This window comes from Streptomyces sp. NPDC038213, from assembly GCF_055600495.1.
Map to the genome: position 1 here is coordinate 337,676 of NZ_JBVJYM010000001.1, position 110,013 is coordinate 447,688.

General features: G+C 71.2%; 116 protein-coding genes and 4 tRNA genes (2 of these 120 only partly in view). 26 read left to right on the forward strand and 94 right to left on the reverse strand.

Translation table 11 applies throughout. From position 1 onward, the window contains the following. Both ACZ7JZ_RS01500 and ACZ7JZ_RS01505 read right to left on the reverse strand, forming a co-directional pair. Window positions 1-523: the 5' portion of a sigma-70 family RNA polymerase sigma factor gene (locus ACZ7JZ_RS01500; RefSeq protein ID WP_470932001.1), read on the reverse strand. Its footprint begins 107 nt before the window's first position; the window shows 523 of its 630 coding nt (coding positions 1-523); it begins with the start codon at window positions 521-523; the stop codon falls past the left edge of the window. Between the two features lie 328 nt (window positions 524-851). Beyond that, window positions 852-1,463 (reverse strand): response regulator transcription factor, encoded by a 612-nt coding sequence (locus tag ACZ7JZ_RS01505; RefSeq protein WP_003948568.1) that lies wholly within the window; start codon window positions 1,461-1,463, stop codon window positions 852-854. 389 nt (window positions 1,464-1,852) lie between these two features. Between ACZ7JZ_RS01505 and ACZ7JZ_RS01510 the strand changes: the two genes are divergently transcribed. Continuing rightward, on the forward strand, window positions 1,853-2,176 hold the full coding sequence (locus tag ACZ7JZ_RS01510; protein WP_470932003.1) for a WhiB family transcriptional regulator: 324 nt from the start codon (window positions 1,853-1,855) through the stop codon (window positions 2,174-2,176). 84 nt (window positions 2,177-2,260) lie between these two features. Here the strand turns inward: ACZ7JZ_RS01510 and ACZ7JZ_RS01515 are convergent, their stop codons facing one another. Further along, window positions 2,261-3,157 carry a LysR family transcriptional regulator gene (locus ACZ7JZ_RS01515; protein WP_470932005.1) on the reverse strand — a complete coding sequence of 299 codons (897 nt, stop codon included), beginning with the start codon at window positions 3,155-3,157 and terminating at the stop codon, window positions 2,261-2,263. A 79-nt stretch (window positions 3,158-3,236) separates the two neighbouring features. Between ACZ7JZ_RS01515 and ACZ7JZ_RS01520 the strand changes: the two genes are divergently transcribed. The 3 genes from ACZ7JZ_RS01520 (at window position 3,237) to ACZ7JZ_RS01530 (ending at window position 5,515) form a co-directional block, all read left to right on the forward strand. Next, window positions 3,237-3,923, forward strand: coding sequence for an MOSC domain-containing protein (locus tag ACZ7JZ_RS01520; protein WP_470932007.1), 687 nt, complete (start codon window positions 3,237-3,239; stop codon window positions 3,921-3,923). A gap of 25 nt (window positions 3,924-3,948) precedes the next feature. Further along, complete coding sequence (locus tag ACZ7JZ_RS01525; protein WP_470932009.1) at window positions 3,949-4,722, forward strand: SDR family NAD(P)-dependent oxidoreductase; 774 nt, start codon at window positions 3,949-3,951, stop codon at window positions 4,720-4,722. A gap of 100 nt (window positions 4,723-4,822) precedes the next feature. After that, window positions 4,823-5,515: an ester cyclase gene (locus ACZ7JZ_RS01530; protein WP_470932011.1), complete on the forward strand. Its 693-nt coding sequence runs from the start codon at window positions 4,823-4,825 to the stop codon at window positions 5,513-5,515. Between the two features lie 123 nt (window positions 5,516-5,638). Here ACZ7JZ_RS01530 and groL read toward each other — a convergent pair whose 3' ends face one another. Both groL and groES read right to left on the reverse strand, forming a co-directional pair. Further along, window positions 5,639-7,267, reverse strand: coding sequence for a chaperonin GroEL (groL, locus tag ACZ7JZ_RS01535; RefSeq protein WP_470932013.1), 1,629 nt, complete (start codon window positions 7,265-7,267; stop codon window positions 5,639-5,641). Between the two features lie 114 nt (window positions 7,268-7,381). Then, window positions 7,382-7,690: a co-chaperone GroES gene (gene groES, locus ACZ7JZ_RS01540; RefSeq protein WP_007265952.1), complete on the reverse strand. Its 309-nt coding sequence runs from the start codon at window positions 7,688-7,690 to the stop codon at window positions 7,382-7,384. A 376-nt stretch (window positions 7,691-8,066) separates the two neighbouring features. Between groES and ACZ7JZ_RS01545 the strand changes: the two genes are divergently transcribed. Next, window positions 8,067-9,491 carry an FtsW/RodA/SpoVE family cell cycle protein gene (locus tag ACZ7JZ_RS01545; protein WP_470932015.1) on the forward strand — a complete coding sequence of 475 codons (1,425 nt, stop codon included), beginning with the start codon at window positions 8,067-8,069 and terminating at the stop codon, window positions 9,489-9,491. 76 nt (window positions 9,492-9,567) lie between these two features. On the opposite strand, the gene ACZ7JZ_RS01550 is transcribed toward ACZ7JZ_RS01545, so the two are convergent. Next, the gene (locus ACZ7JZ_RS01550; RefSeq protein WP_470932441.1) at window positions 9,568-10,470 is read right to left on the reverse strand and encodes a polysaccharide deacetylase family protein; all 903 of its coding nucleotides are present in this window, start codon (window positions 10,468-10,470) and stop codon (window positions 9,568-9,570) included. A gap of 29 nt (window positions 10,471-10,499) precedes the next feature. Further along, window positions 10,500-11,441, reverse strand: coding sequence for a polysaccharide deacetylase family protein (locus ACZ7JZ_RS01555; RefSeq protein ID WP_470932017.1), 942 nt, complete (start codon window positions 11,439-11,441; stop codon window positions 10,500-10,502). A gap of 102 nt (window positions 11,442-11,543) precedes the next feature. Between ACZ7JZ_RS01555 and ACZ7JZ_RS01560 the strand changes: the two genes are divergently transcribed. Next, the gene (locus ACZ7JZ_RS01560; protein WP_470932019.1) at window positions 11,544-12,731 is read left to right on the forward strand and encodes a class I SAM-dependent methyltransferase; all 1,188 of its coding nucleotides are present in this window, start codon (window positions 11,544-11,546) and stop codon (window positions 12,729-12,731) included. On the opposite strand, the gene ACZ7JZ_RS01565 is transcribed toward ACZ7JZ_RS01560, so the two are convergent. The 5 genes from ACZ7JZ_RS01565 to tsaB form a co-directional block, all read right to left on the reverse strand. After that, window positions 12,631-13,368: a hypothetical protein gene (locus tag ACZ7JZ_RS01565; RefSeq protein ID WP_470932021.1), complete on the reverse strand. Its 738-nt coding sequence runs from the start codon at window positions 13,366-13,368 to the stop codon at window positions 12,631-12,633. The two genes, ACZ7JZ_RS01560 and ACZ7JZ_RS01565, sit on opposite strands and share 101 nt — an antisense overlap. A gap of 73 nt (window positions 13,369-13,441) precedes the next feature. Next, window positions 13,442-13,693: a hypothetical protein gene (locus ACZ7JZ_RS01570; protein ID WP_470932443.1), complete on the reverse strand. Its 252-nt coding sequence runs from the start codon at window positions 13,691-13,693 to the stop codon at window positions 13,442-13,444. A gap of 17 nt (window positions 13,694-13,710) precedes the next feature. Beyond that, complete coding sequence (tsaD, locus tag ACZ7JZ_RS01575; protein ID WP_470932023.1) at window positions 13,711-14,838, reverse strand: tRNA (adenosine(37)-N6)-threonylcarbamoyltransferase complex transferase subunit TsaD; 1,128 nt, start codon at window positions 14,836-14,838, stop codon at window positions 13,711-13,713. After that, window positions 14,831-15,316, reverse strand: coding sequence for a ribosomal protein S18-alanine N-acetyltransferase (rimI, locus tag ACZ7JZ_RS01580; protein ID WP_470932445.1), 486 nt, complete (start codon window positions 15,314-15,316; stop codon window positions 14,831-14,833). Before rimI ends, tsaD begins: the two co-directional genes overlap by 8 nt. A gap of 86 nt (window positions 15,317-15,402) precedes the next feature. After that, window positions 15,403-16,080 carry a tRNA (adenosine(37)-N6)-threonylcarbamoyltransferase complex dimerization subunit type 1 TsaB gene (tsaB, locus tag ACZ7JZ_RS01585; protein WP_470932025.1) on the reverse strand — a complete coding sequence of 226 codons (678 nt, stop codon included), beginning with the start codon at window positions 16,078-16,080 and terminating at the stop codon, window positions 15,403-15,405. 122 nt (window positions 16,081-16,202) lie between these two features. Here tsaB and ACZ7JZ_RS01590 point away from each other — a divergent pair, with 122 nt between their 5' ends. Continuing rightward, window positions 16,203-16,754, forward strand: a complete 552-nt coding sequence (locus tag ACZ7JZ_RS01590) for a hypothetical protein (RefSeq protein ID WP_470932027.1) — start codon at window positions 16,203-16,205, stop codon at window positions 16,752-16,754. A gap of 152 nt (window positions 16,755-16,906) precedes the next feature. Here the strand turns inward: ACZ7JZ_RS01590 and ACZ7JZ_RS01595 are convergent, their stop codons facing one another. The 7 genes from ACZ7JZ_RS01595 to glmS form a co-directional block, all read right to left on the reverse strand. Continuing rightward, window positions 16,907-17,206 carry a hypothetical protein gene (locus ACZ7JZ_RS01595; protein WP_470932029.1) on the reverse strand — a complete coding sequence of 100 codons (300 nt, stop codon included), beginning with the start codon at window positions 17,204-17,206 and terminating at the stop codon, window positions 16,907-16,909. A 170-nt stretch (window positions 17,207-17,376) separates the two neighbouring features. Continuing rightward, window positions 17,377-17,919 carry a tRNA (adenosine(37)-N6)-threonylcarbamoyltransferase complex ATPase subunit type 1 TsaE gene (gene tsaE, locus ACZ7JZ_RS01600; RefSeq protein ID WP_470932031.1) on the reverse strand — a complete coding sequence of 181 codons (543 nt, stop codon included), beginning with the start codon at window positions 17,917-17,919 and terminating at the stop codon, window positions 17,377-17,379. After that, window positions 17,891-19,045: an alpha/beta fold hydrolase gene (locus ACZ7JZ_RS01605; protein WP_470932033.1), complete on the reverse strand. Its 1,155-nt coding sequence runs from the start codon at window positions 19,043-19,045 to the stop codon at window positions 17,891-17,893. The genes tsaE and ACZ7JZ_RS01605 overlap by 29 nt, the downstream gene beginning before the upstream one ends. 45 nt (window positions 19,046-19,090) lie before the next feature. After that, window positions 19,091-20,239 (reverse strand): alanine racemase, encoded by a 1,149-nt coding sequence (gene alr, locus ACZ7JZ_RS01610; RefSeq protein WP_470932035.1) that lies wholly within the window; start codon window positions 20,237-20,239, stop codon window positions 19,091-19,093. 334 nt (window positions 20,240-20,573) lie between these two features. Then, complete coding sequence (locus ACZ7JZ_RS01615) at window positions 20,574-22,175, reverse strand: bifunctional ADP-dependent NAD(P)H-hydrate dehydratase/NAD(P)H-hydrate epimerase (protein ID WP_470932037.1); 1,602 nt, start codon at window positions 22,173-22,175, stop codon at window positions 20,574-20,576. A 4-nt stretch (window positions 22,176-22,179) separates the two neighbouring features. Then, window positions 22,180-22,548: a holo-ACP synthase gene (locus tag ACZ7JZ_RS01620; RefSeq protein ID WP_470932039.1), complete on the reverse strand. Its 369-nt coding sequence runs from the start codon at window positions 22,546-22,548 to the stop codon at window positions 22,180-22,182. Between the two features lie 38 nt (window positions 22,549-22,586). Continuing rightward, a complete protein-coding gene (gene glmS, locus ACZ7JZ_RS01625) occupies window positions 22,587-24,434 on the reverse strand; it encodes a glutamine--fructose-6-phosphate transaminase (isomerizing) (RefSeq protein WP_470932041.1) in 1,848 nt (615 codons plus the stop codon). A gap of 116 nt (window positions 24,435-24,550) precedes the next feature. Between glmS and ACZ7JZ_RS01630 the strand changes: the two genes are divergently transcribed. Together ACZ7JZ_RS01630 and ACZ7JZ_RS01635 are read left to right on the forward strand one after the other, a co-directional pair. Further along, entirely contained in the window at window positions 24,551-24,958 is a 408-nt protein-coding gene (locus ACZ7JZ_RS01630; RefSeq protein ID WP_470932043.1) for a hypothetical protein, read from the forward strand. Beyond that, a complete protein-coding gene (locus ACZ7JZ_RS01635) occupies window positions 24,955-25,560 on the forward strand; it encodes a hypothetical protein (protein WP_470932045.1) in 606 nt (201 codons plus the stop codon). Before ACZ7JZ_RS01630 ends, ACZ7JZ_RS01635 begins: the two co-directional genes overlap by 4 nt. A 94-nt stretch (window positions 25,561-25,654) precedes the next feature. Here the strand turns inward: ACZ7JZ_RS01635 and ACZ7JZ_RS01640 are convergent, their stop codons facing one another. Then, window positions 25,655-26,374 (reverse strand): hypothetical protein, encoded by a 720-nt coding sequence (locus tag ACZ7JZ_RS01640; protein WP_470932047.1) that lies wholly within the window; start codon window positions 26,372-26,374, stop codon window positions 25,655-25,657. 239 nt (window positions 26,375-26,613) lie between these two features. Here ACZ7JZ_RS01640 and coaA point away from each other — a divergent pair, with 239 nt between their 5' ends. Together coaA and ACZ7JZ_RS01650 are read left to right on the forward strand one after the other, a co-directional pair. Next, the gene (coaA, locus tag ACZ7JZ_RS01645) at window positions 26,614-27,609 is read left to right on the forward strand and encodes a type I pantothenate kinase (protein ID WP_470932049.1); all 996 of its coding nucleotides are present in this window, start codon (window positions 26,614-26,616) and stop codon (window positions 27,607-27,609) included. Between the two features lie 35 nt (window positions 27,610-27,644). Next, window positions 27,645-28,625 carry a DUF389 domain-containing protein gene (locus tag ACZ7JZ_RS01650; protein ID WP_470932051.1) on the forward strand — a complete coding sequence of 327 codons (981 nt, stop codon included), beginning with the start codon at window positions 27,645-27,647 and terminating at the stop codon, window positions 28,623-28,625. Window positions 28,626-28,711: 86 nt separating this feature from the next. Here ACZ7JZ_RS01650 and glmM read toward each other — a convergent pair whose 3' ends face one another. From glmM to ACZ7JZ_RS01675, 5 genes are all read right to left on the reverse strand, one after another. Continuing rightward, entirely contained in the window at window positions 28,712-30,070 is a 1,359-nt protein-coding gene (gene glmM / locus ACZ7JZ_RS01655; protein WP_470932053.1) for a phosphoglucosamine mutase, read from the reverse strand. A 183-nt stretch (window positions 30,071-30,253) separates the two neighbouring features. Next, a complete protein-coding gene (gene rpsI / locus ACZ7JZ_RS01660) occupies window positions 30,254-30,769 on the reverse strand; it encodes a 30S ribosomal protein S9 (protein WP_470932055.1) in 516 nt (171 codons plus the stop codon). Between the two features lie 42 nt (window positions 30,770-30,811). After that, window positions 30,812-31,255, reverse strand: coding sequence for a 50S ribosomal protein L13 (gene rplM, locus ACZ7JZ_RS01665; protein ID WP_470932057.1), 444 nt, complete (start codon window positions 31,253-31,255; stop codon window positions 30,812-30,814). A gap of 237 nt (window positions 31,256-31,492) precedes the next feature. After that, window positions 31,493-32,803 carry a glycosyltransferase 87 family protein gene (locus tag ACZ7JZ_RS01670; RefSeq protein ID WP_470932059.1) on the reverse strand — a complete coding sequence of 437 codons (1,311 nt, stop codon included), beginning with the start codon at window positions 32,801-32,803 and terminating at the stop codon, window positions 31,493-31,495. A gap of 255 nt (window positions 32,804-33,058) precedes the next feature. After that, window positions 33,059-34,678 (reverse strand): ABC-F family ATP-binding cassette domain-containing protein, encoded by a 1,620-nt coding sequence (locus ACZ7JZ_RS01675; protein ID WP_470932061.1) that lies wholly within the window; start codon window positions 34,676-34,678, stop codon window positions 33,059-33,061. Window positions 34,679-34,758: 80 nt separating this feature from the next. Between ACZ7JZ_RS01675 and ACZ7JZ_RS01680 the strand changes: the two genes are divergently transcribed. Continuing rightward, window positions 34,759-35,562 carry a hypothetical protein gene (locus ACZ7JZ_RS01680; RefSeq protein WP_470932063.1) on the forward strand — a complete coding sequence of 268 codons (804 nt, stop codon included), beginning with the start codon at window positions 34,759-34,761 and terminating at the stop codon, window positions 35,560-35,562. A gap of 63 nt (window positions 35,563-35,625) precedes the next feature. Here the strand turns inward: ACZ7JZ_RS01680 and truA are convergent, their stop codons facing one another. The 35 genes from truA to rpsL form a co-directional block, all read right to left on the reverse strand. Further along, window positions 35,626-36,489: a tRNA pseudouridine(38-40) synthase TruA gene (gene truA / locus ACZ7JZ_RS01685; RefSeq protein ID WP_470932065.1), complete on the reverse strand. Its 864-nt coding sequence runs from the start codon at window positions 36,487-36,489 to the stop codon at window positions 35,626-35,628. 87 nt (window positions 36,490-36,576) lie between these two features. Further along, window positions 36,577-37,047 (reverse strand): 50S ribosomal protein L17, encoded by a 471-nt coding sequence (rplQ, locus tag ACZ7JZ_RS01690; protein WP_470932067.1) that lies wholly within the window; start codon window positions 37,045-37,047, stop codon window positions 36,577-36,579. Between the two features lie 106 nt (window positions 37,048-37,153). Continuing rightward, a complete protein-coding gene (locus ACZ7JZ_RS01695; RefSeq protein ID WP_164264460.1) occupies window positions 37,154-38,176 on the reverse strand; it encodes a DNA-directed RNA polymerase subunit alpha in 1,023 nt (340 codons plus the stop codon). 137 nt (window positions 38,177-38,313) lie between these two features. Next, a complete protein-coding gene (gene rpsK / locus ACZ7JZ_RS01700; RefSeq protein ID WP_003956432.1) occupies window positions 38,314-38,718 on the reverse strand; it encodes a 30S ribosomal protein S11 in 405 nt (134 codons plus the stop codon). Between the two features lie 68 nt (window positions 38,719-38,786). Next, complete coding sequence (gene rpsM, locus ACZ7JZ_RS01705; RefSeq protein WP_470932069.1) at window positions 38,787-39,167, reverse strand: 30S ribosomal protein S13; 381 nt, start codon at window positions 39,165-39,167, stop codon at window positions 38,787-38,789. Between the two features lie 194 nt (window positions 39,168-39,361). Then, window positions 39,362-39,475 (reverse strand): 50S ribosomal protein L36, encoded by a 114-nt coding sequence (gene rpmJ / locus ACZ7JZ_RS01710; RefSeq protein ID WP_003956441.1) that lies wholly within the window; start codon window positions 39,473-39,475, stop codon window positions 39,362-39,364. A 61-nt stretch (window positions 39,476-39,536) separates the two neighbouring features. Continuing rightward, the gene (gene infA / locus ACZ7JZ_RS01715) at window positions 39,537-39,758 is read right to left on the reverse strand and encodes a translation initiation factor IF-1 (protein WP_003956442.1); all 222 of its coding nucleotides are present in this window, start codon (window positions 39,756-39,758) and stop codon (window positions 39,537-39,539) included. A 152-nt stretch (window positions 39,759-39,910) separates the two neighbouring features. Then, window positions 39,911-40,762, reverse strand: a complete 852-nt coding sequence (gene map, locus ACZ7JZ_RS01720; RefSeq protein ID WP_470932071.1) for a type I methionyl aminopeptidase — start codon at window positions 40,760-40,762, stop codon at window positions 39,911-39,913. 93 nt (window positions 40,763-40,855) lie between these two features. After that, the gene (locus ACZ7JZ_RS01725) at window positions 40,856-41,512 is read right to left on the reverse strand and encodes an adenylate kinase (protein ID WP_470932073.1); all 657 of its coding nucleotides are present in this window, start codon (window positions 41,510-41,512) and stop codon (window positions 40,856-40,858) included. Further along, the gene (secY, locus tag ACZ7JZ_RS01730; RefSeq protein WP_470932075.1) at window positions 41,512-42,831 is read right to left on the reverse strand and encodes a preprotein translocase subunit SecY; all 1,320 of its coding nucleotides are present in this window, start codon (window positions 42,829-42,831) and stop codon (window positions 41,512-41,514) included. Before secY ends, ACZ7JZ_RS01725 begins: the two co-directional genes overlap by 1 nt. Window positions 42,832-43,177: 346 nt before the next feature. Further along, the gene (gene rplO / locus ACZ7JZ_RS01735; RefSeq protein ID WP_470932077.1) at window positions 43,178-43,633 is read right to left on the reverse strand and encodes a 50S ribosomal protein L15; all 456 of its coding nucleotides are present in this window, start codon (window positions 43,631-43,633) and stop codon (window positions 43,178-43,180) included. 2 nt (window positions 43,634-43,635) lie between these two features. Next, the gene (gene rpmD, locus ACZ7JZ_RS01740; protein ID WP_005313525.1) at window positions 43,636-43,818 is read right to left on the reverse strand and encodes a 50S ribosomal protein L30; all 183 of its coding nucleotides are present in this window, start codon (window positions 43,816-43,818) and stop codon (window positions 43,636-43,638) included. Further along, window positions 43,818-44,423: a 30S ribosomal protein S5 gene (gene rpsE, locus ACZ7JZ_RS01745; protein ID WP_030201551.1), complete on the reverse strand. Its 606-nt coding sequence runs from the start codon at window positions 44,421-44,423 to the stop codon at window positions 43,818-43,820. The genes rpmD and rpsE overlap by 1 nt, the downstream gene beginning before the upstream one ends. A gap of 45 nt (window positions 44,424-44,468) precedes the next feature. Next, a complete protein-coding gene (gene rplR, locus ACZ7JZ_RS01750) occupies window positions 44,469-44,852 on the reverse strand; it encodes a 50S ribosomal protein L18 (protein ID WP_470932079.1) in 384 nt (127 codons plus the stop codon). Between the two features lie 4 nt (window positions 44,853-44,856). After that, on the reverse strand, window positions 44,857-45,396 hold the full coding sequence (rplF, locus tag ACZ7JZ_RS01755; RefSeq protein WP_365104012.1) for a 50S ribosomal protein L6: 540 nt from the start codon (window positions 45,394-45,396) through the stop codon (window positions 44,857-44,859). Between the two features lie 20 nt (window positions 45,397-45,416). Further along, on the reverse strand, window positions 45,417-45,815 hold the full coding sequence (rpsH, locus tag ACZ7JZ_RS01760) for a 30S ribosomal protein S8 (protein WP_079429302.1): 399 nt from the start codon (window positions 45,813-45,815) through the stop codon (window positions 45,417-45,419). Window positions 45,816-46,037: 222 nt separating this feature from the next. Then, window positions 46,038-46,223, reverse strand: a complete 186-nt coding sequence (locus ACZ7JZ_RS01765; RefSeq protein WP_003956452.1) for a type Z 30S ribosomal protein S14 — start codon at window positions 46,221-46,223, stop codon at window positions 46,038-46,040. Window positions 46,224-46,228: 5 nt separating this feature from the next. Further along, window positions 46,229-46,780, reverse strand: coding sequence for a 50S ribosomal protein L5 (gene rplE / locus ACZ7JZ_RS01770; protein WP_352193892.1), 552 nt, complete (start codon window positions 46,778-46,780; stop codon window positions 46,229-46,231). Then, window positions 46,780-47,091 carry a 50S ribosomal protein L24 gene (rplX, locus tag ACZ7JZ_RS01775; RefSeq protein WP_470932082.1) on the reverse strand — a complete coding sequence of 104 codons (312 nt, stop codon included), beginning with the start codon at window positions 47,089-47,091 and terminating at the stop codon, window positions 46,780-46,782. Before rplX ends, rplE begins: the two co-directional genes overlap by 1 nt. A 2-nt stretch (window positions 47,092-47,093) precedes the next feature. Further along, window positions 47,094-47,462 (reverse strand): 50S ribosomal protein L14, encoded by a 369-nt coding sequence (gene rplN, locus ACZ7JZ_RS01780; protein WP_003956455.1) that lies wholly within the window; start codon window positions 47,460-47,462, stop codon window positions 47,094-47,096. Between the two features lie 117 nt (window positions 47,463-47,579). Continuing rightward, window positions 47,580-47,861, reverse strand: coding sequence for a 30S ribosomal protein S17 (gene rpsQ, locus ACZ7JZ_RS01785; RefSeq protein WP_470932084.1), 282 nt, complete (start codon window positions 47,859-47,861; stop codon window positions 47,580-47,582). Then, complete coding sequence (gene rpmC / locus ACZ7JZ_RS01790) at window positions 47,861-48,085, reverse strand: 50S ribosomal protein L29 (protein WP_030201568.1); 225 nt, start codon at window positions 48,083-48,085, stop codon at window positions 47,861-47,863. Before rpmC ends, rpsQ begins: the two co-directional genes overlap by 1 nt. Then, window positions 48,085-48,504 carry a 50S ribosomal protein L16 gene (gene rplP, locus ACZ7JZ_RS01795; protein ID WP_352193895.1) on the reverse strand — a complete coding sequence of 140 codons (420 nt, stop codon included), beginning with the start codon at window positions 48,502-48,504 and terminating at the stop codon, window positions 48,085-48,087. Before rplP ends, rpmC begins: the two co-directional genes overlap by 1 nt. Before the next feature lie 5 nt (window positions 48,505-48,509). Further along, window positions 48,510-49,343, reverse strand: a complete 834-nt coding sequence (rpsC, locus tag ACZ7JZ_RS01800; RefSeq protein ID WP_470932087.1) for a 30S ribosomal protein S3 — start codon at window positions 49,341-49,343, stop codon at window positions 48,510-48,512. After that, on the reverse strand, window positions 49,343-49,690 hold the full coding sequence (gene rplV, locus ACZ7JZ_RS01805) for a 50S ribosomal protein L22 (RefSeq protein WP_351320261.1): 348 nt from the start codon (window positions 49,688-49,690) through the stop codon (window positions 49,343-49,345). The genes rpsC and rplV overlap by 1 nt, the downstream gene beginning before the upstream one ends. Window positions 49,691-49,733: 43 nt before the next feature. Beyond that, window positions 49,734-50,015: a 30S ribosomal protein S19 gene (gene rpsS / locus ACZ7JZ_RS01810; protein ID WP_007265903.1), complete on the reverse strand. Its 282-nt coding sequence runs from the start codon at window positions 50,013-50,015 to the stop codon at window positions 49,734-49,736. A gap of 12 nt (window positions 50,016-50,027) precedes the next feature. Further along, complete coding sequence (gene rplB, locus ACZ7JZ_RS01815; RefSeq protein WP_470932089.1) at window positions 50,028-50,864, reverse strand: 50S ribosomal protein L2; 837 nt, start codon at window positions 50,862-50,864, stop codon at window positions 50,028-50,030. Window positions 50,865-50,903: 39 nt separating this feature from the next. After that, the gene (rplW, locus tag ACZ7JZ_RS01820) at window positions 50,904-51,224 is read right to left on the reverse strand and encodes a 50S ribosomal protein L23 (protein WP_125642234.1); all 321 of its coding nucleotides are present in this window, start codon (window positions 51,222-51,224) and stop codon (window positions 50,904-50,906) included. Then, window positions 51,224-51,874, reverse strand: a complete 651-nt coding sequence (gene rplD / locus ACZ7JZ_RS01825) for a 50S ribosomal protein L4 (RefSeq protein WP_470932091.1) — start codon at window positions 51,872-51,874, stop codon at window positions 51,224-51,226. The genes rplW and rplD overlap by 1 nt, the downstream gene beginning before the upstream one ends. Window positions 51,875-51,879: 5 nt before the next feature. After that, a complete protein-coding gene (gene rplC, locus ACZ7JZ_RS01830) occupies window positions 51,880-52,524 on the reverse strand; it encodes a 50S ribosomal protein L3 (protein ID WP_470932093.1) in 645 nt (214 codons plus the stop codon). 14 nt (window positions 52,525-52,538) lie between these two features. Then, entirely contained in the window at window positions 52,539-52,847 is a 309-nt protein-coding gene (gene rpsJ / locus ACZ7JZ_RS01835; RefSeq protein ID WP_003948644.1) for a 30S ribosomal protein S10, read from the reverse strand. A 540-nt stretch (window positions 52,848-53,387) separates the two neighbouring features. Then, a complete protein-coding gene (gene tuf, locus ACZ7JZ_RS01840; RefSeq protein WP_470932095.1) occupies window positions 53,388-54,581 on the reverse strand; it encodes an elongation factor Tu in 1,194 nt (397 codons plus the stop codon). Window positions 54,582-54,727: 146 nt separating this feature from the next. Continuing rightward, entirely contained in the window at window positions 54,728-56,857 is a 2,130-nt protein-coding gene (fusA, locus tag ACZ7JZ_RS01845) for an elongation factor G (protein WP_470932097.1), read from the reverse strand. A 39-nt stretch (window positions 56,858-56,896) separates the two neighbouring features. Then, a complete protein-coding gene (gene rpsG / locus ACZ7JZ_RS01850; RefSeq protein WP_352193902.1) occupies window positions 56,897-57,367 on the reverse strand; it encodes a 30S ribosomal protein S7 in 471 nt (156 codons plus the stop codon). Between the two features lie 2 nt (window positions 57,368-57,369). After that, window positions 57,370-57,741, reverse strand: a complete 372-nt coding sequence (rpsL, locus tag ACZ7JZ_RS01855; protein ID WP_007265893.1) for a 30S ribosomal protein S12 — start codon at window positions 57,739-57,741, stop codon at window positions 57,370-57,372. 354 nt (window positions 57,742-58,095) lie between these two features. Here rpsL and ACZ7JZ_RS01860 point away from each other — a divergent pair, with 354 nt between their 5' ends. After that, a complete protein-coding gene (locus ACZ7JZ_RS01860; protein ID WP_470932099.1) occupies window positions 58,096-60,573 on the forward strand; it encodes a YfhO family protein in 2,478 nt (825 codons plus the stop codon). 86 nt (window positions 60,574-60,659) lie between these two features. On the opposite strand, the gene ACZ7JZ_RS01865 is transcribed toward ACZ7JZ_RS01860, so the two are convergent. The 10 genes from ACZ7JZ_RS01865 to ACZ7JZ_RS01910 all read right to left on the reverse strand — a co-directional run bounded on the left by ACZ7JZ_RS01865 (window position 60,660) and on the right by ACZ7JZ_RS01910 (window position 73,954). Continuing rightward, window positions 60,660-64,559, reverse strand: a complete 3,900-nt coding sequence (locus ACZ7JZ_RS01865) for a DNA-directed RNA polymerase subunit beta' (protein ID WP_470932101.1) — start codon at window positions 64,557-64,559, stop codon at window positions 60,660-60,662. 101 nt (window positions 64,560-64,660) lie between these two features. Continuing rightward, a complete protein-coding gene (gene rpoB, locus ACZ7JZ_RS01870) occupies window positions 64,661-68,143 on the reverse strand; it encodes a DNA-directed RNA polymerase subunit beta (RefSeq protein WP_470932103.1) in 3,483 nt (1,160 codons plus the stop codon). Window positions 68,144-68,709: 566 nt separating this feature from the next. Continuing rightward, complete coding sequence (rplL, locus tag ACZ7JZ_RS01875) at window positions 68,710-69,093, reverse strand: 50S ribosomal protein L7/L12 (RefSeq protein ID WP_470932105.1); 384 nt, start codon at window positions 69,091-69,093, stop codon at window positions 68,710-68,712. 112 nt (window positions 69,094-69,205) lie between these two features. Beyond that, on the reverse strand, window positions 69,206-69,733 hold the full coding sequence (rplJ, locus tag ACZ7JZ_RS01880; RefSeq protein ID WP_470932107.1) for a 50S ribosomal protein L10: 528 nt from the start codon (window positions 69,731-69,733) through the stop codon (window positions 69,206-69,208). A 251-nt stretch (window positions 69,734-69,984) separates the two neighbouring features. Beyond that, window positions 69,985-70,890 (reverse strand): SCO4651 family lipoprotein, encoded by a 906-nt coding sequence (locus ACZ7JZ_RS01885; protein ID WP_470932109.1) that lies wholly within the window; start codon window positions 70,888-70,890, stop codon window positions 69,985-69,987. 135 nt (window positions 70,891-71,025) lie between these two features. Beyond that, window positions 71,026-71,748 carry a 50S ribosomal protein L1 gene (rplA, locus tag ACZ7JZ_RS01890; RefSeq protein WP_226734121.1) on the reverse strand — a complete coding sequence of 241 codons (723 nt, stop codon included), beginning with the start codon at window positions 71,746-71,748 and terminating at the stop codon, window positions 71,026-71,028. Between the two features lie 110 nt (window positions 71,749-71,858). Beyond that, a complete protein-coding gene (gene rplK, locus ACZ7JZ_RS01895) occupies window positions 71,859-72,293 on the reverse strand; it encodes a 50S ribosomal protein L11 (RefSeq protein ID WP_470932111.1) in 435 nt (144 codons plus the stop codon). A 170-nt stretch (window positions 72,294-72,463) separates the two neighbouring features. After that, window positions 72,464-73,408 carry a transcription termination/antitermination protein NusG gene (gene nusG / locus ACZ7JZ_RS01900; protein ID WP_470932113.1) on the reverse strand — a complete coding sequence of 315 codons (945 nt, stop codon included), beginning with the start codon at window positions 73,406-73,408 and terminating at the stop codon, window positions 72,464-72,466. An 86-nt stretch (window positions 73,409-73,494) separates the two neighbouring features. Next, on the reverse strand, window positions 73,495-73,776 hold the full coding sequence (gene secE, locus ACZ7JZ_RS01905) for a preprotein translocase subunit SecE (protein ID WP_470932115.1): 282 nt from the start codon (window positions 73,774-73,776) through the stop codon (window positions 73,495-73,497). A 105-nt stretch (window positions 73,777-73,881) separates the two neighbouring features. Next, window positions 73,882-73,954: transfer RNA gene (locus ACZ7JZ_RS01910), tRNA-Trp, on the reverse strand. Between the two features lie 194 nt (window positions 73,955-74,148). Between ACZ7JZ_RS01910 and ACZ7JZ_RS01915 the strand changes: the two genes are divergently transcribed. Together ACZ7JZ_RS01915 and ACZ7JZ_RS01920 are read left to right on the forward strand one after the other, a co-directional pair. Then, complete coding sequence (locus ACZ7JZ_RS01915) at window positions 74,149-75,375, forward strand: pyridoxal phosphate-dependent aminotransferase (protein ID WP_470932117.1); 1,227 nt, start codon at window positions 74,149-74,151, stop codon at window positions 75,373-75,375. A 115-nt stretch (window positions 75,376-75,490) separates the two neighbouring features. Beyond that, on the forward strand, window positions 75,491-76,510 hold the full coding sequence (locus tag ACZ7JZ_RS01920) for an adenosine deaminase (RefSeq protein WP_470932119.1): 1,020 nt from the start codon (window positions 75,491-75,493) through the stop codon (window positions 76,508-76,510). Here the strand turns inward: ACZ7JZ_RS01920 and ACZ7JZ_RS01925 are convergent. The 9 genes from ACZ7JZ_RS01925 to ACZ7JZ_RS01965 form a co-directional block, all read right to left on the reverse strand. Next, a complete protein-coding gene (locus ACZ7JZ_RS01925; protein ID WP_470932121.1) occupies window positions 76,445-76,984 on the reverse strand; it encodes a hypothetical protein in 540 nt (179 codons plus the stop codon). The two genes, ACZ7JZ_RS01920 and ACZ7JZ_RS01925, sit on opposite strands and share 66 nt — an antisense overlap. 73 nt (window positions 76,985-77,057) lie before the next feature. Next, window positions 77,058-78,113, reverse strand: a complete 1,056-nt coding sequence (locus ACZ7JZ_RS01930) for a UDP-N-acetylmuramate dehydrogenase (protein WP_470932123.1) — start codon at window positions 78,111-78,113, stop codon at window positions 77,058-77,060. An 89-nt stretch (window positions 78,114-78,202) separates the two neighbouring features. Then, entirely contained in the window at window positions 78,203-79,663 is a 1,461-nt protein-coding gene (locus ACZ7JZ_RS01935; protein ID WP_470932125.1) for a DHA2 family efflux MFS transporter permease subunit, read from the reverse strand. 76 nt (window positions 79,664-79,739) lie between these two features. Continuing rightward, window positions 79,740-80,309 (reverse strand): TetR/AcrR family transcriptional regulator, encoded by a 570-nt coding sequence (locus ACZ7JZ_RS01940; RefSeq protein ID WP_470932127.1) that lies wholly within the window; start codon window positions 80,307-80,309, stop codon window positions 79,740-79,742. A gap of 131 nt (window positions 80,310-80,440) precedes the next feature. Beyond that, the gene (locus ACZ7JZ_RS01945) at window positions 80,441-80,869 is read right to left on the reverse strand and encodes a MaoC family dehydratase (RefSeq protein ID WP_470932129.1); all 429 of its coding nucleotides are present in this window, start codon (window positions 80,867-80,869) and stop codon (window positions 80,441-80,443) included. Between the two features lies 1 nt (window position 80,870). Next, window positions 80,871-81,323, reverse strand: a complete 453-nt coding sequence (locus tag ACZ7JZ_RS01950; RefSeq protein WP_470932131.1) for an FAS1-like dehydratase domain-containing protein — start codon at window positions 81,321-81,323, stop codon at window positions 80,871-80,873. 125 nt (window positions 81,324-81,448) lie between these two features. After that, on the reverse strand, window positions 81,449-81,613 hold the full coding sequence (gene rpmG, locus ACZ7JZ_RS01955; protein WP_007265873.1) for a 50S ribosomal protein L33: 165 nt from the start codon (window positions 81,611-81,613) through the stop codon (window positions 81,449-81,451). Between the two features lie 100 nt (window positions 81,614-81,713). Then, window positions 81,714-81,786: transfer RNA gene (locus ACZ7JZ_RS01960), tRNA-Met, on the reverse strand. Window positions 81,787-81,832: 46 nt separating this feature from the next. Further along, a tRNA-Thr gene (locus ACZ7JZ_RS01965) sits at window positions 81,833-81,905 on the reverse strand. Window positions 81,906-82,203: 298 nt separating this feature from the next. Between ACZ7JZ_RS01965 and ACZ7JZ_RS01970 the strand changes: the two genes are divergently transcribed. After that, a complete protein-coding gene (locus tag ACZ7JZ_RS01970) occupies window positions 82,204-83,484 on the forward strand; it encodes an amidohydrolase family protein (protein ID WP_470932133.1) in 1,281 nt (426 codons plus the stop codon). Between the two features lie 43 nt (window positions 83,485-83,527). After that, complete coding sequence (locus ACZ7JZ_RS01975) at window positions 83,528-84,184, forward strand: NAD(P)H-binding protein (RefSeq protein WP_470932135.1); 657 nt, start codon at window positions 83,528-83,530, stop codon at window positions 84,182-84,184. A gap of 39 nt (window positions 84,185-84,223) precedes the next feature. On the opposite strand, the gene ACZ7JZ_RS01980 is transcribed toward ACZ7JZ_RS01975, so the two are convergent. Both ACZ7JZ_RS01980 and ACZ7JZ_RS01985 read right to left on the reverse strand, forming a co-directional pair. After that, window positions 84,224-84,655: a DUF3574 domain-containing protein gene (locus ACZ7JZ_RS01980; protein WP_470932137.1), complete on the reverse strand. Its 432-nt coding sequence runs from the start codon at window positions 84,653-84,655 to the stop codon at window positions 84,224-84,226. A 163-nt stretch (window positions 84,656-84,818) separates the two neighbouring features. Beyond that, window positions 84,819-84,900, reverse strand: a tRNA-Tyr gene (locus tag ACZ7JZ_RS01985). Between the two features lie 198 nt (window positions 84,901-85,098). Between ACZ7JZ_RS01985 and ACZ7JZ_RS01990 the strand changes: the two genes are divergently transcribed. The 3 genes from ACZ7JZ_RS01990 (at window position 85,099) to ACZ7JZ_RS02000 (ending at window position 88,583) form a co-directional block, all read left to right on the forward strand. After that, window positions 85,099-85,587, forward strand: coding sequence for a YajQ family cyclic di-GMP-binding protein (locus ACZ7JZ_RS01990; RefSeq protein ID WP_424212301.1), 489 nt, complete (start codon window positions 85,099-85,101; stop codon window positions 85,585-85,587). A 170-nt stretch (window positions 85,588-85,757) separates the two neighbouring features. Beyond that, a complete protein-coding gene (locus tag ACZ7JZ_RS01995) occupies window positions 85,758-87,251 on the forward strand; it encodes a SulP family inorganic anion transporter (protein WP_470932139.1) in 1,494 nt (497 codons plus the stop codon). 84 nt (window positions 87,252-87,335) lie between these two features. After that, window positions 87,336-88,583 carry an APC family permease gene (locus ACZ7JZ_RS02000; protein WP_470932141.1) on the forward strand — a complete coding sequence of 416 codons (1,248 nt, stop codon included), beginning with the start codon at window positions 87,336-87,338 and terminating at the stop codon, window positions 88,581-88,583. 372 nt (window positions 88,584-88,955) lie between these two features. On the opposite strand, the gene ACZ7JZ_RS02005 is transcribed toward ACZ7JZ_RS02000, so the two are convergent. From ACZ7JZ_RS02005 to ACZ7JZ_RS02065, 13 genes are all read right to left on the reverse strand, one after another. Beyond that, the gene (locus ACZ7JZ_RS02005) at window positions 88,956-90,134 is read right to left on the reverse strand and encodes a barstar family protein (protein ID WP_470932143.1); all 1,179 of its coding nucleotides are present in this window, start codon (window positions 90,132-90,134) and stop codon (window positions 88,956-88,958) included. Beyond that, on the reverse strand, window positions 90,131-90,523 hold the full coding sequence (locus tag ACZ7JZ_RS02010) for a YccF domain-containing protein (protein ID WP_470932145.1): 393 nt from the start codon (window positions 90,521-90,523) through the stop codon (window positions 90,131-90,133). Before ACZ7JZ_RS02010 ends, ACZ7JZ_RS02005 begins: the two co-directional genes overlap by 4 nt. A gap of 16 nt (window positions 90,524-90,539) precedes the next feature. Then, window positions 90,540-91,403: a zinc metalloprotease HtpX gene (gene htpX / locus ACZ7JZ_RS02015; RefSeq protein ID WP_470932147.1), complete on the reverse strand. Its 864-nt coding sequence runs from the start codon at window positions 91,401-91,403 to the stop codon at window positions 90,540-90,542. A gap of 285 nt (window positions 91,404-91,688) precedes the next feature. Further along, window positions 91,689-93,245, reverse strand: coding sequence for an NADH-quinone oxidoreductase subunit N (locus ACZ7JZ_RS02020; protein ID WP_470932149.1), 1,557 nt, complete (start codon window positions 93,243-93,245; stop codon window positions 91,689-91,691). Beyond that, window positions 93,242-94,831: a complex I subunit 4 family protein gene (locus ACZ7JZ_RS02025; protein WP_470932447.1), complete on the reverse strand. Its 1,590-nt coding sequence runs from the start codon at window positions 94,829-94,831 to the stop codon at window positions 93,242-93,244. The genes ACZ7JZ_RS02020 and ACZ7JZ_RS02025 overlap by 4 nt, the downstream gene beginning before the upstream one ends. Window positions 94,832-94,869: 38 nt before the next feature. Then, window positions 94,870-96,858: an NADH-quinone oxidoreductase subunit 5 family protein gene (locus ACZ7JZ_RS02030; RefSeq protein WP_470932151.1), complete on the reverse strand. Its 1,989-nt coding sequence runs from the start codon at window positions 96,856-96,858 to the stop codon at window positions 94,870-94,872. Beyond that, a complete protein-coding gene (nuoK, locus tag ACZ7JZ_RS02035; RefSeq protein WP_470932153.1) occupies window positions 96,855-97,235 on the reverse strand; it encodes an NADH-quinone oxidoreductase subunit NuoK in 381 nt (126 codons plus the stop codon). The genes ACZ7JZ_RS02030 and nuoK overlap by 4 nt, the downstream gene beginning before the upstream one ends. Continuing rightward, entirely contained in the window at window positions 97,235-97,822 is a 588-nt protein-coding gene (locus tag ACZ7JZ_RS02040) for an NADH-quinone oxidoreductase subunit J family protein (RefSeq protein WP_470932155.1), read from the reverse strand. The genes nuoK and ACZ7JZ_RS02040 overlap by 1 nt, the downstream gene beginning before the upstream one ends. Further along, the gene (locus ACZ7JZ_RS02045) at window positions 97,819-98,475 is read right to left on the reverse strand and encodes a NuoI/complex I 23 kDa subunit family protein (RefSeq protein WP_470932449.1); all 657 of its coding nucleotides are present in this window, start codon (window positions 98,473-98,475) and stop codon (window positions 97,819-97,821) included. Before ACZ7JZ_RS02045 ends, ACZ7JZ_RS02040 begins: the two co-directional genes overlap by 4 nt. Beyond that, on the reverse strand, window positions 98,472-99,440 hold the full coding sequence (locus ACZ7JZ_RS02050) for a complex I subunit 1/NuoH family protein (protein WP_470932156.1): 969 nt from the start codon (window positions 99,438-99,440) through the stop codon (window positions 98,472-98,474). The genes ACZ7JZ_RS02045 and ACZ7JZ_RS02050 overlap by 4 nt, the downstream gene beginning before the upstream one ends. Then, the gene (locus ACZ7JZ_RS02055; RefSeq protein WP_470932157.1) at window positions 99,437-100,591 is read right to left on the reverse strand and encodes an NADH-quinone oxidoreductase subunit C; all 1,155 of its coding nucleotides are present in this window, start codon (window positions 100,589-100,591) and stop codon (window positions 99,437-99,439) included. The genes ACZ7JZ_RS02050 and ACZ7JZ_RS02055 overlap by 4 nt, the downstream gene beginning before the upstream one ends. Continuing rightward, the gene (locus ACZ7JZ_RS02060) at window positions 100,588-101,283 is read right to left on the reverse strand and encodes an NADH-quinone oxidoreductase subunit B (RefSeq protein WP_470932158.1); all 696 of its coding nucleotides are present in this window, start codon (window positions 101,281-101,283) and stop codon (window positions 100,588-100,590) included. The genes ACZ7JZ_RS02055 and ACZ7JZ_RS02060 overlap by 4 nt, the downstream gene beginning before the upstream one ends. Next, the gene (locus ACZ7JZ_RS02065) at window positions 101,274-101,684 is read right to left on the reverse strand and encodes an NADH-quinone oxidoreductase subunit A (protein ID WP_470932159.1); all 411 of its coding nucleotides are present in this window, start codon (window positions 101,682-101,684) and stop codon (window positions 101,274-101,276) included. Before ACZ7JZ_RS02065 ends, ACZ7JZ_RS02060 begins: the two co-directional genes overlap by 10 nt. A gap of 148 nt (window positions 101,685-101,832) precedes the next feature. On the opposite strand from ACZ7JZ_RS02065, the gene ACZ7JZ_RS02070 reads away from it, so the two are divergent. From ACZ7JZ_RS02070 to rarD, 6 genes are all read left to right on the forward strand, one after another. Next, window positions 101,833-103,104, forward strand: coding sequence for a sensor histidine kinase (locus tag ACZ7JZ_RS02070; RefSeq protein WP_470932160.1), 1,272 nt, complete (start codon window positions 101,833-101,835; stop codon window positions 103,102-103,104). A 437-nt stretch (window positions 103,105-103,541) separates the two neighbouring features. After that, window positions 103,542-104,855 carry a sensor histidine kinase gene (locus ACZ7JZ_RS02075; RefSeq protein ID WP_470932161.1) on the forward strand — a complete coding sequence of 438 codons (1,314 nt, stop codon included), beginning with the start codon at window positions 103,542-103,544 and terminating at the stop codon, window positions 104,853-104,855. 223 nt (window positions 104,856-105,078) lie between these two features. Beyond that, entirely contained in the window at window positions 105,079-105,738 is a 660-nt protein-coding gene (locus tag ACZ7JZ_RS02080) for a response regulator transcription factor (protein WP_470932451.1), read from the forward strand. 174 nt (window positions 105,739-105,912) lie between these two features. Beyond that, window positions 105,913-107,856 (forward strand): 2-oxoacid:acceptor oxidoreductase subunit alpha, encoded by a 1,944-nt coding sequence (locus ACZ7JZ_RS02085; RefSeq protein ID WP_470932162.1) that lies wholly within the window; start codon window positions 105,913-105,915, stop codon window positions 107,854-107,856. Further along, entirely contained in the window at window positions 107,849-108,925 is a 1,077-nt protein-coding gene (locus tag ACZ7JZ_RS02090) for a 2-oxoacid:ferredoxin oxidoreductase subunit beta (RefSeq protein ID WP_470932163.1), read from the forward strand. Before ACZ7JZ_RS02085 ends, ACZ7JZ_RS02090 begins: the two co-directional genes overlap by 8 nt. Before the next feature lie 301 nt (window positions 108,926-109,226). Beyond that, window positions 109,227-110,013 carry the 5' portion of an EamA family transporter RarD gene (rarD, locus tag ACZ7JZ_RS02095; protein WP_470932453.1) on the forward strand. Its footprint extends 218 nt past the window's final position, so only the first 787 of its 1,005 coding nucleotides appear in the window; the start codon lies at window positions 109,227-109,229; its stop codon lies beyond the right edge, outside the window.

Genomic DNA, 110,013 nt, shown 5'->3' on the forward strand with positions numbered 1-110,013 from the left:
CCACGGCCACGCGCAGGACGAGCAGCTCGCGCTGGTTCTCGGGGAGGTTCGCCAGGAGCTTCTTGGCCCAGGCGGCGTCACTGCTGAGCAGGGCCCGCTCCTCGGGGCCGAGGGAGTCGTCCGGCCGCTCGGGCATCTCGTCCGACGGGACGGCCGTACTGCCCGGGTGGCGCATCGCGGCGCGCTGGAGGTCGGCGACCTTGTGGGCGGCGATGGCGAAGACGAAGGCCTCGAAGGGGCGGCCCGTGTCCCGGTACCGCGGCAGGGCCATCAGGACGGCCACGCAGACCTCTTGCGCCAGGTCCTCGACGAAGTGCCGGGCGTCGCCCGGGAGCCGCGACAGGCGGGTGCGGCAGTAGCGCAGGGCCAGGGGGTGCACATGGGCCAGCAGGTCGTGCGTGGCCTGCTCGTCCCCTTCGACCGCGCGACGGACCAGGGCACCGACCGCGCCGGCGCCGCTGTTTTCGGAAGGCCCCGCCGGGCCCGTGGCCGCGGGGGAGCCCGAGGCCTCGTCGTCGCGCATCAATCCATGGTGCCTTGGCGCCGGACGTTCCGCGGCACCGCGGTCCGGGTTGTGCACCGAAGCGTTATGAGCAGGCGCGCCGGAACTCATCGTGAACGCCCTCCCCTCCCGCTCGGCCGAATGGTTCCCGAGACAGCGGCGCCGGACGGCGGGCTCCCCCAGGGTCTCCACTCTCAAGGATGCGGCATCGCGCGCGAAGCGACACGTCCCCAGGATTCTGCCCCGCCAACCCCCTCGCGCACACCGGGTACGACAAGACTCGCGCTGCGTACGCGAAATCCGGTACGCCGCCCCGTCCGCCCGACGGCGGACGGGGACCGCCGAGCGATCAGCGGACGAGGCCCCAGCGGAACCCCAGCGCCACGGCGTGCGCCCGGTCGGACGCGCCCAGCTTCTTGAACAGGCGGCGGGCGTGCGTCTTCACGGTGTCTTCCGAGAGGAACAGCTCGCGGCCGATCTCGGCGTTGGAGCGCCCGTGGCTCATGCCCTCCAGCACCTGGATCTCGCGGGCCGTGAGCGTCGGGGCCGCGCCCATCTCCGCCGAGCGCAGCCGGCGCGGGGCGAGCCGCCAGGTCGGGTCGGCGAGGGCCTGCGTCACCGTGGCCCGCAGCTCGGCGCGCGAGGCGTCCTTGTGCAGGTATCCGCGGGCGCCGGCGGCGACGGCGAGCGCGACCCCGTCGAGGTCCTCCGCCACCGTCAGCATGATGATGCGGGCGCCCGGGTCGGCCGAGAGCAGCCGGCGGACGGTCTCCACACCGCCGAGTCCGGGCATCCGGACGTCCATCAGGATCAGGTCGGAGCGGTCGGCACCCCAGCGGCGGAGGACTTCCTCCCCGTTGGCAGCCGTCGTCACACGCTCGACGCCGGGCACGGTCGCGACCGCGCGGCGGAGCGCCTCTCGGGCAAGCGGGGAGTCGTCGCAGACGAGGACGGATGTCATGGCCGCCCTCCGCAGCTGCTGATGCGCGTCACCTTGAGCCTCCAGGCTGGTACGTATCGTCACCTGAGCGGTCGATGCCCTCGGACGCCTGTCCGGGAACTTCTTCGTTCAACCGCCTTCGCACTCTCAACGATGGTCACTCGAAAGAGTTACGGGTCGGACGGACACCTTCGGCACTCTACGTGAGGACGCCGACACGGCCGCGGAGGCGCGACCCGGTACGCGTCGACTGTCCTCCGTTTGGCGCTATGCCCTATTTGGCGGCTTTCCTTCCGTTTGGCGTGTGTCTGAGGCTAGATTCCCAATGAGTCATATTTACATCTTCTCTGATCGTAGATGTGGCTCCTTGGACCGTATCCGTCTCAGTACCGGCTTCAAGAGGACTAGCAATGGCAGATTTCTCCCGCCTTCCCGGACCGAACGCCGACCTCTGGGACTGGCAGCTCATGGCCGCCTGCCGGGGTGTCGACAGCTCCCTCTTCTTCCATCCGGAGGGCGAGCGGGGCGCGGCCCGGAGCGCGCGCGAGGCCTCGGCTAAAGAGGTCTGCATGCGATGCCCGGTGCGTGCGGAGTGCGCCGCGCACGCTCTCGCCGTACGCGAGCCCTACGGCGTGTGGGGAGGACTCACCGAAGACGAACGCGAGGAACTGATGGGCCGCGCCCGGCACCGCCTGATCCCGGCCTCCAGCGCGAGCGGAACCACCGCGCACTGACCCCGTGCTCGAAGGCACTCAACGGCACTGAAGGAACGTTTCTTCGAAGCTGCGGCAGCGCGGCCGCCGCCCGTCCCGCACGGGCTACCGGGCGGCGGCCCGCTCCAGCTGGGCCAGGGTGGCCGCGACCGCGGGCACCCGGGCGAGGTCCGGCAGGGTCAGCGCGACCACCTCGCGCTGCACGGCGGGCTCCACGGAGACCGTGCGGGCCCCCTTGGTCCGTACGGACTCCACCGCCAGCTCGGGCAGCACGGCCACGCCGAGCCCGGCGCCGACCAGCCCCACCACGGCCGGGTAGTCGTCGGTCGCGAAGTCGATGCGCGGGGTGAACCCGGCCTCCTCGCAGACGTCCACGAGGTGGCGGCGGCAGCGGGGGCAGCCCGCGATCCAGGGCTCGCCGGCCAGCTCGGCCATGCCCACCCGGTCCGCACCCGCCAGCCGGTGCCCCTCCGGCACCAGGCCCACCAGCTTGTCCGTGAGCAGCGGCCGGACCACGAGGTCGTCCCATTCGGACGGGTCCCCGGCCCCGGTGTAGCGGAAGGCGAGCGCCACGTCGCAGTCGCCCTCGCGGAGCATCTCCACCGAGCGCGGGGGCTCGGCCTCGACCAGCGAGATCCGGGTCCCGGGGTGCTCGGCGCGCATCGCGGCGAGGGCGGTGGGCACCAGGGTGGAGCTGCCGCTCGGGAAGGAGACCAGCCGGACCCGCCCGGCCCGCAGGCCCGCGATGGCGGCGACCTCCTCCTCGGCGGCGGTCAGCCCGGCCAGGATGCCGGCCGCGTGCCGGACCAGGGCCTCGCCGGCCTGGGTCAGCCTCATCTCGCGGCCGGTCCGGATGAGCAGCGGCGTGCCGGCTCCCGCCTCCAGGGCCTTCATCTGCTGGCTGACCGCGGGCTGGGTGCAGCCGAGTTCGCGGGCGGCGGCGGAGAAGGAGCCCGTGGCGGCCACGGCGCGCAGGACCCTGAGGTGGCGTGCTTCGATCACCCTTCGAGCATAAGGGCTTCTTTGGGGAGCGCACCAATTGCGTTTCCTCGCTTTGAGGAGCTGGGTTACGGTGCCCTTCATGCACCTCATCTCCGTGAACCTGGGCCGCGCGGCCGCCTCCGAGCACACCGACTCCCCCACCGGGCTGACCGGGATCGGCAAGCTTCCCGTCCCCGGCCCCGTCCGGGTCAGCGCGCCCGGCCCCAAGGGCACCGGCGGGAGCGGGCTCGCGGGGGACGAGATCCTCCACCTGCGCCACCACGGCGGCGACCACCAGGCGGTCTACGCGTACGCGCGCGAGGACCTCGACTGGTGGCAGGGGGAGCTGGGCCGCGAGCTGGCCCCCGGGCTCTTCGGCGAGAACCTGACCACCTCCGGCGTGGACGTCAACGGCGCCCTGCTCGGCGAGCGCTGGCGGATCGGCCGGGACCTGGTGCTGGAGGTGGCCTCGGCCCGGATCCCCTGCCGGACCTTCCAGGGCGCGCTGGGCGAGGGCGGCTGGGTCCGGCGGTTCACGCAGGCCGTGCGGCCGGGCGCGTACCTGCGCGTCGTCGAGCCGGGCGAGGTCTCCCCCGGGGACTCCGTCGAGGTGCTGTCGCGGCCGGACCACGAGGTGACGGTGGCCTTCTGGTTCCGCGCCTTCACCACCGAGCGCGAGCTGCTGCCGCGGACCCTGGCGGCGGGCGCGGCGATGGAGCCGGAGGCCCACGAGACCGTGCGCACGTACGCCGAGCGGACCAAGGGGGCCCGGGCCGCGCGGAGCTGACGCCCCGTACGGCTAGGTTGCCCGTATGACGACTGCTCTGATTACGGGATCCACGGCGGGCATCGGCGCCGCCTTCGCGCGGCGGCTGGCGGGCCAGGGCACCAACCTGGTCCTGGTCGCGCGCGACACGAAGCGGCTGCGCGAGCAGGCGACCGAGCTGCACGACCGGCACGGGATCGAGGCCGAGGTGCTGACGGCCGACCTGTCGACGGAGGAGGGCATCGGCGCGGTCGAGGCCCGGCTGTCGGAGCGCCGGGACCCGGTGGACCTGCTGGTCAACAATGCCGGCTTCGGCAACAAGGGCCGGTACCTCGAGGTCTCCCTGGAGGACGAGCTGACCATGCTGAAGGTGCACGTCGAGGCCGTGCTGCGGCTGAGCTCGGCGGCTACCGCCGGGATGCGCGAGCGCGGCCGCGGCGGGGTGGTCAACGTGGCCTCGGTGGCGGCCTTCGTGCCGCGCGGCACGTACGGCGCGAGCAAGGCGTGGGTCGTGCAGTTCACCCAGGGAGCGGCGCGGGACCTGGCCGGTTCGGGGGTCCGCATGATGGCCCTGTGCCCCGGCTTCGTCCGTACGGAGTTCCACGAGCGGGCCGGGATGGGCACGGACAACATCCCGAACTGGATGTGGCTCGACGCCGACAAGCTGGTCTCCGCCGCCCTGGCCGACCTGGCCCGCGGCAAGACGGTGTCGATCCCGGACCCCCGGTACAAGGCCCTGATGGGCGTGGTGAAGCTGGCCCCGCGCGGGCTGCTGGGCGGGGTCTCCTCGCGGACCGGCCGCAAGTACGGGCCCCAGTGAGCCCCGCGGGACGGCCCCGCGCTGGTGACCGGCGGGTAAACCGCCCAAATGGGTGAAATCTCCCTAAACTGGAAGGGTCCATCCAGCCCGGGAGACCGCTATGACTTTCGTACAGATCATCGACTACACGACCAGCCGGGCAGACGAGCTGAACCAGGTGCTCGACCGGTACATCGCCCAGAGCCAGGGGCACCGCACGGTCACCCACAGCGTGGTGGGCAGGGACCGCGAGGCCGAGAACCACTACGTGGACGTGGTCGAGTTCCCCTCGTACGAAGAGGCCATGAAGAACTCGAACCTCCCGGAGACGGACCGGATGTTCCGGGAGATGGTGGCCCTCTGCGACGGGATGCCGACCTTCACCAACCTCGACGTCGTCCGGGACGAGCACCTCAACACCCAGCTCGTGAACCGGATGTACGACGAGATCGCGGTGAAGGGCGACATGGCCGTCATCGAGGAGGTCTTCGCCGCGGACTACCGCGACCACGACATCGGCAACCCCACGGACAAGAGCGGGTACGAGGCGGTCCGCGAGGACGTCGGCATGTGGCGCAGCGCCTTCGACTTCTCCTTCACGCGGGACGTCCAGACGGCGCAGGACGACTACGTCACCACGCTGTGGACCTGGACCGGCACGCACAAGGGCGAGTTCATGGGCCTCGCGCCCACCGGGAAGACCTGCACGATGACCGGCACGACGGTCTTCCGCTGCCAGGACGGGATGATCAAGGAAGGCTGGTGGCACTACGACGCCATGGGCCTGATGCGCCAGCTGGGCATGACGGGCTGACCGGCGAGGCCGCGGGGGGCGGGAAGCGCTGAACAGCGGGAAGCCCCCGCCCGCCGGGTGAACGGCGGGACGGGGGCTTTCGCGTGCCGGGGGCCCGGCGGCTGCCGGGGGCCCGGCGGTGGATCAGTGGCTGTGGCCGTGGCCGCCGTGGCTGTGGCCGGCCGCCTCTTCCTCTTCCTTCTTCTCGACGACCAGGGTCTCGGTCGTGAGCAGCAGGGAGGCGATGGAGGCGGCGTTCTCCAGGGCGGAGCGGGTGACCTTGACCGGGTCGATGACGCCGGCCTTCACCAGGTCGCCGTACTCGCCGGTGGCGGCGTTGAAGCCCTGGCCCTTGTCGAGCTCGGCGACCTTCGAGGTGATGACGTAGCCCTCGAGGCCGGCGTTCTCGGCGATCCAGCGCAGCGGCTCGACGGCGGCGCGGCGGACGACCGCGACACCCGTGGCCTCGTCGCCGGTCTTGCCGAGGTTGTCCTCGAGGATCTTGACGGCGTGGACCAGAGCGGAACCGCCACCGGAGACGATGCCCTCCTCGACCGCGGCGCGGGTCGCGGAGATGGCGTCCTCCAGACGGTGCTTCTTCTCCTTCAGCTCCACCTCGGTGGCGGCGCCGACCTTGATGACGCACACGCCGCCGGCGAGCTTCGCGAGGCGCTCCTGGAGCTTCTCGCGGTCCCAGTCGGAGTCGGTGCCCTCGATCTCGGCCTTGATCTGGTTGACGCGGCCGAGGACGTCCTCGGAGTTGCCGGCGCCGTCCACGATCGTGGTGTCGTCCTTGGTGACGGTCACGCGGCGGGCCGAGCCCAGCACGTCCAGACCGGCCTGGTCGAGCTTGAGGCCGACCTCCTCGGCGATGACGGTGGCACCGGTGAGGGTGGCCATGTCCTGCAGCATCGCCTTGCGGCGGTCGCCGAAGCCGGGGGCCTTGACGGCCACGGCGTTGAAGGTGCCGCGGATCTTGTTGACGACGAGGGTGGAGAGCGCCTCGCCCTCGAGGTCCTCGGCGATGATCAGCAGCGGCCGGGAGCCACCCGCCTGGATGACCTTCTCCAGCAGCGGCAGCAGGTCCTGGATCGAGGAGATCTTGCCCTGGTTGATGAGGATGTACGGGTCCTCGAGGACGGCCTCCATGCGCTCCTGGTCCGTCACGAAGTACGGGGACAGGTAGCCCTTGTCGAAGGCCATGCCCTCGGTGAACTCGAGCTCGAGGCCGAAGGTGTTGGACTCCTCGACGGTGATGACACCGTCCTTGCCGACCTTGTCCATCGCCTCGGCGATGAGCTCGCCGACCTGCTGGTCCTGCGCGGAGAGCGCGGCCACGGCGGCGATGTCGGACTTGTCCTCGATCGGACGGGCGGTGGCGAGGAGGTCCTCGGAGACGGCCTTGACGGCGGCGTCGATGCCCTTCTTCAGGGCGGCCGGGGAGGCGCCGGCGGCGACGTTGCGCAGACCCTCGCGGACGAGCGCCTGGGCCAGGACGGTCGCGGTGGTGGTGCCGTCACCCGCGATGTCGTTGGTCTTGGTCGCCACCTCCTTGACGAGCTGGGCGCCCAGGTTCTCGTACGGGTCGTCCAGCTCGACCTCACGGGCGATCGTGACGCCGTCGTTGGTGATGGTCGGGGCGCCGAACTTCTTGTCGATGACGACGTTGCGGCCCTTGGGGCCGATCGTCACCTTGACCGTGTCGGCAAGCTTGTTGACGCCGCGCTCGAGGGCGCGACGGGCGTCCTCGTCGAACTTCAGGATCTTCGCCATGGAAGCGGTTCAGCCCTCTCGAAAATTCTGGGGTTTAACGGACTGCGCCCCTCGCCGCCCGGCAATCAGCGGGGTGACCAGGGGCGCAGCTCAAAGCAATCTGCTTCGGGTGAATTACTTCTCGACGATCGCGAGCACGTCGCGAGCCGAGAGGACGAGGTACTCCTCGCCGCTGTACTTCACCTCGGTGCCGCCGTACTTGGAGTACAGCACGATGTCGCCGACGTTGACGTCCAGCGGGAGACGCTGGCCGTCCTCGAAGCGGCCCGGGCCCACGGCGAGGACGACGCCCTCCTGGGGCTTCTCCTTCGCGGTGTCCGGGATGACCAGGCCGGAGGCCGTGGTCTGCTCTGCGTCGAGCGGCTGGACCACGATGCGGTCCTCGAGCGGCTTGATGGCAACCTTGGAGCTGGCGGTCGTCACGATCCGACCTCCCCCTTCGGAGATCTCACGGGGTTAACTGTCTGAGGTGGCGACCAGGTGGATCCGTCGTCGCGGGTGCCGGACCTGCCCGTCGCTGTGTTGGCACTCACCAGGGGCGAGTGCCAGGCCCGAGAGTATTCCGGCGATTAGCACTCGGTCAAGCGGAGTGCCAATTCACGGCCGGCGGCGTTGCGCGCGGCGCGGCCCGGTACGCAGCCATGCCCCTGCCCCGGCGCTTCAAACCTGCACCGAGGAACCACCGGGCCGGTGCGTTCGTCGTAGACGATATGAAGATAAAGCGGCTCATTGGCGAGCAGATCGGACGGACGGCTTCCGCAACCCCTGAGGCACCGGGCGCCACCGGCGGCGGCGTGCCGTGCGCGGACTGACCCTGCGGGCCCGGACCACGGCTTCGGCGCGCCGGCGCACCGAGGCCCTGCTGCTGGCCTTCGTCGTCGCGATCACCGTCTTCGGCCAGGCCAGCGTGGGCCTGGCGATGAACGGCGCCCTCCCGCCGGGGCTCACCGGTTTCGCGCTCAGCATGTCGCTGCTCGCGCTGGTGGGGCACCTGGGCGTGCGCCGGTTCGCGGCGTACGCGGATCCGCTGATCCTGCCGCTGGCGCTGCTGCTGTCGGGGCTGGGGCTGGTGCTGCTCGCGCGGCTGGACCAGACGTACGTGGCGAAGTTCAAGAACGCCGCGGCGAACGCGCCCGGGCAGCTGATGTGGACGGTCATCGGCGTGGCCGCCGCCCTGGCCGTGATCGCCGTCCTGCGCGACCACCGCCACCTCCAGCGGTACATCTACCTGACGATGGCGGTCGCCCTGGCCCTGCTGATCGCACCCGCCTTCTTCGGCGCCGACCAGTACGGCGCCAAGCGGTGGATCACGGTCGGGGGCATGTCGCTGCAGCCGGGCGAGTTCGTGAAGATCATGATCGCGGTGTTCTTCGCGGGGTACCTGGTCGTCCACCGGGACGCGCTGGCGCTGACGGGCCGCAAGGTGCTGGGCGTGCGGCTGCCGCCGGGCCGGCAGCTGGGCCCGATCGTCACGGTGTGGATCGTCTCGATGCTCGTGCTGGTCTTCGAGCGCGACCTCGGCACCTCGCTGATCTTCTTCGGCGTCTTCGTCGTGATGCTGTACGTCGCCACCGAGCGGACCAGCTGGATCGTCTGCGGCCTGCTCATGGCCTCCGCCGGCGCCTTCGTGGTCGGGTCCACCGAACCGCACGTCAAGGGCCGCGTCGCCGCCTGGCTGGAGCCGATGTCGATCTTCCTGCCGCCCGAGCAGCGGCCGCCGGGCATCGTCTCGGACCAGTCGGCGCAGGCCCTGTTCAGCTTCGGAACCGGCGGGATCACCGGCACCGGCCTGGGGCTGGGGCACCCGGAGCAGATCGGCTTCGCGGCCCGCTCCGACTTCATCCTCACCACCGTGGGCGAGGAGCTGGGCCTGGCCGGGGTGATGGCCGTGCTGCTGGTCTACGCGCTGCTGGTGCAGCGGGGCCTGCGGATGGCGCTGGCCGCGCGGGACCCCTTCGGCAAGCTGCTCGCGGTGGGCCTGGCCGCGGCGCTGGCCCTCCAGGTCTTCGTGGTCGCGGGCGGGGTCACGGGCCTGATCCCGCTGACGGGCAAGGCGCTGCCGTTCCTCGCGAAGGGCGGCTCGTCCCTGCTGGCGAACTGGATCATGATCGCGCTGCTGCTGCGGATCAGCGACAGCGCGGAGCGGCAGCGGGAGGCGGACGCGCGCCTGCCGGAGCCGGAGCCCGGCCCGCGAGCGGCCCCCGCGCCGGCTCCGGCGGGCTGAGCGGCGGGGGTCGGGTGGCGGGTGGCGGGTGGCGGGTGGCGGGTGGCCAGGGTAGGAACGGGTGGGCGGGCGGGCCTCAGAGGTAGTCCTCCAGGCGCCCTATCCGGTAGCCCTGCTCCTGGATCCTCCGCAGCATCCGGGTGGTCATCTGCGTCAGCGTGGAGCCCTTGAGCTCGGCGGGGCCCCGGAAGTGCGCGAGCACGATGTCCCCGGGCCGCAGCCCGTCCCCCTCGGCGTAGCGCAGGTTGCGGATCTGCATGGAGACCCGCCACAGGACGACGGAGGAGACCCCGCAGTCGGCCGCGGCGCGCAGCGTGTCGTCGTTGTAGTTGCCGAAGGGCGGGCGGAAGAGCCGGGGCCGCTCGCCGAATCGTTTGTGCAGCTTCTCCTGCTGCCCGCATATCTCGGCCTTCTGGGCCGCGTACGGCAGGGTCCGCAGGTTCGGGTGGGTCAGCGAGTGGTTCTGCACCGCGCTGCCGTGGCCCTGTGCGCGCAGGGCCCCGAAGTGCCCGTACCCGGGCGCGGCCACGCTGTCGGTCAGGAACATGCTGATCGGCAGCTTCAGTTCGCCGGCCATCCGCAGGAACTCCGGATCGCGTTCGGCCCCGTCGTCGAAGGTCAGGAAGACCGTCTTCTCGCCCGCGGGCACGGGTATCCGGTCCACCACCGGCACCCGCCCCGGGCCGGCCGCCGGCAGCACCGGCCGCGCGGCCGGCGGGGCGGCGAACTCCAGCGGCCCGGCCAGCCCCCAGCGCCGGTACGCGTCGGAGGGGGCGGCCGCGGAGGGATCCGGCCGGGCCGGGGCGGAGGGCCGTACGCCCCGCGGCCCGCCGGCGCCGGCCGCCGCGCCGCCCGCCGCCGGGGCCGTCGCCCCGCCCGTCACCCCGGCCGTGGCCTTGCGCCCGAGCCGCTCGATCGGGTCCACGCTCTGGGCGCAGCCCGTCAGCCCGCACGCGGCCACGAGCGCGCCGGCCGCCATCGTCCCGGCGACGAGCCGGCGCGCACTGCTCACAAGTAGTCCTCCAGGCGGGCCACGGCGTACCCCTTCGCCGTGACGGTCTTCATGACCTGACGGATCATGTCAGGCATCGATCCCTTCCAGTCCTCGCGGCCCCGGAAGTGGGTGAGGATGATGTCCCCGGGGTGCAGGTCGCGGTCCCATTCGCGCCACTCCATGCGGTCGGGGAAGACCTCGGCGTTCCACAGCGGGACGGCCTTGACCCCGCAGGACTTGGCCGCGCGCAGGGTGTCGCGGTTGTAGTTGCCGTAGGGCGGGCGGAAGAGTTCGGGGCGCTTGCCGAACTGCTTCTGGATGGTGTCCTGCTGCCCGCAGATCTCCTGGCGCTGCTTCTCGTACGACAGGGCCGGCATGTACCGGTGGTTGAGGGTGTGGTTGTTGAGCGTGACCCCCGCGGCCTGCATCTTCTTGAAGTACGGGTAGTCGTCGCGGACCACGTAGTCGCTGAGGAAGGCGCTGTACGGGATCTTCAGCTCCTGCATCATGCGCAGGAACTCCGGGTCCTTCTCGGCCCCGTCGTCGACCGTCAGGAAGACCACCTTCTGCTCGGTGGGCACGGTGGTGAACACCGGCGGCAGGTCCTCGCCGCCCTCCACCTCGAAGCCCTTGCGGGTGGTGATCTGCGGCTTCTCCGCGGGGGCCGCGGGGGCCGCCAGGGGGGTCTGCGCCAGGCCCCACCGCTTCGCGGCCGCCGCGCGGGCCGCCTGGGCCTGCTCCAGCCGGGCCGCGGCGCCGCCGGGTGCCCCGGGGGCCGCGGCGCGGGCGCCGGGGGCCTTCTGCGGGGCGTCCCGGCCGTCCGCGCCGCCACCGCTCCCGGCACCGCACCCGGTCCCGAGGGCCGCGACCAGGAGGACGGTCAGCGCCACCCCGTACCGGCCGCGCGCCGGATCGGCGAAACGTGCGGTTTGTTCCTTTTGTCGTACTAGCTGCATGGCGCCGCATCCTGTCACCACGGGGCCCTGGAGCCCCGCGCGACACCCGGGCGCACCCGCGACCCGGCGCCGGTCTTCCCCCTTCTGGCCGACAATGGTCCGGTGAACGACCTCGACGCCTTCGCCTCCCTGCTGACCGACGGGGGCAGGGACCTGCTGTCCGGACTGCGGGACTACGACCCGGCCAAGGAGCTCGCGACCGCCACCCGGCTGCGCCGCGACCACCCGGCCTCCCTGGTGTCCGCGGCCCTGGGCCAGGCGCGGCTGCGGCAGCGCGCGGTGGCCAAGTTCGGTGAGCAGGACGCGTACCGGATGTTCTTCACCCCCGGCGGGGTCGAGATGGCCACCCGCGCCTCCGTGGCCGGGTACCGGGCGCGGCGGCTGGCGGAGCTCGGAGTGCGCAGCACCGCCGACCTGTGCTGCGGGATCGGCGGGGACGCGATCGCCCTGGCCCGGGCGGGGATCCGGGTGCTCGCCGTGGACCGGGACCCGCTGACCTGCGCGGTGGCGCGCGCGAATGCGCAGGCACTGGGGCTGGCGGAGCTGATCGAGGTCCGCGAGGCGGACGTCACGGAGGTGGACACCTCCGGGTACGACGCCGTGTTCGTGGACCCGGCGCGGCGCGGGGGCCGCGGGCGGACCTTCGACCCGGAGGCCTACTCCCCGCCGCTGTCCTGGGCCGTGGCGGCCGCCCGCAGCGCCCGGTTCGCGGCGGTCAAGATCGCGCCGGGGATCCCGCACGAGGCCGTGCCGGCGGAGGCCGAGGCCGAGTGGATCTCGGACCACGGGGACGTGAAGGAGGCCGTGCTGTGGTTCGGTACGGCGCCCGGCACGGTCCGCGCCACCCTGCTGCCGCAGGGGGACTCGCTGGCCACGGGCGCGCCCCTGCCCGATCCGGAGCCCGGCCCGGTGGGCCGCTGGCTGTACGAGCCCGACGGCGCGGTGATCCGCGCCCACCTGGTGGCCGAGGCCGCGGCCCCGCTGTCCGGCCGGCTGATCGACCCGACGATCGCCTACGTCACCGCGGACGAGCTGCTGCCCACGCCGTACGCCACCGCGTACGAGATCACCGACGTGATGCCCTTCAACCTGAAGAAGCTCAAGGCGCTGCTGCGCGAGCGCGGGGTGGGGGTGCTGACCGTCAAGAAGCGGGGTTCGGCGGTGGAGCCGGAGGAGCTGCGCAGGAAGGTCAAGCCGCAGGGTCCGAACTCCGCGACCGTCTTCCTGACCCGAGTGGCGGGCGCCCCCTCGGTGCTGATCGGCGCGCCCGCGGCGGCCGGCCGGGGCTGATCCCGGCCGCGGGCCCGGCGGGCCCCCGGACGCCGACGCCGCGCGCCCACCGGTAGTGCGCCGCGGCCCGGCCGACCCCCAGCAGCCCGGTGACCCACAGGATCATCCCGAGGCCCATGCTGTACGCGACCTCGGCGTAGGTGTCCCGGCCCGGCCGCGCCGCTGTCGAGACCCCGAAGGTCACCCACAGCCCCAGGGCGCACAGCGTCACCGAGGACACCACCCAGCCCAGGGTCCGCAGCGGCTCCCGCAGCCGCGCGTCGGCCTCCGGGTCCCGGTCCAGGTCCGCCCAGGCGCCGAGCAGGGCCCGCACCTCCCGGTCGCGGCGGGCGGCGGCCGCCGTCCAGAGGCCTGCGGGGACGAGCACCCCGGCCCCGAGGGCGGTGAACACCCCGCCGAGGACCCGCTCCCCGCGGTCGCCCTGTTCGAAGGCGGTCAGGGCGATGCCGAGGAAGGACCAGGCCAGAGCGAAGACCGCGGCGAGCAGCCAGAGCAGGAGCAGCCTCCCGGCCCCCAGCGCCTGCCGTCCCAGCTCCGCGAGCGCCGCCGCCCGCTCGGCCCGCAGCGCCGCGGGCGCCAGCCAGGCGCGCAGGTCCGCGGGGGCCGGGGGCGGGGGCGGCAGATGACGGTGCGTCATGCGCACGACCATAGCGGCCGTCCGGCCCCCGGTCCCCGGCCGTTCGAAAGGCGGGACACCCGCTGCGAGCCGTCTACGAGCGTTCCGCGTCCACGGATTCGAACCGCCAGCGGTGCACCGGGCGCGTGATCAGGTCGGCGGCCGGCTCGGGGAGCTCGGGCAGCTCCGCCGCGAGGCCCTCCGCCTCCCACCAGGTGATCACGAGCACCCGGTCCCCGGGGGCCCGGAAGGTCTCGCGGCGCAGCGGCTCCACCGCGGTGGTCTGGGCCGCGGCCCATTCCAGCAGCTCGTTGCCCCGGCCGGTCACGGCCCGGGCCTCCCACATCAGGGCGATCGTGGCGCTCACGAGTACAGGTTGTCCTTGCTGAGCTCGTGCACGTGGTCGTGATCGTGGGCATGCCCGTGCGAGTGCGAGTGCCCGTGCCCGGTGCCCGGTACGTGCGGGTCGGTCACCGGCAGGGAGGAGTCGGCGGACAGGTCCCAGTCCGAGGCCGGCCGGTTGCGGGCGACCATCTCTGCCCCGAGGGCGGCGACCATCGCGCCGTTGTCGGTGCACAGCTTCGGCCGCGGCACCCGCAGCACGATGCCCGCGTCGTCGCAGCGCTGCTGGGCCAGGGCCCGCAGCCGCGAGTTGGCCGCGACCCCGCCGCCGATCATGAGGTGGTCGACGCCCTCGTCCTTGCAGGCCCGGACGGCCTTGCGGGTCAGGACGTCCACGACCGCCTCCTGGAAGGACGCGGCCACGTCGCGGACCGGGACCTCCTCGCCGGCCCTGCGCTTGGCCTCGATCCAGCGGGCCACGGCGGTCTTGAGCCCGGAGAAGGAGAAGTCGTACGCGGCGTCGCGCGGCCCGGTCAGCCCGCGCGGGAAGGCGATGGCCTCCGGGTCGCCCTCCTTGGCGAGCCGGTCGATGACCGGGCCGCCGGGGAAGCCGAGGTCCAGCACGCGCGCGATCTTGTCGAAGGCCTCGCCGGCGGCGTCGTCGATGGTCGCGCCGAGGGGCCGTACGTCGCTGGTGATGTCCGGGGCGAGCAGCAGCGAGGAGTGGCCGCCCGAGACCAGCAGGGCCATCGTCGGCTCGGGCAGCGGGCCGTGCTCCAGCTGGTCCACGCAGATGTGGGAGGCCAGGTGGTTGACCCCGTACAGGGGCTTGCCGAGGGCGTAGGCGTAGGCCTTGGCGGCCGAGGTGCCGACCAGCAGGGCGCCCGCGAGCCCGGGTCCGGCGGTGACGGCGATGCCGTCGAGGTCGCCCGCCGCGACCCCGGCCTCCTTCAGGGCGCGCTCGATGGTGGGGACCATGGCCTCCAGGTGGGCGCGCGAGGCCACCTCGGGCACGACCCCGCCGAAGCGGGCGTGCTCGTCGACGCTGGAGGCGACCGCGTCCGCGAGCAGGGTGTGGCCGCGGACGATGCCGACGCCGGTCTCGTCGCAGGAGGTCTCGATGCCGAGGACGAGGGGTTCGTCAGCCATGGTTCTCACTTCTCACGGAACGTGCGGGATCGGAAAGTCGCATCACGAGCGCGTCGATGTTTCCGGGCTGGTAATAGCCGCGCCGGAAGCCGATCGGCTCGAAGCCGAAGCGCTCGTAGAGCCGCTGGGCGCGGGTGTTGTCCACCCGTACCTCCAGCAGCACCTCGGCGCATTCGAAGTCGGTGGCCGCGCGCAGCAGTTCGGTCAGCAGCCGGGCGCCGAGCCCGCTGCCCCACTGGTCCCGGGCGGCCGCGATGGTCTGTACGTCGCCGAGGTCGCCCGCGGCGGCCAGGCCGGCGTACCCGACGAGCCGGGTGCCGCCGCCGGGCAGCACCTCCTCGGCGACGAGGTAGCGGCGGGTGGCGCCGGGGCCGCGGGCGTGGGCCAGTTCGGACCAGAACATCCCCGCCGACCAGGCGTCCTCGGGGAAGAGGTCGTGCTCCAGCTCCAGTACGGGCCCGATGTCCCACCAGCGCATCTCGCGCAGGCGCGGGGCGCCCGGCACCGGCGCGGGGCCGGGTGCGCCCGGTGCGGGGTCCGTCCCGGGGGCCGTCACCGATTCCGTCACTGGGGGGTGACCACCTTGTAGTTCTTCGGCACCTGCGCGTCGGGGCGGCGCAGGTACATGGGCTGCGGCTGGGTGCCGGGGGCGTTCACGAACGGCTCGCCCTTCGCCAGCTTCTCCGCGGCCAGCGCGGCCAGCGCACCGGCCGACTGGTGCTCGGGGGCGCGGGCGTCCGCGAAGACCTCCGGGTACAGCAGGGCGCCCGCGCCGACCGCCGGCAGTCCGGCGACCTCGTCGGCGATATCGGCCGGGCGGTCCACGGCCGCCCCGCCGCTGCGGGTGCGCGGGTCCTCGTAGCGGGCCCAGTACACCTCCTTGCGGCGGGCGTCGGTGGCGACCACGAAGGGGCCTTCGACCCCGGCGTCCCCGGCGGCGTAGGCGAGTCCGTCGAGCGTGCACAGCCCGTGGACGGGCACGCCGAGCGCGGAGGCGAAGGCCGCGGCCGTCACGAGGCCGACGCGCAGTCCGGTGTACGGGCCGGGGCCGACGCCCACGACGATGCCGGTGACGGCGTCGAGCTTCAGGCCCGCCTCGGCGAGCACGCGGTCGACGGAGGGGAGCAGCAGCTCCCCGTGGCGGCGGGCGTCGACCTGGTGCGCCTCGGCGAGTACGGACTCGCCGTCGTGGAGGGCGACGGTGACGGCGGGCGTGGCGGTATCTACGGCAAGCAAGAGCACGCGAACAGCCTACGACTCCGGGGGCGCGCCCCACGGCGGCACCGTGGCCCCGCGGCCCGGCTGCTACCGTCACCCCGGGGGATCCTGGGGCCCCGGAGGGCCATGCGAGAGGCGGAGACAAGGTGGCACGCAGCAGCTCGGGAATCGTGGCCGGGCTCACCGCCGCGGCCGTGGCCGTGGTGGGCTTCCTCGCCTACCAGGCCTCCGCGAGCGCCCCGGAGCGGCCGGCCGCCCAGTCCCCCGGCGTCGCCTCCCCCAGCGTGCCCGCCGCCCAGCCGGGCAAGCGCACGCCGTCGGCGGTGCCCCTCAACTCGGGTACGGGCGTGCGCGTCGTGTACTCGCTGAGCGCCAAGCAGGTGTGGCTGGTCGGCAAGGCGGGCACCAAGGTCCGCACCTTCACCGTCATGCCGAGCACGGTGAACCCGACTCCCGGCTCGTACATCGTCGGCTCGCGCTCGGGCAAGGTGACCGGCTCCGACGGGGTGCCGGTCGAGCACGTGGTGCGCTTCGGCAGCGTGTCCGGGGTGACGATCGGGTTCAGCGCGCGGGTGGACGGGGCGATGCCCGAGCCCGACCCGGCGAAGAAGACCGGCGGCATCCGCATGACGCGGGCCGACGGGGACGCGATGTGGACCTTCGCGACGGTCAACTCGAAGGTGGTCGTGGTCCCCTGAGGCCCGGGGCCGCAGCGCCTCCTCCGGCTCCCTGAGTTCTCCGGAATTCCCGGCTCACTCGGCTCACCCGCCCCCGCTGCCCGTGCCGCGGGGGCGGACCCGTAAACCGGCCCGGAAAACCCACTCGAACGAGTGGGTACCCGAGGGAGGCCTCAGGCCGCTTCCGTCCCAGCCGACCCTGCGGCCCCTACGGCCCCTGCGGCTCCGCCCGCCCCACCCGAACCGGCCGCACTGCCCGTACCGCCCGCAGCACCCGTCCCCGCCGCGCCCTCGGGGGCCGGGGCCCGGCGGGAGGCGGGGCGGGGCGGGGTGGAGACGGCGGTGGCGGCGGCGCAGGAGGCGAGCAGGTCGCGGACGCTCAGCCCTCCCGTACCGGGGAGGACCGCGCCGGGGGCCCGGTGCGGAGCGGGTGCGGACGGACGGTGGACTTCTGCGCGCTCATGTGCCGGCATGGCTGCCTCCTGGGCCCGGGAAGCCGTAGTTAGGTAGACCTAACCAGGTCTCGCTACCATGTGACCACGTGCCGCGTCGTCGGCGCAATATCTTGCCGACAAGTTGTCGGAATGCGGACCGCGCGGAGCCCCCGGACCCGGTCCGGGGCCGCCGTCACGCCTCCGGGCGGTTACGGAAGGTCCGGCTCCGCGAGCTGCGCCAGCTCCGGTCCGGCCCAGCGGGCGCCGATACCGGTCAGGGAGACCGTACGGACGTCGTCCAGGACCTCCTCGTGGCCCACCGCGCGCGCGATGACCACGTGCAGCCGGTCGTCGGACAGCTCCTCCACCTTGCCGTCGCCCCATTCGACGACGACGACGGACTCGGGCAGCGAGACGTCGAGGTCCAGGTCCTCCATCTCGTCGAGCCCGCCGCCCAGCCGGTACGCGTCCACGTGCACCAGCGGCGGCCCGGCGGCCAGCGAGGGGTGCACGCGGGCGATCACGAAGGTCGGGGAGGTCACGGCCCCGCGGACGCCCAGGCCCTCGCCGAGCCCGCGGGTCAGCGTGGTCTTCCCGGCGCCCAGCTCACCGGTCAGCAGGACCAGATCGCCGGGGCGCAGCAGGGCGGCGAGCCGCCGGCCCAGGTCCTGCATCCGCTCCGGGGAGTCGACGGTGAGCCGGGCGCTGCCGCCCGCGGCGGCCTCAGGGTGCTGGATGTGCGGTGCTTCCATGGGCGCCAACGTTAGCCGCTGCCGGACCGGCGCCCGCCCGCGCCAGCAGCTGCACGAGGGCCGCGGTGACGGTCTGCGGGTGCTCGAGGAGCACGAGGTGCCCGGCCTCGGGTACGAGGACCAGCTCGGCCCGCGGCAGCTCCGCGGCGATGGCCTCGCTGTGCGCGGCCGGGGTGATCAGGTCCTGGTCCCCGGCCAGGACCAGGGCGGGCACGTCGGCGAACACGGCCAGTTCGGCGGTCTTGTCGTGCTGTTCGAAGGCCGGGTAGAACTCGGCGACCACGTCGATGGGCGTGGCCTCGATCAGCCGCTCGGCGAAGCGGGCGACGGCCGGGTCCACGTCCTGCGCGGCGAAGGAGTACCGCTTGACCGTGCCGGCCAGCAGGTCGGCCGTGGCCCGCCGACCGCGCTCGACGAGCTCGGCCTCGGAGCCGAGGGCGCGCAGTACGCCGGGCAGGACGCGGCGTACGAGGTTCATCCCGGCGGCCGGGAACCCGTACGTCACCTCGGCGAGCCGGCCGCCGGAGGTGCCGATGAAGGCCACGCCGGCCACCCGCTCGCGCACCAGCTCCGGGTACCGGGCGCCCAGCGCCATCACGGTCATGCCGCCCATGGAGTGCCCGACGAGGACGAGCGGACCCTCGGGGGCGGCCGCGTCGATGACGGCCTTCAGGTCGCGGCCGAGCAGGTCCATCGAGACCGGTTCGCCGTCGGCCTGCCCGAGGCCGCGGCCGGAGCGGCCGTGGCTGCGCTGGTCCCAGTAGACGGCCCGTACGGCACCGCGCAGGGCGGCGCGCTGGAAGTGCCAGGCGTCCTGGCCGAGGCAGTACCCGTGGCAGAACACCACGGTCACGGGGGCTGCGGACTCCCCTCCTGCCCCGCCTTCCCTGCCCTCCTCGACCTCCTCGACCTCGAAGTGGAGCTCGGTGCCGTCCTCGGCGCGGGCCCGGCCCGGTATCCCGCGCAGCGAGCCGTACGGGCCCGCCGCGTCCAGGGCCAGCCGGGCCTTGCGCCGCATCCCGCGGCCGACGGTGAGCCGCTCGACGGCCACGCCCGCCGCGGCCCCTGCGGCCAGCACCCCGATCGCGGCTCCGGCCAGTCCGGCCCTGCGCCAGTTCTCGTTCACGGCACCTCGCTCACGTCGGGTCGGGCGTCGGGGTGGGGTACGGGGTCAGGCCCCGGCGTTGAGGTAGACGCGCGGCACGCGCGCGCCGATGCGGGTCACGATCTCGTACGCGATGGTGCCGGCGGCCTGCGCCCAGTCCTCGGCGGTGGGCTCCCCGCCGTCGCCGGCGCCGAAGAGCACGGCCTCGTCCCCCGGGCGCACCCGGTCCGCGCCGGTGTCGACCACGAACTGGTCCATCGCGATCCGCCCCGCGGCCCGGCGGACCCGGCCGCCCACCAGGACCGGTCCGCGGCCGGAGGCGCTCCGCGGGACCCCGTCGGCGTACCCGGCCGGGACCAGGGCGAGGCCCGTGGCCGACTCGGTGACGTAGTGGTGCCCGTAGCTGACCCCGTGCCCGGACGGGACCTCCTTGACCAGGGCGACCGTGGCCTTGAGGGACATCGCGGGGCGCAGGCCCAGCTGCTGCGGGGTGCCGAGCTCGGGGGCAGGGGAGACCCCGTAGACGGCGAGGCCGGTACGGACGAGGTCGAAGTGGCTCTCGGGGAGGGTGAGGGTCGCCGGGGAGTTCGCGATATGCCGGACCTCGGGCTCCAGGCCCTCCTTCTCGGCGTACGCGACCATGTCCCGGAAGACGGTCAGCTGGTGCTGGACGGAGGGGTGGCCCGGCTCGTCGGCGCAGGCGAAGTGGGACCAGAGGCCGGTGACGCGGACGGTGCCCTCGGCCTGGGCGGCGACGGCCGCGCCGACGAGGTCGGCCCAGTCGTGGGGCTGGCAGCCGTTGCGGCCGAGGCCGGTGTCCGCCTTGAGCTGGACCCGGGCCGGACGGCCGGCGGCGCGGGCCGCGGCCAGCGCCTCGTCCAGGGCCCACATCCCGCTGACGCCGATGTCGATACCGGCGTCCACGGCCTGCCGGAAGGGCCCGCCCGGGGTCCACAGCCAGCACATCACCGGGGCCCCGATACCGGCCGCGCGCAGCGCGAGCGCCTCCTCCGGGGTGGCCGTGCCGAGCCAGGCGGCCCCGGCCTCCAGGGCGGCGCGGGCGCAGGGCACCGCTCCGTGCCCGTACGCGTCGGCCTTCACCACGGCCATCAACTGGGCGCGGGGCGCCCGGTCGCGCAGTGCGCGCACGTTGTGGCGGACGGCGTCCAGGTCGATTTCGGCGCGTACGCGGGGCTGCGGGGCTGTCTCGTTCATCGCGCCCAGTCTCTCAGAGCCAAACCCCCACCCCCCGCAACCCACCACGTGACCCCCACCTCCCCCACGCACCCCCGCCTCCCGGGCGCTCCGCGCCCGGTGCGCTCAATCGCCGCGCAGGCTGGATTTCGCTCCGGCCAGCGCGACCGTGCAGCCACCAGCCAGCCCACCACTGAGGTTGTCGTGCAGCCCCGAAGCCACCCACCCGCACCCGACCCGACCACCCCCACCACCCCAGCCCCGCCGGCGTTTGAGGCGCGGGGGTGTGGGGGCGGAGCCCCTGCTTCGGGAAGGGGCGGGGTGGGGAACAGGCCCCGCGCAGCGGGAACCGGGGTCAGGGGGTGGTCACCGTGCGCCAGGCGGAGGGGAGCGCGAGGGCCACCTCGTGGGCGGTGACGGGCCCGCCGCCGACGCGCCCCCGGTCTCCGCCGACGGAGCCGGAGCCGTAGTCCGAGCCGGACGAAGAGCCGGTGCCGGAAACCGCCGCATGGCGCGCAGCCAGCCCGTGCAGATGGGCCGCAACAGACCCGGCGGCAACCGCCGACAACCCCGAAGCCAGCAGCGCCCCCGCCAGCCCCGCCAACACGTCCCCGCTCCCCGCCGTAGCCAGCCACGGCGTCCCGGTCGGATTGACCCGCACCGCCGACCCGGCCCCGGAGCCGACCACCAACCCGGATCCAGACCCCGGCCCAGCCCCAGACCCCGGCCCCACCCCGCCCCCGGGACCCGAATCGGGCCCCGCTCCACCACCCGCCCCCGCGACCAGCGTCGTCGAGCCCTTGAGGAGGACCGCCGCCCCGTACCGGTCGGCGAGGGCCCGTACGGAGTCCAGCCGGGCGGACTCCACCTCCGCCCGCGCGACCCCCAGCAGCGCCGCCGCCTCCCCCGCATGCGGGGTCAGCAGCGTCGGCGCGGTCCGGGCCCGGACCGCCGCCGGGTCCAGCCCGCGCAGCCCGTCGGCGTCGATCAGCAGCGGCACCTCCGCCGCGAGGAGGGCGGCGACCTCGCCGCGGCCCTCGCCGAGGCCCGGTCCGACCACCCAGGCCTGGACCCGCCCGGCCCGCGACGGCGGCCCGGGGTGGACGAGGGACTCGGGGTAGCGCGCCAGCACCTCGGCGCCCGCGGGCCCGACGTACCGCACCGCCCCCGCACCACCCCGCAGCGCGCCCGCGACGGCGAGCACGGCCGCGCCCGGGTAGGTGGCCGAGCCGGCCACCACCCCGACCACCCCGCGCCGGTACTTGTCGTCGGCCGCCCCCGGCACCGGCAGCAGCCGCGCCACGTCCGCGAACTGGAGCGCCTCGACCGCGGGCGGCCCGCCGAAGCTCAGCCCGATGTCCACCAGCCGCAGCGCCCCCGCGTGCCCGGCCCCCGGGTCGATCAGCAGTCCCGGCTTGTACGCGCCGAAGGCCACCGTCGCATCGGCGCTGACCACCGGCCCGGACACCTCGCCCGTGTCCGCGTCCACCCCGCTGGGCAGGTCGACCGCCACTACGAGCGCGCCCGCGGCCCGGGCGGCGGCGGCCCGCGCGGCGAGAGCGGCGGCGGCCGGGCGCAGCCCGCCGCGCCCGCCGATGCCGAGCAGCCCGTCGAGGACCAGGTCGGTCCGGCCCGCGGAGAAGACGTCCGCGATCCGGCCGCCGGCGGCCCGCAGGGCGCGCAGCCCGCCCGGGTGCATCCGCTGCGGGTCCATGGGGACGGCGGTCACCCCGGCGCCCCGGCGGGCCAGCCGCGCCCCCGCGTAGAGGGCGTCGCCGCCGTTGTCCCCGGGGCCGACGAGCAGGACGACCCGCGAGCCGTAGACCCGGCCCAGGAGTCCGGCGCAGGCGGCGGCCAGGCCGGCGGCCGCCCGCTGCATCAGGGCGCCCTCGGGCAGGCGGGCCATGAGCTCGTGCTCGGCGGCCCGTACGGTCTCCACGCGGTAAGCGGTTCGCATGGGGTCAGCCTTCCGCGATCACCACCGCCGACGCCACCCCGGCGTCGTGGCTGAGGGAGATGTGCCAGGACTTCACGCCCAGGGCGGCGGCCCGCGCGGCCACCGTCCCGGACACGCGCAGCCGGGGCTGCCCGCTCTCCTCCACGTACACCTCGGCGTCGGTCCACAGCAGTCCGGCGGGGGCGCCGAGCGCCTTGGCCAGGGCCTCCTTGGCGGCGAACCGGGCGGCGAGCGAGGCGGTACCGCGCCGCTCGCCGCTCGGCAGCATCAGCTCCGCCTCGACGAACAGGCGGCGCGCCATGTTCGGCGTCCGCTCCAGCGCGGCCTGGAAGCGGTCGATCTCGGCGACGTCGATGCCCACCCCGATGATCACTGCGTCACTCCGCTCACTTCACGTCACTTCACTTCGCTTCACTCCACGGTCACGGACTTCGCGAGGTTACGCGGCTGGTCGACCTCGTTGCCCCGCGCGGTGGCCAGTTCGCAGGCGAAGACCTGGAGCGGGACCGTGGCCACGAGCGGCTGGAGGAGCGTCGGCGTGGCCGGGATGCGGATCAGGTGATCGGCGTACGGGGCCACGGCCTCGTCCCCCGCCTCCGCGATCACGATCGTGCGCGCCCCGCGGGCCCTGATCTCCTGGATGTTGGACACGATCTTGTCGTGGAGCACCGAGCGCCCGCGCGGCGAGGGCACGACCACGACCACCGGCAGGTCCTCCTCGATGAGCGCGATCGGCCCGTGCTTCAGCTCGCCCGCCGCGAAGCCCTCCGCGTGCATGTACGCGAGCTCCTTGAGCTTGAGCGCGCCCTCCAGCGCCACCGGGTAGCCCACGTGCCGGCCGAGGAAGAGCACGGTGTCCTTGTCCGCGAGCGAGCGCGCGAGGGCCCGGACCGGCTCCATGGTCTCCAGTACGGCGTCCACCGCCCCCGAGATCTCCGACAGCTCCCGGACCACGGCCCGGACCTCGTCCCCCCACTTGGTGCCGCGCACCTGCCCCAGGTAGAGGGCGACGAGGTAGCAGGCGACCAGCTGGGTGAGGAAGGCCTTGGTCGAGGCGACGGCGACCTCCGGCCCGGCGTGCGTGTACAGCACGGCGTCCGACTCGCGGGGGATCGTCGAGCCGTTCGTATTGCAGACCGCCAGCACCTTGGCGCCCTGCTCCCGGGCGTGCCGCAGCGCCATCAGGGTGTCCATGGTCTCGCCGGACTGCGAGATGGCGATGACGAGGGTCCGCTGGTCGAGGATCGGGTCGCGGTAGCGGAACTCGCTGGCCAGCTCCGTCTCGCACGGGATGCGGGTCCAGTGCTCGATGGCCAGCTTCGCGATCATCCCGGCGTGGTACGCCGTACCGCAGGCGACGATGACGACCTTGTCGACCTCGCGGAGCACGGAGTCGGGGATCCGCAGCTCGTCGAGGGTCAGCAGACCGCCCGCGTCGATCCGGCCCAGCAGGGTGTCGGCGACCGCCTTGGGCTGCTCGGCGATCTCCTTGAGCATGAAGTAGTCGTAACCCCCCTTCTCGGCCGCGGACGCGTCCCAGTCCACGTGGTACGCCCGCACGTCCGCGGGCGCTCCGCCGAAGTCCGTCACCGTGACCCCGTCGCGGCGCAGCTCGACGACCTGGTCCTGGCCCAGCTCGATCGCGGACCGCGTGTGGGCGATGAACGCGGCCACGTCCGAGGCGAGGAAGGACTCGCCTTCTCCAACGCCCACCACCAGCGGGGAGTTCCGGCGGGCGCCGACCACCACGTCCGGCTCGTCGGCGTGCACCGCGACCAGCGTGAACGCCCCCTCGAGCCGGCGGCAGACCTGCCGCATGGCCTCGGCGAGGTCCCCGGTGGAGGAGAAGGCCTCCGCCAGCAGGTGGGAGACCACCTCGGTGTCGGTCTCGGAGTCCAGCCGGTGCCCGCGGTCGGCCAACTCCGCGCGCAGGGCGGCGAAGTTCTCGATGATCCCGTTGTGGACCACGGCGACGCGGCCCGAATTGTCGAGGTGGGGGTGGGCGTTGGCGTCGGTGGGACCGCCGTGGGTGGCCCAGCGGGTGTGCCCGATTCCGGTGGACCCGGCCGGCAGCGGCCTTCCCACCAGCTCCTTCTCCAGATTGACGAGCTTTCCGGACTTCTTCGCCGCGGCGAGCCCGCCGTCCGCCAGCACGGCCACGCCCGCCGAGTCGTAGCCCCGGTATTCGAGCCGCTTGAGTCCTGCGATGACGACATCGAGCGCGGACTGCGCTCCCACGTATCCCACGATTCCGCACATGGGCGGCAGCCTACGCCCGGGCCCGGCCGCCGCCCGGGACCCGAACCGGACGAAATCCGCCGCTCCCCTCTTGCTAGCTTCACGGGAACAAACCTGCGATCCCGAAGGGGTGGGGCGTGGCGCTCGACGCGAAGTGGCAGGACCTGTTCGGTCCGGAGGGGGCGGGCGACGGCGTGGTGCTCGCCGCGGCCGGACCCGGCGGCGGACCGGGCGCGGGAGGAGCCGACCTGGAGGCGGACCCGGCCCCCTGGTCGCAGGCCTCGGCGGCGGCCCGCTCCCTCCAGGGGGCCACCGGCAGCGCCTCGACCGACCTGGGCTCCGCCCACGAGGTGGTCGGCGCGGCCACCGCCGGCTTCTCCTCCTCCGGGGTGCTGGAGACCGTACTCGCCTCCTGGCAGCGGCGGCTGTCCGCGGTGCAGGAGGAGTGCGGACGGCTCTCGGACTCGCTGGCGGCCACCGGCCGCGACTTCGGAGACCGCGAGGAAGACACCGCCCGCCGGATGCGCGGGGAGGAGCGGCCGTGACGACCTGGCAGCAGCTGCGCGACGCGGACTTCGGCGCGTACGAGGCGGCGGCCGACGGCTGGGGCAAGGCCTCCGGCCGCGCGGACGCCTCCCGGGACCGGGTGGACTCCGAGATGACGGCGCGGATCCGGGAGACCCAGAAGGGCCGGGCCGCGGACGCCGCGGTCGCCGACACGGAGCGGCTGAGCCGCAACTACCAGTATGTCCACACCGAGTGCGGGGTCGTCCGCAGCACCCTCATCGGCCTGGCGGACGAACTGGCCGTCACCCAGCAGAAGCTGCGGCGCGCCCTCGCCGAGGCCGAGGCGCGGAACTACACGGTCCACCCGGACGGGTCCGTCGAGTACCCCGCCTTCCCCGTCACCCCGGAGGAGGAACCCCGCCCGGGCGGCTCCACCGGCGCCCCGCCGCCGCCCGGACCCGGACCCGGCGGCACCGCGGAGAACCCGCACCGGGCGGCCGCCGAGGCCATCGCCGAGCGCATCGGCGAGACCGTGCGCGAGGCGGAGGAGACCGACCGCCGGTACGCGCGCACCCTCGCGGACCTGGCCGCGCACGACCGGCTCGACGACACCGGCCCCGGGGGCACGGCCCGCGGCTGAACGGCCCGCACCGGCCCGGACACGGCGGCGCCCCGGCCCCCTCAGGGGAAACCGGGGCACCGCCAGCAGATCAGCGGACCAGCGGACCAGCGGATCAGCCCAGCTTCTTCAGCTGCGCCGCGATCAGCTCCGCCGGCAGCGCGGTCTTGCCGGCGAAGTTGATCGCGTGCAGGGTCACCAGGGTGTTCCCCTTGCGGACGAGGACCAGCTTCGTCTGCGCCTTCTCCCCGTCCATGTCCGCGGTCACCGTCCACGCCGCGGCCTCGTCGCCGCCGGTCACCTCGGCCGGCTCCATGCCGTAGACCCGGGTCTCCTCGCCCTGCGTGGTGGTCATGAACCCGCCCTTGCAGGCCTCCGCCGCCTTCTTCACCTGGTGGAGCGCCTCCTCGGCGCCCTGGCCCGCGTACGAGCCCAGGGTGATACCGGTCGCGGTCACGTTCATGACGTCCGTCGCCTTGGCGGGCAGGCTGGTCGCCATCACCGTGGCGGTCGCGGCGGGCCTGCCGACCGAGATCAGGCCGGAGGCCTCGTTGAGGATCTTGCACTCGGCCTTGTCGCTGCCCGCATCGGCGGCCTTCACCAGGTCCTCCGGGCCGGCCTTCTTGAACTGGTGCTTCGGCACGTCGCCCTCGGTGAGGGCCCGCTTCTCCAGCTCGGCCGCGGTCAGCGCCTTCGCGGCGGAGGCCTCCGAAGCGCCCTCCTCGCCCTTCTCCCCGGAGCCGGAGGATCCGGAGCCGCTGCAGGCGGTGGCCAGCAGGGCCAGGGACACCGCGGACAAGGCGGCGGCGGAACGGCGGACGAGCGTGCTGTGCATGGCTGACTCTCCCCTGTGACCCACAAGTGCGACGATCGGAAATCTACGGGCGCCACAGGCCCGCTCCACCCCGGACGGGGCCCCGCCGGAAGATCGTGACAGCCATGAGACGCGAGGGCGCCGCAATCGCAACCCAATCCCGTACAACCCCCGTGCCGGAGCCCGCCGCCCCCGCCGCCGCTCCGCCACGTGACCGACCCCACGGCCCACAACCGCCGCCCAGCGCCGACAATGGCCCTGTGATCACTTCGCCGCCACGAAGCGGAACAGACCGGCGCCGGACCGAGACGTCGCCGTACGTGGACCTCACCCGCGCCGAGTGGAGCGCCCTGCGCGAGCGGACCCCCCTGCCGCTCACCGCCGACGAGGTGGAGCGCCTGCGCGGCCTGGGCGACGTCATCGACCTGGACGAGGTACGGGACGTGTACCTGCCGCTGTCCCGGCTCCTCAACCTGTACGTCGGGGCCACCAGCAACCTCCGCGGCGCCCTCAACACCTTCCTCGGCGACGCCGGGAACGGCCACGGCGCCCAGACCGGCACCCCCTTCGTCATAGGGGTCGCCGGCAGCGTGGCCGTGGGCAAGTCCACCGTCGCCCGGCTGCTGCAGGCCCTGCTCGCCCGCTGGCCCGAGCACCCGCGCGTCGAGCTGGTCACCACCGACGGGTTCCTCTACCCGATGAAGGAGCTCCGGGAGCGCGGGCTCACCTCCCGCAAGGGCTTCCCCGAGTCGTACGACCGCCGGGCCCTGACCCGGTTCGTCGCGGACATCAAGGCCGGGAAGGACGAGGTCACCGCCCCCGTCTACTCCCACCTCATCTACGACATCGTGCCCGGCGAGCGGCTCGTCGTGCGCCGCCCGGACATCCTGATCGTCGAGGGCCTGAACGTCCTCCAGCCGGCCCTGCCCGGCAAGGACGGCCGCACCCGCGTCGGCCTCGCCGACTACTTCGACTTCAGCGTGTACGTGGACGCCAAGCCGGAGGACATCGAGCGCTGGTACCTCAACCGCTTCCGCAAACTGCGCGAGACCGCCTTCCAGAACCCGTTCTCGTACTTCCGCCAGTACACCCAGGTCTCCGAGGAGGAGGCCCTCGACTACGCGCGGACCATGTGGCGGACCATCAACCGGCCCAACCTGCTGGAGAACGTGGCCCCCACCCGCGGGCGCGCCACCCTCGTCGTCCGCAAGGGCCCCGACCACAAGGTGCAGCGGCTCAGCCTGCGCAAGCTGTAGCCGGGCCGGCGGGCCCCGGCCGTTAGGGTGCGGCCATGCTGCACCTACGGATGATCACTCCGCCGGACCGGACGGACGCCGTGATCGAGCTGGTCCAGGGCACGGTGGGCACCACCCACCTGGTCGTACTCCCCGGCGCGGCCCGCGAGCCCGCCGGGGACCTGGTCCTCTGCGATATCGCCCGCGAGGCCGGGGACGAGCTGCTGCACGGGCTGCGCGGGCTCGGCATCGACCGGGACGGCTCGATCGCCGTCGAGGACATCGACCTGTCGCTGTCCGCCCGCGCGGAGGAGGCCGAAAAGGAGGCCCCGGGCGAGGGCGCCGACGCCGTCCTGTGGGAGCAGCTGACCGAGGCCACCCACGAGGAGTCCACCCTCACCCTCACCTACGGCGCCTTCATGGTCCTCGCGACCATGATCGCGGCCTGCGGCGTGGTCCTCGACAACGCCGTCCTGATCGTGGGCGCGATGGCGGTCGGCCCCGAGTTCGGCCCGCTCGCCGGGATCTGCACCGGGCTGGTCCGGCGGGTGCCCCGGCTGGCGCTGCGCTCCCTGATCGCCCTGTTCGTGGGCTTCGTCGTGGCGATGGCCGCCACGACCGCGTTCACGCTGGCGATGGACGCCCTCGGGCTGTTCGAGAAGTCGATGCTGGACGACCCCCGGCCGAACACCAGCTTCATCTGGCAGCCGGACCCGTTCTCCTTCGTGGTGGCCCTGCTCGCGGGCGCCGCCGGGGTGCTCTCCCTGACCTCCTCGAAGTCGGGGGCGCTCGTCGGGGTCGCCATCTCGGTGACCACGGTCCCGGCCGCCGCCAACGCGGCCGTCGCCCTCGGCTACGGCGAGGTGGGCCAGATGGGCGGCTCCGCCCTCCAGCTGCTGCTCAACCTCGTCGGCATCGTCCTCGCGGGCGTCTTGACCCTGTACGGGCAGAAGCTGCTGTGGCGCACCCAGCGCGGGCACTGGCGCCGCCCGCCGGGCACCCGCCGCGGAACGGGCCGGCGCCCCGGAAAGGGGTAGCCCCACCGCCCCGGCCCGGAAACGGCCGCGGCGCCCGCCCGGTCCCGTGGACCGGCGGACGCCGCGGCGCGGCACAACGGCCCGGACTAGCCGAGCGCGGTCTTCACCGCGTCCGCCAGCCGGCCCGCGACCGCGCGCGCCTGGCCGATGTCCGCGGCCTCGACCATGACGCGGACCAGGGGCTCGGTGCCGGAGGGGCGCAGCAGCACGCGGCCGGTGGCGCCGAGCTCGCGCTCGGCGTCCGCGACGGCCGCGGCCAGCTCGGCGGAGGTGGTGACCCGGGACTTGTCCACGTCGGGCACGTTGATCAGGATCTGCGGCAGCCGGTCCATGACCCCGGCGAGCTCGGCCAGGGAGCGGCCGGTGGCGGCCACCCGGGCGGCCAGCATCAGGCCGGTCAGGGTGCCGTCGCCGGTGGTGGCGTGGTCGAGGATGATGACGTGCCCGGACTGCTCGCCGCCGAGGGCGTAGCCGTGCTCCTTCATCGACTCCAGGACGTAGCGGTCGCCGACGCCGGTCTCGACGAAGGCGATGCCCTCGTTCTCCATGGCCAGCTTGAAGCCGAGGTTCGACATGACGGTGGCGACCACGGTGTTCTTGCGCAGCGAGCCGGCCTCGCGCATGGCGAGGGCCAGGACGGCGAGGATCTGGTCCCCGTCGACCTCGTTGCCCGCGCCGTCCACGGCCAGGCAGCGGTCGGCGTCGCCGTCGTGCGCGATGCCCAGGTCGGCGCCGTGCTCCAGGACGGCGGCCTTGAGCAGGCCCAGGTGGGTGGAGCCGCAGCCGTCGTTGATGTTCAGGCCGTCCGGGTCGGCACCGATGGTGACCACCTCGGCGCCCGCGCGGGCGAAGGCCTCGGGCGAGACCCGGGCGGCCGCGCCGTGGGCCTCGTCGAGGACGATCTTCAGGCCGTCGAGGCGGTTGGGGAGGACCCCGATCAGGTGGGCGACGTAGCGGTCGAAGCCCTCGTCGTACGTGCGCACGCGGCCGACGCCGGCGCCGGTCGGGCGCTCCCAGGGGGCGCCCGTGCGGTGCTCCTCGTACACGGCCTCGATCTTGTCCTCGAGCTCGTCGGCGAGCTTGTGGCCGCCGCGGGCGAAGAACTTGATGCCGTTGTCGGGCATGGCGTTGTGGCTCGCGGAGAGCATCACGCCGAGGTCGGCGCCCAGCGCACCGGTGAGATACGCCACCGCGGGGGTGGGCAGCACACCGACGCGCAGGACGTCCACGCCGGCGCTGGCCAGGCCCGCGACCACGGCCGCCTCCAGGAACTCGCCCGAGGCCCGGGGGTCGCGGCCGACCACCGCAGTGGGGCGATGGCCTTCAAAGGTGCCCGCCTCCGCGAGCACGTGCGCCGCAGCCACGGAGAGGCCGAGCGCGAGCTCCGCCGTCAGATCCGCGTTGGCGACACCGCGTACACCGTCCGTGCCGAAGAGTCGTCCCACTGTTGTCCTCCGAGTTACCGAGATCTGGCCGTGCAGAGCTTGTGGCGAGCCTTGTAAGCCTTGCCTTGTAGTGCCGTGTAGAGCCTTTGAGACAGATATACGTCGCTTGTGGCGATAAACGAACCGCCCCGGCAGCACAGAGCGTGCCGCCGGGGCGGAATCGTGCAGAGCAGCAGGCGGAGATTAGCGCTTGCTGTACTGCGGGGCCTTACGGGCCTTCTTGAGACCGGCCTTCTTCCGCTCGACCGCGCGGTCGTCACGGGAGAGGAAGCCGGCCTTCTTCAGCGCCGGGCGGTTGTTGTCCACGTCCGCCTCGTTCAGCGCACGGGCCACGCCGAGGCGCAGGGCGCCGGCCTGGCCGGACACGCCGCCACCCGCGATGCGGGCGATGACGTCGTAGCGGTTGTCGAGCTCGAGCACCTTGAAGGGCTCGTTGACTTCCTGCTGGTGCACCTTGTTCGGGAAGTAGTCCTCGAGGGTGCGGCCGTTGATCTTCCACTGGCCGGTGCCCGGAACGATCCGGACGCGGGCGATGGCGTTCTTGCGGCGGCCCAGGCCGGCGGCCGGCTGCGGGTCGCCGAAGCGCGAGGCCGTGGACTCGGAGGTGTAGTCACCCTCCGGCGCCTCGGACTCGAACGTGGTGACGGCGTCGTAGGTCTCGTCGCCCTCGACGGGGGCTTCGAAGGTGGTCTCGGCCACGATTCTCCTCAGAATTCTCTGTGTCTTAGGGGGTGGCCGGGATTACTGCGCGACCTGGGTGATCTCGAACGGCACCGGCTGCTGGGCAGCGTGGGGGTGCTGGTCGCCCGAGTAGACCTTCAGCTTCGAGAGCATCTGACGGCCCAGGGTGTTCTTGGGGAGCATGCCCTTGATGGCCTTCTCGACGGCCTTCTCCGGGTTGTTCGCCAGGAGGTCGTCGTAGCGCACCGAACGGAGGCCGCCCGGGTAGCCGGAGTGGCGGTACGCCATCTTCTGGGAGGCCTTGTTGCCGGACAGGTGGACCTTGTCGGCGTTGATGATGACGACGAAGTCGCCCATGTCCATGTGCGGGGCGTAGGTGGGCTTGTGCTTGCCCCGCAGGAGGGTGGCGGCCTGGGTCGCCAGACGGCCGAGGACAACGTCCTGGGCGTCAATGACGTGCCACTGGCGCTGAACGTCGCCGGGCTTGGGGCTGTACGTACGCACGGTCGTATGCCTTCGCTTCTTCAGTGGTGGTAGCCCCTCCAGGGCGGGCCTGGAGGAACGGGTCCTGACAAGGGTCACCACGGACGATCACGACAGCCCTGGTGTGCGACGGGGACGCAACCCGTGCACACCGCTGGTCATCGGCCCGGTGGACCGGCGTAAGGGCCCTTTCACGTGAGAATGAACAAGCCAATACGCATAACGAACCAGCAGGATACCTGTGCTGCCCCGGACGGGTCAAAACGCCGGACGGGATCCGGCCCCGGCCGGCTCGTCGGCGCGCACGGAACCTGCAGTCCGTACGGGATCCAGGTTAACCCGCGCCGGACGCGCACACCTCCGCATCAGGGTCGCGGCCAGCACACAGAGGGTGAAGCAGTCCAGGAAGGCGCGGGTGCGCACGGCCGGGTAGGGCCAGGGCAGCCCCGCCGCCTGCGGAGCCGCCGCCACCCAGAACCAGGGGTCCCGGGCCGCCGAGCCGCCCGTCGCGGCCGAGGCGAGCAGCAGGGGCAGCACCACCAGCAGGTAGTGGTCGAAGGACGGCCGCGAGACCAGGAATGCGGCGAGCATCACCATGGCCGCGGTCTCCGCCAGCCGCGCTCCCTCCACGGCGGCGCACCCCGCACCCGGCCCCGCCCCGGTACCCGGCTCCGGCCGGTTCCACCGCCGCCACGCGCACCACAGCCCCGCCGCCGCCCCCGCGCCCGCGAGGGCGAGCGCAGCCGGCTGCGGCACCCCCAGCCGCGGCAGCACCGCCACCGGCGAGGCGTCCCACGCCAGCGCGAAGGAGTCCTGCCCGCGCAGCAGGAAGGGCAGGGTCTTGGTGAAGAAGAGCGCCGGGTCCGGCATCAGCAGCCCGCCCAGCAGCGAGAGCGCCGCCGGCACCAGCACCGCCAGGGCCGCAGCCCGCCACCGCCGCGCCGCCAGGAAGAGCAGCACCACCGGCACCAGCATCGGCTTGCAGGCGATCGCGACCCCGACGAGGGCCCCCGCGGCCTTCCACCGCCCCCGGCTCGCGAGCAGCAGCGCCAGCGGCAGCGCGGCGGCGCACAGGGCGGTCCAGTTCCCGAGCCGGACCAGGTTCCCGTACGGCCGGAAGCCCAGCGCGAGGGCCGCGAACCCGCACACGGCCAGCCGGGAGGCGAGGGGTACGGCGTACAGCCGCAGCGCCGCCCACCAGCCCGCCGCCAGCAGGGCGCTGACCGCCGCCGGGACGGCCCAGCGCAGCACCCCCGCGGGAAGCAGCGCCTCCGGCACGGCCAGCAGCACGGCGCTCGGCAGGTAGAGGAACCGCTCGTCCGCGTACGGGGACTCCCCCGCCAGCAGCGCGGCCGCCGCCTTCACCACGAAGCCGTTGTCCATCCCGCCGCCGGGCACCCGCACCGCGGCCGACACCGCCACCGCGAGCACGGCGCACAGCGCGCCCGCCCGCCAGGCCCGCGGCGCCGGGCGCAGCAGCCACCGCCGCACCCGGTCAGCCCGGACCGGCCCCGCAGACCCCGCAGACCCCGCAAACCCGGCGGAACCAGCCCGTCCGTCACGCGTCATGCGGCGATGCTAGGCCGTCTCTTTCGGATCTTGGCGGATCAGGCCGCGGCGTCCGGTGCTGTGCCTCGCAAGGCGGAGGGGAGCCCGGGTACTGGACGTACCCGGGCTCCCCGACAGCTCGGCCTCCAAGGCCCTCGAAGAGGAGCCGAGACGGAGCGAGCGCAGCGAGTGCAGTGCCGCGAGGCGCAGTGCCGGACGCCGCGGACCCGCCAGGATCCGGAAGAGACGGCCTAGGCCTCGCCGGCAGCCCCGGGCCTACCGCGTGCGCTCGACCCGCCGCTCGTCCCACACGGGCTCGGCCGACTCCCGCACCACCCCGTCCGAGCCGAAGACCAGGTACCGGTCGAAGGAGCGGGCGAACCAGCGGTCGTGCGTCACGCACAGCACCGTGCCCTCGTAGGCCTCCAGCCCGTCCTGGAGGGCCTCCGCCGACTCCAGGTCCAGGTTGTCCGTCGGCTCGTCCAGCAGCAGCGCCGTGGTCCCCGCCAGCTCCAGCAGCAGGATCTGGAAGCGCGCCTGCTGCCCGCCGGACAGCTTCTCGAAGGGCTGGTCCCCCTGGCGCTCCAGCTCGTACCGGCGCAGCACCGACATGGCCCCGCCGCGGTCCTTCGCGTGCTCCGTCCACAGGATGTCGACGAGGGTGCGCGCGAACAGCTCGGGATGGGCGTGCGTCTGCGCGAAGTGCCCGGGCACGACCCGCGCGCCGAGCTTCCACGTGCCCGAGTGCTTCACGTCCTCGCCGGCGAGCAGCCGCAGGAAGTGCGACTTGCCCGAGCCGTTCGAGCCCAGGACCGCGACCCGCTCCCCGTAGAAGACCTCCAGGTCGAAGGGCTTCATCAGGCCGGTGAGCTCCAGCTTCTCGCAGGTCACCGCCCGGACGCCGGTACGGCCGCCCTTCAGGCGCATGGTGATCTCCTGCTCGCGCGGCGGCTCCGGCGGCGGGCCCGCCTCCTCGAACTTCCGCAGCCGCGTCTGCGCCGCCGCGTACCGCGAGGACATCTCGTGGCTGACCGCGGCCGCCTGCCGGAGGTTGACCACCAGTTTCTTCAGCTGGGCGTGCTTCTCCTCCCAGCGCCGCTTGAGCTCCTCGAAGCGCGCGAAGCGCTCCTTGCGGGCCTCGTGGAAGGTGTCGAAGCCGGCGCCGTGCACCCAGACGTCCGAGCCGTCGAGGCCGGGCTCCACGCTCACGATCTTCTCGGCGGCCCGGGCCAGCAGCTCCCGGTCGTGGGAGACGAACAGCACGGTCTTGCGGGTGGCCTTGAGCTGGTCCTCCAGCCACCGCTTGCCGGGTACGTCGAGGTAGTTGTCCGGCTCGTCGAGGAGCAGCACCTCGTCCGGCCCGCGCAGCAGCGCCTCCAGCACCAGCCGCTTCTGCTCACCGCCCGACAGCGTCCGCACCTCGCGGAACTGCGCCTTGTCGTACGGGATCCCCAGCGCGGCCGTCGTGCAGACGTCCCACAGGGTCTCGGCCTCGTACCCCTGCACGTCGGCCCAGTCGGACAGCGCCTGCGCGTACTTCATCTGCGCCGACTCGTCGTCCACCGTCATGATCAGGTGCTCGGCCTCGTCCACGGCCTTCGCCGCCACGCGGATCCGGGGCTGCGCCACGGACACGAGCAGGTCCCGGACCGTGGTCTCGTCCCGCACCGATCCCACGAACTGCGACATCACGCCCAGTCCGCCGCTGACCGTCACGGCCCCGCCGTGCGGCTGCAGCTCGCCCGAGATCAGCTTCAGCAGCGTGGTCTTGCCCGCGCCGTTCGCTCCGACCAGGGCGACCACGGACCCCTCCCCCACGCGGAAGGAGGCGTCCGACAGCAGCACGCGCCCGTCCGGAAGGTAGTAGTCCAGGTGTCCGGCCTCAAGATGTCCCATGTCCGCATTGTCGCTGGCGGCGGCGCGGACTCCCAAGCGGGTTTCCGTACGGCCCGTACGGAGCGCCTAGGATGCGCGGCATGGGTTTTGGGGAGGGATCCGGTCCGGCGCGCCCGCAGACGCCCGACTGGGCTGCACTGGCCGAGGCGAACGCCCGGTCGCGGCAGCGCCGCAGGCGGCTGCTGTGGGGCGGCGGAGCCGGGTTCGCGGTCGTCGCGGCCGCGGCGGCCACCGCGGTCCTGCTGTCCTCCTCCGGCGGGGAGGCGGCCCCCGGTGACGACGCGCGCGCGGCGGAGCCCGTACGGTCCGCGGCCCCGGACTTCCCGGCCCCCTCGGCCTCGCCCCATCCGCTGGAGTACCTGACCGACGCGGCCCGCGACCACGCCCGCTTCAACTCCAGCAGCTTCTTCCCGGCCCCCTCCGCCCGCCTGGGCGGCCGCACGTACACCAAGACCGCCGGGGACACGAACAGCGACTGCACGAAGGCCGCCGCCCCGAAGGTCGCCCTGGTGCTGGACAAGTACGGATGCCAGAAGCTGATCCGCGCCAGCTTCCGGATCGGCGGCATCTCCACCACGGTCGGCGTGGCCGCCTTCCAGAACGCCGACCGGGCCGCCCGCGCCAAGGAGGAGCTGCCCGGCGCGGTCACGGCCCTCCAGCCCCGCAAGGGCGGGAAGTTCTGCCTGCCCGGCAAGGTCTGCAAGCGCACCGCCAACGCCTACGGCCGCTTCGTGTACGTCACCCTGTCCGGGTTCGAGGACGGCCGGAACGTCACGGCGAAGGACCGGGCGGTGGCCGTGGCCGGCAACGACCTGGCGGAGTACACCTTCCAGCGGCTCGTCAAGCGCGGCCGCGCCCTGGCCGCGGCCTCCAACGGCCACTGACCCGGGCGCGCGCCCTCCCGCACCACGCGGCCACGGGACCCGCGCCGGGACCGCCCCGGCCGCTCAGCAGCAGCCGGCCCCTGAGGCCCCGCCCGGCAGGGTGCGCACGTTCCGCGCCTCCCGGCTGCGGGCGGCCAGCAGCTCGTCCGCCGGGTAGCCCACCTCTTCCAGCGTCAGCCCGTGGGGCCGTACGACGTGCACGGCGGAGTCCCGGACCCCGGCGGCCAGCACCTTGCCCGGCCAGTCCGCCGGCCGGTGCCCGTCGCCGACGTACAGCAGGGCGCCCACCAGGGAGCGGACCATGTTGTGGCAGAAGGCGTCGGCGCGCACGGTCGCCGTCACGATCCCCTCGTCGTCGCGCACCCAGCTCAGCTGCTGGAGGGTCCGGATCGTCGTGGCCCCCTCCCGCTTCTTGCAGTACGCGGCGAAGTCGTGCTCGCCCAGCAGGGCCGCCGAGGCCTCGTTCATGGCCTCGACGTCCAGCGGCCAGTCGTGCCACAGCACGTGCCCGCGGCGCAGCGGGTCCACCCCGCCCTTGTGGTCCCCGACGCGGTAGGCGTAGCGGCGCCAGATCGCGGAGAAGCGCGCGTTGAAGCCCGCCGGGGCCTCGGCGACCCGCCACACGCGCACGTCGTGGGGCAGCCGGCCGGCCAGCCGGCGCAGCAGCTTGTCGCGGTGCTCCGCCCACACCTGCGCCGGCAGGTCGAGGTGCGCCACCTGCCCGCGCGCGTGCACCCCCGCGTCCGTACGCCCGGCGACCGTCAGGTCCACCGGCTCCGCCAGCCGCATCACGGTCTGCAGGGCGGACTCCAGCTCCCCCTGCACGGTCCGGCGCGCCGTCTGCTTCGCCCAGCCGGAGAACTCCCTGCCGTCGTACGACAGGTCCAGCCGCACCCGGACGAACCCGGGCTCCACCTCGTCACTCACCCGTAAATCCTCTCAGAGATGCGGAACGGGCCCGCCCCCGCAATGGGGACGGGCCCGTTCGTCAGCCTTGTCGGCGACCTAGGGGGCTCAGGCCTCCTTGGTCTCCTCGGCGGCCTCGGTGGTCTCGGCGGCCTGGTCGGCCTCCTTGACGGCACGCTTGGCGGCGGCCTCGGCCTCGGCGACGGTCGCCTGCTTGGCGATCTCGCCCTCGACCAGCTCGATCACGGCCATCGGGGCGTTGTCGCCACGACGGTTGCCGATCTTGGTGATACGGGTGTAACCACCGGGACGCTCCGAGTAGCGCGGGGCGATCTCGGTGAAGAGCGTGTGGACGACGCCCTTGTCCGTGATGGTCTGCAGCACCAGGCGACGGTTGTGGATGTCGCCCTTCTTCGCCTTGGTGATGAGGCGCTCGGCGACGGGGCGCAGGCGGCGGGCCTTGGCCTCGGTCGTGGTGATGCGGCCGTGCTCGAAGAGCGACTTCGCCAGGTTGGCGAGCAGCAGCTTCTCGTGCGCGGCGGAGCCGCCCAGACGGGCACCCTTGGCGGGACGCGGCATGGTGTTTCTCCTCGTGATCTGCACCGGCCGTACCAGGTACCGGTGTCAGTCCCCGCCGGCTTTTGCCGGGGGGTGTACGGGGGGCCGGAGCCCCCCGCAAGCCTTCTTAGTACTGCTCGGTCTCGACGAAGCCGGCGTCGGCGTCGTCGTCCGCGCCGAACGCGTCGGCGGCGGCGGTCGGGTCGAACCCGGGCGGGCTGTCCTTCAGGGCCAGGCCCATGCCGGCCAGCTTCGCCTTGACCTCGTCGATCGACTTCGCACCGAAGTTGCGGATGTCGAGCAGGTCGGCCTCGGAGCGGGCGACGAGCTCACCCACGGAGTGGATGCCCTCGCGCTTGAGGCAGTTGTACGAGCGGACCGTGAGCTCGAGCTCCTCGATCGGCAGCGCCAGGTCGGCGGCCAGGGCGGCGTCCGTGGGGGACGGGCCCATGTCGATGCCCTCGGCGTCGATGTTGAGCTCGCGGGCCAGGCCGAACAGCTCTACCAGGGTCTTGCCGGCGGACGCCATGGCGTCGCGCGGGCGCATGGCCTGCTTGGTCTCGACGTCGACGATCAGCTTGTCGAAGTCGGTGCGCTGCTCGACTCGGGTCGCCTCGACCTTGTAGGTGACCTTCAGGACCGGGCTGTAGATGGAGTCGACCGGGATGCGGCCGATCTCCTGGCCCAGCTGCTTGTTCTGGACGGCGGAGACGTAGCCGCGACCGCGCTCGACGGTCAGCTCCATCTCCAGCTTGCCCTTGCCGTTGAGCGTGGCGAGGACGAGGTCCGGGTTGTGCACCTCGACACCGGCCGGGGGCGCGATGTCGGCGGCGGTCACCAGGCCGGGGCCCTGCTTGCGCAGGTACATCACGACGGGCTCGTCGTGCTCCGAGGAGACGACCAGCTGCTTGATGTTGAGGATGAGGTCGGTCACGTCCTCCTTGACGCCCGGCACGGTGGTGAACTCGTGCAGGACGCCGTCGACGCGGATGCTGGTGACAGCGGCACCCGGGATCGAGGACAGGAGGGTACGGCGCAGGGAGTTGCCGAGGGTGTAGCCGAAGCCCGGCTCCAGCGGCTCGATCACGAACCGCGAGCGGTACTCGTCGACGACCTCTTCGGTCAGCGAAGGACGCTGAGCGATAAGCATGTGTCTGTTCCTTCAGTCGTGGACGCCCACTATTTGACGCCCGACATGTACTGCTGGGTACTGCAAGGGTACGGGCGGCACGGCCCCCGAAGGGGTCGTACCGCCCGGACACTCAAAGACGCACAGGCGTCGCTGCGTCAGACGCGGCGGCGCTTCGGCGGGCGGCAGCCGTTGTGCGGGGTGGGGGTGACGTCCTGGATCGAACCGACCTCGAGGCCCGTGGCCTGCAGGGAGCGGATCGCGGTCTCACGGCCGGAGCCGGGACCCTTGACGAAGACGTCGACCTTGCGCATGCCGTGCTCCTGCGCGCGGCGGGCGGCCGACTCGGCGGCCATCTGCGCGGCGAAGGGGGTGGACTTGCGCGAGCCCTTGAAGCCGACGTGGCCGGCGGAGGCCCAGGAGATCACGTTGCCGGACGGGTCCGTGATCGAAACGATGGTGTTGTTGAACGTGCTCTTGATGTGGGCGTGCCCGTGAGCGACGTTCTTCTTTTCCTTGCGGCGCACCTTCTTGGCAGCGCCCTGACGACCCTTGGGGGGCATCTCTTACTCCTACAGGGAGGTGGTCGGTCCTACTGGCGAAGACCGCTGGAAAGCGTGTCCGCTGAGGACTACTTCTTGCCCGGCTTCTTCTTGCCGGCGATGGCGCGACGCGGGCCCTTGCGGGTACGGGCGTTCGTGCTGGTGCGCTGACCGCGGACGGGCAGGCCACGACGGTGGCGCAGACCCTGGTAGCAGCCGATCTCGACCTTGCGGCGGATGTCGGCCTGGATCTCGCGGCGGAGGTCACCCTCGGTGCGGAGGTTGGCGTCCACGTACTCGCGGATCTTGACCAGGTCCTCTTCGGCCAGGTCGCGAACGCGGGTCGACGGGTTCACACCGGTCGAGGCGAGGATCTCCTCGGAACGGGTGCGCCCGATACCGAAGACGTAGGTGAGTGCAACCACCACGCGCTTTTCGCGCGGGATGTCAACACCGGAAACGCGTGCCATTCAATGGCTCCTGTGTGTTCGGGGGTCTTCCGCAAAGCCGCTCCCGACCGCCGACCCCGTGGCTACGGGATGGTACGTCCGGGTCTCCGGCCCCCGCCGGAGGTGCCGCCGGCCCTGACGGGCTGGGCGGGCTCTGCGTATGTACGAATGTGTGCGTCGCGCGAGATCTGCGGGTGCAGGTCGGTCGGCGTGCGTCAGCCCTGGCGCTGCTTGTGGCGCAGGTTGTCGCAGATGACCATGACCCGGCCGTGACGGCGGATCACCTTGCACTTGTCGCAGATCTTCTTGACGCTCGGCTTGACCTTCATGTGGGTGAGGTTCTCCGGGTCAGTGCCACCACCCGCGCCGGAGCGGGGTGCGGGGCAAGATCTACTTGTATCGGTAGACGATCCGGCCACGCGTCAGGTCGTAGGGAGAGAGCTCCACGACGACCCGGTCATCCGGGAGGATACGGATGTAGTGCATCCGCATCTTTCCGCTGATGTGCGCGAGGACCTTGTGACCGTTCTGGAGCTCCACCTTGAACATGGCGTTCGGGAGGGACTCGATCACGGTGCCCTCGATCTCGATGGCACCTTGCTTCTTGGCCACGCTTCGCCTTTCGAATCGGCTACCTTGATCAGCTCCCCGCGCGCATGGAGACATGCGGATGCAAAGGAGCCGACGAGTCAGTCTACGTCAGGGCACCCAGAAAGACGAATCCGGAAAGTTTGCCCCACAGACTAGATCATTAAGCCCGGGTCTCAGCCGAGCGGGTCGGGAGCGGTGGTGACCCCGTACTCCGCCAGCTTCGCCTTGCCGCAGTCGGGGGAGGTCAGGACGATCGGACCCTCCTCGGTCAGGGCGATCGAGTGCTCCCAGTGCGAGGACCAGGTGCCGTCCGTGGTGATGACCGTCCAGTCGTCCGCCAGCACCTCCGTCTTCGCGGTGCCGAGGCTGACCATGGGCTCGATCGCCAGGCAGACGCCCGGGACCAGCTTGATGCCCTTGCCGCGCTTGCGGGAGACGTAGTTCAGCAGGTGCGGGTCCATGTGCATCTCGGAACCGATGCCGTGGCCGCCGTAGTCCTCGATGATCCCGAACTTCCCCAGGCTGTGGTCGCCGGGCGCCGGGCGGGGCTGGCGCTTGATGTACGTCTCGATGGCCTTAGAGATGTCGACGAGGCGGTTGCCGAGCTTCACGGCGGCCAGGCCGGCCCACATGGACTCCTCGGTCACCCGGGAGAGCTCGACGAGCTCCGGCGCGTGCCCGGTACCCACGAAGGCCGTGTACGCCGCGTCCCCGTGCCAGCCGTCCACGATGGCGCCCGCGTCGATCGAGATGATGTCGCCGTCCTTCAGGACGGTCTTCTCGTCGGGGATGCCGTGGACCACGACCTCGTTCACCGAGGTGCAGATGGTCGCGGGGAAGCCGCCGTAGCCGAGGAAGTTGGACTTCGCGCCGTGGTCGGCGATGACCTTGCGGGCCACCATGTCCAGGTCCAGCGTCGTCGCGCCCGGCACGGCCGCCTCACGGGTCGCCGCGTGGATGGCGGCGACGACCAGCCCCGCCTCGCGCATCTTCGCGATCTGCTCCGGGGTCTTGATCTGGACCATGCTGCCTCTTGCCTCTCGTACGAAACGTCTCTGCTCAACAGTACGGCCGCGGCGTCCAGAGGACACCGCGGCCGGACGGGACTGCGGGGTGGATCAGGCGGCGTCGCCCTGGAGGGCGGCCATGGCGCGCGCGGTGACCTCGTCGACCTTGCCGAGCGCCGGGATGGTCACGACCAGGCCCTGGGCCTTGTAGTGGTCGATGATCGGCTCGGTCTCGGTGTGGTAGACGTCCAGCCGCTTGCGGACGGTCTCCTCGGCGTCGTCGGGACGCTGGTAGAGCTCGCCGCCGCAGGTGTCGCAGACCCCCTCGGCCTTCGGCGCGGAGTACACGACGTGGAAGACGTGGCTGGAGTCGTTGCGGCAGATGCGCCGGCCGGCGATCCGCTTGACGACCTCGTCCTCGGGGACCTCGAGGTCCAGGACCGCGTCGAGCTTCAGGCCCCCGCCCTGCAGGATCGCGTCGAGCGCCTCGGCCTGCGAGACGTTGCGCGGGAAGCCGTCGAGCAGGAAGCCGCCCTCGGCGTCGGCCTGCCGCATGCGGTCCTCGGCCATGCCGATGGTGACCTCGTCGGGCACGAGCTCGCCGGCGTCCATGTAGCCCTTGGCCTTCACACCGAGCTCGGTGCCCTGGCTGATGTTGGCCCGGAAGAGGTCGCCCGTGGAGATGTGCGGGATCGAGAGGTTCCGGGCAAGGAACGCGGCCTGCGTTCCCTTGCCCGCACCGGGAGGCCCGACGAGGACGATACGCATCAGCGGAGGAACCCTTCGTAATTGCGCTGCTGGAGCTGGCTCTCGATCTGCTTCACGGTTTCCAGACCCACACCCACGATGATCAGGATGCTCGTCCCGCCGAACGGGAAGTTCTGGTTCGCCCCGAAGCCCGCCAACGCCATCGTCGGCACAAGAGCGATGAGACCCAGGTACAGCGACCCCGGCCAGGTGATCCGGTTGAGCACGTAGCTCAGGTACTCGGCAGTAGGTCGACCGGCCCGGATGCCCGGGATGAACCCACCATACTTCTTCATGTTGTCGGCGACTTCCTCCGGGTTGAACGAGATCGCCACGTAGAAGAAGGCGAAGAACACGATCAGGAGGAAGTAGACGGCGATGTAGTACGGGTGGTCGCCCTTGACGAAGTGCTTCTGGATCCAGACGGCCCAGCCGGCCTGGGAGTTGCTGAACTGGACGATCAGCGCCGGGATGTACAGCAGCGAAGAGGCGAAGATGACGGGGATGATGCCCGCCTGGTTCACCTTGAGCGGGATGTACGTCGACGTACCCCCGTAGGCCCGACGGCCGATCATGCGCTTCGCGTACTGCACCGGGATCCGGCGCTGGGCCTGCTCGACGAAGACCACGAGGCCCACCATCGCGAGGCCGACCAGCATGACGACGCCGAACTCCACCCAGCCGTCAGCGATCTTGCCCTGCTCCTTGATGGCCCACAGGGAGCCGATGAAGCCGGCGGCGATGGAGATGAACATGAGGATCGACATGCCGTTGCCGATACCGCGGTCGGTGATGAGCTCGCCCATCCACATGACCACGCAGGTACCGGCGGTCATCGTGATGACCATGACGACCGTGGTGAAGATCGACTGGTTCGGCACGATCTGGTTGGCGACCGGGCAGCCCGAACCCTGGAAGAGCGCACCGCTGCGGGCGGTGGCGACGAGGCCGGTGCCCTGGAGGACGGCGAGCGCGACCGTCAGGTAGCGCGTGTACTGCGTGATCTTCGCCGTGCCGGACTGGCCCTCCTTCTTGAGGTTCTCCAGCCGGGGGATGACCACGGTCAGCAGCTGCAGGATGATGCTCGCCGTGATGTACGGCATGATGCCGAGCGCGAAGATGGTGATCTGGAGCAGCGCACCACCGCTGAACATCTGCATCAGGCCCATGAGGCCCTGTCCGGAACCGGCCTGGTCGAGGCAGATCTGGACGTTCTTGTAGCTGACCCCGGGGATCGGGATCTGCGACCCGAGCCGGAACAGCACAATGATGCCGAGTGTGAAGAGCAGCTTCTTGCGCAGGTCGGGCGTCTTGAACGCCCGGGCGAACGCGGTGAGCACGGTGCCTCCTGCGACCCCCGCGTACGCGTGAGGTGACGGTTTGGTCAGTCGGTGGTTACAGACGAGGCGGTCGCACACTGGTCGAGGGTGCAGACAGCCCGGAGATTAGCAACGCCACCTTACCCGTAGCCCACGTCACCGTGAAACATCCAGTCTGGACCACGGCAGCCGGACGCGCCGCCCTTGCCCCGGACCGTACGGCTTTCGGTGGGTACGACCGACGTGAATCACCACCGCAAGGACGAGCCCGGAAACGCCGGAAGCCCGGCCGGCACCCCCGAAAGGGGTACCGGCCGGGCTTCTTGTACGGGTGTCAGCGAGTGACGTCCGCAGACTCCGGGGAGTCTCAGACCAGCTCGGTGACGGTGCCGCCGGCAGCGGCGATCTTCTCCTTGGCGGAGCCGGAGACGGCGTCGACCGTCACCTGCAGCGCCACGGAGACCTCGCCCTGGCCCAGGACCTTCACGAGGCTGTTCTTGCGCACGGCACCGCGCTCGACGAGACCGGCCACGGTGACCTCTCCACCCTCGGGGTAGAGCTCGGCCAGCTTGGCCAGGTTCACGACCTGGTACTCCGTGCGGAACGGGTTCTTGAAGCCCTTCAGCTTCGGAAGACGCATGTGGAGGGGCATCTGGCCACCCTCGAAGCGCTCCGGAACCTGGTAGCGGGCCTTCGTACCCTTGGTACCACGACCAGCCGTCTTACCCTTCGACGCCTCACCACGACCCACACGGGTCTTGGCGGTCTTGGCGCCCGGGGCGGGACGGAGGTTGTGGATCTTGAGCGGGTTGTTCTCCGCCATGATCAGTCGACCTCCTCAACCGTCACGAGGTGGCGGACGGTGTGCACCATGCCGCGGAACTCGGGGCGGTCCTCCTTGACGACCACGTCGTTCAGGCGCTTGAGCCCGAGCGAACGCAGCGTGTCGCGGTGGTTCTGCTTGCTGCCGATGTACGACTTCGTCTGCGTGATCTTGAGGCGGGCCATTACGCACCCGCCCCGGCACGCGCACGAAGGAGAGCCGCGGGGGCGACGTCCTCGAGGGGCAGACCGCGGCGGGCCGCGATCTCCTCGGGACGCTGCAGGCCCTTCAGGGCCTCCACGGTCGCGTGCACGATGTTGATCGCGTTGTCGGAGCCGAGCGACTTCGACAGGATGTCGTGAACGCCGGCGCACTCGAGAACGGCGCGCACCGGGCCACCGGCGATCACACCGGTACCGGGGGAAGCAGGCTTCAGCAGGACGACGCCCGCAGCCTTCTCGCCCTGGATGGGGTGCGGGATGGTGCCCTGGATACGGGGGACCTTGAAGAAGTGCTTCTTGGCCTCCTCAACACCCTTGGCGATGGCGGCCGGCACCTCCTTGGCCTTGCCGTAACCGACACCCACGGTGCCGTCACCGTCACCCACCACGACCAGCGCGGTGAAGGAGAAACGACGACCACCCTTGACAACCTTGGCGACGCGGTTGATCGCGACTACGCGCTCAACGTACGCGGTCTTCTCGGCGGCAGCAGCGCCACCGTCGCGACCCTTCCGGTCCCGCCGCTCGCCGCCACCGGCACCGCTTCCGCGGCGCTGGGGTCCAGCCATTGGATTACCTCTCTCTGTTACGTCCGTTAGTCCCGGAACCGGGGCTTAGAACTTCAGCCCGGCTTCGCGGGCGGCGTCAGCCAGAGCGGCAATGCGCCCGGCGTACCTGTTGCCACCACGGTCGAACACGACGGCCTCGACACCGGCGGCCTTGGCGCGCTCGGCGACCAGGGCGCCGACCTGCTTGGCGGCCGCGGACTTGTCACCCTCGCCACCGCGGATCGACGCGTCCAGGTGGGACGCCGACGCCAGGGTGTGACCCTTGATGTCGTCGATCACCTGGGCGGAGATGCCGCGGTTGCTCCGGTTGACGACCAGGCGCGGACGCTCGGCCGTACCGGAGATGCTCTTGCGGATGCGGATGTGGCGGCGGGCCTTGGCAGCCCGCTTGTAAGCGTCGCCCTTGGCGATCTTCACACCGTATGCCATGGCTTTACTTACCAGCCTTTCCGACCTTGCGGCGGATGACCTCGCCCGCGTACTTGACGCCCTTGGCCTTGTACGGGTCGGGCTTCCGCAGCTTGCGGATGTTGGCGGCGACCTCGCCGACCTTCTGCTTGTCGATGCCCTCGACCGAGAACTTGGTCGGCGACTCGACCTTGAAGGAGATGCCCTCGGGCGCCTCCACCAGGATCGGGTGGCTGTAGCCGAGCTGGAACTCCAGGTTGGAGCCCTTCGCGGCCACGCGGTAACCGACACCGCTGATCTCGAGCGCCTTGGTGTATCCCGTGGTCACACCGGTGATCATGTTGGCCACCAGCGTGCGGGACAGGCCGTGGAGGGCCTTGTTCTGACGCTCGTCGTTCGGACGGGTGACGTTGAGAACGCCGTCCTCGCCCTTAACGATCTCGATCGGAGCGGCAACGGTGTGCGTCAGGGAACCCTTGGAGCCCTTGACGGTGACCGTGCGGCCATCGATGGTGACGTCCACGCCGGCGGGAACCGGGATGGGGAGCTTGCCGATACGAGACATAGCTTTTCCTCCGTTCCCGACTACCAGACGTAGGCGAGGACTTCCCCACCCACGCCCTTCTTCTGCGCCTGCTGGCCGGTCAGGAGACCGTGGGACGTGGAGATGATCGCCACGCCCAGGCCGCCGAGGACCTTCGGCAGGTTGGTGGACTTCGCGTACACGCGCAGACCCGGCTTCGAGATGCGCTTGATGCCGGCGATCGAGCGCTCGCGGTTCGGCCCGAACTTCAGCTCGAGGACGAGGTTCTTACCAACCTCGGCGTCCTCGACCTTCCAGCCGGTGATGAAACCCTCCTGCTTGAGGATCTCCGCGATGTGCGACTTGATCTTGCTGTGCGGCATCACGACCTGGTCGTGGTACGCCGAGTTTGCGTTACGCAGACGAGTCAGCATGTCTGCGATCGGGTCAGTCATGGTCATGAATCGGCCTTCGGCCTCTCTCGCCGGGGTTTCCTGTATGCGCCATCCCTCTCCCCACACAGGGGCGGGACGGGTGCGGCGCGGGGACCTACGGCGTAGTAAGTCGATAGGGCGGCGGACGCCCAACCCCACAAGCCTACGGCATGCGGGAAGGGCGGTCCGCCGTCCTGATGCTTACCGAGAGCGTCTGGAAAACCTCAACACCCAAAGGGTGAAGGGGATTTACCAGGAGCTCTTGGTCACGCCCGGCAGCTCGCCACGGTGAGCCATCTCACGGAGGCACACGCGGCACAGGCCGAACTTGCGGTACACGGAGTGCGGACGACCGCAGCGCTGGCAGCGGGTGTACGCACGCACGCCGAACTTGGGCTTGCGAGCAGCCTTCGCGATGAGAGCCTTCTTCGCCATCTCGCTTACGCCTCCTTGAAGGGGAAGCCGAGGTGACGCAGAAGGGCACGGCCCTCGTCGTCGTTGGTCGCCGTGGTCACCACGGTGATGTCCATACCCCGGACACGGTCGATCTTGTCCTGGTCGATCTCGTGGAACATGACCTGCTCCGTGAGACCGAAGGTGTAGTTGCCACGGCCGTCGAACTGCTTCGGGGACAGGCCGCGGAAGTCGCGGATGCGCGGGAGCGCCAGCGACAGGGTGCGGTCCAGGAACTCCCACATGCGGTCGCCACGGAGGGTGACGTGGGCACCGATCGGCTGGCCCTCACGCAGCTTGAACTGCGCGATGGACTTGCGGGCCTTGGTGACGGCCGGCTTCTGACCGGTGATCGTGGTGAGGTCCTTGATGGCACCCTCGATCAGCTTGGAGTCGCGGGCGGCGTCGCCCACACCCATGTTGACCACGATCTTCACGAGGCCGGGGATCTGCATGACGTTCTCGTAGGAGAACTCCTCACGCAGCTTGCCCGCGATCTCCTCGCGGTACTTCGTCTTCAGACGCGGAGTGGTAGCCATCAGATGTCCTCACCCGTGCGCTTGGCAACGCGGATCTTGTTGCCGTCCTCGTCGAAGCGGTAACCGACGCGGGTGACGACCTTCTTGCCGTCCTTCTCCACGACCAGCTGAACGTTGGACACGTGGACCGGGGCCTCGGTGATCACGATGCCGCCGGCCTGGTTCGGCGCAGCCTTCGTGTGCTTCTTGACCCGGTTGACACCCTCGACGAGGACGCGGTTCTCGGCGGGGAAGGCGACGATGACCTTGCCCTGCTTGCCCTTGTCCTTACCGGTGATGACCTGAACCAGGTCGCCCTTCTTGATCTTCATGCTTACAGCACCTCCGGCGCGAGCGAGATGATCTTCATGAACTTCTTCTCGCGCAGCTCACGGCCGACGGGGCCGAAGATACGGGTGCCGCGAGGGTCGCCGTCGTTCTTCAGAATGACGGCGGCGTTCTCGTCGAAGCGGATGTACGAGCCGTCCTGGCGGCGGCGCTCCTTGACGGTGCGAACGATGACCGCCTTGACGACGTCACCCTTCTTCACGTTGCCACCGGGGATCGCGTCCTTGACGGTGGCGACGATGACGTCACCGATGCCCGCGTAGCGGCGACCCGAACCACCGAGAACACGGATGCAAAGGATCTCCTTGGCACCAGTGTTGTCGGCGACGCGAAGTCGCGACTCCTGCTGGATCACGTCTATCTCCTGTTTGTCTGCCGGTTCCCGGCCGGGGCTCCTGGCAGGAGCCCCGGCCGAGCCTGGCGGAACGAATCCGGGGGACCCCCTGGACCTGTTTCCAGGGCCCCGGACTGATTACTTGGCCTTCTCGAGGATCTCGACGACGCGCCACCGCTTGGTCGCGGACAGCGGACGCGTCTCCATGAGGAGAACGCGGTCGCCGATACCCGCGGCGTTGGCCTCGTCGTGAGCCTTGAGCTTGTTCGTACGGCGGATGACCTTGCCGTACAGCGCGTGCTTCACACGGTCCTCGACGGCGACGACGACGGTCTTGTCCATCTTGTCGCTGACGACCAGACCCTCACGGGTCTTGCGGAAACCGCGCTCGGTCTTCTCAGTCACGTTGTTCTCGCTCATCAGGCGCTCTCCACCGTCTCGATACCGAGCTCACGCTCGTGCATCAGGGTGTAGATGCGAGCGATGTCCTTACGGACGGACTTGAGCCGGCCGTTGTTCTCCAGCTGACCCGTGGCCGCCTGGAAACGGAGCTTGAACAGCTCCTCCTTGGCCTCACGCAGCTTGGCAACGAGCTCCTCGTTGCCGAGCTCGCGCAGCTCCGACGCCTTGGTACCGGCCGCCATCACGACTCACCTGCCTCGCGCTTGACGATCCGGCACTTCATCGGCAGCTTGTGGGCCGCACGAGTCAGAGCCTCACGCGCAATCTTCTCGTTCGGGTAGGACAGCTCGAACATGACCCGGCCCGGGTGCACGTTCGCGATCCACCACTCCGGGGAACCCTTACCGGAACCCATGCGGGTCTCGGCAGGCTTCTTCGTGAGCGGGCGGTCCGGGTAGATGTTGATCCAGACCTTGCCGCCACGCTTGATGTGGCGGGTCATGGCGATACGAGCGGACTCGATCTGGCGGTTCGTCACGTACGCCGGGGTCAGCGCCTGGATGCCGTACTCGCCGAATGCCACCTCAGTGCCACCCTTGGCCATGCCGCGGCGCTTGGGGTGGTGCTGCTTGCGGTGCTTGACCCTACGAGGGATCAGCATGTCGGTCAGGCCTCCGTTCCGGTGCTCTCAGCCGGAGCGGCGGCAGCAGCCTCGGCCTTGGGGGCCTCGGCAGCAACAGCCTGCTGCGGCTTGCGGCCGCCACGGCCGCCACGCTCGCCACCGCGGCCACCACGGCCGGCGGGGCGGTCAGCGCCACCACGGGCCGGGCGGTTACCCGCACGGGCCGCAGCGTTCTCGGCGCGGACCTCGGCGATGTTCTTGACGTCGCCCTTGTAGATCCAGACCTTCACGCCGATGCGGCCGAAGGTGGTCTTGGCCTCGAAGAAGCCGTACTCGACGTTCGCGCGCAGCGTGTGCAGCGGCACACGACCCTCGCGGTAGAACTCCGAGCGGGACATCTCGGCGCCGCCGAGACGGCCGCCACACTGGATCTTGATGCCCTTGGCGCCGGCCTTCATGGCGGACTGCATGCTCTTGCGCATGGCCCGACGGAAGGAGACGCGGGAGGACAGCTGCTCCGCAACGGCCTGGGCGACGAGCTGAGCGTCGACCTCGGGGTTCTTGACCTCGAGGATGTTCAGCTGCACCTGCTTGCCGGTCAGCTTCTCGAGGTCGCCGCGGATGCGGTCGGCCTCGGCGCCGCGGCGGCCGATGACGATGCCCGGACGGGCGGTGTGGATGTCCACGCGGACACGGTCACGGGTGCGCTCGATCTCAACCTTCGAGATGCCGGCGCGCTCCATGCCGGACGTCATCATCCGACGGATGGCGACGTCTTCCTTGACGTAGTCCTTGTACAGCTTGTCGGCGTACCAGCGGGACTTGAAGTCCGTGGTGATGCCGAGCCGGAACCCGTGCGGGTTTACCTTCTGGCCCATTACCGGGTTCCTTCCTTGCTGCTGACGACCACGGTGATGTGGCTGGTCCGCTTGCGGATCCGGTAGGCACGGCCCTGGGCGCGCGGACGGAACCGCTTCAGGGTCGGACCCTCGTCCACGAACGCCTCGCTGATGAACAGCGAAGAGGAGTCCGTGTGGTTGTAGTTGTGCGCGGCGTTGGCGATGGCGCTGTCCAGCACCTTGCCAACGGGCACGCTCGCGGCCTGCGGGGCGAAACGCAGGACCGCCTGAGCCTCCGTGGCGTCCATGCCACGGATGAGGTCCACCACGCGGCGGGCCTTCATGGGCGTGACGCGGATGTACCGCGCCTGGGCCCTGGCTTCCATGGTTGTCCCTTCGGTGTAAGTCATAGTCGTTCCCACCCCGCGCTTAGCGGCGCTTCGACTTCCGGTCGTCCTTGACGTGGCCGCGGAAGGTGCGAGTCGGCGAGAACTCGCCGAGCTTGTGGCCGACCATGGACTCGGTGACGAACACCGGGACATGGGTCTTGCCGTTGTGCACCGCGATCGTGTGACCCAGCATGCTGGGAATGATCATCGAGCGACGGGACCAGGTCTTGATGACGTTCTTGGTGCCGGCTTCGTTCTGGGCGTCCACCTTCTTTACGAGGTGGTCGTCGACGAAGGGCCCCTTCTTGAGACTGCGCGGCATCTAAACCCGCTCCTAGCGCTTCTTGTTCGTCTTGCGGCGGCGGACGATGTACTTGTTCGAAGCCTTCTTCGGCGAACGAGTACGACCCTCCTTCTGACCCCACGGGGAGACCGGGTGGCGACCACCGGAGGTCTTGCCCTCACCACCACCGTGCGGGTGGTCAACCGGGTTCATCGCGACACCGCGGACGGTCGGGCGAACGCCCTTCCAGCGCATGCGGCCGGCCTTGCCCCAGTTGATGTTCGACTGCTCGGCGTTGCCGACCTCGCCGATGGTGGCGCGGCAGCGCACGTCCACGAGACGGATCTCGCCGGACGGCATGCGGAGGTGGGCGTGGGTGCCCTCCTTCGCCAGCAGCTGCACGGAGGCACCCGCGGAACGGGCGAACTTGGCGCCGCCACCGGGACGGAGCTCGATCGCGTGGATCGTGGTACCGACCGGGATGTTGCGGAGCGCCAGGTTGTTACCGGGCTTGATGTCGGCCGTCGGGCCGTTCTCGATCCGGTCGCCCTGGTTCAGGCCGCGCGGAGCGATGATGTAGCGCTTCTCGCCGTCCGCGTAGTGCAGGAGGGCGATACGAGCGGTGCGGTTGGGGTCGTACTCGATGTGCGCGACCTTGGCCGGCACGCCGTCCTTGTCGTGACGACGGAAGTCGATCACACGGTAGGCGCGCTTGTGTCCGCCACCCTGGTGGCGAACGGTCACACGACCGGCGTTGTTACGGCCGCCCTTGCTGTGCAGGGGACGGACCAGCGACTTCTCCGGCGTGGACCGCGTGATCTCGACAAAGTCGGCGACGCTGGAGCCACGACGGCCCGGAGTCGTCGGCTTGTACTTGCGGATACCCATTTCTCAGTCCTCGTCCGATATTCGGACCAGGGCGCTCCGTTAGGAGGCCTGGCCGAAGATGTCGATACGGTCGCCCTCGGCAAGGGTCACGATGGCGCGCTTGGTGTTGGCGCGCTTACCGAAACCGGTGCGGGTGCGCTTGCGCTTGCCCTGGCGGTTGATCGTGTTCACCCCGGCGACCTTGACCGAGAAGACCGCCTCGACGGCCTGCTTGATCTGGGTCTTGTTGGCACGGGGGTCGACGATGAACGTGTACTTGTTCTCGTCCAGCAGCGCGTAGCTCTTCTCGGAGACAACCGGGCGGACAAGGATGTCGCGCGGGTCCGTGAAGGTCTTGCTGGTGATCGTTGCCTCGGACATCAGGCCTCGTTCCCTTCGGTCTCAGCGGCCTTGGGGCCAGACACGAAGGACTCGAGAGCGGCCTGGGTGAAGACCACGTCGTCGGAGACGAGCACGTCGTACGTGTTCAGCTGGCCCGGCTCCAGGATGTGCACCTGGGGCAGGTTGCGGGCGGACAGCCACGCGGCCTCGTCGGCGCGCTCGACGACCAGGAGCAGGTTCTTGCGCTCCGAGATCTTGCCGAACAGGACCTTGGCGGCCTTGGTGGAAGCGGCACCCTCGACCACGCCGGAGACGACGTGGATGCGGGAGTGACGGGCCCGGTCGGTGAGGGCACCGCGGAGGGCGGCGGCCTTCATCTTCTTCGGGGTCCGCTGCGAGTAGTCACGCGGCACGGGGCCGTGAACGACGCCACCGCCGGCGAACTGCGGCGCACGGGTCGAACCCTGACGGGCGCGGCCGGTGCCCTTCTGGCGGTACGGCTTCTTGCCACCACCGCGGACCTCGCCACGCGTCTTGACCTTGTGCGTACCCTGACGGGCGGCGGCCAGCTGCGCGACGACGACCTGGTGGATCAGCGGAACGCTGACCTTGGCGTCGAAGATCTCGGCCGGGAGCTCGACGGTCCCGGTCTTGTCGCCGGCGGGCGACAGAATGTCAATGGTGCTCATAGTCCTCAGGCCCCCTTGGCCGCAGTGCGGACCAGGACGAGGCCGCCGTTCGGACCAGGAACCGCGCCCTTGATGAGCAGCAGGCCCTTCTCCGCGTCAACGGCGTGAACGGTCAGGTTCTGGGTGGTGACCCGGTCGTTACCCATCCGGCCGGCCATCTTCATACCCTTGAAGACGCGGCCCGGGGTGGCGCAGCCACCGATCGAACCCGGCTTGCGGTGGACACGGTGGGCACCGTGCGACGCCTTGCCACCACGGAAGTTGTGGCGCTTCATGACACCGGCGAAGCCCTTGCCCTTGCTCGTGCCCGTGACGTCAACCTTGACGCCGGACTCGAACACCTCGGCAGTGATCTCCTGGCCGAGCGTGTACTCGCTGGCGTCGGAGGTACGGAGCTCCACCAGGTGGCGGCGCGGGGTGACGTCGGCCTTGGCGAAGTGACCCTTGAGGGGCTTGTTCACCTTGCGCGGGTCGATCTCGCCGAAGGCGATCTGGACCGACTCGTAGCCGTCGATGTCGTTGGTGCGGACCTGGGTGACGACACAGGGCCCGGCCTTGACTACGGTCACGGGGACGACACGGTTGTTCTCGTCCCAGACCTGGGTCATGCCGAGCTTCTCGCCCAGGACGCCCTTGATCAGCTTAGCCATCTTCTCCGCGCCTCTCAGAGCTTGATCTCGATGTCAACGCCGGCCGGAAGGTCCAGGCGCATCAGCGAGTCAACGGTCTTGGGCGTCGGGTCGAGGATGTCGATCAGGCGCTTGTGCGTGCGCATCTCGAAGTGCTCGCGCGAGTCCTTGTACTTGTGCGGCGACTTGATGACGCAGTACACGTTCTTCTCAGTGGGCAGCGGCACCGGGCCCGCGACCGACGCACCAGTGCGGGTCACCGTCTCGACGATCTTCTTCGCCGAGGAGTCGATGACCTCGTGGTCGTAGGCCTTGAGCCGGATGCGGATCTTCTGTCCCGCCATGGCTACTTCGTAGTCCTTTGTCTCTGTGGAACGCTCTGGTACTCGGTCGGCTGCGCTTTTGCGCGGCTCTCCTCTCCGACCCCCGCGGTCGGGCGTGTCGCACTCCCGCTTCTGAAAATTCCCATACGGAAATTCCCTGCCAGAGGGTGTGCGGTCCGGGACCGCGGATCGGGGGGAAGAACACCCACCGAGTGCCTGGCCGGCACCCCGCTGACGCTTCCCGGAAGATTCCCGTACGTCCGCCCCATTGCTGCCCCGGAGGGCAGATAAAGGCGACGAGTACTGTGGGACTCGCTTCCGGTCCTCCCGGCGGGAGGCGCGCAGCATCGGTACTCAACCGAGCAACTTGAACAGTCTGCCATACATGACGCAGAGGGCGCCAATCGCAAGCGGGGAGGGTACCCCATCTCACATTTCCCAGGCGCCCCCGCCACGCGGGGCACGACCCCGCGCACAGCGGAAGGGCCCCGGTCCACCGCTCGCGCGGCGGGCCGGGGCCCTCCTCAGCAGCTCTGGAGAGCTACCAGGTCAGAACCCGAATTACTTCGTGATCTTGGTGACCTGGCCGGCGCCGACGGTACGACCACCCTCACGGATGGCGAACTTCAGGCCCTCCTCCATGGCGACCGGCTGGATCAGCGCGACCGACATGTCGGTGTTGTCGCCCGGCATGACCATCTCGGTGCCCTCGGGGAGGGTCACGACGCCGGTCACGTCCGTGGTACGGAAGTAGAACTGCGGGCGGTAGTTGTTGAAGAACGGGGTGTGACGGCCACCCTCGTCCTTCGACAGGATGTACGCGGTGGCCTCGAACTCGGTGTGCGGGGTGACCGAACCGGGCTTGATGATGACCTGGCCGCGCTCGACGTCCTCGCGCTTGATGCCACGGAGGAGCAGACCGACGTTCTCACCGGCCTGGCCCTCGTCGAGCAGCTTGCGGAACATCTCGATGCCGGTGACCGTGGTGGTGGTCTTCTCCTGCTTGATGCCGATGATGTCAACGGTCTCGTTGACCTTCAGGACACCACGCTCGATGCGGCCGGTGACGACGGTGCCACGACCGGTGATCGTGAAGACGTCCTCGACGGGCATCAGGAACGGCTTGTCGGTCTCACGCGGCGGGGTCGGGATCGACTCGTCGACGGCAGCCATGAGGCCGAGGAGCTTCTCGCCCCACTCCTTGTCGCCCTCGAGCGCCTTGAGCGCCGAGACCTGCACGACGGGGAGCTCGTCGCCCGGGAAGTCGTACTCGGAGAGGAGCTCACGGACCTCGAGCTCGACGAGCTCCAGGATCTCCTCGTCGTCCACCATGTCGGCCTTGTTCAGGGCGACGACGATGTACGGAACGCCGACCTGGCGGGCCAGGAGCACGTGCTCCTTGGTCTGCGGCATCGGGCCGTCGGTGGCGGCGACCACGAGGATGGCGCCGTCCATCTGCGCGGCACCGGTGATCATGTTCTTGATGTAGTCCGCGTGACCCGGGCAGTCGACGTGGGCGTAGTGACGCGCCTCGGTCTGGTACTCGACGTGCGCGATCGAGATCGTGATACCGCGCTGGCGCTCCTCGGGAGCCTTGTCGATCTGGTCGAAGGCCGAGGCCTCGTTCAGGTCCGGGTACGCGTCGTGCAGCACCTTGGTAATGGCGGCCGTGAGGGTCGTCTTACCGTGGTCAATGTGACCGATGGTGCCGATGTTGACGTGCGGCTTAGTCCGCTCGAACTTCGCCTTCGCCACTGGGGTCCTCCTGGGAAGTGGTTCTGTACGCCTTACTCATCGGCGCCAGGTGATCTTTGCTGGAATCCGGGCCCCCCGGGGCAACGGGCGGGTGCCGTGTTGCCCCGGGGATTCCGGTGACAAGCCTAAAGCGTGAAACGAGTGGGTTACTCGCCCTTGGCCTTCGCGATGATCTCCTCGGCGACGTTCCGGGGAACCTCGGCGTAGGAGTCGAACTGCATCGAGTAGCTTGCGCGACCCGAGGTCTTGCTGCGGAGGTCGCCGACGTAGCCGAACATCTCCGAAAGCGGCACGAGGCCCTTCACGACGCGGGCGCCGTGACGCTCCTCCATGGCCTGGATCTGGCCACGGCGGGAGTTGATGTCGCCGATGACCTCACCCATGTAGTCCTCGGGCGTGGTGACCTCGACGGCCATCATCGGCTCGAGCAGCACGGGGCTGGCCTTGCGCGCACCCTCCTTGAACGCCTGCGAACCGGCGATCTTGAAGGCGAGCTCGGAGGAGTCGACCTCGTGGTAGCCACCGTCGAGCAGGATGACGCGGACGCCGGTCATCTCGTAGCCCGCCAGGATGCCGAACTGCATGGCCTCCTGCGCACCCGCGTCGACCGAAGGGATGTACTCCTTCGGGATGCGGCCGCCGGTGACCTTGTTCACGAACTCGTACGCCGGGCCGTCGGCCTCGGTGATGGGCTCGATCGCGATCTGCACCTTGGCGAACTGACCGGTACCACCGGTCTGCTTCTTGTGGGTGAAGTCGATGCGCTCGACGGCCTTGCGGATCGTCTCGCGGTACGCGACCTGCGGCTTGCCGACGTTGGCCTCGACCTTGAACTCGCGCTTCATACGGTCGACCAGCACCTCGAGGTGCAGCTCGCCCATACCGCCGAGGATGGTCTGGCCCGTCTCCTCGTCCGAGTGAACGTGGAAGGAGGGGTCCTCCTCCGCGAGACGCTGGATGGCGACACCCAGCTTCTCCTGGTCACCCTTGGACTTGGGCTCGATGGCGACCTGGATGACCGGGGCCGGGAAGTCCATGGACTCCAGGATGACCGGCTGCTTCTCGTCGCACAGCGTCTCACCGGTGGTGGTCTGCTTCAGGCCCATGACGGCGACGATGTCGCCGGCGCCCACCGCGTCGATCTCCTCACGCTTGTTCGCGTGCATGCGGTAGATCTTGCCGATGCGCTCCTTCTTGCCCTTGACGGAGTTCAGCACCGAGGTGCCGGCCTCCAGGCGGCCCGAGTAGACCCGGACGAAGGTGAGCTTGCCGAGGTGCGGGTCGCTCATGATCTTGAACGCGAGCGCGGCGAGGGGCTCCTCGTCGGACGGCTTGCGCTTCACGACGACCTCGGCGTCCTTGACGTCGTGGCCCTCGATGGCCTCGATGTCCAGGGGGGACGGGAGGTAGCGGACGACCGCGTCGAGCAGGGGCTGGACGCCCTTGTTCTTGAACGCCGTGCCACAGAACACCGCGGTGATGGTCGAGCCGCCACCCTTGCCGGAGCCGATGATGATGCGGCGGACGGCGGCGTGCAGCTGCTCCACGGACGGCTCTTCGCCGCCGAGGTACAGCTCCATGATCTCGTCGTCGTTCTCGGCGACGGTCTCGACCAGCTTGCCGCGCCACTCTTCAGCAGCCTCGGTGTGCGTGGCGGGGATGTCGACGATGTCGTACATCTCGCCCTTGGTGGCCTCGGCGGACCAGACGAACGCCTTCATCGTGACGAGGTCGACGACACCCTGGAAGTCGGCCTCGGCACCGATGGGGAGCTGCATCACGATCGGGACGGCGCCGAGGCGGTCCTTGATCATGTCGACGCAGCGGTGGAACTCGGCACCGGTGCGGTCGAGCTTGTTCACGAAGCAGATGCGCGGCACGCCGTAACGGTCGGCCTGACGCCACACCGTCTCGGACTGCGGCTCCACACCGGCAACACCGTCGAACACGGTGACGGCGCCGTCGAGGACGCGGAGCGAACGCTCCACCTCGACGGTGAAGTCGACGTGACCCGGGGTGTCGATGATGTTGATCGTGTGATCGACGTTCTCGAGCGGCCAGTGGCAGGTCGTCGCGGCAGACGTGATCGTGATGCCGCGCTCCTGCTCCTGCTCCATCCAGTCCATCGTGGCAGCGCCGTCGTGGACTTCACCGATCTTGTACGACACACCGGTGTAGAACAGGATGCGCTCGGTGGTGGTCGTCTTGCCCGCGTCGATGTGGGCCATGATGCCGATGTTGCGCACCTTGGCCAGGTCAAGCGAAGTGGTAGCCATATCGGCTCAGTCTTCTCTCGGTCTCGATGTGGGTTGGGACTACCAGCGGTAGTGCGCGAAGGCCTTGTTGGACTCGGCCATCTTGTGCGTGTCCTCGCGCTTCTTGACGGCCGCACCGAGGCCGTTCGAAGCGTCCAGAAGCTCGTTCATCAGGCGCTCGGTCATGGTCTTCTCGCGGCGGGCGCGGGAGTAGCCCACGAGCCAGCGGAGGGCCAGGGTCGACTGGCGACCCGGCTTGACCTCGACGGGAACCTGGTAGGTCGCGCCACCGACACGGCGGGACTTGACCTCGAGGGACGGCTTGACGTTCTCAAGCGCGCGCTTCAGCGTGATGACCGGGTCGTTGCCGGTCTTCTCGCGGAGGCCCTCCATGGCGCCGTAGACGATGCGCTCGGCGGTGGAGCGCTTGCCGTCCAGGAGGATCTTGTTGATGAGCGAGGTCACCAGAGGAGAACCGTAGACCGGGTCGATGATGACCGGGCGCTTCGGGGCGGGGCCCTTACGAGGCATTCTTACTTCTCCTTCTTGGCGCCGTAGCGGCTGCGGGCCTGCTTGCGGTTCTTGACAGCCTGGGTGTCAAGCGCACCGCGGATGATCTTGTAACGAACACCCGGCAGGTCCTTCACACGGCCACCACGCACGAGCACGATCGAGTGCTCCTGCAGGTTGTGTCCCTCACCCGGAATGTAAGCGGTGACCTCGATGCCGGAGGTCAGACGCACACGCGCGACCTTACGGAGCGCCGAGTTCGGCTTCTTCGGGGTGGTCGTGAACACACGCGTGCAGACGCCGCGACGCTGGGGAGAGGCCTCCAGGGCGGGCGTCTTCGTCTTCTCGACCTTGTCCTGCCGGCCCTTTCGGACCAGCTGCTGGATCGTAGGCACTACTTCTCCGGTTTCTGTGTGCCGTTGGTGAAACTAACCTGGAACGTCTCCGACCCACGCGGTCGGGTGTGTCGTATCCGCCGGACCTCCGCGCGACACGGAGTTGTACGGATTGCGGTGGCCGGTACGGCTCGCGTGCGGCGATGGACACGCACGGGAGCCCAGGCACACCCCAGGCACAAGGTCTGAGCGTACCTATCGCATCCACTCCGGTCAAAACAAATGCCCACGCCCTGCGACCCGCAGGGCCTGCGCCGCCCGCGCCGACGCCGCCCCTAAACTTCCGAAAGTCCCTTAAACACCATATGGGGGCATACCGGCAGGGCGAGTGCAGGGAGCGAGACATTGGGGACCGTGGCACCGGAGCCGCTCACCGCCGTCGCCCCGCCCCCGGGGGCCCGTCCCCCGGCCGTCCCCCCGGTGCGGCGCCCCGCCTGGAGCGGTCCCGCCCTCGCCTTCCTCGTCACCACCGCCGCCTTCTGCACGGCCTGGTGGCTCCGCGGGGCACAGCCGTTCGGCCCCCGCCCCCGGGCCCTGAACGACCAGGCCAACCAGTACGTGCCCTTCCACCGGGCCCTGTGGGACCTGGTCCACGGACACGGCGGCGGCGACCTGCTCTTCACCTGGCGGGCCGGCTTCGGACAGCAGTTCCTCTCCGACTACCACACGTACCTCGGCAACCCGCTGTCCTGGCTGACCACCCTGGTCCCCCGCGACCGCGTCGACCTGGCCGTCTTCGCCCTCACCCCGCTGACCATGGGACTCGCCGCCGCCGCCATGACGGTCTACCTCGGCCGGCTGGCCCCCGGCCCCGGCTGGCAGCGCGGGCTGCTCGGGGCCTGCTACGGCCTGTGCGGCTGGGCCCTCAGCGACGCCTCGTACATCCCCATGTGGCTGTGGGGCCTGGTCTCCCTGCCCCTGCTCGGCACCGCCGTCGAATGGTGCCTGGAGGAGCGGCGCTGGCCGGCCGCCACCCTCCTGGTCTCCGTCGCCTGGCTGGGCAACTTCTACACGGCGATGATGGCCACCCTCGCGGCCTGCGTGCTGCTCGCCGTCCGCCTGACCGTCCTCGACCTCACCGCACGGCAGCGGGTACGGGCCGCCGCCCGCGCCGCCTGCGCCGCCGGCACGGGCATCCTGCTCACCCTCCCCCTGCTGCTGCCCGCCCTGCTCTCCAGCGCCGCCTCCCAGCCCACCCGCGCGGGCCGCTTCGTCCCCTCCGCACCGGGGTCCTTCCTGACCGGCCTGCTCCCCGGCGGCTACCAGTGGGGAAGCCACGCCCGCCTGTACGCCGCCACCCTCGCCCTGCTCCTGGCCCTCGCCTTCCTCCTGGACCCCGCGGTGGCCCGGCGCACCCGGCTGGCCTGGGGGGCCGCGGCCGCACTGACCGCCGCCTCCTTCCAGTTCCCGCCCACCCAGTACGTCTGGCACGGCTTCGCCGTCCCGAACGGCAACTCGTACCGCGAGGCCTTCGTCTTCAGCGGCCTCGTCGTGGCCATGGCCTGGCTGGGGCTGGCCGCCCGGCCGCGCCCCGGCCGGCTGGCCGCCGCCGCGGGCCTGCTGCTGGCCACCGCCCTCCTGCTCCGCGGCACCGACGACTTCGCCCCCCAGATCTGGGCCGCGCTCCTCGGCGGCGGCGCCCTCTCCCTGGCCGGACTGCTCCTGCTCCTGCGCGACGGCGGGCCCCGCGGGCCGGAGCGCCGGCAGTCCCGGCTCCGGGCCGCCGCCCTGCTGCTGACCGCCGCCGTCCTCGCCGAGTCCGCCCTCTCCGCGGCCGTGGCCGACAGCCGCCGGGCCCGCGAGGACTGGGCCCGCCCGCGCACCACCGCCGGACCCTCCCTCGACGCCCGGTTCGCCGCCGTCGCCCGCGCGGAGGGCTGGCCCGCCCACCGGACCGACCCCGGCCGGCCCGAGGCCTCGTACAACGACGCGCTCTCGCTGCGCGCCGAGGGCCCGCAGTACTACAGCAGCCACCTGCCCGCCGCCGCCTTCCGGACCCTGGACGCCCTCGGCTTCGGGTACGCCAACGACGGCCGGACCGTCTTCGGCGCCGACAACCCCGTCCTCGACGCCGTCTTCTCCGTCGGCGCCCGGGTCCACCCCGTCCCCGGCCGCCCCGGCTCCTGGCGGAGCACCGCCCTCCCCGCTCCCCCGCTCGTCACCCTCCGGGACCGCCCGTACCGCTCCCCCCACCCCGCCGGCAGCGTCTACGCCCGCCAGGAGGACGTCCTCGGCGCCACCGTCTACGCCGTGCCGCGGACCACCCACCTCCCCGCGCCCCCCGGCGAGCAGCGCTACGCCGCCCGCTGCGCCCCGGGCACCGAGGCCTACTGGTACTCCCCCGCCCTGCTGGGCCGCCTCCGCTACGAGGGCGGCACGCAGCCCCTGCGGGACCGGACGGCCGGGGTGCTGCGCCTGGGGCCCGTACCCGCCTCGGGCCGCGTGGAGGTCTCCGTCGCCACCCGCAGCGCGGGCACGGCCCCCGCCCACCCCCTCGGCTGCCTGGACCGGACCGCCCTCGACACCGCCGTGCGCCGGCTCACCGCCACCGGAGCCACCCGGGTCGAGGCCTCCGGCCACGCCCTCTCCGCCGAGCTCCCCCCGGGCGCCCGCGGCACGGCGGTCATCGCCGTGACCGCCCTGCCCGGCTGGAGCTGCTCGGCCCCCCGCACCGGGCACCACGGGCTCCTGGCCGTCCGGCTCGCCCCCGGCACCCAGCGGCTGACCTGCACCTTCACCCCGCCCGGCCTCCCCCTCGGGCTGGCCGGCGGCGGCCTCGCCCTCGCCGCCCTGGCCGCGGCCGCCTGGACCGGCCGGCGCCGGCGCGGCTGAGGGCCGCCCGGAAACGAGCAGGGAGCCCGGAAACGCCGAAGCCCCCCGCCGCTCCTTACGGAGCAGCGGGGGGCTTCGTCTGACTCTTAGCCGTTGTACGGGCCGTAGTCGTAGTCCTCGAGCGGAACGGCCTGGCCGGAGCCGGTGCCGAAGGGCGAGTAGTCGATGTCGTCGTAGCCGACGGCCGAGTACATCGCAGCCTTCGCCTCCTCGGTGGGCTCCACCCGGATGTTGCGGTAGCGGGACAGACCCGTACCGGCCGGGATGAGCTTACCGATGATGACGTTCTCCTTGAGGCCGATGAGGCTGTCGGACTTGGCGTTGATCGCCGCATCCGTCAGGACTCGGGTCGTCTCCTGGAAGGAGGCGGCCGACAGCCAGGACTCCGTCGCCAGCGAGGCCTTGGTGATACCCATCAGCTGCGGACGGCCGGAGGCGGGGTGACCGCCCTCGGTGACCACACGACGGTTCTCGGTCTCGAAGCGCGAGCGCTCGACGAGCTCGCCCGGGAGCAGCTCGGCGTCGCCGGACTCGATGATCGTCACGCGGCGGAGCATCTGCCGGATGATGATCTCGATGTGCTTGTCGTGGATCGACACGCCCTGCGAGTTGTAGACCTTCTGGACCTCGCCGACCAGGTGGACCTGGACGGCGCGCTGGCCGAGGATGCGCAGCACGTCGTGCGGGTTGGTGGCACCCGCGGTGAGCTTCTGGCCCACCTCGACGTGGTCGCCCTCGCCGACCTCCAGGCGCGCACGCTTGGAGATCGGGAACGCCGTCTCCTCGGAACCGTCGTCCGGGGTGATGACGATCTTCTTGGTCTTCTCGGTCTCCTCGATCCGCACGCGGCCGGCGGCCTCGGAGATCGGGGCGACACCCTTCGGGGTACGGGCCTCGAAGAGCTCGACGACACGCGGCAGACCCTGGGTGATGTCGTCACCGGCCACACCACCGGTGTGGAAGGTACGCATCGTCAGCTGGGTACCGGGCTCACCGATGGACTGGGCGGCGATGATGCCGACCGCCTCACCGATGTCGACCAGCTTGCCGGTGGCCAGGGAGCGGCCGTAGCAGAAGGCACAGGTGCCGACGGCGGACTCGCAGGTCAGGACCGAGCGGACCTTGACCTCTTCGACGCCGTTCGCGATGACCGCGTCGATGAGCACGTCGCCGAGGTCCACGTTGGCGGGCGCGATGACCTTGCCGTCGATGACCAGGTCCTCGGCCAGCATGCGGGCGTAGACCGAGGTCTCCGCGTCGTCCGCCTTGCGCAGCACGCCGTCCTCGCCGCGGACGCCGACCTTGAGCTTCAGACCGCGCTCGGTGCCGCAGTCCTCCTCGCGGATGATCACGTCCTGCGAGACGTCCACCAGACGACGGGTCAGGTAACCCGAGTCGGCGGTACGCAGGGCGGTGTCGGCGAGACCCTTACGGGCACCGTGCGTGGAGATGAAGTACTCGAGGACGGTGAGGCCCTCACGGAACGAGGCCTTGATGGGACGCGGGATGGTCTCGTTCTTCGCGTTCGACACCAGACCGCGCATACCGGCGATCTGCCGCATCTGCATCATGTTTCCTCGGGCACCCGAGTCAACCATCATGAAGATGGGGTTGGTCTTGGGGAAGTTCGCGTTCATCGCCTCGGCGACCTCGTTGGTCGCCTTGGTCCAGATCGCGATGAGCTCCTGCGTGCGCTCGTCCTTGGTGATCAGACCGCGCTCGTACTGCTTCTGGACCTTCTCGTCCTGGGCCTCGTAGCCCGCGACGATGGCCTTCTTGGCCTCGGGCACGACGACGTCGGAGATGGCCACGGTGACGCCCGAACGGGTCGCCCAGTGGAAGCCGGCCGCCTTCAGGTTGTCGAGCGTCGCCGCCACGATGACCTTGGGGTAGCGCTCCGCCAGGTCGTTGACGATCTCGGAGAGCTGCTTCTTGCCCACCGAGTAGTCGACGAACGGGTAGTCCTCGGGCAGCAGCTCGTTGAAGAGCGCACGGCCCAGGGTCGTCTTCAGGCGGAAGCTGTCGCCCGGCTGGAACTCCTGCTCGCCCTCCTCGGCCACCGGGGCCACCCAGCCGCGCGGCGGGATGGTGCCCACCGGGAAGCGGATGTCGACGGAGGACTGCAGCGCGAGCTCGCCGGCGTCGAACGCCATGATCGCCTCGGCCGTGGAGCCGAACGCGCGGCCCTCGCCCTTGACGTCGCGGAGCTCGCCGTCGGTGGTCAGGAAGAACAGACCCAGGACCATGTCCTGCGTCGGCATCGTGACCGGACGGCCGTCGGCCGGCTTGAGGATGTTGTTCGAGGACAGCATCAGGATGCGGGCCTCGGCCTGCGCCTCCGCGGAGAGCGGCAGGTGGACGGCCATCTGGTCACCGTCGAAGTCCGCGTTGAACGCGGTGCAGACGAGCGGGTGGATCTGGATGGCCTTGCCCTCGACCAGCTGCGGCTCGAAGGCCTGGATGCCGAGGCGGTGCAGCGTGGGCGCACGGTTCAGCAGCACCGGGTGCTCGGCGATGACCTCTTCGAGGACGTCGTACACGACGGTGCGGCCGCGCTCGACCATGCGCTTGGCCGACTTGATGTTCTGCGCGTGGTTCAGGTCGACCAGGCGCTTCATCACGAACGGCTTGAAGAGCTCCAGCGCCATGGCCTTCGGCAGACCGCACTGGTGCAGCTTGAGCTGCGGGCCGACGACGATCACGGAACGCGCGGAGTAGTCCACACGCTTGCCGAGGAGGTTCTGACGGAATCGACCCTGCTTGCCCTTCAGCATGTCGCTGAGGGACTTCAGGGGACGGTTGCCGGGACCGGTGACCGGGCGACCGCGACGACCGTTGTCGAAGAGGGCGTCCACGGCCTCCTGGAGCATGCGCTTCTCGTTGTTCACGATGATCTCGGGGGCACCGAGGTCGAGAAGGCGCTTCAGGCGGTTGTTGCGGTTGATGACGCGGCGGTACAGGTCGTTCAGGTCGGAGGTCGCGAAGCGGCCACCGTCCAGCTGCACCATCGGACGCAGGTCCGGCGGGATGACCGGGACGCAGTCCAGGACCATGCCCTTGGGGCTGTTGCTGGTCTGCAGGAACGCGGAGACGACCTTGAGGCGCTTGAGCGCACGGGTCTTCTTCTGGCCCTTGCCGGTACGGATGATCTCGCGGAGGCGCTCGGCCTCCTCCTCCAGGTCGAAGGACTCGAGGCGCTTCTGCAGCGCCGCGGCACCCATCGAACCGTCGAAGTACGTGCCGAAGCGGTCACGCAGCTCGCGGTAGAGGAGCTCGTCGCCCTCGAGGTCCTGGACCTTGAGGTTCTTGAAGCGGTTCCAGACCTCGTCCAGGCGGTCGATCTCGCGCTGCGCGCGGTCGCGCAGCTGCTTCATCTCGCGCTCGGCACCCTCGCGCACCTTGCGGCGCACGTCGGCCTTGGCACCCTCGGCCTCGAGCTCGGCCAGGTCGCTCTCGAGCTTCTTGGCGCGGCCCTCGAGGTCGGAGTCGCGGCGGTTCTCGATCTGCTGGCGCTCGACGGAGACGTGGGCCTCCAGCGAGGGCAGGTCGCGCTGCCGGCGCTCGTCGTCGACGAACGTGATCATGTACGCGGCGAAGTAGATGACCTTCTCGAGGTCCTTCGGCGCGAGGTCGAGCAGGTAGCCCAGGCGCGACGGGACGCCCTTGAAGTACCAGATGTGGGTGACGGGGGCGGCAAGCTCGATGTGGCCCATCCGCTCACGGCGCACCTTGGCGCGCGTGACCTCGACGCCACAGCGCTCGCAGATGATGCCCTTGAAGCGGACACGCTTGTACTTGCCGCAGTAGCACTCCCAGTCCCGGGTCGGACCGAAGATCTTCTCGCAGAAGAGTCCGTCCTTCTCGGGCTTCAGGGTGCGGTAGTTGATGGTCTCCGGCTTCTTTACCTCGCCGTGGGACCAGGTACGGATGTCGTCCGCGGTGGCAAGGCCGATCCGCAGCTCGTCGAAGAAGTTGACGTCGAGCACTGTGCGTCAATCCCTCTTTCGGGGTCGTGTCTCTTGATCAGTGGTCTGAACGGTCCCGGGGGTGACGGGGGGTTCCTCTCGGGAACCCCCCGTCAGGCCCGTCAGACCTCTTCGACGCTGCTCGGCTCGCGCCGGGACAGGTCGATACCGAGCTCCTCCGCCGCGCGGAAGACGTCCTCGTCGGTGTCGCGCATCTCGATGGACATGCCGTCCGAGGACAGCACCTCCACGTTGAGGCAGAGCGACTGCATTTCCTTGATGAGCACCTTGAAGGACTCGGGAATGCCCGGCTCGGGGATGTTCTCGCCCTTGACGATGGCCTCGTAGACCTTCACGCGGCCGGTGACGTCGTCGGACTTGATGGTCAGCAGCTCCTGGAGGGCGTACGCGGCGCCGTAAGCCTCGAGCGCCCACACCTCCATCTCACCGAAGCGCTGGCCACCGAACTGCGCCTTACCACCCAGCGGCTGCTGCGTGATCATCGAGTACGGACCGGTCGAACGCGCGTGCAGCTTGTCGTCGACCAGGTGGTGGAGCTTGAGGATGTACATGTACCCGACCGAGATCGGGTCCGGGAACGGCTCGCCGGAGCGGCCGTCGAACAGGCGCGCCTTACCGGTCGGGAGCACCATGCGCTCGCCGTCGCGGTTCGGGATCGTGTGCTGCAGGAGGCCGGCGAGCTCGTCCTCACGGGCACCGTCGAACACCGGGGTGGCGACGTTGGTGCCGGGGGCGACCTGGTCGGCGCCGATGGCCTGCAGGCGCTGGGCCCACTCGTCGGCGAGGCCGGAGACGTCCCAGCCGCGGCTGGCGAGCCAGCCGAGGTGGATCTCCAGGACCTGTCCCGGGTTCATTCGGGACGGGACACCGAGCGGGTTCAGGATGATGTCGACCGGAGTTCCGTCCTCGAGGAACGGCATGTCCTCGATCGGAAGGATCTTCGAGATAACACCCTTGTTGCCGTGGCGGCCGGCGAGCTTGTCACCGTCGGTGATCTTGCGCTTCTGGGCCACGTAGACGCGGACCAGCTGGTTGACGCCCGGAGGAAGCTCGTCGCCCTCCTCGCGGTCGAACACGCGCACGCCGATGACCTTGCCGATCTCGCCGTGGGGCACCTTCAGCGAGGTGTCGCGGACCTCGCGCGCCTTCTCGCCGAAGATCGCGCGGAGCAGCCGCTCCTCGGGGGTCAGCTCGGTCTCGCCCTTGGGCGTGACCTTGCCGACCAGGATGTCGCCGGCGACGACGTCCGCACCGATGCGGATGATGCCGCGCTCGTCGAGGTCGGCGAGGACCTCCTCGGAGACGTTCGGGATGTCCCGGGTGATCTCCTCGGGGCCCAGCTTGGTGTCACGGGCGTCGACCTCGTGCTCCTCGATGTGGATCGAGGAGAGGACGTCGTCCTGCACGAGGCGCTGCGACAGGATGATCGCGTCCTCGTAGTTGTGGCCCTCCCACGGCATGAAGGCCACGAGCAGGTTCTTGCCGAGGGCCATCTCGCCCTCTTCGGTCGCCGGTCCGTCGGCGAGGACCTGGGACTCGATGATCCGGTCGCCCTCGTTGACGATGACCTTCTGGTTGACCGAGGTGCCCTGGTTCGAGCGGGAGAACTTGGCGACGCGGTACGTGGTGTACGTGCCGTCGTCGTTGGCGACGGTGATGTAGTCGGCCGAGACCTCCTGGACCACACCGTCCTTCTCCGCGCGGATCGAGTCGCCGGCGTCGACCGCACAGCGGTACTCCATGCCGGTGCCGACGAGCGGGGCCTCCGCCTTGATGAGCGGGACGGCCTGGCGCATCATGTTCGCGCCCATGAGGGCGCGGTTGGCGTCGTCGTGCTCGAGGAAGGGGATCATGGCGGTCGCGACCGACACCATCTGGCGCGGCGAGACGTCCATGTAGTCCACGTCCGACGGCTCGACGTAGTCGACCTCGCCGCCACGCTTGCGGACGAGGACGCGGCCCTCGGTGAAGCGCAGGTCGTCGTCCAGCTTCGCGTTCGCCTGGGCGATGACGAAGCGGTCCTCTTCATCGGCGGTGACGTAGTCGACCTCGTCGGTGACGGCGCCGTCGACGACCTTGCGGTACGGCGTCTCGATGAAGCCGAACGCGTTGACGCGGCCGTACGAGGCGAGCGAACCGATCAGACCGATGTTCGGGCCTTCGGGGGTCTCGATCGGGCACATGCGTCCGTAGTGGGACGGGTGCACGTCTCGGACCTCGAAGCCGGCCCGCTCGCGGCTCAGACCACCGGGACCCAGGGCCGAGAGGCGACGCTTGTGCGTCAGACCCGACAGCGGGTTGTTCTGGTCCATGAACTGCGACAGCTGGCTGGTGCCGAAGAACTCCTTGATGGAGGCGACGACCGGCCGGATGTTGATCAGGGTCTGCGGCGTGATCGCCTCGACGTCCTGCGTGGTCATGCGCTCGCGGACGACGCGCTCCATGCGGGCCAGACCCGTGCGGACCTGGTTCTGGATGAGCTCGCCGACGTTGCGCAGACGACGGTTGCCGAAGTGGTCGATGTCGTCGGTCTCGACGACGATCGAGTTGCCGTTCTCGCCGATCGTCTCGGTCTCGCCCGCGTGGAGCTTGACCAGGTACTTGATCGTCGCGATGACGTCGTCGGTGGTGAGCACACCGGCGTCGAGCGGCTCGTCGGCACCCAGCTTCTTGTTCACCTTGTAGCGGCCGACCTTCGCGAGGTCGTAGCGCTTCGGGTTGAAGTACAGGTTCTCGAGCAGCGTCTGCGCGGCCTCACGGGTCGGCGGCTCGCCCGGACGCAGCTTGCGGTAGATGTCGAGCAGCGCGTCGTCCTGGCCCTGGGTGTGGTCCTTCTCCAGGGTGGCGCGCATGGACTCGTACTCGCCGAACTCCTCGAGGATCTGCTCGGTGGTCCAGCCGAGAGCCTTCAGGAGGACGGTGACGGACTGCTTGCGCTTGCGGTCGATGCGGACGCCGACCATGTCGCGCTTGTCGACCTCCATCTCCAGCCAGGCACCCCGGGACGGGATGATCTTGGCGGAGAAGATGTCCTTGTCGGACGTCTTGTCGATGGAGGAGTCGAAGTAGACGCCGGGGGAACGCACGAGCTGGGACACGACGACACGCTCGGTGCCGTTGATGACGAAGGTGCCCTTGCTGGTCATGAGCGGGAAGTCGCCCATGAAGACCGTCTGGGACTTGATCTCGCCGGTCTCGTTGTTCGTGAACTCGGCCGTGACGAAGAGCGGCGCCGCGTACGTGAAGTCGCGGTCCTTGCACTCGTCGACGGAGTTCTTCGCCGGCTCGAACCGGTGGTCGCGGAAGGTCAGCGACATCGACCCGGAGAAGTCCTCGATCGGCGAGATCTCCTCGAAGATCTCTTCCAGACCGGACTTGGTGGGGACGTCCTGTCCACTCTCGAGAGCCGACTCGACGCGAGCCTTCCAGGCGGCGTTTCCGAGCAGCCAGTCAAAGCTCTCGGTCTGCAGCGCCAGGAGGTTCGGAACCTCGAGGGGCTCCTTGATCTTTGCAAAGGAGATGCGCAGCGGGGCAGTGCTGGCGCCGTTGTTCATATTGGTCGAGGCGTTGCGCGAGGCGGCCAAGAGGGGGTCCTTCCGAGGGCTCGGACTCACTACGCGCGTACCGGTCCCAGCCGTACACAAACGAGAGAAACCCCAGGTCAGGGAGGATCCATCCTGTGTGCTCTAGCGTGGGCATGCCCCTGGCGACGGGCAGGGGGCAGCTAACAGGCAGCGCAAAGGGTCAGTGTAGCCACTTGGCTCACTGATGTCCAGACCAGGTTTCCGGAGTCCGGCAACAGGCCTTCCCCACCGTTGTTCAAACCAACCCTGCGATCAACACCGCGCCCCGTGCACACGGAGCGCGTATCGATACTGCCCTCTTCGTAGTCGATCCATGCCTCGCGAACCGGACCGACGTTGCGACGGTCCTGAGAATTGCGCGCCGCGTGCCGTTCGTCAAGGCCCCCCGCCCCGTGCAGATCATCACCGGGGCTCTTCAGCGGGGCGACCGCGAGGACAACGAAGATCACCATACCCCCCAACGAGACCGGGGCAAGCCAGGCACCGCGGTACCCCGGAACGCCGAAGGGCGACCACCCGTGCGGGTGATCGCCCTTCGCTGGGGCCCTGTGGGGACCCCGGAGGTGTTACTTGACCTCGACAGCCGCGCCGGCAGCCTTGAGGGACTCGGCGGCCTTCTCGGCGGCCTCCTTGTTGACCTTCTCGAGGACCGGCTTCGGGGTGCCGTCGACGAGGTCCTTGGCCTCCTTCAGGCCCAGGGAGGTCAGCTCACGCACGACCTTGATGACCTGGATCTTCTTGTCGCCCGCACCGGTGAGGATGACGTCGAACTCGTCCTTCTCCTCCTCGGCCTCGACAACGGCACCCGGGCCGGCGGGGCCGGCAACGGCGACGGCCGCGGCGGCGGTGACGTCGAACTTCTCCTCGAAGGCCTTCACGAACTCGGAGAGCTCGATGAGGGTCATCTCCTCGAACTGGGCGAGGAGGTCGTCCTGAGAGAGCTTCGCCATGATGGGCGATCCTTCCACTAAAATTCGGCAGGTGCCGGATGTGTACAGAGGCGGGCGTGACGGCCCGCTACGACCCACGCACTAGGCGGCGTGGATCAGTGCGCGAGCCGAATTACTCGGCACCGCCCTCGGCGAGCTTGACGCGAAGCGCTTCCGCAGTGCGGACGAACTTCGACGGCAGCGCCTGGAAGAGCGAGGCAGCCTGGGACTGCTTGCCCTTGAACGCGCCGGCCAGCTTGCTGAGCAGAACCTCGCGGGACTCGAGGTCCGCGAGCTTCTTGATGTCGTCGGCGGAGAGAGCCTTACCGTCAAGGACACCGGCCTTGATGATGAGGTTCGGGTTCTCCTTGGCGAAGTCACGCAGAGCCTTCGCCGACTCCACCGGGTCACCGGTGACGAAGGCGACCGCGGTCGGACCAGCGAAGTGCTCGTCCAGTGCGGTGATCCCGGCCTCGTTGGCCGCAATCTTGGTCAGCGTGTTCTTCACCACGGCGTACTGGGCGTTCTCACCGAGCGAACGGCGCAGCGTCTTGAGCTGCGCCACGGTGAGACCCCGGTACTCGGTCAGCACGGCGGCGTTCGAGCTCTGGAACGCGTCCTTGAGCTCGGCTACCGATGCAGCCTTGTCGGGCCTTGCCATGAGCGTCGGCCTCCTTCCGGGTGATGAGGACCGCTCGGAAGGTGCTGGACAAAACAAAACGCCCCGGCGCAGGCGCACGGGGCGTAGCTCGACCAGACGAGAACGTCCGGGAACTCTCCACAGTCACCTGCGCGGGTCGTCCGCAGTCAGCGGATCCTTCGGCCGCCGCACCCTTGACGGGCACGGCAACGACCAGCGGTCTTTGGCTTCAGTGGAAGCGTACGCGAACGTCCTCGGCCGAGGCAAATCGGTCAGGCTCCGCCGCCCGCGCCGGCCGCGCCCATCTCCTGGAGCATCTTGAAGAGGTCGAGGGTGTCCTTGGCCGGCGGGGCCTGCACCTTGGCGGCCGTGCCGTAGTCGGAGAAGTACGAGTCCATCTTCATGACGCCCTTCGGCATCGCCATGTCGACCTTCATGCGGACCGGGTAGCCGTCCTTGCCGACCCAGACCTCGGTCTCGTAGTTCTTGACGCCCGCCTTCTTCACGTTCTCGACGAGCTTCTTGCGGTCGGCCTCGGAGAGGAGCTTGGAGGACTCGTTGGCCTTCACCATCTCCTCGAGGGTGAGGGAGCCCTTGTAGTGCTCCGCCTCGACCCCCTCGACCTTCTCCGCGCCCACGTGCTTGAGGCTGGGCGAGTCGAGCAGGAGGGCCAGCTGCTGGGCCGGGTCCTGGTTCATGCTGTCCATGCTGCCCAGGCCGCCCCCCATCCGCTTGAGGGCCTCCTGGCCGCCCGCCTGCTCCAGCGCGGCCTTCAGGTCGAGCTTCATCCAGCGCTTGCCCTCCATCTCCTTGGCCGCGGCCGCGCCCATGTCCATGAACATGACCTGGTCGGCCATGATCATGCGCATCGACTCGGGGGCGTCGGGAGAGGCCTTGCTGAGGGCGGAGCCCTTCACCGTGATGTCCATGACGGCCGGGTCCCAGCCCTGCACGCCCGTCAGCTCCATCGTGCCGCCGCCCTCCACGGAGGCGGGCATCGAGACGGTCATGCGGACCTTGGCGGACTTGGCCTTGGCGGTCTTCTCGTACGCCACCGAGATCATCTCGCTGGGGGAAGACGCCTTCTTGTCCTTGTCCCCGCAGGCCGTCAGCCCGCCGGTCAGCACCGCCGCACCCGCGACGGCCACACCCGCGCGCTTCCACACGGCCTTGTTCATATGCGTCCCACCCCGTAAGAAGAAATGTGCGTTTCATCAGCACTCTACGCGGCGACACTGACATGAAAACGGGCCCTCCGCCTCCCATATAGGAGGCAGAGGGCCCGTTCAAGCCACTCAGGAGCCGTTGGGGGCTCAGACCGCGGCCGGGTCCTCCTCGACGAGGAGGTTGCGGGTGCGGTTCGGGTCCAGCTGGATGCCGGGGCCCATCGTGGTGGTCAGGGCGGCCTTCTTGATGTAGCGGCCCTTGGCGGCGGACGGCTTCAGACGGAGGATCTCCTCCAGGGCCGCGCCGTAGTTCTCGACCAGCTTGTCATCGGAGAAGGAGACCTTGCCGATGATGAAGTGCAGGTTCGAGTGCTTGTCGACGCGGAACTCGATCTTGCCGCCCTTGATGTCCGTGACGGCCTTGGCCACGTCCATGGTGACCGTGCCGGTCTTCGGGTTCGGCATCAGACCACGCGGACCGAGCACGCGGCCGAGGCGGCCGACCTTGCCCATGAGGTCCGGGGTGGCGACGACCGAGTCGAAGTCCAGACGGCCCTTCGCGACCTCGTCGATCAGTTCGTCCGAGCCGACGATGTCGGCGCCGGCGGCTTCCGCGGCCGCAGCACGGTCACCGGTCGCGAAGACCAGGACCCGGGCGGTCTTACCGGTGCCGTGCGGGAGGTTCACGGTGCCGCGGACCATCTGGTCGGCCTTGCGCGGGTCGACACCCAGGCGGAAGGCAACCTCGACGGTCGCGTCGAACTTGGTGGCGGAGGTCTCCTTGGCGAGACGGACGGCCTCGAGCGGGGCGTACAGCTTCTCCCGGTCGACCTTGGCGTCCGCAGCGCGGAGGGTCTTGCTGCGCTTCACTTCTGCTCCTGTGTTGTGCTTCAGGCGTGGAGTCGTGGTCTGGGCCGGCGCGGGCCCTGCCACTGGCACGGTGTCCTTCGGTGGTCACCGCTGCCGGTTGTACGGGCTGATCAGCCCTCGACCGTGATGCCCATGGAACGGGCGGTGCCGGCGATGATCTTCTCGGCGGCGTCCAGGTCGTTGGCGTTCAGGTCGGGCATCTTGACCGTGGCGATGTCCCGGACCTGGTCGCGCGTGAGCTTGGCGACCTTGGTCTTGTGGGGCTCGCCGGAGCCCTTGTCCACACCCGCGGCCTTGAGGATCAGGCGGGCGGCCGGCGGGGTCTTCGTCACGAAGGTGAAGGAGCGGTCCTCGTAGACCGTGATCTCCACCGGCACGACCATGCCGCGCTGCGACTCGGTCGCGGCGTTGTAGGCCTTGCAGAACTCCATGATGTTGACGCCGTGCTGACCCAGCGCGGGGCCGACCGGCGGGGCCGGGTTGGCCGCACCGGCATTGATCTGGAGCTTGATAAGCCCCGTGACCTTCTTCTTCTTGGGAGGCATTGCTCTCTCCGGGTCCTAGTGAGAGTTTTCCAGCCCCCAGCCGGTCATCCGGATGGAGGCATACCGCACCACGATAACGGGTATGGGTGCGGGGCTGAAAACCGAGCAGGTCAGACCGCCCTTTCGAGCCGGTCTGACCTGTCCGGAAGCTGTGTGTCCGAAGAACCCGATCAGTTCTTCTGGATCTGGTCGAAGCTGAGCTCGACCGGGGTCTCGCGGCCGAAGATCTCGACGAGGCCCTTGACCTTCTTCGAGTCCGGGTTGATCTCGTTGATGGTCGCCTGCAGCGTGGCGAAGGGGCCGTCGGTGACGGTGACCGAGTCGCCGACCTCGAAGTCCAGGACCTCGATGGTGCGCTTGACGGCGGGCGCCGGCAGGCCGGCCTCCTCCGCGGCGATCTTCGCGGCCTTCTCCTTGGCCTCGGGGGCGAGCATCTTGACGATCTCGTCGAGGGTCAGCGGGTACGGGTCGTACGCGTTGCCCACGAAGCCGGTGACGCCGGGGGTGTTCCGGACGACGCCCCAGGACTCGTTCGTCAGATCCATGCGGACGAGAACGTAACCGGGCAGCTTGTTCTGCCGGACGTTCTTGCGCTCGCCGTTCTTGATCTGGACGATCTCTTCCTCGGGCACCTCGGCCTGGTAGATGAACTCCTCGACGTTCAGCGAGACGGCGCGCTGCTCCAGGTTCGCCTTCACGCGCTTCTCGTAGCCCGCGTAGGTGTGGATCACGTACCACTCGCCGGGCAGGAGGCGGAGCTCGTCGCGCAGCGCCTGCTCGGGGTCCACCGGCTCGGCCGGCTCGGCCTCTTCCTCGTCGGCGGCCTCTTCGTCGGAAGCCTCGTCGGCCTCGTCCTCGTCCGCAGCCCCGTCGTCCTCGGCGGCCTCGTCGTCGGCCTCCTCGGAGTCCTCGTCCTCGGCGTCCTCGGCGTCCTCAGAGTCCTCGTCCGCAGAGTCCTCGACGTGCAGGGCCGCCAGCTCGGCGGGCTCGCCCGCCTCGGCGTCGGCGATCTCCGCCTGGTCGGGGTCCACAGCGTCCGCCGCCTCGACGATGTCGAGCTCGTCCTCGACGGACTCGACGGAGTCGTGGCTCACGTTCAGGTTCGGGTCAGACACGGTGGCTGCTTCTTCCTGGATACAAAGAGGGGTGGAACATGCGAAAACGGGCGGTCGCCTCATCAAGGCGCCGCCCTCCGCGGGGATCAGCCGAAGACGTACTTGATGGCTTCCTGGAACCCATAGTCAATCACGGTAACCAGACCGATCATGATGACGACGAAGACAATTACCACGGTGGTGTAGGTCGTCAGCTGGTTGCGAGTCGGCCAAACGACCTTGCGGAGCTCCGCAACGATCTGGCGGTAGAACAGCGCGAGGCGGCCGAGAAGGCCCTTCTTACCGCGCTTGCCGCCCTTGCGGGCCTTCTTCTCGCGGGAGTCGTCCTCGGCGTCAGGCATGTCGATGGAGCCCAGGGCGTCCGTCACGTCTCTCACCTGAATCCGGGTCATGGCCGTGCCGCGCCCGGTTGAGCCGCACGGCGGTGCATCGAAGTACGTACCTGCGCACACATCCGGCGAAGGAGTGTGGAGCAGGGCCGGAGGGACTCGAACCCCCAACCGCTGGTTTTGGAGACCAGTGCTCTACCAATTGAGCTACGACCCTTTGTTGCGTTCCCCAACCTACCGCATCGGAGCGGGTGCACGGTGTGCTCGCCCTCGGTGCGGCCGGTGAGGGCCAACGACAGGTGAGTGTACGTGGTCTTGGTCGCGACGTCGAACAGAAAGGTTCCGGACCTCCTCCGTCCGGTACTTGAAACGGTGTGCGGCGCTCGTTTTGCGTCTGGGACGATGGGCCGTATGAGCTCTGCAACGCCTTCCTCCGAGCGCCGGGTCTCCGCCCGTATCGGCGCCATTTCCGAGTCCGCGACCCTCGCCGTCGACGCCAAGGCCAAGGCTCTCAAGGCCGCCGGCCGCCCGGTGATCGGCTTCGCCGCGGGCGAGCCCGACTTCCCGACCCCGGACTACATCGTCGACGCGGCCGTCGAGGCCTGCCGTACGCCGAAGTACCACCGGTACACGCCGGCGGGGGGCCTGCCCGAGCTGAAGACGGCCATCGCCGAGAAGACCCTGCGCGACTCCGGCTACACCGTCGACCCGTCCCAGGTCCTGGTGACCAACGGCGGCAAGCAGGCGATCTACGAGGCCTTCGCCTCGATCCTGGACCCGGGCGACGAGGTCATCGTCCCGGCCCCGTACTGGACGACGTACCCCGAGTCGATCCGGCTGGCCGGCGGCGTGCCCGTCGAGGTCGTCGCCGACGAGACCACCGGCTACCGGGTCAGCGTCGAGCAGCTGGAGGCCGCGCGCACCGAGCGGACCAAGGTCGTCCTGTTCGTCTCCCCCTCGAACCCGACCGGCGCGGTCTACAGCGAGGAGGACGCGAAGGCGATCGGCCAGTGGGCCCTGGAGCACGGCCTGTGGGTGCTGACGGACGAGATCTACGAGCACCTGGTCTACGGGGACGCGAAGTTCACCTCGCTCCCGGTGCTGGTGCCCGAGCTCGCCGACAAGTGCATCGTCGTCAACGGCGTCGCCAAGACGTACGCGATGACGGGCTGGCGCGTCGGGTGGGTCATCGGCCCGAAGGACGTCATCAAGGCCGCGACGAACCTCCAGTCGCACGCGACCTCCAACGTGTCCAACGTGGCCCAGGTCGCCGCCATCGCCGCCGTCTCGGGCGACCTCGGTGCGGTCGCGGAGATGCGCAAGGCCTTCGACCGCCGCCGCCAGACCATGGTCAAGATGCTCAACGAGATCGACGGGGTCTTCTGCCCGACCCCCGAGGGCGCCTTCTACGCGTACCCCTCGGTGAAGGAGCTGCTCGGCAAGGAGATCCGCGGCGTGCGCCCGCAGACCTCGCTGGAGCTGGCCTCCCTGATCCTCGACGAGGCCGAGGTCGCCGTCGTCCCGGGCGAGGCCTTCGGCACCCCCGGCTACCTGCGCCTCTCCTACGCGCTCGGCGACGAGGACCTGGTCGAGGGCGTGACCCGGATCCAGAACCTGCTCGGCGAGGCCAAGGCCTGATCCGTACGAACGGGCGGTACCGCATCCCCGCGGTACCGCCCGTTCCTGCGTTCGGGGGCTCCACGATCGGGAAAACGTCCTCCCAAACCACCCGTTCGTGCGGCAGGATCTCCAGATGGAGCAAGTACGCGATCTCACGCTTCTGCCGAAGGCCCATCTCCACCTGCACTTCACCGGGTCGATGCGCCCCTCCACACTGCTGGAACTGGCGGACAAGTACGGAGTCCGGCTGCCGGACGCCCTGACCGCCGGCGAGCCGCCCAAACTGCGCGCCACGGACGAGCGGGGCTGGTTCCGCTTCCAGCGGCTCTACGACGCCGCCCGGTCCTGCCTGCGCGAGCCCGAGGACATCCGGCGGCTGGTCCGCGAGGCGGCCGAGGAGGACGTCCGCGACGGCGGGGGCTGGCTCGAGATCCAGGTCGACCCCACCTCGTACGCCCCCCACCTCGGCGGGCTGATCCCGGCGGTCGAGGTCATCCTCGACGCGGTCGAGTCCGCCTCCCGGGACACCGGGCTGGGCATCCGGGTGCTGATCGCCGCCAACCGCATGAAGCACCCCCTCGACGCCCGCACCCTGGCCCGCCTCGCCGTCCGCTACGCCGACCGAGGCGTCGTCGGCTTCGGGCTCTCGAACGACGAGCGCCGCGGTATGGCCCGCGATTTCGACCGGGCCTTCGCCATCGCCCGCGAGGGCGGGCTGCTCGCGGCCCCGCACGGCGGGGAGCTGACCGGCCCCTCGTCGGTCCGCGACTGCCTCGACGACCTGCACGCCTCCCGGATCGGGCACGGCGTACGGGCCGCGGAGGACCCCCGGCTGCTGCGCAAGCTGGCGGAGCGCGGGGTCACCTGCGAGGTCTGCCCGGCCTCGAACGTGGCCCTGGGCGTGTACGAGAAGCCCGAGGACGTACCGCTGCGGACCCTCTTCGACGCGGGCGTGCCGATGGCGCTGGGCGCGGACGACCCGCTGCTCTTCGGGGCGCGGCTGGCCGACCAGTACGAGATCGCGCGCCGCCACCACGGGTTCACGGACGCGGAGCTGGCGGAGCTGGCGCGGCAGTCCGTGCGCGGGTCAGCGGCCCCCGAGGGCGTCCGAGCGAAGCTCCTCGCGGGCATCGACCACTGGCTCGCCGGCTGAGGGGGCCGGTACGCCGCTGAGGGCGGGCATCCGGACGGCGGCGCGGGCCGCCATCCGGGTCAGGCGCAGGTCCCCCTCGTGGCAGTCGGCGCGGACGAGCCCGCCCGGGAAGCCGATCTCCAGGTGGGTGCGGCCGTAGTCGGGCAGGGCGTACTCCGTGACCGTGGTGACGGCTTCGCCGATGTGCTGGAGGAAGGGGTGGTCGCCGAGGTCCTCGCCGATCTCGATCCGCCCCCAGGCGCCCATGTCGTGGGACTCGTAGGACTCGTGGGGGGCGGAGGCCTCGACGATCAGGCACCAGTCGGAGCCGGTGGTGATCCGGGTGGCCTGGCCGAGGCTGTCGACCAGCCAGACGTCGAGGGGGACCTCGGAGCGTTCGCCCTCGTAGACGTGCCAGGAGGCGAAGACCCGCCGGACCGTCCGCCCGACCAGGCGGGTGGGGTCCGTTCCGGTTCCGTGCAGGGGGCAGCGCATGGCCGGCCGGGGTCTCCTCTGGTGTCCGGGGTCCTGGTACCCGTGTCGGTACCCGTCGTCGGCTGGGGCGGGGTCAGATGCGGACGCCGACGGTCACGGGCTCGTTGACGAGCGTGACCCCGAAGGCGGCGTGGACCCCGGCGACGACCTCGCGGGCGAGGGCGAGCAGGTCCTCGGTGGTGGCCCCGCCGCGGTTGGTGAGGGCGAGGGTGTGCTTGGTGGAGATGCGGGCGGGGCCGGTGCCGTAGCCCTTGGTGAAGCCGGCCTTGTCGATGAGCCAGGCGGCCGAGGTCTTCGTACGGCCTTCGCCGGCCGGGTAGGCGGGCGGGGCGGCGTCGGGGCCGAGGCGGTCCTGGACGCGGGCGAGGAAGGCGGCGTGCTCCTCGTCGGTGAGGACCGGGTTGGTGAAGAAGGAGCCGGCGGACCAGGTGTCGTGGTCGGCGGGGTCCAGGACCATGCCCTTGCCGGCGCGCAGGCGCAGGACGGTCTCGCGGGCGGCGGCGGCCGGGACGCGGTCGCCGGGGCCGACGCCGAGGGCGCGGGCGGTCTCGGCGTACCCGATGGGGGCGGAGAGGCCGCCGGCGTCCTCGAGCTCGAAGCGGACGCGCAGGACGACGTAGCGCTCGGGCTGGTCCTTGAAGAGGCTGTGGCGGTACGAGAAGGCGCACTCGGCGTTGGTCAGGGTGACCGTTTCGCCGCGGGTCCGGTCGTAGGCGACGACCTCGGTGATGGTGCGGGAGACGTCCTGGCCGTACGCGCCGACGTTCTGGATCGGGGTTGCGCCGGCGGAGCCGGGGATTCCGGCGAGGCATTCGATGCCGGCGAGTCCGGCTTCGACGGTGCGGGCGACGGCGTCGCTCCAGTTCTCGCCGGCGGCGAGTTCGAGGCGGGTGCCGTCGAGGTGGATGCCGCGGGTGGCGATGCGCAGGGCGGTGCCCTCGAAGCCCCCGTCGCCGATGACGAGGTTGCTGCCGCCGCCGATGACCAGCAGCGGGGTGCCCGCGGCGTCGGCGGCGCGGACGGTCTCGACCACTTCGGCGTCGGTGGTCGCGGTCACCAGGCGGGTGGCCGGGCCGCCGAGCCGGAAGGTGGTCAGCGGGGCGAGGGGGGCGTCGTGGAGTTCCTGCACGTGGACAAGAGTACGGTCCGCGGCCCCGGCTTCCCGGCGGGGCCACGGACCGTACGGGCGGTTGCGGGCGGGTCGGCGGGTGCCGTTGCTCACACCGCGGCGGGGGTCTTGCCGGTGGTCCCGGGGCGGGGTTCCGCGGGTGCGGCGGGGTCGCCGGGGGTGGGGGCCGGCGCCGTGCGGCCGGGGATGAGCAGGGCGAACAGGGCGGCGAGGGCGACGGCTCCGGCGCCTATCCACAGGGCGGGGACGGTGCCGTCGGTGAAGGCCCGGGGGCTCTCGTAGCCGCCGTTGGCCGCGAAGACGGAGGCGAGCACGGCCACGCCGAGGGCGCCGCCGACCTCGCGGAGGGCGTTGTTGGCCCCGGAGGCGCGGCCCCGGTCGGCCTCGCCCACGCTGGACATCAGGACGTTCGCGGCGGGGGCGAAGTACAGGGCCATGCCGATGCCGCCGAGGATCAGCGCGGGCAGCAGGGAGGCGTACGAGACCCCGGGGTCCAGCGCGGCGGCGAACCAGGCCAGGCCGGCGGCCTGGAAGGAGAGGCCCGCGACGACGACGGGGCGGCCGCCGATGCGGTCGGAGAGGATCCCCGCGAAGGGGGCGACGAGGATGGGCATGGCGGTCCAGGGCAGCATCCGCAGGCCCGCCTCGGTGGGGGTGAACCCGGCGACGCCCTGGAGGAACTGGGCCAGCAGGAAGATCGAGCCGAACATGCCGAGGAACATGAGCAGGCTCGCGATGTTGATGCCGGTGAAGGCGCGGCCGCGGAAGAGGCGCATGGGCAGCAGGGCGTGGGGGCTGCGGGCGCCGTGGACGACGTAGGCGGCGACGAGGGCACCGCCCGCGATGAGGCCGGTGAGGACCGGGGCGCTGGTCCAGCCCTCGGCGTTGGCCTTCACGAGGGCGTAGACGATGCCGAAGAGGCCGGTGCTGATCAGGAGGGTGCCGGGGAGGTCGAGGCGGGCGCCGGGGGCGGTGGACTCGGCGAGGCGCAGGCGGGCCAGGGGCAGCAGGGCCAGGCCGACCGGGACGTTGAGCCAGAAGATCCACTGCCAGGAGATGTGCTCGGTGAGCGTGCCCCCGATGAGGGGGCCGCTGGCGACGGCGAGGCCCGTGACGGCCCCGTATATCCCGAGGGCCATGCCGCGGCGGGCGGGCGGGACGGCGGCGGTGAGCAGGGTCAGGGCCAGCGGCATCATGATCGCGGCGCCGAGGCCCTGGACGGTGCGGGCGGCGATCAGGGCGTCGATCCCGGAGGAGAGGGCCGCGGCGGCGGAGGCTCCGGTGAAGACGGTGAGGCCGAGAAGGAAGAGCCGGCGGCGGCCGAAGCGGTCGCCGAGGGCGGCGCCGAGCATGAGGAGGACGGCGAAGGTGAGGGTGTACGCGTTCACCGTCCATTCGAGGTCTTCGAGCGCCCCGCCGAGGTCGGTGCGGATGGCGGGCAGGGCGGTGGTGACGACGAGGTTGTCGAGGGCTGCCATGAAGCTGGCGGTGCCGGTGATGACGAGGGCCCAGGCGGCGGGGCCGCGCATGGTGGTGGGCTGCTGGTTCATCGCTTCCCCAGGTGGTTAGTTATTGCTGACTAACTTCAACGGGCGGGAAAACGCGCGCGCCTCGCTGCGCGCGCGGTCAGTTCTCCGGGCTCCCCTGGGCGCGGGCCGAGGGGTAGAGCGCCTCCCAGATGGGGTGGTCGGGCGTGAACCCCATCGCGGCGAGGGTGTTGATCAGCATGCCGAAGGCCATGAAGGTGGCGGTCTCCTTCTCGTCGCCGCCCAGCGGCCGGCTGACGGTCTCCCACAGCTCCAGCCAGCTCGCCCGGACCATCTCGCCGAACTCCCGCTCCCCCGCCGCCTCGGCGGCCGCCACGGCCGCGTAGGTCTGGAGCTGCATCTGGAGCTTGTCGGGGTCCTCGGCGATGAGCTGGGTGTAGGCCCCCGCCATCGCGTTCAGCGCCTCCTCCCCCGCCAGCCCGTCCGCGGCCTCGGCGAACACCCGGCGGGTCTCCGCCATGCAGCGGTGGGAGGCGGCCAGGAAGATGGCCTGCTTGTTGGGGAAGAGCCGGAACAGGTACGGCTGCGAGACCCCAACGCGCTTGGCGATCGCCTCCGTGGACGTGCCGTGGTAGCCGCCGCGGGCGAACTCGTGCATCGCTGCACGGATCACGCTCTCGCGCCGCTCCGCGGCAGTCATCCTGGCCATACCTAGAAGTTAGTACTCAATCACTAACTCCGTCAACGAGGAACGGGGCCCTCCGCACGTGCCCCCGCACGCAGTACGGGTGTCCCCGCCGCGGCGGGGACACCCGTACTGCACTGCTCTCGGTGCCGCCGTCAGGCCAGCTGGACCACGGCGCGGGCCATGCCCAGCACCTTCTGGCCGGCGCTGGTCGCCGTCAGGTCCACGCGCACCCGGTTGCCGTCCAGCAGTACGGCGACCTTGCCGCTGACCTCGATGAGGGCGCCCTCGTCGTCGTTCGGCACCACCACCGGCTTGGTGAAGCGGACGCCGTACTCGACCACGGCGGCCGGGTCGCCGACCCAGTCGGTCACCACGCGGACCGCCTCGGCCATGGTGAACATGCCGTGCGCGATGACGTCCGGCAGGCCCACCTCCTTGGCGAACTTCTCGTTCCAGTGGATCGGGTTGAAGTCGCCCGAGGCACCCGCGTACTGCACGAGCGTGGCCCGGGTCACGGGGAAGGAGGCGCCGGGCAGCTCGGTGCCGGCCTCCACGTCCGCGTAAGAGATCCTGGCGGTCATCTCAGCCCTCCTCCGCCGCACGCGCGACGAGCTTCGTCCAGGCCGTCACCACGTGCTCGCCGGTGGCGTCGTGGACCTCGCCGCGGATGTCCAGGATGTCGTTGCCCGCCATGGACTTGATCGCCTCGATGGTGGAGGTCACGGTCAGCCGGTCGCCGGCCCGCACGGGGCGGTTGTAGGCGAACTTCTGGTCCCCGTGCACGACCCGGCTGTAGTCCAGGCCGAGCAGCGGGTCCGCGATGACCTCGCCCGCGGCCTTGAAGGTGATCGCGAACACGAACGTCGGCGGAGCGATCACATCGGGGTGCCCGAGGGCCTTCGCCGCCTCGGGGTCGGTGTACGCGGGATTGGCGTCACCCACCGCCACCGCGAATTCGCGGATCTTCTCCCGGCCGACCTCGTAGGCGTCGGTGGGCGGATACGACCGCCCCACGAAGGACTGGTCGAGCGCCATGGCTCACTACCTCCTGGTCGAACTGATCATTCCTGCACGGGCGAAACGAGCGGAAACGACACGAGGCCGCCCCCGGAAAGGGACGACCTCGTGTACAAGCCTGTTGGTCCGGAGACTCGCTGGGGTCAGCGGGTCTCGCGGTGCGCGGTGTGCGAGTTGCAGCGCGGGCAGTGCTTCTTCATCTCCATGCGGTCCGGGTTGTTACGCCGGTTCTTCTTGGTGATGTAGTTCCGCTCCTTGCACTCCACGCAGGCCAGCGTGATCTTCGGGCGGACGTCGGTGGCAGCCACGTGAGTGCTCCTTGACGGATGGATGGAAGGATGAACGCATAAAAGAGTAGCCGATTGGGAGACCGACCCCACAATCGGCTACTTTTGTTGCTACTTTGAGTAGCGGTGACCGGACTTGAACCGGTGACACAGCGATTATGAGCCGCTTGCTCTACCGACTGAGCTACACCGCTTTGATGTGATCGCCCCCCACCCGAGAGTGGAGGACCTTCACACCAGAGCCCCAATGCGGAATCGAACCGCAGACCTTCTCCTTACCATGGAGACGCTCTACCGACTGAGCTATTGGGGCGAGCGATGAAGACATTACACGGTCGGCTGCCGATCGCCCAAATCCTTTGCCGCACGGCCGTCGGCGCCCCCCTGCGGCGGGCCGCCGCGCCCCTCCCGACGCTCCCCGGAGCCCCTCCGGGCCCCTCGGGAACCCTCAACGACCCGGGTGCCGCACCGGTACGACTATTGCGCTCCCCCGTGCAGCCTCCCGCGGAACGGGCTCGTCCGCGACCTAGGCTCGGGGCACGCTGCGTGATCTTGAACCCGGGCGCCCTCGGGAGCCCGGCGACCCGAACGCCCGAGCCCGCAGGAGCACGATGCCCGACAGCCACCCGCAGCAGCCGCCCCACTCCCCCCGCAGCGGCGGGGAGGGATCGGGCCCGGGCGCACCTGCGGACCACGCCGGCACCCTGCTCCTGGCCGGGGCCCGCCTCACGGACGGCCGCACGGTCGACGTCCGGCTCAGCGGCGGCCGCATCGAGGCCGTCGGCACCGCGGGCAGCCTGGCCGCCCCCTCGCCCTCCCGGGTGGACCTCAGCGGCTACCTCCTCCTCCCCGCCCCCGCGGAACCCCACGCCCACGGGGACACCGCCCTCACCGCCGACTCCGACGGCCCCGTCTCGTACACCGGCGACGAGGTCCAGCGGCGGGCCACCGAGGCGGCCCTGCTCCAGCTCGGCCACGGCGCCACCGCCGTCCGCTGCCACGTGCGCATCGGGGGCGCGCACGGGCTCGGCCCGCTGGAGGCCGTCCTGCAGGCCCGCCGCTCCCTGCGCGGGCTGACCGACCTCACGGCCGTGGCGGTGCCGCGGCTGCTGACCGGGGTGGCCGGCTCGGACGGGCGCGCCATGCTGCGCGACGCCGTGAAGATGGGCGCGGCGGTGGTCGGGGGCTGCCCCGACCTGGACCCCGACCCCACCGGCTACGCCGAGGCCGTCCTGGAGCTGGCCGCCGAGCACGGCTGCCCGGTGGACCTGCACACGGACGGCGACGACCCGGCCCGGCTGACCCGGCTGGCCTCGATGGCGGGCGGGCTGCGGCCCGGGGTGACCATCGGCCCCTGCGGGGGCCTGTCCCGGCTCCCCCTCGACCTGGCCACGCGGGCCGCCGGCCGGCTGGCCGCCGCCGGGATCGCCGTCACCGCCCTCCCCCAGGGCGACTGCGCCGCCCTGGAGCGCCGTGGGCTGCGCACCGCCCCCGTACGGCTGCTGCGCTCGACCGGGGTGCGGGTGGCGGCCGGCAGCGGGGCCCTGCGGGACGCCGCCAACCCGGTCGGGCGCGGCGACCCCCTCGAAGCGGCGTACCTGCTGGCCACCCAGGGCGGTCTGCGGCCGGCCGAGGGGTACGGCGCCGTCAGCGCGGCCGCACGCGAGGCGATGGGGCTGCCCGAGGTGCGGATCGAGGCGGGCTTCCCCGCCGAACTGCTCGCGGTCCGCGGCGACCGGATCTCCGGGGTGCTCTCCCTGGCGTACAGCCGCATCGTGATCCACCGCGGCCGGGTGGTCGCCCGGACCAGCGCGGTGCGGGAGTACTGCGACTCGGCCGTCGCGGCCGGCCTGGACCTGCCCCGGCAGGGCCGTATGGAGCCGGGCCCCTGAGCGTTCGCGGGCGGGGGCGCGCCGGCCGTCGTACGGTCGGCACATGCGCATCGTCATCGCTGGTGGACACGGTCGGATCGCGCTGCGGCTGGAGCGGCTGCTCGCCGTGCGCGGATACGAGGTCGCGGGGATCATCCGCGACCGGACACAGGGCGACGCCCTCCGCGAGGCCGGGGCCGAACCGGTCCTGTGCGACCTGGAGACGGCCTCGCTGGAACAGGTCGCCGCCGTGCTCCAGGGCGCCCACGCGGCCGTCTTCGCGGCGGGCGCCGGGCCGGGCAGCGGCGCCGCCCGCAAGGACACCGTGGACCGCGCGGCGGCCGTGCTGTTCGCGGACGCGGCCGAACGGGCCCGCGTCCGCCGCTTCCTGATGCTCTCCTCGATGGGCGCGGACCCGCAGCGGGAGGGGGACGAGGTCTTCGACGCCTACCTGCGCGCGAAGGGCGCCGCCGACGCGTACGTGCGCACCCGGCTCGGGCTCGAATGGACCGTGCTGCGCCCGGGCGCCCTGACCGACGCCCCGGGCACCGGCCTGGTCCGGCTCGAAGCGTCTACCGGCCGGGGCTCCGTACCGCGCGACGACGTCGCGGCCGTGCTGGCCGAGCTGATCGACACCCCGGCCACGGCCGGACTGACCCTGGAGCTCGTCTCCGGCTCGACTCCGCCCGGAGTCGCGGTCAAGGACGTGGCCGGAAACTGAACCGGGATCCCGGCCCGCACCCGGCTGCCCGAGCCGCCCTCAGAAGTCCACGGCAGCCTGGTCGTCGGCCCGCCCGACCGACTCCTGCGCGTACTGCTTCTCGTACGCGTCGCGGATCCGCTCGATGCGGTCGTCGCTCGCCGCCGCCCTGTCCTGCGGATACAGCAGCACCAGCGTGTAGGACCGCTCCCGCTCGATGACCCCGGCCCGGTTGCGCCACTGCCCGCGGCCGGTCGTGACGGTGAGCCCGTCGGGGAAGGCCGGGGTGACCTCGCGGTCGACGAACTGCTGGAACTGCCGGTCCGTCACGTCCCCGCGGCCGTCGGCCCGCACGGTCCCGAAGAACAGCCTGGTCTCGACGTACGCGGCCCCCCGCCGGCCGGCGGGCCCGTCCTCGAGCGCGGCCTGCGCCGCGGGCAGCCCCGCCGCGAGCCCGCCCACCAGGAACCCGCCGGCGAGCATCGCCCTCATCAGGGAATTTCGCATCATGCCGGGACAACGACCCAGCCAGCCGACCGGTACGCCCGTCCAGCGCCCCAGTACCCGTCCGGAGCGGCTGGATCCGCGCACACGATCGGCGCATACGAGGAGACCCCCGCCCTGCGTTTCCGCAGGTACGGGGGTCTCTTTCGCGTGGCGGCGCCAGGATTCGAACCTGGGTAGGCTAAGCCGACGGATTTACAGTCCGCTCCCATTGGCCACTCGGGCACACCGCCATGGAATGTTGTCTTGGAGGCCGCTTGCGCGGTGCTCCGTGGCAACGACGTAAACGATACCCGATGCTCGGGGGTGCTTCGCCACCGGATTGATCAGCGCTCGGGCGAGCCGTGGTGGCTAGGCTTTGCGGAGCGGTCCGGCCGGGTCCGGTCCGCGCCTTTTGACTCATCGCAGCCGACATCAAGGAGCCACAGGACATGGCCGACTCCAGTTTCGACATCGTCTCGAAGGTCGAGCGGCAGGAGGTCGACAACGCCCTCAACCAGGCCGCCAAGGAGCTCTCGCAGCGCTACGACTTCAAGGGCACCGGCGCCTCCATCGCCTGGTCCGGCGAGAAGATCCTGATGGAGGCGAACTCCGAGGAGCGCGTGAAGGCCGTCCTCGACGTCTTCGAGACCAAGCTGGTCAAGCGCCAGATCTCCCTCAAGGCGCTGGACGCGGGCGAGCCGCAGCTCTCCGGCAAGGAGTACAAGATCTTCGCGTCGATCGAGGAGGGCATCTCCCAGGAGAACGCCAAGAAGGTCGCCAAGATCATCCGTGACGAGGGCCCCAAGGGCGTCAAGGCCCAGGTGCAGGGCGACGAGCTGCGCGTCAGCTCCAAGAGCCGCGACGACCTGCAGGCCGTGCAGCAGCTCCTCAAGGGCAAGGACCTGGACTTCGCGATCCAGTTCGTGAACTACCGCTGACCCCTCCCCGCAGCACCGCGCGCCCCGGGTACGCCCTCGGCGCGCGGTGATCGCGTACGGCGCGCGTGCGGCGCGTGCCCCGTGAGCTACCCCCTGTGGGCCCTTGGGCCCGGGCCCGTGCGCCCGCCACGCTGGGTGACACCGATCACCGTGTGGACAGGGGGTTTCGCATGCCCGCAGGCACGCTTCGAGACGATCTCGGCGCGTCCGTGGTCGTGGCGCTGGTGGCGCTTCCGCTGTGCGTGGGGGTGGCCGTCGCCTCCGGGGTGCCGGCCGAGCTGGGGCTGGTCACCGGGGTGGTGGGAGGACTGGTCACCGGCTGGTTCCGGGGCAGTTCCCTGCAGGTCAGCGGCCCGGCCGCCGGACTGACCGTACTCGTCTACGAGGCCGTGCAGACGTACGGGCTGCCGGTGCTCGGCGTCCTCGTGTGCGCCGCGGGGGTGCTCCAGCTCGGCATGGGGGCGCTGCGCCTCGGCCGGTGGTTCCGGGCGATCTCGGTGGCGGTGGTGCAGGGCATGCTGGCCGGTATCGGGCTGGTGCTCATCGCCGGGCAGCTGTACGCACTGGGCGATGCTCCGGCCCCGGCCGCAACCCTGGACAAGTTCGGGGGTCTGGGTGCGGTCGCCGGGGAGCTGTCCTGGACGGCGGTGGCCCTGGGGGCGGGCACCGTGGCCGTGATGGCGGTGTGGCGTCGGCTGCCGTCGGCCTCGAAGGCGGTGCCGGGCGCGCTGGTCGCGGTGGGGGCGGCGACCGCCGTCAGTGCGGTGCTGTCCCTGCCGGTCGCGAAGGTGGAGGTCACCGGGGTGCTCTCGGCCGTCACCCCGCCGGGGGCCGGGGAGCTGGCAGCGCTGTGGTCGCCGGGGGCGCTGGCGACCGTCCTGGCGCTGGCGCTGATCGCCTCCGCCGAGACCCTGTTCAGCGCCGCCGCCGTGGACCGGCTCCACGACGGTCCGCGGACGGACTACGACCGCGAGCTGGTGGCCCAGGGGGCGGGGAACACCCTCTGCGGGCTGCTCGGCGCCCTGCCCATGACCGCCGTGATCGTGCGCAGCGCGGCCAATGTGGAGGCGGGGGCCCGGACCCGGGCCTCGCGGATCCTGCACGGGCTGTGGCTGCTGCTCTTCGCCGTGCTGCTGCCGCAGACCCTGGAGGCGGTGCCGCTGGCCGCCCTCGCGGGGGTGCTGCTGCACGCCGGCTGGAAGCTGCTGCCGGCCCGGGTGCTGCTGGCCCTGTGGCGCTCACGCCCGCACCGGGGCGAGGCGGTGGTGCTGGTGGCCACGGCCGGGGCGATCGTCGCCACGAACCTCTTCGAAGGGGTGCTGCTGGGGCTGGGGCTGGCCGTGGCCAAGGCGGCCTGGGAGACCTCCCACGTCCACATCGAGGCCGTGCCGGACGGGCCGGAGGCGGAGGCGGAGGGGTGCGGGGTCCTGCGGGTGCGGGTGCTGGGGAATGCGACCTTCCTGCGGCTTCCCAAACTGCTGGACGCTTTGGACGCGCTGCCCGCCGACCGGGCCGTACGGCTCGACCTGAGCGGGCTGCGCCACTTGGACCACGCCTGCCTGACGGCGCTGGACGGCTGGGAGCAGCGGCGGGGCCTGACGGGGAAGGGGGCGCCGGGCGGGGGTCTGGTGCCCGGTCGTGAGGGGGCCGCGGAGGCGCCGTAAGGGCGCGGGCAAGGGGGCCCGGGGGCGGTGAGGGAGTGGCGGCCGCCCGGTGGGGCCCGGGCGGGGCGGCCTAGGGTTCGGTCCATGACACAGGAACTGCGGCGGACGCTGGGTGTGTCCGATGCCGTGCTGGTGGGGCTCGGGGCGATGGTGGGCGCGGGGATCTTCGCCGCGCTGGGGCCGGCCGCCGGTGCGGCGGGCTCCGCGGTGCTCGCCTCGCTGGTCCTGGCGGGGGCCGTGGCCTACTGCAACGCGTCCTCCTCGGCGCGGCTCGCCGTACGCCACCCGGCCTCGGGCGGTACGTACGTGTACGGCCGGGAGCAGCTCGGGCCGTTCTGGGGGTATCTGGCGGGCTGGGGCTTCGTGGTCGGCAAGACCGCCTCGTGTGCGGCGATGGCGCTGACGGCCGGGGCGTACCTGTGGCCCGGCCAGGCCCATGCCGTGGCTGTGGCGGCCGTGGTGGCGCTGACGGCGGTGAACTACGGCGGGGTGCAGAAGTCCGCGCTGGTGACGCGGGTGATCGTGGCGGCGGTGCTGGCGGTGCTGGCCGCGGTTGTCGTGGCCTGCCTGGGCTCGGGGCAGGCGGAGGCCGCGCGCCTGGGCTGGGGCGGCGGCGCGGGCGGGGCCGGGTTCGGCGGGCTGCTCCAGGGCGCCGGGCTGCTCTTCTTCGCCTTCGCGGGGTACGCCCGGATCACCACCCTGGGCGAGGAGGTGCGCGATCCGGAGCGGACGATCCCGAAGGCGGTGCCGCTGGCGCTGGGGATCGCGCTGGCGGTGTACGCGGCGGTGGCGGTCGCGGTGCTGTCCGTCCTGGGCCCGGACGGGCTGGCCGCGGCCACGGCTCCGCTGGCGGATGCCGTACGGGCCGCGGGGTGGCCGGAGTTGGTGCCCGCGGTACGGGCGGGGGCCGCGCTGGCGGCGCTGGGGGCGCTGCTGTCCCTGATCCTCGGGGTGTCCCGGACCACCCTGGCGATGGCGCGCGACGGCCACCTGCCGCGGAGGCTGGCCGCCGTGCACCCGCGGTTCCACGTTCCGCATCGCGCGGAGCTGGCGGTGGGCAGCGTCGTGGCCGTGCTCGCGGCGACGGCTGACGTGCGCGGTGCGATCGGCTTCTCTTCCTTCGGGGTGCTCGCCTATTACGCGATCGCGAACGCTTCGGCGTGGACGCTCGGTTCAGTTGTCAAGGTGCGGGTCGTGGCGGCACTGGGGCTGGCCGGCTGCGTACTGCTCGCGTTCTCCCTCCCGGTGTCCTCGGTGGTGGCGGGCTCTGCCGTGCTCGCGTTGGGCGCGCTCGCGTACGGCGTGCGGCGGCGGTTCACACGCGGGACCTGAACTGCTCCCGGGATATGGACTGCAGCTCCGGATAAGGGATATGCCGCCGGGAGTGGACCGGAAGGCTGGGCTCCGCGCGCCAGGCGGGGCCGGCCGGGAAGGGCAGGGCCCCGGGAGGTGGGCCGAACCAGCTTTCAGCGGTGAGCGAGTGGAGCGCGGCGCGCAGCGGAGGCGGGGCGAAGTCCCGTATCTCCTGCGCACGGGCGGCCTCCGCCGGCGCGAGGGGGGCGGCCCGGATTCCCGCGCGGAAGGCGCGGGCACGGGAGACAGCTTGCTCTAGCAACTGCTCGGATTCGTTCATGCCCCCATCGTGCCGGACCCCGCCGACAACTGTCATGGCCTGTGGATTACTTGGGAGCGGTGGGCAAAAGCTCAGGCAAGGACCACCTCGATGCCCTCCGCTTCGAGGATGGCGACCACCTCGCCGAAGGCCGGGGGCGGGAAGCGCAGGGGGCTGGTGCCGAGGCAGCGCCGGGCGACGCCGTGCCCGTGCCAGACGATCGCGGCGGGCCTTCCTGCACCGAATCCGCCGCCCAGGGCGTCCGCAAAGCCGTTCCAGCAGCGGCCGTAGTAGCCCCCGGGGCCGTTCGCGGCCTCGCCGAGGGCGCAGAAGAGACCATTGGTGTCGGTGACATGGCTGCCGTCCAGGTGCCAGACGCCCCCGGCCGGGCGGTCGGGGGCGTCCCGGTCCCGGTGGTCGAGGGCCAGGCCGAGCCAGTGGCCGCGGGCCTCGGGGCCGAGGGCGGCCCAGAGGTTGGGGCGGTCCGGACGGCCCGCCTCCCAGGGCTCGGCCGCCGCGGCCAGCGCGAGGGGTACGGGGGGCATGGCGAGGGTCAGGTCCCAGCGGCCGGGGGTATCGCGGGAGGGCACCCAGGTCTCGACACCGGGGTGCGCCAGCACGGTCGCAGTGCCGGCCGCGGTGACGCGGCGCAGCTCCCGGTAGGCCAGGGCGGTCCGGCCGGAGGCCGTGAGGAGCTCGCGCAGCGGGCCGTGGACCGAGGCGCGCAGCAGGCGGGGCGCGGGAGGGGCCGGGCGGTCCGGCCCGGTGCCCGGGAGGGGGCGTACGTCCTCGCAGCAGCCCCAGGGTCCCGGGGCTGCGCCTTCCAGGGAGAAGGCCGGGGAAGGCGAGGAGGGGCGGCGACGGGCGATGCCGGTCTGGGCCTCGGGGAGCGCGCCCTCCACCACGAGGTCCAGGGGCCCGCCCTCCCGTACACCGGCCGCGTCGGAGGGGCCTAGTGCGCGGGAGGCGGCCGTACCGGCCGGGCGGACGGCGAGGACGCGGACGTCCTCCAGGTACCACTCCCCCGTCGGAGCGCCGTTCGCACCGAGGGTGACCAGGGTCAGGAAGCCGAGCGGGGCCCCGCCGAGCCGGGAGGCCTCCGCGACCGCTGCGGCGAGCTCGCCCTCCGGGGTGCAGCCCAGGAGCTCGTAGCGCACGCGCAGCGGCGGGGGCGGGTCCCCGTACAGGTCCTCCGCGGCCGGGGCGCGGGCCCACAGAACGGCGGCCCCGTCCTCGGTCTCGCCCCAGAGCTCGTACCGGCCCGGGGTCACCGGGAGGCGAACGGGGCGTCCGTGGGCACGATCTCGCGGCCGAGCGGGAGGAGTGAGATCGGGATCATCTTGAAGTTCGCGATGCCGAACGGGATGCCGATGATCGTGAGGCACAGGGCGATGCCCGTCACGATGTGCCCGAGGGCGAGCCACCAGCCGGCCAGCACCAGCCAGAGCACGTTGCCCACGCAGGAGGGTGCGCCCGCGTCGCGGCGCTCGACCGTCGTGTAGCCGAAGGGCCACAGGGCGTACAGCGCAATGCGGAACGAGGCGATGCCGAAGGGGATGCCGATGATCGTGATGCACAGCAGGGCGCCCGCGAGCAGGTACCCGAGGAACAGCCAGAAACCGCTGAGCACGAGCCATATGACGTTGAGGATTGTCTTCATCGGTCCATCTTCCCTGTCACTGGTGACGGCCTGCCATCTGCTCGAGCCGGGCGATGCGCTCGGCCATGGGCGGGTGGGTCGAGAACATCTTGGAGAGGCCCTGCCCGGGGCGGAAGGGGTTCGCGATCATCATGTGGCTCGCGGTCTCCAGCCGGGGTTCCGGCGGCAGGGGGAGCTGCTTGGTGCCCGCGTCCAGCTTGCGCAGGGCGCTGGCGAGGGCCAGGGGGTCGCCCGTGAGCTGCGCGCCGGAGGCGTCGGCCTCGTACTCGCGGGAGCGGCTGATGGCCAGCTGGATCACCGAGGCTGCGAGCGGCCCGAGGATCATGACGAGGAGCATCCCGAGGAGGCCGGGGCCCTCGTCGTCGTTGGACCGCCCCACCGGGATCAGCCAGGCGAAGTTGACCAGGAACATGATGACGGAGGCGAGGGCTCCGGCGACGGACGAGATGAGGATGTCGCGGTTGTAGACATGGCTCAGCTCGTGTCCGATCACGCCTCTGAGCTCGCGCTCGTCGAGGATGCGCAGGATGCCCTCCGTACAGCACACGGCGGCGTTGCGCGGGTTGCGGCCCGTCGCGAAGGCGTTCGGCGCTTCCGTCGGGGAGATGTAGAGGCGGGGCATGGGCTGGCGCGCGGACGTCGACAGCTCGCGCACCATGCGGTAGAGCTCGGGGGCCTCGAACTCGCTCACCGGGCGGGCGCGCATCGCACGCAGGGCGAGCTTGTCGCTGTTCCAGTACGCGTACGCGTTCGTGCCCAGGGCCACGAGGACCGCGACGATGAGGCCTCCTCGTCCGAAGAGGCTCCCGATGAAGATGATCAGAGCGGACAGCCCGCCGAGGAGTACGGCGGTCTTCAGCCCGTTGTGCCGGCGGTGCACGGTTCGCCCTCCAAGTGGTGCAGTGGGGACCCCGGAGAGAGGGCCTACGGTCCAGTGGACCCTCCCTTCCTGGTCAACGCCACGCGGGGAGCAGGGGTTCCCGGCGGCCGTGGCCCGGGGTGCGGCCGGGGGCCGTGCCGGGGGCGGGCGCGGCGGTTGCGCCGAACGGGCGATGTGCGGGCGATGTGCGGGCGATGTGCGGATACGGGCGGGGCGCGGGACGGCGTACGTCGGCAGTGCGCCCGTACGCCGTCCCGCGCGCCGCCCGTACCGGCGGCGGCGCCGCTACTGCACGAAGAGGCTGCCCGCGGCGAAGCGCAGCACGATCTGCGGGGCGCCGGACAGCACCGCCGCGGTGATGCCGGTGACGACGATCGCGGCCGTGACGGGGAGCGGGATCCGGGAGCCGGCGGGCGCGGGGGCGGTGCCGGCTTCTTCGGGGGTGCGGAAGAGGACCGCCGTCCACTGGAGGTAGTAGTAGAGCGCGACGACCACGTTGAGGGCCATGACCACGGCGAGCCAGCCGAGACCGGCGTCGACGGCCGACTGGAAGACGGCGACCTTGGCGAAGAGGCCGATGACGCCCGGGGGCAGGCCCGCGAGGCACAGCAGGAAGAAGGCCAGGGACAGGGCGGCCAGGGGGCGGGTCCGGTAGAGGCCGCGGTAGTCGGCGATCCGGTTGAGCGGGGCGCTGCGGGCGACGAGGGCGGCCACGGCGAAGGCGCCCAGGTTCACGGCCGCGTACATGAGGGCGTACGCGACGGCGGAGCCGATCTGGTCGCGGCCGGAGTAGGCGGCCGCGGCGATCGGGACGAGGAGGTAGCCGGCCTGGCCCACGGAGGACCAGGCGAGCAGCCGTACGGCGCTGTGGGCCCGCTCGGGGTCCTGGCGCAGGGCGGCGGCGTTGCCGAGGGTCATCGTCAGGGCGGCGAGCACCGCGAGGGCGGGGCCCCAGATGTGGGAGTAGGCCGGGAAGGCCAGGACGGTGACCAGGATCAGGCCGGTGAAGCCGACGGCCTTGCCGATGACCGACAGGTACGCGGCGATGGGCAGGGGCGCGCCGACGTAGGTGTCCGGAACCCAGAAGTGGAAGGGGACGGCAGCCGTCTTGAAGGCGAAGCCGATCAGGGTGAGGGCGACGCCGGTCATGGCGAGGGTGTCGAGCCGGCCGGGTACGTCGTCCAGGCCGTCGGCGACCGTGGCGAAGTGCATGCTGCCGGTGGCGGCGTAGACGAAGCTCACGCCGAGCAGCGAGACGGCCGTGGCGGTGACGGACGACAGGAAGAACTTGAGCGCGGCCTCGGAGGACATCCGGTCGCCGCGGCGCATCCCGACGAGCGCGAAGGCCGGCAGGGAGGCGACCTCCAGGGCCACGATCAGGGTGGCCAGGTCGCGGGCGGCGGGCAGCAGGGCCGCGCCGGCGGCGGAGGCCAGCAGGAGGAACCAGAACTCGCCGGCGGGGAGCCTGCCGTCCTTGACGGCGGTGACCGACAGGAGGGCGGTGAGCAGCGCGCCCGCGAGGACGAGGAACTGGACGACCAGCGCGAAGTGGTCCGCGGTGTAGCTGCAGACGTCGGGTTGGCCGACCAGGCAGAAGGTGGAGCGGTCGCCGCCGGTCAGCGGGATCAGGGAGAGGGCCGCGGCGGCGAGGCCCGCCACGGAGACCCAGCCGAGCACCGCCTTGCTGCGCTCGGCGGTGAAGAGGTCGGCGACGAGGACGACCAGGGCGACCACGGCGGCGATGGTCGGCGGGGCGATGGCGGCCCAGTCGATGCTCTGGACGAGGCTGGCGCCCTGGGCCGCGGTCAGGGCAGCGGTGTCGGGGGCGGTGGTGGCCGTCATGAGTTGCCTCCTGCGAGGAGCTTCTGCACGGCCGGGTCGGTGAGGCCGAGGAGGACCGCGGGCCACAGGCCGGCGAGGACGGTGAGCAGGACCAGGGGGGTCCAGGCGGCGAACTCGTAGCCGTGGACGTCGGGGAGCGGGGCGGGGGCGTCGTCGGGGCGGGTGCCGGGGTGGGCCTCGGCGTCGGCGGGGGCGTGCTCGCCCATGCAGACCCGGCGGACGACGACGAGGAGGTAGGCCGCGGTCAGCAGGGTGCCGATGCCGCCGATCGCCGTATAGGTGAGGAAGGCGGGGCGGCTGAGCCCGGGGGCCGGGTCGAAGGCGCCGAAGAGCGCGAGCATCTCGCCCCAGAAGCCGGCGAGGCCGGGCAGGCCGAGGGAGGCGACGGCGGCGAAGGCGAGGAGGGCGCCGAGGCGGGGGGCACGGCCGTAGAGGGCGGCGCCGGTGGCTCCGGCGAGGGTGTCGAGGTCGCTGGTGCCGTAGCGGTCCTTCAGGGCTCCGACGAGGAAGAAGAGGAGGCCGGTGATCAGGCCGTGGCCGATGTTGGCGAAGAGGGCGCCGTTGACCCCGGTGGGGGTCATGGTCGCGATGCCGAGCAGCACGAAGCCCATGTGGCCCACGGAGGAGTAGGCGATGAGGCGCTTGAGGTCGCCCTTGGCGCCCTTGCGGGCCAGGGCGAGGCAGGCGAGGGAGCCGTAGATGATCCCGACGACGGCGAAGGCGCCGAGGTACGGGGCGAAGGTCGCCATGCCGCTGGGGGTGGCCGGCAGCAGGATCCGCACGAACCCGTACGTGCCCATCTTCAGCAGGACTCCGGCGAGGAGGACCGAGCCGATGGTGGGGGCGGCGGTGTGGGCGGCGGGCAGCCAGCTGTGGAGGGGCCACATCGGGGTCTTCACGGCCAGGCCGGTGCCGATGGCGAGGACGGCCAGGAGCTGGGTGGTGTGGGTGAGTCCGCGGCCGTTGTCAGTGGCGAGTGCCACCATGTCGAAAGTGCCGGCTTCCAGCCCGATGAGCAGCAGTCCGAGCAGCATCACCACGGAGCCGAGCAGGGTGTAGAGGATGAACTTCCAGGCGGCGGCGCGCCGCTGGTCACCGCCCCAGCGGGCGATGAGGAAGTACATCGGGATGAGGACCATCTCGAAGGCGAGGAAGAAGAGCAGCAGGTCGAGTACGGCGAAGGTCGCGAGGGTGCCGCACTCGAGGACGAGCAGCAGCGCGACGAAGGCCTTGGGGGACGGGCCTGCGGGGAGCTTGAAGTAGCTGTAGAGCGCGCAGAGGAAGAAGAGCAGCGCGGTCATCAGGAGGAGGGGGAGCGAGATGCCGTCGATGCCGAGGTGGATCCGGACGTTCAGCGCCTGGATCCAGCTGATGTCGGTCGTGGCCTGGAAGGTCGAGGGCGCGTCGTGGTCGAAGCCGAGGGCGAGGACCGCGGCCGCGGCGAGGACCGCGCCGGTCACGGTGACGCCGTGGCGGAGCACGGCCTGCTCGGGGCTGCGGCCCTTGAGCCCGGGGGGTGCCGGGAGCAGGGCGGCGGCGGCCCCGAGCAGGGGGGCGGCCACGATGAACGCCAGAAGGAACTGCATCACGGATGCGCTGATATCAATCACGGCTGACTCACGGCTCACGATCCGGCGTTGACGTTGGCAAGGACGGCGGCGGCGACCGCGAGGACCACGGATCCCGCGAGCAGGGCGCTCAGATAGGTCTGCACGTTGCCGGTCTGGGCGCGACGGACGAGCGTGCCGAGCAGCCGGGGTGCGGCGCCGGCCCCGCGTACGTAGGTGTCGACGACCTCGCGGTCGAGGAAGCGGACCAGTACGGCGGCGGCCCGGGTCGGTCGGACGAACAGGGCCGCGTAGACGGCGTCCAGGTGGAAGCCGACGGCGGCGTGCCGGTGCAGGGGGCCGAGGAGGGCCTTGCCGGGGTCGGCCACGGGGGGCTCGGGAAGCTCGGAGAGCTCGGTGGCGGGGGCCGCTGCGGTGGCGGGCTCTGCGGTCGCGGGTCCTGCGGGCGGGGTTGCGGCGGTGCGGGCGGCGGCGGCCCTGACGGTGGCGCGCTGCCACAGGCCGTAGGTGAGCAGGGCGCCGATGACGGCGGCGCCGGTGCCGAGGACGGAGGTGACCAGGGTCGGGTCGAGGGGCTGTCCGTCGAACCAGTCCGGGAGTACCCGGGAGCTCAGGCCGAAGGCGACCGTAGGGACGGCGAGCAGCCAGAGCACTCCGGTCATGGCCGCGGGCTGGCGACCGTGGTCGGGGGCCTGCCCGCCGCGGCCGCGGAAGGCCATCAGCCACAGGCGGGCGGCGTACGCGGCGGTGAGCAGGGCGGTGAGCACTCCGGCCGTGAGGACGGTCCAGCCTGCGGTTGTGGGGGCGAGCGCGGTGTCGCCGACGGCGGCGTGCTCGGCGGCGACGAGGACGGCCTCCTTGGAGAAGAAGCCGGCGAAGGGCGGGAGCGCGGCGAGGGCCAGGAGGGCGATGGTCATCGTCCAGAAGGCGTCGGGGATGCGCTTGGACAGGCCGTCCATGCGGGACATGGCGGCCAGGGAGTTCGTCCCGGCGGCGTGGATGACCGCGCCGGCGCCGAGGAACAGCAGGGCCTTGAAGAAGCCGTGGGACAGGAGGTGGAAGACGGCGGCGCCGCGGTCGGCGACGGCCAGGGCTCCGGTCATGTACCCGAGCTGGCCGACCGTGGAGTAGGCGAGGACGCGCTTGATGTCGTCCTGGGCCAGGGCGGCGAGGGCGGATCCGACCATGGTCACGGCCGCCATGACCGCCATGACCACCAGCGCGGCCCGGGAGGCCGTGAAGACCGGGAGGAGGCGGGCGATGAAGTAGACGCCGGCGGCGACCATCGTCGCGGCGTGGATCAGCGCGGACACCGGGGTCGGGCCGGCCATGGCGTCGGGGAGCCAGGTGTGCAGGGGGAACTGCGCGGACTTGCCGGCGACTCCGGCCAGGAGGAGCAGGGCGATCAGCGTCGGGTGGTCGAGGCCGCCCGAGGCCACGGCTCCGAGGATCTTGGTGATGCGGAAGGAGTCGGCGTCCGCGGCGAGCGCGAACATGCCGATGAGGAAGGGGACGTCGCCGAGCTTGGTGACGAGGAAGGCCTTCAGGGAGGCGGACCGGGCGGCCTCGGTCTCCCAGTAGTGGCCGACCAGGAAGTACGAGCAGATGCCCATGACCTCCCAGCCGACCAGCAGCACCATCAGGTCGCCGGAGTAGACGACGAGCAGCATGGCGGAGGTGAACAGTGACACCAGGGCCGCGTACGAGGGGTAGCGCGGGTCCTCGCGGAGGTACGCCGTCGAGTAGAGCTGGACGCAGGTGGCGACGGTGCCCACGAGGACCGCCACGAGGACGGCGAAGCCGTCGATGTGGAGGGCCAGCTCGATCGGGACCGATCCGGTGGGGGTGAGCTCCGTCGCGGCGTCGATCGCCCTGCCGCCGCCCTGCCGGACGGCGACCAGGACGGCCAGGGCCGCGGCGGCCACGGTGGGCAGCACGGCCAGCGGGCGGACGAAGCCGGGGGCCTTGCGGCCGAGGAGCAGTCCGGCCACCGCGCCCAGGAAGGGCAGCAGGGGGACGAGGACGGCGAGGGTCGTGGTGCTCACGCGGCGGCTCCGGTTGCGCGGGCTGCCTGGTCGGCGGGCTGGGCGGACGGGGTGGGCGGTGCGGGCTCACTGCCCTCGGCGGTGTCGCGCAGCCGGTCGATGTCGGCGGTGCCGCGGTTGCGGTAGACCATCAGCACGATGGCCATGCCGATGCCGATCTCGGCGGCGGCGATGGCGATGGTGAAGAGGGTCAGGGCCTGGCCGGAGTGCAGGGCGTCGCGGAGCCAGACGTCGAAGGCCACCAGGTTGAGGTTGACGGCGTTGAGCATCAGCTCGACGGACATCAGGACCAGGATGGCGTTGCGCCGGGCGAGGACTCCGTACAGGCCGGTGCAGAAGAGCAGGGCCGAGAGCACGGCGGGGTAGGCGAGGTGCATCAGCGCTTCTCCTTGCCGGTGCCGTCTTCGGCGGGGGTCTTGCGGGACAGGACGATCGCGCCGATGAGGGCGGCCAGCAGGAGGACGGAGAGGGCCTCGAAGGGCAGCACCCAGTGCCGGAAGAGCATCTCCCCGGAGACCTCGGTGGAGCCCTGTGCGGGGCCGTCGAGGTCGATCCAGGTGGTGCGGAAGGCGTCGACGACCACCCAGACCAGGGCGGCGGCGGAGGCGGAGGCGACCGCGAGGGCGGCCCAGCGGTTCTCCGAGTCGGCGTCGGGCGAGCGGCCGATGGGCGCCTTGGTGAGCATCAGTCCGAAGAGGAGGAGGACGACCACGGAACCGACGTAGATCAGCACCTGCACCCAGGCGATGAACTCGGCCGTCAGCAGCAGGTACTCCACGGCGATCCCGCCGAGGGCGACGACCAGCCACAGGGCGGCGTGCACCAGCTGCCGGGTGGTGACGGTCACGAGGGCGGCGCCGAGGGTGGCGATGCCGACGAGCACGAAGGTGATCTCGACCCCGGTCGGGGAGAGGAAGCCGGGGCCGCTGGGGGCGGCGGCCGCGGCGAGGGTGAGTGCGCTCATCGCTCGGCGCCTCCGTCCTGGGCGGGGCTGTCCTTGGCCGGGCCGTCCTGGGCGGGGCCCGCGGGGGCGTCCGGCGCGGGCGCGGCCGCGGTCGGGGGCTCGGGCGCGGCGGCGGCCTGGGCGGCGGCCGCGGCGGCCTCGAGCTTCTCGACGGCCTTGCGGGCGGCGGCGATCTCCTTGGGCTCCTCGGCGGCCGGGTCGAGGGCGGGCGGGGCCGGCACGGTCCACATCCACTCGCGCAGCTTGTCGCGCTCGTGGGTGAGCTCGTGGATGTCGGTCTCCGCGTACTCGAACTCCGGCGACCAGAAGAGGGCGTCGAAGGGGCACACCTCGATGCAGATACCGCAGTACATGCAGAGGGAGAAGTCGATGGCGAAGCGGTCGAGGACGTTGCGGCTGCGCTCGCGGCCGCCGGGGGCGGCTGCGGGCACCGTCTCCTTGTGGGAGTCGATGTAGATGCACCAGTCGGGGCACTCGCGCGCGCACAGCATGCACACGGTGCAGTTCTCCTCGAACAGCCCGATGACCCCGCGGGTGCGGGGCGGCAGCTGGGGCTGGACCTCGGGGTACTGCGCGGTGTGGGACCTCTTGGTCATCGTGCGCAGGGTGACGGCCAGGCCCTTGGCCAGGCCGGATCCGGGAATCGGCATTATGCGATCGCCACCTTCACGATGCCGGTGAGCGCGATCTGAGCGAGCGCGAGGGGGATGAGAGTGGTCCAGGCGAGCTTCTGGAGCTGGTCCTCGCGCAGCCGGGGGTAGGTCACCCGGAGCCAGATCACGCCGAACGCCAGGACGGCGACCTTGAGGAGGGTCCAGACCCAGCCGAGGCCGTCGCCGCCGAAGGGCCCGTGCCAGCCGCCGAGGAAGAGGACGGTGGTCAGGGCGCAGAGGACGACGATGCCGGCGTACTCGGCGAGGAGGAACAGGGCGAAGCGCAGGCCGGTGTACTCCGTGTACGCACCGAAGATGATCTCGGAGTCGGCCACGGGCATGTCGAAGGGGGGCCGCTGGAGCTCGGCGAGGCCGGCGACGAAGAAGACCAGGGCGCCGGTGATCTGCCAGGGCAGCCACCACCACTCGAAGGCCTCGACGATGCCGGGGAGGGACACCGTGCCGGCCGCCATCGCCACGGAGGCGGCGGCGAGCAGCATGGGCAGCTCGTACGCGAGCAGCTGGGCGGCGGTGCGCAGGCCTCCGAGCAGGGAGAACTTATTGGCGGAGGCCCAGCCGGCCATCAGGCTGCCGAGGACTCCGACGCCCATGACGGCCAGGGCGAAGAACACGCCCGCGTCGACGACCTGGCCGACGGCGCCCTCGCCCCGGCCGACCGGGATCACCAGGATGACGAGGAGGTACGGGAGCAGGGCCACGGCGGGCGCGAGCTGGAAGATCCGCCGGTCGGCGTTGGCCGGGACGATGTCTTCCTTCTGCGCGAACTTGACCCCGTCGGCGACGAGCTGGGCCCAGCCGTGGAAGCCGCCCGCGTACATGGGGCCGAGACGGCCCTGCATGTGGGCCATGACCTTGTGTTCGGCCTGGCCGATGACCAGCGGCATCACAAGGAAGACCGCGAAGACGACGAGCAGTCGCAGGGCGACGTCGAGGACGTCGTTCACGCGTCGCCTCCGGTGTCGGGTTCGGGTTCGGGTTCGGACTCGGGTACGGGCTCGGGTGCCGGATCCGGCTTGGCGGCCGGCTTCGGGTCGGCAGCCGGGGCCGGGTCGGCGGCCGGCTTCGGGGCCGGGTCGTCGAAGGCCGGGCGGGCGTGGTGCCAGGGGGCGTCCGGGCTGCGGGGCGCGGCCGGGGGCTCCTGGGCCGGAGCCGCTGCGGGGGCCGGGGCGGCTGCTGAGGCCGGGGTGTCCGCCGCGGGCGGGGTGTCTGCCGCAGTCGGGGTGTCCGCCGCGGTCTGGCTGGCGGAGCCCTGGGAGGCGGAGCGCGTACGGCGGGGCGGGCGCGGCGGGGTGCCGGCTTCGGTTCCGGGCGTGGGTGCGGCGTCCGTCGCGGGGGCGGTGGACTGGCTGGCCGAGCCCTCGGAGACCGAGCGGCTGCGGCGGACCGGGGCGCCGTCGCCCGCGGCCGGGCGGGGGCGGCGCGCCGGGGCGCCCTCCGCCCCGGCGGCGGCACCGGCGCGCGCGCCGGCCGCGCCCGCAGCGCGCGGGGTGCGCGCGGGGCGGGCCGGGGCCGGCGGGAGCTGGCCCTTCATCGGGCCCCAGTCGTTGGGGTCCGGTACGCCGGGCGGCAGCATCTGGCGGCGCTTCGGACCGCCGTGGTCCGCGCCCTCGCCCGGCTCCTTGGCGCCGGGCCAGGCCTTGGCGACCCGGGCGGCGAGGACGAAGTCCTTGCGCAGCGGGTGGCCTTCGAAGTTCTCGGGGAGGAGGAGCGGTACGAGGTGCGGGTGGTCGGTGAAGACGACGCCGAACATCTCGTGGGTCTCGCGCTCGTGCCAGGCCGCGCCCGCGTAGACGTCGACGGCGGAGGGGAGGGAGGCGGCGGCGTGCGGGACGGTGGTCCGCAGCAGCAGCCGGCGTACCCGGCCGGACTCCAGGGCCACCACGTGCGCGCAGATCCGGAATCCGGTGCCCGGCTCGTCGACGGCGCTCAGCCAGTCGAAGTAGGTGCAGCCCAGCTTGTCCCGGGCGATCTCCAGGGCGGGGATCCAGCTGCCGACCGGGACGTCCACGGTCAGCAGGTCGTACGCCGATTCGGCAGTGGCCTCGGCGCCGAAGACCTCGTGGGCGGCGTCGGGGAGGGTGTCGTAGAGGTTCACGCGCGCTCCTCCCCCGGGGTCTCGGAGGGGGCGGCCGGCGGGGCCGGGGAGACGGCCCGGCCGGACGCCGGGGAGGTCGCCGGTCCGGCCCCGGCGGGGGCCGGCGGCGGGGTGACGAGTCCGCTCGTCAGGGCGGCCGTGGAGGGCCTCGCGACGCTGTAGCGCTCTTCGAGCGACTCCTTGGCGATCTTCTCCTGGAGCTTGAGGATCCCCTGGAGGAGGGCCTCGGGGCGGGGCGGGCAGCCGGGTACGTAGACGTCCACCGGAATGATCTGGTCCACGCCCTTGGTAACGGAATACGAATCCCAGTAAGGGCCGCCGCAATTGGAGCAGGCGCCGAAGGAAATCACGTACTTCGGTTCGGGCATCTGCTCGTAAAGGCGCTTCACCGCCGGGGCCATCTTGTCCGTGACCGTGCCGGAAACGATCATCAGGTCGGCCTGGCGCGGGCCCGGCGCGAAGGGGATCACGCCGAGCCGGATGAAGTCGTGCCGGGCCATGGACGCCGCGATGAACTCGATGGCGCAGCAGGCCAGGCCGAAGTTGAAGACCCAGAGGCTGTAGCGGCGTCCCCAGTTGAGGACCACCTTCATCGGTTCCGGGGCCAGGCGGGCGAGCGCTCCCAGGCGCTTGGGCTCCGGGAGCAGCTCGGGGGCGGAACTCCCGCTCGGGGACGGGCTGGTCACGTCCATTCGAGGACGCCCTTCTTCCATGCGTAGAGCAGGCCGACGGCCAGGAAGCCCAGGAAGATGAACATCTCCACCAGGGTCGTGGCGCCGTATCCGGCGGCGGCGAACACGGTCGCCCACGGGAACAGGAAGATCGAGTCGACGGCGAAGATGACGTAGAGGAACGCGTAGACGTAGTAGCGGACCTGGGTGTGCGCCCAGCCCTCGCCGACGGGGTCCACTCCGCACTCGTACGTCAGGAGCTTCTCGGGAGTGGGCACGACGGGCCGCAGGAGCCGGTTGGCGGTGAAAGCCACCGCCACGAAGAGAACACCGATCACCGCGAGCAGTCCGACGACCGAATAACTCCGGAAATAATCGGCTGCAAGCACGCTCGCGACCGAAATCGTCTGGTCGTCCGGCACGTCCGTTTCCTCGCTCCCTGGCCGCTGTCTCGATCTGTTACGGACGGGAGTCTAGGGCCTGCCTCACACGGGGTGGGGTTATCCCCCGTTCACGCAGCCCCGGATACCCCATGGCAGTGCCGGGGAGGGGCACGGCAGGCTGTCCGGTATGACCGTCAGAAGCCTCGCCACCGGCGCACCGGACGTACCGGGCGCATCCGATGCCGCTGCCGCCCCCGCTGTCACCGCCGTCCTGGGCGCGCGGGGTGCAGGGGGCGCGGACGACGGAGGGCCGCCCGCCGTGCGGCCCGTCCTGTCCGCGGCCACGTGCAAGGAGATGGCCCACCTCCTCGTCAACCTCCCCATGTCGATCGTCGGATTTGTTTACGCGACTGTCATGATCGGCGTCACGGGCGGTCTGTCCATGACCGCAATCGGTCTCCCGCTGCTCGCCCTCGGACTGCTCGGCGCCCGCCAGCTGGGCAAAGCGGAACGCGCGCTGGCCCGCGGGCTGCTGGGCGTACGGATCGAGGAGCCGACCCCCATACCCGTCCGCGGCGGCTTCTTCCCCTGGCTGTGGACGAGCCTCAAGGACCCGGTGGGCTGGCGGACCGTGCTGTACGCGGCGGTCCGGCTGCCGTGGGGGGTGCTCAGCTTCACGGTGGTGGTGGCGGGGGTGTTCGTGCTGTGGCCCGTACTTCCCTATCTCGTACGCGGGATGACCAACGTCGACCGGGCGATGGTCCGCGGACTGCTGTCCCCCTCGGACGGGCTGGAGCGGCGGATCGCCGAACTGGAGTCGGACCGGGGGGTGGTGGTCGACACCGCAGCCGCCGACCTGCGGCGCATCGAGCGGGACCTGCACGACGGGGCGCAGGCGCGGCTCGTCGCGCTGGCGATGGGGCTGGGCCTGGCCAAGGAGAAGCTGACGGAGGATCCGGACGCGGCGGCGGCGATGGTGGACGAGGCGCACGGCGAGGTGAAGATCGCCCTCCAGGAGCTGCGCGACCTGGCCCGGGGGATCCACCCGGCGGTGCTGACCGACCGCGGGCTGGACGCGGCGCTGTCGGCGGTGGCCTCGCGGTGCACCGTGCCGGGCGGGGTGCGGGTGGAGGTGGACCTGCCGGCGGGCCTGCGGCCGGCGGAGGCGATCGAGGGGATCGCGTACTTCACGGTCTCCGAACTGCTCCAGAACGTCAGCAAGCACGCGGGGGCGCGGAGCGCGGCCGTCGCGGTGTGGCGGGAGGGCCGGCGGCTGCTGATCCGGGTCTCGGACGACGGCGGGGGCGGGGCGCGGGTCGAGCGGGGCGGGGGGCTGGCGGGGCTGGCGGAGCGGGTGGATGCGGTGGACGGGGTCTTCACCGTCGAGTCGCCGGTGGGTGGGGGGACGGTGGTGGTGGCGGAGGTGCCTTGGCGTGAGCGGGGCGCTGCGCGGGGCTGACGGGGTGGGGTCTGTGCTGGGTGCGGGGCCGCCGGGCGGGGGGGGTGCGGTACGGGCGGCTGGATCCGGAGTCGGGCACGTGGGGCGGGCGGGGTGGGCGGGCCGCTGCGCGGGCCGGTCCCCTCCCCTCCCCCAGACTCCGCCCAGGGGGACCCCCTCCTTCCCGGAACCGGGGCTCGGCCCCGGGCCCCGGTTCCGTGCGCTGCGCGCACGGTGCGCTCAAACTCCCCCCGACTTCGTCCGGGGGGACCCCCTGCGCAGGCTGGATGTGCCGGGCACGGCGCTGAAGCCGGACCGAGCCGGGGGGTGGGGATAACCCCAGGTTGGGGACACCGACGTGCTGGATGGTGGGCGGGGTGGGGGGCGAGGGAGGGTGGGGGGAACGGTTGGGAAGCAGGGCGGTAGCAGTGGGTGCCGCGGTGGATCGGAAGGGCGGAATGGTGGACAGCAGCAGGAGCGGGAGCGCCCGGCGGGTGCCGGCGGTGGTGCGGGCGCCGTTCGAGGGGCGTACCTGGCGCGAGTTCGGCTACCTCATGATCGGGCTGCCGATCAGCTCGGCGTTCTTCTGCCTGGCCGTCACGGCGGTCAGCACCGGCGCCGGCCTGCTCGTCACCTTCATCGGCGTCCCGGTGCTCGCCGCCGGCCTCTACGCCTGCCGCGGCTTCGGCGCGGTGGAGCGGGCCCGCGCCCGGCACCTGCTCCGTACTGACGTCCCCGCGCCCGAGCCGCTGCGGCCCCGCAAGCCCGGCGCCCTCGCCTGGATGGGCGCGGTCCTCAAGAGCGGCGCCTCCTGGCGGCACCTGCTCTACGGGGTGCTGCACTTCCCGTGGGCCGTCTTCTCCTTCTGCACCGCGCTGGTCTTCATGGTCTACGGGTGGGCGCTGCTGCTCTACCCGCTGTGGTTCTGGGTCTTCCCCGCCTTCACCGACCAGCCCGGCCTCCAGATCTTCGGCAGCGAGACCCGCGACATCTATCTGGACTCGCCCGCGCGCATCGCCCTGACCTCCGCGAGCGGAGCGCTCTTCGTGGTGGTGACGCCCTGGGTGGTGCGCGGGCTCGCGGCCGTGGACCGGGCCATGGTCAAGGGCCTGCTGGGCCCCTCGCGGCTGGCGACCCGCGTCACCGAGCTGGAGTCGGACCGCGGGGTGGTGGTCGACACGGCCGCCGCCGACCTGCGCCGGATCGAGCGGGACCTGCACGACGGGGCCCAGGCCCGGCTGGTCGCCCTGGCCATGGACCTGGGCCTGGCCAAGGAGAAGCTGACCGAGGACCCGGAGGCGGCCGCCCGGATGGTGGACGAGGCGCACGGCGAGGTGAAGATCGCCCTCCAGGAGCTGCGCGACCTGGCCCGCGGGATCCACCCGGCGGTGCTCACCGACCGCGGGCTGGACGCCGCGCTGTCGGCGGTGGCGGCGCGCTGCACGGTTCCCGGCGGGGTGAAGGTCTCGGTGGAGCTGCCGGGCCGGCCCGCCCCGGCGATCGAGGGGATCGCGTACTTCACGGTCTCCGAACTGCTCCAGAACGTCAGCAAGCACGCGCAGGCGCGCACCGCGGCCGTGGACGTGTGGCGCTCCGGGGACCGGCTGCTGATCGAGGTCGCCGACGACGGGCGCGGAGGCGCCTCGGCGGGCGGCGGCGGGGGCCTGGCGGGGCTGGCCGAGCGGCTGGGCGCGGTCGACGGGCTGCTCGTACTGGACTCCCCGCCCGGCGGCGGCACCCGCGCCACCGCCGAGCTCCCCTGGCGCGGATAAGGGGGCCGGGGGAGGAAGCGTCCACGGACAGGCGGGCAGGGCCGTTCGGGTCCGGGCCGGTCGTGGAGGTGCGCACGTGTGTGCGTACGTCCACGGGCGGGCCGGGCCCGGCCGTGTTCCGCAACGTGCTCGACCTCTGCACCGTCCCCGCTCGAGACTGGGATGCTTGGCTCATCCAGTGACGTGACGGACGAAGGCGGGGAACGGAGTCGTGGACGACAGGGTGCGGGTGGTCATCGCCGAGGATTCAGTGCTGCTGCGCGAGGGCCTGACCCGGTTGCTGACCGACCGCGGGCATGACGTCGTGGCCGGGGTGGGGGACGCCGAGGCGCTCCTGAAGACGGTGGCCGGGCTGGCGGCGGAGGACGCGCTGCCGGATGTGGTCGTGGCCGACGTGCGGATGCCGCCGACGCATACGGACGAGGGGGTGCGGGCGGCCGTCAGACTGCGGGCGCAGCACCCGGGCATAGGCGTGCTCGTCCTGTCCCAGTACGTGGAGGAGCAGTACGCGACGGAGCTGCTGGCCGGCTCCAGCACCGGCGTGGGCTACCTCCTGAAGGACCGGGTGGCGGATGTCCGCGAGTTCGTGGACGCCGTGGTCCGGGTGGCCCGGGGCGGGACGGCCCTGGACCCCGAGGTGGTGGCCCAGCTGCTGGGGCGCAGCCGCAAGCAGGACGTGCTGGCGGCGCTGACGCCGCGCGAGCGCGAGGTACTGGGGCTGATGGCCGAGGGCAGGACGAATTCCGCGGTCGCAAAACAGCTGGTGGTCAGCGACGGGGCGGTGGAAAAGCACGTCAGCAATATCTTCATGAAACTCGGGCTCTCGCCGAGCGAGGGGGACCACCGCCGGGTGCTCGCCGTGCTCACCTATCTGAATTCATGATCACCTGACACCCTGTCAGGCAAAAAGCGCGTCCGGAAGTACCGGAAGTATCAGGAAGTACAGGAAGTACGTCTCAAAGTAGCGTCCAGGATATGAGCACCCCGGGGAAGGGCACCCTTACCGACGTAGGGTTGGCCTTGGGGCGCGCCTACGCCTCGAAGGAGGTCCAGTTCAGTGACCAGCCAGGTCAGTAGCCCAGCCGAGCAGGCTGACGGGGCCGCGGGGGCGATCGTCGGGGAGCAGCGCTCACCGGCGGCGTCCGGCGAAAAGGAAGTACGCCGGCTCGACCGGGTGATCATCCGTTTCGCGGGTGACTCGGGTGACGGTATGCAGCTGACGGGTGACCGTTTCACCTCGGAGACCGCTTCCTTCGGAAACGATCTCTCCACGCTGCCGAACTTCCCCGCCGAGATCCGCGCGCCCGCAGGAACCCTGCCGGGCGTTTCCTCTTTCCAGCTGCATTTCGCCGATCACGACATCCTCACCCCGGGCGACGCCCCGAACGTGCTCGTGGCGATGAACCCGGCGGCCCTGAAGGCCAATATCGGCGACGTGCCGCGCGGCGCGGAGATCATCGTCAACACCGACGAGTTCACCAAGCGGCCGATGGCCAAGGTGGGCTACGAGACCTCCCCGCTGGAGGACGGCTCCCTGGACGCGTACAACGTCCACCCGGTGCCGCTGACCACCCTCACCGTCGAGGCGCTCAAGGACTTCGGCCTCTCCCGCAAGGAGGCCGAGCGCAGCAAGAACATGTTCGCGCTGGGCCTGCTGAGCTGGATGTACCACCGGCCCACCGAGGGCACGGAGAACTTCCTGCGGCAGAAGTTCGCCAAGAAGCCGGAGATCGCCGAGGCGAACATCGTCGCCTTCCGGGCCGGCTGGAACTTCGGCGAGACCACCGAGGACTTCGCGGTCTCCTACGAGGTCGCCCCCGCCACCCGGGCCTTCCCGACCGGCACCTACCGCAACATCTCCGGCAACCTCGCCCTCTCCCTGGGCCTGATCGCCGCCGCCCAGCGGGCCGACCTCCCGCTCTACCTGGGCTCGTACCCGATCACCCCGGCCTCGGACATCCTGCACGAGCTCAGCAAGCACAAGAACTTCGGCGTCCGGACCTTCCAGGCCGAGGACGAGATCGCCGGTATCGGCGCCGCGATCGGCGCGGCCTTCGGCGGCTCCCTGGCCGTCACCACCACCTCCGGCCCGGGCGTGGCCCTGAAGTCCGAGGCCATCGGGCTCGCGGTCTCCCTGGAGCTGCCGCTCGTGGTCGTCGACATCCAGCGCGGCGGACCCTCCACCGGCCTGCCCACCAAGACCGAGCAGGCCGACCTCCTCCAGGCCATGTACGGGCGCAACGGCGAGGCCCCGGTCCCGGTGGTCGCCCCGCGGACCCCCGCGGACTGCTTCGACGCCGCCCTCGACGCCGCCCGGATCGCCCTGGCGTACCGGACCCCGGTCTTCCTGCTCTCGGACGGGTACCTGGCCAACGGCTCCGAGCCCTGGCGGATCCCCGAGGTCGACGACCTGCCCGACCTCACGGTCCGCTTCGCGACCGGCCCGAACCACACCCTCGCGGACGGCACCGAGGTCTTCTGGCCCTTCAAGCGCGACCCGCAGACCCTGGCCCGCCCCTGGGCCGTGCCGGGCACCCCGGGGCTGGAGCACCGCATCGGCGGCATCGAGAAGCAGGACGGCACGGGCAACATCTCGTACGACCCCGCGAACCACGAGTTCATGGTCCGCACCCGGCAGGCCAAGGTCGACGGGATCGAGGTCCCCGAGCTCTCCGTGGACGATCCGGACGGGGCGAAGACCCTGGTCATCGGCTGGGGGTCGACGTACGGGCCGATCACCGCGGCCGTCCGCCGGCTGCGGCTGGCCGGGGTCCCGATCGCCCAGGCACACCTGCGGCACGTGAACCCCTTCCCGCGGAATCTGGGCGAGGTCCTGAAGCGTTACGACAAGGTAGTGGTGCCCGAGATGAACCTGGGCCAGCTCGCCACCCTGATCAGGGCGAAGTACCTGGTCGACGCGCAGTCGTACAACCAGGTCAACGGAATGCCCTTCAAGGCCGAGCAGCTCGCCGAGGTCCTCAAGGAGGCCGTCAATGACTGAGGCACCCGCCGCGCCCGCGGCGCCCACCCTGCTGTCCCTGGTGCCGAAGGCCGAGGCCAAGCAGTCGATGAAGGACTTCAAGTCGGACCAGGAGGTCCGCTGGTGTCCCGGCTGCGGCGACTACGCGGTGCTCGCCGCCGTGCAGGGCTTCATGCCCGAGCTCGGGCTGGCGAAGGAGAACATCGTCTTCGTCTCCGGCATCGGCTGCTCCTCCCGCTTCCCGTACTACATGAACACGTACGGGATGCACTCGATCCACGGCCGCGCCCCGTCGATCGCCACGGGCCTGGCCTCCTCCCGCCGCGACCTGAGCGTATGGGTGGTGACGGGTGACGGCGACGCCCTGTCCATCGGCGGAAACCACCTGATCCACGCCCTGCGGCGGAACGTCAACCTCAAGATCCTGCTGTTCAACAACCGGATCTACGGTCTGACCAAGGGCCAGTACTCGCCCACCTCCGAGGTAGGCAAGATCACCAAGTCCACGCCGATGGGCTCGCTCGACGCCCCCTTCAACCCGGTGTCGCTGGCGCTGGGCGCCGAGGCCACCTTCGTGGCGCGGACGGTGGACTCGGACCGCAAGCACCTCACGGAGGTGCTGCGGCAGGCGGCCGGCCACCAGGGCACGGCGCTGGTGGAGATCTACCAGAACTGCAACATCTTCAACGACGGCGCCTTCGAGGTCCTCAAGGACAGCGAGCAGGCCCAGGAGGCCGTGATCCGGCTGGAGCAGGGCAAGCCGATCCGCTTCGGGGCGGACGGCAGCAAGGGCGTGGTGCGCAATCCGCAGACGGGCGACCTGGAGGTCGTCCAGGTCACCGCGGAGAACGAGCACCGCATCCTGGTCCACGACGCGCACGCCGCATCCCCGACCACCGCCTTCGCCCTCTCGCGCCTGGCGGACCCGGACACCCTGCACCACACCCCGATCGGCGTGTTCCGCTCCGCGGACCGCCCGGTGTACGACACGCAGATGGCCGACCAGCTGGAGGCGGCCGTGGAGCAGAAGGGCAAGGGCGACCTGGGCCGGCTGCTCGCGGGCAACGACACCTGGACGGTCGTCGGCTGAGGACCCCCGGGGCCGCAAGGGCCCGAGGCCTCGAGGCCCGTACCGCCGCAGTGCCCCGCCGGGCCCGGACCCCCTCCCTGGGGGTCCGGGCCCGGCGCTTTGGCCCCGGCGGCCGGGTGAGCCTCCCGCACCCCTGTCCAGGTAATGAGCAATTCCGCTCTACGGGCATGACAAGGACGGGTCCGCGGCGCTACCGTCATCAGGTTGGCCGGTATGCGGCTTGTGATCGGCGGGAGGCTCTGTGAAGACGACGGGCGGTGAGCAGCGGGCGGGTCTGCTCTACGGATTCGGCGCGTACGGCATGTGGGGGCTGGTCCCCCTGTTCTGGCCCCTGCTCAAGCCCTCCGGGGCGGTGGAGATCCTCGCGCACCGGATGGTGTGGTCCCTGGGCTTCGTCGCGCTCGCCCTGCTGGCCGTCCGGCGCTGGGGCTGGATACCCGAGCTGCTCCGGCAGCCGCGCAAGCTGGCCCTGACCGCGCTCGCCGCCACGGTGATCTCGGTCAACTGGGGGCTCTACATCTGGTCGGTCAACAACGGGCACGTGGTCGAGTCCTCGCTGGGCTACTTCATCAACCCGCTCGTGACCATCGCGATGGGCGTCCTGCTGCTCGGCGAGCGGCTGCGCCCGGCCCAGTGGGCCGCGGTCGGCATCGGCTTCGCGGCCGTCGCCGTACTCGCCGTCGGGTACGGGCGGGTGCCGTGGATCTCCCTGGTGCTGGCCTTCTCCTTCGCCACGTACGGGCTGATCAAGAAGAAGGTGAACCTCGGCGGCCTGGAGTCGCTGGCCGCCGAGACGGCCGTGCAGTTCCTGCCGGCCCTGGTCTTCCTGCTGTGGCTGTACGGCAGCGGGGGCGCGAGCTTCAGCGGGTACGGATCCGGGCACATGGCCCTGCTGGCCGCGACCGGCGTGGTCACGGCCCTGCCGCTGGTCTGCTTCGGGGCGGCGGCGATCAGGGTGCCGCTGTCGACGCTGGGGCTGCTCCAGTACCTGGCGCCGGTCTTCCAGTTCGGCCTGGGCGTGGCGTACTTCCACGAGGAGATGCCGCCGGAGCGCTGGGCGGGCTTCGGCCTGGTCTGGGCGGCGCTGG

Bases quoted from the DNA above. Each gene is read 5' to 3' on its own strand.
- ACZ7JZ_RS01505 (WP_003948568.1), bottom strand. From the start codon at position 1,463: ATGACATCCGTCCTCGTCTGCGACGACTCCCCGCTTGCCCGAGAGGCG.
- ACZ7JZ_RS01510 (WP_470932003.1), top strand. From the start codon at position 1,853: ATGGCAGATTTCTCCCGCCTTCCCGGACCGAACGCCGACCTCTGGGAC.
- ACZ7JZ_RS01520 (WP_470932007.1), top strand. From the start codon at position 3,237: ATGCACCTCATCTCCGTGAACCTGGGCCGCGCGGCCGCCTCCGAGCAC.
- ACZ7JZ_RS01525 (WP_470932009.1), top strand. From the start codon at position 3,949: ATGACGACTGCTCTGATTACGGGATCCACGGCGGGCATCGGCGCCGCC.
- ACZ7JZ_RS01530 (WP_470932011.1), top strand. From the start codon at position 4,823: ATGACTTTCGTACAGATCATCGACTACACGACCAGCCGGGCAGACGAG.
- groL (WP_470932013.1), bottom strand. From the start codon at position 7,267: ATGGCGAAGATCCTGAAGTTCGACGAGGACGCCCGTCGCGCCCTCGAG.
- ACZ7JZ_RS01550 (WP_470932441.1), bottom strand. From the start codon at position 10,470: ATGGCGGCCGGCGCGCTCGTGGCCGCGTGCGGGCTGACGGGCTGCGCC.
- ACZ7JZ_RS01555 (WP_470932017.1), bottom strand. From the start codon at position 11,441: ATGCAGCTAGTACGACAAAAGGAACAAACCGCACGTTTCGCCGATCCG.
- ACZ7JZ_RS01565 (WP_470932021.1), bottom strand. From the start codon at position 13,368: ATGACGCACCGTCATCTGCCGCCCCCGCCCCCGGCCCCCGCGGACCTG.
- ACZ7JZ_RS01570 (WP_470932443.1), bottom strand. From the start codon at position 13,693: ATGTGGGAGGCCCGGGCCGTGACCGGCCGGGGCAACGAGCTGCTGGAA.
- tsaD (WP_470932023.1), bottom strand. From the start codon at position 14,838: ATGGCTGACGAACCCCTCGTCCTCGGCATCGAGACCTCCTGCGACGAG.
- rimI (WP_470932445.1), bottom strand. From the start codon at position 15,316: ATGCGCTGGTGGGACATCGGGCCCGTACTGGAGCTGGAGCACGACCTC.
- ACZ7JZ_RS01595 (WP_470932029.1), bottom strand. From the start codon at position 17,206: ATGCCGGCACATGAGCGCGCAGAAGTCCACCGTCCGTCCGCACCCGCT.
- tsaE (WP_470932031.1), bottom strand. From the start codon at position 17,919: ATGGAAGCACCGCACATCCAGCACCCTGAGGCCGCCGCGGGCGGCAGC.
- alr (WP_470932035.1), bottom strand. From the start codon at position 20,239: ATGAACGAGACAGCCCCGCAGCCCCGCGTACGCGCCGAAATCGACCTG.
- ACZ7JZ_RS01615 (WP_470932037.1), bottom strand. From the start codon at position 22,175: ATGCGAACCGCTTACCGCGTGGAGACCGTACGGGCCGCCGAGCACGAG.
- glmS (WP_470932041.1), bottom strand. From the start codon at position 24,434: ATGTGCGGAATCGTGGGATACGTGGGAGCGCAGTCCGCGCTCGATGTC.
- ACZ7JZ_RS01640 (WP_470932047.1), bottom strand. From the start codon at position 26,374: ATGCACAGCACGCTCGTCCGCCGTTCCGCCGCCGCCTTGTCCGCGGTG.
- ACZ7JZ_RS01650 (WP_470932051.1), top strand. From the start codon at position 27,645: ATGCTGCACCTACGGATGATCACTCCGCCGGACCGGACGGACGCCGTG.
- ACZ7JZ_RS01670 (WP_470932059.1), bottom strand. From the start codon at position 32,803: ATGACGCGTGACGGACGGGCTGGTTCCGCCGGGTTTGCGGGGTCTGCG.
- ACZ7JZ_RS01675 (WP_470932061.1), bottom strand. From the start codon at position 34,678: ATGGGACATCTTGAGGCCGGACACCTGGACTACTACCTTCCGGACGGG.
- ACZ7JZ_RS01680 (WP_470932063.1), top strand. From the start codon at position 34,759: ATGGGTTTTGGGGAGGGATCCGGTCCGGCGCGCCCGCAGACGCCCGAC.
- rplQ (WP_470932067.1), bottom strand. From the start codon at position 37,047: ATGCCGCGTCCCGCCAAGGGTGCCCGTCTGGGCGGCTCCGCCGCGCAC.
- ACZ7JZ_RS01695 (WP_164264460.1), bottom strand. From the start codon at position 38,176: ATGCTTATCGCTCAGCGTCCTTCGCTGACCGAAGAGGTCGTCGACGAG.
- rpsK (WP_003956432.1), bottom strand. From the start codon at position 38,718: ATGCCCCCCAAGGGTCGTCAGGGCGCTGCCAAGAAGGTGCGCCGCAAG.
- rpsM (WP_470932069.1), bottom strand. From the start codon at position 39,167: ATGGCACGCGTTTCCGGTGTTGACATCCCGCGCGAAAAGCGCGTGGTG.
- rpmJ (WP_003956441.1), bottom strand. From the start codon at position 39,475: ATGAAGGTCAAGCCGAGCGTCAAGAAGATCTGCGACAAGTGCAAGGTG.
- map (WP_470932071.1), bottom strand. From the start codon at position 40,762: ATGGTCCAGATCAAGACCCCGGAGCAGATCGCGAAGATGCGCGAGGCG.
- ACZ7JZ_RS01725 (WP_470932073.1), bottom strand. From the start codon at position 41,512: ATGCGTATCGTCCTCGTCGGGCCTCCCGGTGCGGGCAAGGGAACGCAG.
- rplO (WP_470932077.1), bottom strand. From the start codon at position 43,633: ATGGCGGAGAACAACCCGCTCAAGATCCACAACCTCCGTCCCGCCCCG.
- rpmD (WP_005313525.1), bottom strand. From the start codon at position 43,818: ATGGCCCGCCTCAAGATCACGCAGACGAAGTCGTACATCGGCAGCAAG.
- rpsE (WP_030201551.1), bottom strand. From the start codon at position 44,423: ATGGCTGGACCCCAGCGCCGCGGAAGCGGTGCCGGTGGCGGCGAGCGG.
- rplR (WP_470932079.1), bottom strand. From the start codon at position 44,852: ATGGCATACGGTGTGAAGATCGCCAAGGGCGACGCTTACAAGCGGGCT.
- rplF (WP_365104012.1), bottom strand. From the start codon at position 45,396: ATGTCTCGTATCGGCAAGCTCCCCATCCCGGTTCCCGCCGGCGTGGAC.
- rpsH (WP_079429302.1), bottom strand. From the start codon at position 45,815: ATGACCATGACTGACCCGATCGCAGACATGCTGACTCGTCTGCGTAAC.
- ACZ7JZ_RS01765 (WP_003956452.1), bottom strand. From the start codon at position 46,223: ATGGCGAAGAAGGCTCTCATCGCGAAGGCTGCTCGCAAGCCCAAGTTC.
- rplE (WP_352193892.1), bottom strand. From the start codon at position 46,780: ATGGCTACCACTCCGCGTCTGAAGACGAAGTACCGCGAGGAGATCGCG.
- rplX (WP_470932082.1), bottom strand. From the start codon at position 47,091: ATGAAGATCAAGAAGGGCGACCTGGTTCAGGTCATCACCGGTAAGGAC.
- rpsQ (WP_470932084.1), bottom strand. From the start codon at position 47,861: ATGAGCGAGAACAACGTGACTGAGAAGACCGAGCGCGGTTTCCGCAAG.
- rpmC (WP_030201568.1), bottom strand. From the start codon at position 48,085: ATGGCGGCCGGTACCAAGGCGTCGGAGCTGCGCGAGCTCGGCAACGAG.
- rplP (WP_352193895.1), bottom strand. From the start codon at position 48,504: ATGCTGATCCCTCGTAGGGTCAAGCACCGCAAGCAGCACCACCCCAAG.
- rpsC (WP_470932087.1), bottom strand. From the start codon at position 49,343: ATGGGCCAGAAGGTAAACCCGCACGGGTTCCGGCTCGGCATCACCACG.
- rplV (WP_351320261.1), bottom strand. From the start codon at position 49,690: ATGGAAGCCAGGGCCCAGGCGCGGTACATCCGCGTCACGCCCATGAAG.
- rpsS (WP_007265903.1), bottom strand. From the start codon at position 50,015: ATGCCGCGCAGTCTCAAGAAGGGGCCCTTCGTCGACGACCACCTCGTA.
- rplB (WP_470932089.1), bottom strand. From the start codon at position 50,864: ATGGGTATCCGCAAGTACAAGCCGACGACTCCGGGCCGTCGTGGCTCC.
- rplW (WP_125642234.1), bottom strand. From the start codon at position 51,224: ATGTCCGAGGCAACGATCACCAGCAAGACCTTCACGGACCCGCGCGAC.
- rplD (WP_470932091.1), bottom strand. From the start codon at position 51,874: ATGAGCACCATTGACATTCTGTCGCCCGCCGGCGACAAGACCGGGACC.
- rplC (WP_470932093.1), bottom strand. From the start codon at position 52,524: ATGGCTAAGCTGATCAAGGGCGTCCTGGGCGAGAAGCTCGGCATGACC.
- rpsJ (WP_003948644.1), bottom strand. From the start codon at position 52,847: ATGGCGGGACAGAAGATCCGCATCCGGCTCAAGGCCTACGACCACGAG.
- fusA (WP_470932097.1), bottom strand. From the start codon at position 56,857: ATGGCTACCACTTCGCTTGACCTGGCCAAGGTGCGCAACATCGGCATC.
- rpsG (WP_352193902.1), bottom strand. From the start codon at position 57,367: ATGCCTCGTAAGGGCCCCGCCCCGAAGCGCCCGGTCATCATCGACCCG.
- rplL (WP_470932105.1), bottom strand. From the start codon at position 69,093: ATGGCGAAGCTCTCTCAGGACGACCTCCTCGCCCAGTTCGAGGAGATG.
- rplJ (WP_470932107.1), bottom strand. From the start codon at position 69,733: ATGGCAAGGCCCGACAAGGCTGCATCGGTAGCCGAGCTCAAGGACGCG.
- ACZ7JZ_RS01885 (WP_470932109.1), bottom strand. From the start codon at position 70,890: ATGAACAAGGCCGTGTGGAAGCGCGCGGGTGTGGCCGTCGCGGGTGCG.
- rplK (WP_470932111.1), bottom strand. From the start codon at position 72,293: ATGCCTCCCAAGAAGAAGAAGGTCACGGGGCTTATCAAGCTCCAGATC.
- ACZ7JZ_RS01915 (WP_470932117.1), top strand. From the start codon at position 74,149: ATGAGCTCTGCAACGCCTTCCTCCGAGCGCCGGGTCTCCGCCCGTATC.
- ACZ7JZ_RS01920 (WP_470932119.1), top strand. From the start codon at position 75,491: ATGGAGCAAGTACGCGATCTCACGCTTCTGCCGAAGGCCCATCTCCAC.
- ACZ7JZ_RS01925 (WP_470932121.1), bottom strand. From the start codon at position 76,984: ATGCGCTGCCCCCTGCACGGAACCGGAACGGACCCCACCCGCCTGGTC.
- ACZ7JZ_RS01935 (WP_470932125.1), bottom strand. From the start codon at position 79,663: ATGAACCAGCAGCCCACCACCATGCGCGGCCCCGCCGCCTGGGCCCTC.
- ACZ7JZ_RS01940 (WP_470932127.1), bottom strand. From the start codon at position 80,309: ATGGCCAGGATGACTGCCGCGGAGCGGCGCGAGAGCGTGATCCGTGCA.
- ACZ7JZ_RS01945 (WP_470932129.1), bottom strand. From the start codon at position 80,869: ATGACCGCCAGGATCTCTTACGCGGACGTGGAGGCCGGCACCGAGCTG.
- ACZ7JZ_RS01950 (WP_470932131.1), bottom strand. From the start codon at position 81,323: ATGGCGCTCGACCAGTCCTTCGTGGGGCGGTCGTATCCGCCCACCGAC.
- ACZ7JZ_RS01970 (WP_470932133.1), top strand. From the start codon at position 82,204: ATGCCCGACAGCCACCCGCAGCAGCCGCCCCACTCCCCCCGCAGCGGC.
- ACZ7JZ_RS01975 (WP_470932135.1), top strand. From the start codon at position 83,528: ATGCGCATCGTCATCGCTGGTGGACACGGTCGGATCGCGCTGCGGCTG.
- ACZ7JZ_RS01980 (WP_470932137.1), bottom strand. From the start codon at position 84,655: ATGAGGGCGATGCTCGCCGGCGGGTTCCTGGTGGGCGGGCTCGCGGCG.
- ACZ7JZ_RS01990 (WP_424212301.1), top strand. From the start codon at position 85,099: ATGGCCGACTCCAGTTTCGACATCGTCTCGAAGGTCGAGCGGCAGGAG.
- ACZ7JZ_RS01995 (WP_470932139.1), top strand. From the start codon at position 85,758: ATGCCCGCAGGCACGCTTCGAGACGATCTCGGCGCGTCCGTGGTCGTG.
- ACZ7JZ_RS02000 (WP_470932141.1), top strand. From the start codon at position 87,336: ATGACACAGGAACTGCGGCGGACGCTGGGTGTGTCCGATGCCGTGCTG.
- ACZ7JZ_RS02010 (WP_470932145.1), bottom strand. From the start codon at position 90,523: ATGAAGACAATCCTCAACGTCATATGGCTCGTGCTCAGCGGTTTCTGG.
- ACZ7JZ_RS02020 (WP_470932149.1), bottom strand. From the start codon at position 93,245: ATGACGGCCACCACCGCCCCCGACACCGCTGCCCTGACCGCGGCCCAG.
- ACZ7JZ_RS02025 (WP_470932447.1), bottom strand. From the start codon at position 94,831: ATGCAGTTCCTTCTGGCGTTCATCGTGGCCGCCCCCCTGCTCGGGGCC.
- nuoK (WP_470932153.1), bottom strand. From the start codon at position 97,235: ATGCACCTCGCCTACCCCGCCGTGCTCTCGGCCCTGCTCTTCTGCACC.
- ACZ7JZ_RS02040 (WP_470932155.1), bottom strand. From the start codon at position 97,822: ATGAGCGCACTCACCCTCGCCGCGGCCGCCGCCCCCAGCGGCCCCGGC.
- ACZ7JZ_RS02060 (WP_470932158.1), bottom strand. From the start codon at position 101,283: ATGGACGTGACCAGCCCGTCCCCGAGCGGGAGTTCCGCCCCCGAGCTG.
- ACZ7JZ_RS02070 (WP_470932160.1), top strand. From the start codon at position 101,833: ATGACCGTCAGAAGCCTCGCCACCGGCGCACCGGACGTACCGGGCGCA.
- ACZ7JZ_RS02075 (WP_470932161.1), top strand. From the start codon at position 103,542: ATGGTGGACAGCAGCAGGAGCGGGAGCGCCCGGCGGGTGCCGGCGGTG.
- ACZ7JZ_RS02090 (WP_470932163.1), top strand. From the start codon at position 107,849: ATGACTGAGGCACCCGCCGCGCCCGCGGCGCCCACCCTGCTGTCCCTG.